The following is a 112907-nucleotide window of genomic DNA, read 5'->3' as shown; positions in this document are numbered from 1 at the left end:
TTGACACCTCGACACCTGCGTGAGCAAGGCTTCGCCGACGCACGGCAGGTCTGGTGCTCGGCGAGCGACGCGCCGGCGGCCACGCTGCGCTGAGCCACTGCCCGGCAGGACGCCAGGCACGCATCCGGCGCCACGACGCCGGGCCGCACGGTCAGGCGTCGGTGCCGGCCCCCGGCACGGTCTTCGACGCGTTGTCACGCCGCCGGGAGAAATGGCGGGAACTGGGTACGAGGGCGGCGACGGCCGGTGCGGCGAAGCAGGTCAGCGCGCACGCGGCGAGCACCGGTCCGGTGCCGAAGGCACCGATGGCGGGGGCGATCAGGGCGAGGCAGACCGGGGCCAGGCCGTAGGAGAGGAGGAAGTCCAGCGAGGAGACCCGGGCGAGCTTGTCGGGGGCGACCTCGCGCTGGGTGGCGGTGAACCACGGCACATTGAACAGTTCGATGCCGATTCCCGCGACGGCGTAGGCGGCCACCACCACGACCGGATGAACATGGGTCATGAGACTGAGCGGGGCGAAGCCGTAGGCGGCCAGACCCGCCAGAGCGGCCCAGCCCTGTGAGCGCGGGCGCCTGCGGGCGATGAGCAGCGCTCCGACGAGGGCCCCGGCGGTGTACGCGGTCGTCGCGCCGGCGAGCACCACCTCGCTGCCGTACTCGTCGCGGCTGACCAGGGGAAGTGCGACACCGGTGGCGGAGTAGCCGGTGGCTATGACGGCCGTCAGTGCGGCGAGACCGGCGAGGAACCAGGGGTGTTCGCGGGCCTCGCGTATCCCGTCGGCGAACTCGGTGAGGACCGAGCCCCGCGGGTCCCGCCCGCTGTTCCCGGCGCCCTCGCGCGCAGTGCCCGCACCGGGGCCGGGGAGGAGCGCGGCCAGCAGCCACAGCAGGCCGATGCCCATCAGCAGCGCCCCCGTGCCGAGGGACAGGGCGGCCAGTGCGGTCAGCGAGGGCCCTGCGAGGGTGGTGACCCGGACGGCCAGAGTGAGGGCGGCGTTGGCCTGTTGTCTGCGGTCTTCGTCGACTACCTCGGCGGTCAGTGCCTGATAGGCGGGCCGGCAGGCGCCCTGCCCCGCACCGGCGACGACTGCGGCCACCGCCATGAGCGGGACCGACCGGCCGAGTCCGGCGACCATCAGGGGTGCCGCGGCGGCGGCGGCCAGTCCCGCCCACAGGACGACGCCCCGCCGGCTGTGCCGGTCGGCGAGGACGCCCGCGACGGGCACCGCCGCGAGGAAGCCCAGCGTGCGGGCCGCGAGCAGCGCCCCGAGGCCGGCCCCGGTGAGTGTGCCGTCGAGCACCGCGAGTCCGAGCACGAACGGCAGCGCCCAGGTGGCCAGGCCCGACGCCGTGGCACCCGTCCACAACCGCAGGAAGGTCACATCCCGCAGAACGGACCGTTGCCGTGCCGCGACGGTCCCGGATCCAGTGACCGGGGCGGATATGTCTGCCATGGGCTGTGGCGTCGACCGCGGCCTGCGAAACCCTGGGAACGAGTACACACCCCGACCTTATTGCCTCATCTCTGCAATAACAAAGAACATGCAATTGGGGCATCATGGGCAGATGTCAGGCGATCTGCAGCACGGTCTTGCCGCGCAGGCCTGAGGGGGTGATGTCGCCCGCGAGGGCGCGCGGTGCCTCGGTCAGGGGAAGGAGCGAGCCGATGACCGGCCGGACCGTGCCCGCGGTGACCAGGTCGGCGATGCCGGCAAGCCGTTCGGGCTTGCGGTCGAGACGGTAGTTCGCGGTGCGGATCCGCTCCTGGGCGAGGAGGTGCTCGTCCAGGCCGAAGGCGGTCGAGAACAGTGCGCCCCCGTCGCGTACGGCGCCGGCCACCCTGGCGTTGGCCGAACGGTCACCGACGGCGTCGAGGACGGCGTCGACGCCGTCGGGTGCGAGCCTGCGCAGCACCTGGTCGACCGGCTCCTCGCCCCGGACGGCGATGTCGGCCGCGCCCAGCTTCCGCACGTCGTCGGCGAGTCGCGCGGACGCCGTCGCGATGGCCCGGATCCCTTGGGCCGCCGCGATCTGGACGGCGTAGGTGCCGACCCCGCCTGTCGCGCCGAGGACGAGCAGGGTGCCGTGGTCGGGTACCCGCATGTGGTCGATCGCGCCGAGTGCGGTCATGCCCGAGGTCGGCACCGCGGCGGCCAGGTGGCTGCGCAGGCCGTCCGGGACGGCGGCCAGTGCGCCGAGCGCGGGAACGGCCTGGACGACGGCGACCTCGGCGAAGGTGCCGAACTGGAGCGGCCTGCTCCAGAACTGGCCGAAGACGCGGTCTCCGACGGCGAATTCGGTCACGCCGTCACCGGTCGCGGTCACGGTGCCCGCGCCGTCCATGCCGAGGGTGAGCGGGAACCGGTACTCACCGAGGGCGGACAGGGAGCCGGAGGCGATGGCCGTGTCCAGCGGGTTGACCGACGCGGCTTCGACGGTGACCCGCACCTGGCCGGGGCCCGGCTCGGGCACGGGCCGCGTCGTGAGCTTCGGGGTCGCCCCGAACTGCTCGATGGTGACTGCTCGCATGAGCTTTCTCCGTTCTGCCCGGCGTCGGAGCCGTCCGTACGTTGCTCATGCCAGCATGGTCCGCGGCCGCACCTCGCGGAATGATCGATCAAGCAGCGATTATGAATACAGAAGCATTAATTTCGTTGCCGGTCAGGACATAATGGCTCCATGGCAGTGGAGTCCCGGAGCTTGCGCTACTTCGTCGCGGTGGCCGAGGAGCGCAACTTCACGCGCGCCGCGCAGCGGCTCGGCATCGCCGGCCCCGCACTGTCCCGCGCGATCCAGGCGCTCGAAGCCGACCTCGGCGTGCGCCTGTTCGAGCGGACCACGCGCAGGGTGGAGGTGACGGAACCCGGAGCGGTTCTGCTGGCCGGTGCACGGCCCGCGCTCGAAGCCCTCGACGCGGCGGTCCGGCGCGCCGTGCGAGCGGCGGCGCCGGACGGCAGGCTGCTGCTCGCCGTCAAGGCCGACGCCGACGGAGGACTGCTGGAGGACATCCTCGCCGCGGTGTCCGCCGAGCCCGATGCCGAACCCGTGGCGGTACGCCTGTGCGGCTGGGGCGAGCACATCGGGCTGCTGCGTTCGGGCGAGGCCGACGCGGCGCTGATGTTCGCGCCCCGTGACCGAGCCGGGATCGACACGGATGTCGTCGCGGTCGAACCGCATGTGGCCGCGCTGCCGGCCCGGCATGCCCTGGCCGCCTCCCGCCGGGTACGGCTGGCAGACCTGGGCGTCGGCTTCGACGAGGTCGACGACCAGGCCGAGCGTGCCATCGACGAGCAGGGGGTCCACGACCTCGCGCAGTTGCTCACCCTCGTCGGTCTCGGCGAGGCGACGACCGTCGTGCCCCGCTCGGTCGCCGCCGCGTATCCCCGGCCGGCCGTGGCCTACGTTCCGATCGAGGACTGCCCACCGGCCACGCTCGTCATCGCCTGGCCCGAGAACTCTCGCAGCCGGGGCGTGGCCGCTCTGGTACGCGCGGCGACCGCCGTCGCCTCCGCGCGAGGCATGGCCGGCAGCCCCGACCCGCCCGCGACGCGGCCCCGACGGGCGGGCAGGCGGTAGCCCGGCCTGGCATTTCCCGTCATCACCGGCGTCGCCCGGTGTGATGTCGACGTGGTGCTGCCCGCCACGGCTCTTCCGTGGCCTCACCTGTTCGCCGTCGGCCGGTGGCCGGTCCGTCCGACGCACCCCACGATGGGGAACGGGGCCGCCCCCGCAGCAGGTTGAGCACGCCGGATGCGAGGCGGCAGGTACGGGCGGTCCGCTCCGGATCATCCGTTCCTTACCGGAGGCCGCAGTGGGACACGCTGTCGGTGAAGTGCTGGGCCTGGCCGCCGGTGTCGCCGTCAGCCCGCTCCCGATCGTGGCGATCATCCTCATCCTGGCCACCCCGCGGGGGCGCCTGAACGGACCGCTGTTCGCCCTCGGCTGGCTTGTGGGACTCGCGGCGCTCGGCGCCGTCATGCTGGCCGTGGGCGGCACGGGCGGCGCCTCCGACTACCAGCACCCCGCTACCTGGGTCGGAGCCCTCAAGCTCGCTCTGGGCGCGCTCCTCGCCCTGTTCGGCGCCCGCCAGTGGCAGCGCCGTCCCAAAGACCCCTCCCAGGCACAGCTCCCGAAGTGGATGGCGGCGATCGACCGGTTCACCCCCGTCAAGGTGCTCGGCCTGGGGTTGCTGTTCTCGGCGGCCAACCTCAAGAACGCGCCCCTGACCATCGCCGCGGGCGCCTCGATCAGCTCCGCGGGGCTCTCCGTGCCCCAGCAGATCGGAACACTCGCGATCTTCGTGGTCATCGCCTCGCTCGGAGTGCTCGCACCACTTGCCGTCTACCTGGTCATGGGCGAGCGCGCCAGGAACATCCTCGGCAGTTGGCGGGACTGGGCCGCGCAGCACAACGTCGCCGTCATGGCCGCCCTTTTCTTCGTGCTCGGCCTCAAGCTCCTCGGCGACGGCGTCGGCAGCCTCGCCGGCTGAGCGAGCCGTGGTCGGCGATGGGCGGGTGGCGGTCCGTGATCACTGCACTTCCCTGACGCCCTCCTGTTCCGGGCCGGCGGCCGGCCGCCGCGCTCCGTCGATGCCGGGCCGGAACTCCAAGGTGAAGGCCGCGTTCCTGGCCGAGTCCTCCCAACCGCGCCAGACGTGCACATGCACGACCCGCACCCCTCGGACGCCACGGACGTCCCAGTCGGCGATCAGCTCGCGGGCGACGAGGGACGCGGCGTACACGGCGTCCTGGCCCGGACTGTCGGTGGTGATCCTGCCGCGCCACTGATCGGGGTGGACGCCGAAGCTGCGACATCCTTCGGGACCGTACGGCTCGTCCACCCGGTACGCCCAGTGCGTCGTGTCCCTCGTGGTCCCGTTCTTCGGCACGAGGCCCATGGGCCGGTCGAGACGGGTGCCGTCGTGCGGAAGGCCGGCCGGGTGGCCCGCGACATCGCCGCCGGCCAGGTGCCGTGCGATGGTCTCCCCCGCGAGCAGCCCGTACAGCTCCATGACCCTCAGCTCGCGTTCGGAGGGCCGGCCCGGCTGCGACTGGTGTGTCGAGACCATCCCGATGAGCCGCCCGGCACGATCGACCAGCGGCGTGGACTGCACCGAGCGGACACCTGCGGCGCGGAAGACCCTCTGGTGCGGGGTGAGGACGGGCTCGTCGCGGACGTCGGCCGTCACCGCCTGCGCGCCTTGCCGGGCGGCCCGTCCGCAGACGGAGCGGCTGTCGCGAACCACCGCGAAGTGGTCGAGGAACGCGTGCCGGAACCCGGACTGGGTGACCAGGATCAACGCGTCGTCCCGCGGGTCCACGACCTGGATGGTCCCGAACTCGGCGCCCATGAGCCGCATCGCGACTCCGGCGATCCGCGGGAGTACGGCGGCCAGCCGGGGCACATCGCGCAGTTCGGCCGCCGCGTCCTGCAGGTTCTTCAGGGCCTCGGGCTCATCCAGGCCGAGCGCGGCCCATGCGGCGAGCTGGTCGGCTCGCTGCGTGACGGCCACCGTGCGTAGCGGGTGTGGCCGCGTGGAGCCGTAGGAGGCCGTCACTCGCTCAAGCGGCTCGATGAGGTTGTGAGAGTGATTCATGTGCACCCTGGTGGGGGTCCCTTGTGATCGCGGTGGCTCAGATCCACAGCCCCAGAAGCACGTACCTCTTCGAACCCCTGGAACGACGGCACCAAGCCTACGACATAGCGCCCTAATTCACCCTACTATGTGACATTCGGCGCCCCAGGCGATGCATGGCACCGGCGACCGGGGCCTGCCTCGCGGCCCGGTGACCGCGAAACCCGCGGTCGGAGCCGGCCGCGAGAGATCCAGCCCCCGCCCGGCGAGGGCGCCTAGCAGGGCGCCGCTGACGACGGCGGACGCGCAGTCGCCGCCGGCCTCGCTGGTCGTCGGCGTTCGGCTTATCAATGCTACAAATGGCCGGTTAGTGTTGTTAATGTGGCTTTTGTGGCAGACAGGTCACCCGTGATGGATGCCCGGGATCGGCTGCTCCAGGCGGCGTCGCAGCTGCTGGCCCGCGGAGGGAGGGGAGCGGTGTCCACGCGCGCGGTGAGCGCCGTGGCGGGGGTGCAGGCGCCGACCATCTACCGGATCTTCGGCGACAAGGACGGACTGCTCGACGCCGTCGCGACCCTCGGCCTGCGGAACTACCTCGCCGACAAACACGCCCTCGGCGAGACCGACGACCCGGTGGAGGATCTGCGCCGCAGCTGGGACCTGCATGTGCAGTTCGGTCTGGCGAGGCCGGCCTTCTACACGTTGATCTACGGAGAGGGGCGTGCACAGGACTCTCCGGCGGGCCGAGAGGCCTACGGCGTCCTCTGCGACCAGATCGCCCGGGTTGCGGCGGCCGGCCGGCTGCGTATGAGCGTGGACCGTGCCGCCCGGATCGTGTACGCCGTCGGCGTCGGTGTCGTCATGTCCCTGATCGCCACCCCGCCCTCCGAACGGGACGCTGGGCTTTCCGCCGTGATCCGCGAACAGGTGCTGGCCGCGGTCACGACCGACGCCGAGGAACCACCCGCCACCTGCGTCGGACCGGCGAGCCGAGCCGCCGCGCTGCGCGAGGCGCTTCGCACCGGCGGCACCACGGTGCTCACGGCCGCCGAGCGCAACCTGCTCTTCGAATGGCTCGACCGCATCGCCGACGCCACCGACACCGGGCCCCGCCCCGCGAACGACAGGCCGGCACCCGGACCTCGTCCCTGACGCCGGCTGTCGACGCTCGGTCTCGGTCTCGGTCTCGGACTCGGACTCGGACTCGGACTCGGACTCGGTCAGGCTAGGCGTCCCGTCCGTCTGATCCGTACGCCTCACCGCCCGGCGAGGGCGCCCGTCCCCACCCCGCGCGGCGGCTTGTGCCGGGGTGGTCACCCGGCCGTGGTGACGGTGACTCCCATGTCGGCGATGGCGGTCAGGGCGTCGTCGGGGGCGCCCTTGCTGGTGACCAGGTGGTCGATCTCCGTGACCGGGCAGATCTTCGCGAAGGTGACCTTTCCGATCTTCGAGTGGTCCGCCAGCACGACGGTCCGGCTGCTGCTGTCGGCGAAGGCGCGGTCGGTCGCGGCCTCCAACTGGTCGTGGGTCGTGCAGCCGTGCGCGGTGCTGATTCCGTCGACGCCCAGGAAGGTGATGTCCGTGTGGTGGTCGGCGAGGGTCTTCTCCGCGATGGGGCCGACGAGTTCGTAGCTCTTGGTGCGCGCGTAGCCGCCGACGACGACCAGGGTGACGTCCTGGTGCTGGACCATCTCGGCGGCGATGTTGACGGCGTTGGTCACGATGGTGAGCGGACCGCGCGCGGCGAGCACGCGCGCGACCTCGGTGACGGTGGTGCCGCCGGTCATCCCGACGACCGCGCCCACGGGCACCAGTTCGGCCGCGGCACGGGCGATGGCCTGCTTCTCCGGCCGCCAGTGCTCCGTACGGTGCTCGACCGGAAGCTCCAGTGCGGCGCCGCCGAGGACCGCCCCGCCATGGGTCCGGCGCAACAGGTTCCGGCCGCTGAGGTGCTGCAGATCGCGCCGGACGGTGGCGCCTGAGACGTTCAGCAGCCGGGACAGCTCGGTGACGTCGATGGCGCCGCGCGCTGAGACATGCTCAAGAATGCGCGCATGTCGCTCGGATTTCAGCATGGATCGAGCATAGACCCGGAGCCACCCCGGGCAGCCCGAGCTTTTCGCCGACCACGACCCGCCAAAGTCTTTGCCCATTTGAACAAGTTGCGCAAGTTCGATCTGTTGACATGACGATTGCTGCTCGCTTTACTCCATCCAACGCCAAGAATGAGCACCTGGCGCCAGAGGTACGCCCAGCCGGTAGCACGGTTCACGCACCGTAAGTCCGGACACAGTCGCCAGGACGACCGCCTGACAGCGGGACGTCCGAGGCGGGGACGTACCCCCCATCTTCTGGAGCTCGTGATGTCCTTCAACTCCCGTGCCCGGATCCGTGGGTTCACCGCCGCGGCGGTTGCCTCGGCCGCGGCGGCCGCCGGTCCGCTGCTGCTCGCCCCGACCGCGGACGCCGCCGCCCGGGCGGTGGTACTGCCCCCGACGCACGCCGACTTCGACTACCAGATCGGCTCGCCCTACCCGCCGCCGCCCGGCGTGCGGGTCGTCAGCCGCGACCACACCGCCACACCCGCGGCCGGGCTCTACAACATCTGTTACGTCAATGCCTTCCAGGCCCAGCCGGGCGCCGAGAGCGAATGGGGCGACCTGCTGCTGCGGGACGCACGCGGCAACGTCGTCCACGACGAGGACTGGGGGGAGGCCATGTTGGACATCCGTACCGACGCCAAACGGAAACAGATCGCCGCCAAGGTCGACGCCTGGATCGACAACTGCGCGAGCAAGGGCTTCAACGCCGTCGAGCCGGACAATCTGGACACCTTCGACCGCACAAGCCTGATCAGCGAGTCGAACGCGAAGGCGTACATCAAGCTGCTCTCCGACCACGCCCACGCCAAGGGCCTGGCCATCGCGCAGAAGAACACCCCGGGGTTCTCCACGGACCGCGCGCGGACCGGGCTCGACTTCGCCGTCGCCGAGGAGTGCGGCCAGTGGGACGAGTGCGGTGACTACACCGAGGGCTTCGGCGACAACGTCATCGTGATCGAGTACCAGGAGAAGGCCTTCACGAAGACGTGCGCCGAGTTCGGCGACCGGCTCAGCGTCGTCCTGCGCGACGTGAACGTCAGCGCACCCGGCGACCGCGGATACGTCCGCAAGACCTGCTGAACCGGCCGCCCGCCGAAAGACCGGCGTCCCGGCCACCGGGTCCCCCGCCCGCGGCCGGGACCGCCTCCCGCTCCCCTTCTCAAGGGAACGCGCACCGTGCGCCCGCGGCCCCGCCGCCCGCCGCACCGTGCACCGCCCGTCCACACCACCTGCCGTGCCGGAACGCGCCGCGCGTGACGCACCTCCCGCACCGCGTACTCATTGGGGGTTTCTGCCACATGACCGCAGCACATCAACCCACCGGGACCGGTCCAGGACCGACGCGCCGCACCGTCCTGCGCCGGGCCTCGGCCCTCGCGCTGGGCGCCGCGGCGGCCCCCCTGGCCGCTTGCGGCGCACCGGGGGACGACGGCATCGGGGCCGACGGGCGGGTCACGGTCGAGCTGTGGCACGGGCAGACGGACACCGGCCGCAAGACGATCGAGCGGCTGGTGTCCGAGTTCAACCGGACCCACCCCGGCATCAGGGTCGACGCCGGCGGCGGCGTGCTCGCCGACGCGATGCTGCAGAAGATCACCGCCGCGCTCGCGTCCGGCTCCTTCCCCGACGTCGCCTACGTCTTCGGCTCCGACCTGGCCAGCGTCGCGCGCAGCCCTTCGGTGGTGGACCTGACCGAGTCGGTCCGCTCAGGACCCGTGCCCTGGAAGGACTTCTGGGCGCCCGCGCGTGAGGCCGTCACCCTCAACGGGCGGGTGCGCGCGGCACCCGCGCTGCTCGACTCGCTCGCCGTGGTCTGCAACAAGAAGACCTTCCGGGACGCCGGAGTGCCGCTGCCCCGGCCGGGCTGGACCTGGCAGGAGTTCGTGGACACGGCCGGCCGCCTCACCGACCGGCGGCGGGGCGTCTTCGGCACCGGCTGGCCCGGCGTCGGCGACGAGGACACCGTGTGGCGGCTGTGGCCGATGGTGTGGGATCTCGGCGGCGACGTCGTCGGCGAGGGCGGACGGCGGATCGGGTTCGCGGACGCCGGCGTCAAGGCACTGGAGACGGTGGCGGAGCTGACGCGGGCGAAGAGCGTCTACGTCGACCCCAAGCCGGGCAGCGAGCAGATGTACCAGGTCTTCCTCTCCGGCCGGATGGGCATGGTCGTCACCGGGCCCTGGCAGCTGCCCGACGTGCAGCAGGCCGGCATCGACTACCACGTCGTGCCGCTGCCCAGTTACAGCGGCCGGCCCGTCACCATCTCCGGACCGGACACCTGGACCGTGTTCGACAACGGTCCGGCCCGGGTGCGGGCGGCCCGCACGTTCGTGGCCTGGCTGTCCCGCCCCGCGCAGGACGTGCGCTGGGACATCCAGGCCGGCAGCCTCCCGCTGAGCCGCGGCACCCAGGCCCTCGCGGCGTGGCGGAAGCAGGAGTCCCACACCGAGGGGCTGCGGGTGTTCACCCGGGCCCTGGACTCGGCCCGGGTGCGCCCCGTGCACCCGGCGTATCCACAGATCTCGCAGGCCCTCGGACAGGCCATCAGCGCCGTGCTGCTCGGCAGGAGTTCGCCCGCCGCGGCCATGCGCGACTGCGCGAACGAGGCCAACGCCGCCCTGCTCATTCCGCGTTGAGAGGATCACCATGCCCCGCCTGCCCACTCCCCTCACCCTCGCGGACACGGACACCGGTCGAGGCCGGCGCACCGTTCGCCGCCGACGCCCCGGACCGGCGTCCGGCGCCCCACGCCACCGGCCGAGCCGGGAGACCGCGACCGCCTGGGCGTTCGTCTCCCCGTCCGTCCTGGTCATCCTCGGGCTGAGCGTCGTACCCGTGGCCTGGTCGCTGCTGCTGTCCTTCCAGGCCGACGACCTCGTCACGCCCAGCCGCTGGGTCGGCCTGGACAACTACCGGGCCCTCGCGCAGGACCCGCACTTCAGCCAGGCGGTACGCAACACCGTGCTGTACACGGTGCTCTACGTCCCGCTGAGCATCGGCCTGGGACTGGCGCTGGCGCTCGCCCTGAACCAGCGCATCCGGCTGGTGGGCCTGTACCGCACGCTCATCTTCGTGCCGTTCGTCGTCTCGGCGACGGCGCAGGGCGTGCTGTTCTCCTTCATCCTCGACCCGGAGTTCGGCGCGGCCAACTCCGTCCTGCACAAGCTCGGCATCTCGCCGCAGGGCTTCCTCACCGACCCCGCACAGGCCCTGCCGGCCCTGGTGGCGATCTCCCTGTGGAGCGGCACCGGGTTCTGTGTGGTGGTCACGCTCGCCGCGCTCCAGGACGTGCCGGTCTCCCTGGTCGAGGCGGCCCGCCTCGACGGCGCGGGACGATGGCACCTGCTGCGCCACGTCACCCTGCCCGCGCTCGCCCCCGTCCTCAGCTTCCTCACGGTGTGGCAGACCATCAACGCCCTCCAGGTCTTCGACCTGATGTACGTGACGACCAAGGGCGGCCCGCTGGGCTCGACCACGGTCATCGTCTACTTCATCTGGGAACAGGCCTTCAAGAACTTCACGGCCGGCTACGGCGCTGCAGCCGCCTACGCCCTGGCGCTCGCCCTGCTCGTCCTCGGCACACTCCCCCGGGTGGTGCGGGCCGTACGGAACCGCGCCCGCGCGAACCACCACCTCGAAGGAGCCGCACGATGACGGCCGCATCGCCCTCGCACTCCGCCCTGCACTCCGCTTCCGCCGCCCCCGCCGCCGCGCGGCCCGACCGCCGTCTCCGGCTGCCGTTCCGGGCCTGGCATCTGCTGCTCGCGCCGCTGTCGCTGCTGTTCGCGATGCCGCTGATCTGGCTCGTGCTCAGCTCCGTCATGAGCGACGCGGAGATCAACCGCTTCCCGCCCGCCCTGTGGCCGTCGGGGATCGACCTGGGCGGCTACCGGTACGTCCTCGGCAACGCCATGTTCCCGCGCTGGTTCGCCAACTCGCTGATCGTGTCGCTGGTGGCGGTGGCGTCGAACCTGCTGCTGGGTTCGCTGGGCGGGTACGCGTTCGCCCGGATGCGGTTCGCCGGTTCCCGGCTGCTGCTCGCCCTGATGCTGGGCACGATGGTGATCCCGTTCCAGCTGACGATGATCCCTACATTCCTGGTGATGAAGCGGCTGGGCCTGATCGACACCCTGGGCGCGCTGATCGTGCCGTCGCTGGTCACCCCGTTCGCGGTGTTCCTGCTGCGCCAGTTCTTCCTGTCCCTGCCCAGGGAGTTGGAGGAGGCCGCGTGGCTGGACGGCTGCTCGCGGCTGCGGGTGCTCTTCCGCATCGTGCTGCCGCTGTCCCGGCCCGCGCTGAGCACGGTGGCGGTCCTGACGTTCCTCACCACGTGGAACGACCTGTCCTGGCCGCTGATCGCCATCAACCACGACACCCAGTACACGTTGCAACTGGGTCTGACGACCTTCCAGGGACAGCACCACACCAAGTGGTCGGCGGTCATGGCGGGCAACGTCATCACCGTCCTGCCCGTCCTGCTCGCGTTCCTGTTCGCACAGAAGTCGTTCATCCAGTCGATCACATCCAGCGGCCTGAAGGGATAACCCGAACACCCCCTGCACCGGCCACCCCTACCCGCACCCACGACGACCGACCCGGCCGCGGGCCACCGTCACCCGCACCCGCGGCCGACGGCACGGCGCCCCACACCGACACCCGCCCCGCCGACCGGACACACACCAACCCGACCGACGCCCGCACACGAGCCACCGAGGCCCGCACCCCGACCACCGGCACCACCGCCACCACACCCGAATCCACGACGACCGACCCGGCCCACGCCACCACACGAACCACCCGCACCCACAACCGAAGGCACGGCAACCCGCCAGCCCGTGGCCGGACATGATCCGCCGACACCCGCACCCCGACCGACCGCGCCCAGGTCGGACCCGTACTCACAGGAAGCCGTATGCCGCACTCCTTCGACCTGCTCGTCATCGGGGACGCCAATCCCGATGTCGTCCTCGGCCCGCTCGACACCCCGCTCTCCTTCGGACAGCACGAGCAACTCGTCGGCACCGGACTGCTCACCCTCGGCGGCTCAGCCGCGATCATGGCGTGCGGGGCCGCCCGGCTCGGACTGACGGTCGCCTTCGCCGGACGCGTCGGCGACGACGACGCGGGCCGCTTCATGCGGACCGCGCTGGAGGAACGGGGCGTGGACACCACCGCGCTGCGCGTCGACCCCGAACTGCCCACCCCGCTCACGGCGGTGCTCACCCGGCCGGACGGCGACCGTGCGATCGTCACCTCGCCCGGCACCCTCGCCGCCACCGGCCCTGAGGACGTGCCCGAGTCCCTGCTCACCGCGAGCCGGCACGTCCACGCCGCCTCCTACTTCCTGCTCCCCCGGCTGGCCGCCGCGCTGCCCGGCCTGTTCGCCACGGCCCGCGCGCACGGCGCCACCACCTCCCTCGACACCAACGACGATCCCGCGGGCACCTGGGACCCGGACGGTGTGGCCGCCGTGCTCGCCGTCACCGACTTCCTGCTGCCCAACGCGCAGGAGGCGCTGGCCCTGGCCGCCGCCGGCGGCACACCCGCCATGGCCGCCGCCGCGCTCGCGGCGCGCGGCCCGCTCGTGGTCGTCAAGAACGGCGCGGACGGCGCGCTCGCCCACGACGGCCGCACCCTGCTCGGCACGCCGGGCACACCCGCCCGGCCACTGGACACGGTCGGCGCCGGAGACAGCTTCGACGCCGGCTTCGTCGCCGCGCACCTGCGCGGCCTGCCCACCGCCGACGCCCTTCACCTCGCCGCGGCCTGCGGCGCCCTGTCGACCAGGGCGCACGGGGGCACCGGCGCCCAGGCCACCTGGGACGAAGCCCTGGCCGCACTCGCCCGGAACGGAAAGAACCTCTGATGACCCTCACCGCCCCGAAGATCGCGTTCATCGGCGCCGGCAGCGTCGTATTCACCCAGGGCCTGCTCGCCGACCTGCTGGCCTTCCCCGAACTGCAAGGCGCGCACATCGCGTTGCACGACATCGACGCCGAACGGCTCGCCACCGCCGAGGGCGCCGCCCGGCAGATCGCGGACCGCCTCACCGGCGGCGGCGCGACCCGGCCGCGGGTCACCGCGCACGCCGAGCGCCGCGACGCCCTCGCGGACGCCGACTTCGTGATCAACATCGTCCAGGTGGGGATGCGCGCCGCCACCCGGACCGACTTCGACGTCCCCGCCCGCTACGGGCTGCGGCAGACCATCGGCGACACCCTCGGCGTCGGCGGCATCTTCCGCGCACTGCGCACCTTCCCGGTGCTGAAGTCGCTGGCCGAGGACATCGCCGAGGTGTGCCCCGACGCCTGGCTGCTCAACTACACCAATCCGATGGCCATGAACATCCAGTACCTCACCGAGGCCACCGGCCTGACCCGGGTGGTGGGCCTGTGCCACTCGGTGTACTGGACCGTCCGCGACCTGGCCGACCTGCTCGGCGTCCCGCACCAGGAGGTCGGCTACCGCGCCGCCGGCGTCAACCACCAGGCCTGGGTGCTGCGCCTGGAACACCAGGGCAGCGACCTGTACCCGCGCCTGGACAAGCTGATCGCGGACGACCCCGAACTGCGCCGGCGGGTCCGCGTCGACATGTACCGGCGGCTCGGCTACTACCCGACGGAGACCAGCGAGCACTCCTCCGAGTACGTCCCCTGGTATCTGCACCACGACAGCGAGGTGGAGCGGCTGCGGCTGCCGATCGGGGCCTACCTCGGCATCGTCGACGAGAACATCGCGGCCTACGAGCAGACCCGAGACGCGCTCGCCGAGGGCACACCGCTCACCGTGGAGGGCACCATGGAGTACGCCCCGCAGATCATCCACAGCATCACCACGGGCACCCCGCGCACGGTGTACGGCAACGTCCCCAACCGCGGGCTCATCGACAACCTCCCCGCCACCGGGACCGTCGAGGTGCCCTGCCTCGTCGACGGCCTGGGCGTCCAGCCCACCCGGGTGGGCGCGCTGCCCGCCCAGTGCGCGGCGCTCAACCGCTCGTACCTCAGCATGAACGACCTGGTCGTGCGGGCCGCGCTGGAGGACGACCCGCGGTCGATCCGGCAGGCCGCCATGACGGACCCGGCAACCGCCGCCGCCCTGCCGGTCGAACGCATCTGGGACCTGTGCGACGACATGGTCCGCGCCCACGCGGATCTGCTCCAGCCCGGGCTGCGCGCCACCCTCGGACACTGACCCGCCGGGCCGGCCGGCCCTGCCCCGGCCGGCCGGTCCCCAACTGCCCCGGCCCCCGCCCCCCCTTCCCGAGGAGGTACTTCCATGGCCCAGGTGACGCTGGCTCTCATCGGTGCCGGTCTGCGCGGCATGACCTACGCCCGGCACGCGGTGGCCACCGGATCCGCGCGCGTCACCGCCGTCGCCGAACCGGACCCGCGGCGGCGGGCCCGCGCGGCGGCCGAGTTCGGCATCCCGCCGGATCGGACCTACCCCGACTGGCGCGCGGCCGTGCGGGGCGGACGGCTCGCCGACGCCTGCATCGTCGCCACCCAGGACCGCGAGCACACCGAACCGGCGGTCGCGCTCGCCGGCCTCGGCCACCACATCCTGCTGGAGAAGCCGATGGCGACCGGCGAGGCGGAGGCCACGGCGATCGCGGAGGCCGCGCGGCGAGGCGGCGTCCTGCTGGCCGTGTGCCACGTGCTGCGGTACACCCCGTACACCCGCTTCCTCAAGCGGCTGCTGGACGACGGCCGGATCGGGGACGTCGTCAGCGTCCAGCACCTCGAACCGGTCGGCTGGTGGCATCAGGCGCATTCGTTCGTACGCGGCAACTGGCGCCGGCAGGACACCTCCGCCCCGATGCTGCTCACCAAGTCGTGCCACGACATCGACTGGCTGGTCCACCTGTTCGGGCAGATCCCGCGGCGGGTGAGTTCCTTCGGCAGCCTGACGCACTTCCGTCCCGAGGCCGCGCCGGCCGGAGCCGCGGCGCGCTGCGTCGACTGCGCGGTGGAGCCCACCTGCCCGTACTCGGCCGAGCGGCTGTACCTGAGCTGCCTGGGCGATGCGGAGCGGGAGTTCTGGCCGCTGTCGGCCGTGACCGACGACCACACCGAGGCGGGGGTGCGCAGGGCGCTGCGGACCGGGCCCTACGGGCGGTGCGTGTACGCGTGCGACAACGACGTCGTCGACCACCAGGTGGTCACCATGGAGTTCGCCTCCGGCGCCACCTGCTCCTTCACCATGAGCGCCTTCACCCCCATGGAACAGCGCCGCACCCGGATCCTCGGGACGCACGGCTTCCTGGACGGCGACGGCGAGACGCTGCGGCTGGTCGACTTCCGCGACGGCTCCGAGCAGGTGGTCGGCCCGCACACCCATGTACCGGATCCGCCCGCCGGGGCCGCGACGCAGGCGGGGCCGAGCGCACGCGACGGGCACGGCGGCGGGGACGAGGCGCTGACCGAGGCGTTCCTGGCCGCCGTGGCGACCGGCGACGCCTCGCTGCTGCTGTCCGACGCGGCGGAGAGCCTGGCCACCCACCAAGTGGTGTGGGCGGCGGAACGGGCCCGCACCACCGGCACCGTCGTCGACGTCCCGGCAGGACTCGGCGTGGCATGAGGGCCATGCGCGGGCGCGGAGCCGTGGTCCCGCGGGGCGGGGCGTCAGGAGGGTGCCAATAAGCGGGGTCAGGGGTGGTCCGGAGCCGGTGGGCGGGGGTGTGATGGAGGCGGTTCACGTGCAGGTTCGCCGGCCGGGGTCCGGTCGGCGGGTGCAGAACGGTGGTGCCGATGTCCGAGTCCCACCCGCCCTCGGCCGCTCGTGTCGTGGTCGGGGTCAACGGCTCACCGGGGAGTCTGGCCGCCCTGGTCCGGGCCGCCGACGAGGCGCGGCGCCGGGGAGCCGAACTCTGGCCGGTGCTGGCCTGGCAGCCGCCCGGCGGTGACCTCGCCTGCCGCAGATCCCCGGCCGCGTCCCTGCTCGCCGAGGACTGGGAACGGCTGGCCCGGGAACGGCTGGAGGCCGCGCTGCGCGAGGCGTTCGGCGGCACGGGCCCGGGGCTGCCAGGACCGGCGCTCGTCGCCCGGGGTGTGCCGGGTCCGGTGCTGGTGCGTGCCGCCGACCGGGACACCGACCTCCTGGTGATCGGCGCCGGACGGCGCGGGCCGCTGCACCGGGCGCTGTGGCCCTCGGTCGGCCGCCACTGCCTCGCCCACGCCTGCTGCCCCGTCCTCGCGGTGCCGCCTTCCCCCCTTGAGGCGGCACTCGCGCAGGTCCACCGCCGCAACGCCTGGCGGCTGCGGCTGCACACCGGGCATCTGCAGCGGGAGTTCGAGACCGTGCCACCCGACCGGAGCACGCCCGGGTAGACCTCCGGCCGCCGTGGGCCGCGCGCCGCCCGCGGCCGACTCGGCCCCGCCGACAGGGCCGACGCCGGTGCGGGCGGCGCGGCCCCCCGTGCCGCGCCACCGGGCTGCGCCCAGCCTGCCATCCGGGCGCCCGGCCGCCCTGGGCGTGCAGCGCACTCGGCTTGGCGTGCAGCGCACTTTGCGGGGGCGTCGTCCACCGGGGACCATCGTGGACGCGACCGCGGCGGGCCTGAACCGACCGCGCGCCGCAGCCACCTGACACGGCGTCATCCGGGAGAAGAATGCTCACCACAGTGCTGGACACCGCCCGTGTACGGCCCGCCGACCGGACGGCGGCCTGGACCGAGGTCACCGGCCTCGCCCTGGTGACCACCCACATCAGCTTCCGCGCCCGGGAACCCGAGCAGGTGAGCGCCCGGATCCAGACGCTGGCGCTCGGTCCCGTCCAGCTGTCCGTGATGTCCTACTCGCCGCTGTCGTCGCGGCGCACCGCCCGGCTCATCCGGCAGTCCGATCCGGAGCTGTACCAGCTCGGGCTGACCGTCGCGGGACAGCAGGGGATCGAACAGGCCAGGTCGAGCGCCGCGCTCGGCCCCGGAGACATGGTGCTGTACGACAGCTCCCGGCCGTTCAGCGCCGTCTCGGGTCCGCCGCCCTCGGGGACGCGGACCCTGCTGCTCCAGTTCCCCAGGAGGCTCGTGCCACTGCCGGAGAAGGACGTGGCGCCGCTGTGCGGGACGGTCCTGGACGCCCGGACGGGCGTGGGACGGCTGCTGAGCCTGATGCTCACCGGTCTGGTGGAGACCCACGGCGATCTCACCCCGGGCGACACCGTCCGGCTCGGCAACACCGCGGTCGATCTGACGGCGGCACTGCTCGCCCACCACGGCGGGCGGCCGGATGTGCTTCCGGCCGAGTCGCGGCAGCGTGCGCTGTTCGAGGAGATCAGCGCGTTCCTCGTCGCCCGTCTGCACGACCCCGCTCTGAAGCCGGACACGGTGGCCGCGGCGCACTTCATCTCCACCCGCTATCTGCACCGTGTCTTCCAGCAGCACGGCATCACGGTGGGCGAGTTCGTCCGGCAGCAGCGGCTCGCCCGGTGCCGGCGGGACCTGGCGGACCCGGCCCAGCGCACGGTCCCCGTAGCGGTCATCGGGGCGCGCTGGGGCTACCCGGCGCCGTCCGACTTCACCCGCGCCTTCCGCACCGCCATGGGGATGACCCCGACCGAGTACCGCGCCGTCGCCCAGCCTTCCCGCCCGGCCGAGGGACCCGGCGAAACCCACGGCCGCTGACGCTCCGACGCGTTCGCCCCCGGAACCAGGACGTGCGCCCTCCGGGGGCCGCCGACGCCGCGGTTCGCCGTCCGCACCGGTGCAAAGGGAGCTGTATGTCTACGGGGAGTCCCACCCCGGGCGGCCGCGTATGCGGTGGTGAGCCTGTTGCCGAGCCGGAAGGTTCCGCGGCGGGCGACCCCCCGGCCCCCGCCGGGGGCACCGGCAGGCGGCGGGTGGTCGGAGCCGTACCGCGGGGGCCGCCGAAGGCCCGGTCAGGCGCCGACGTAGATCGCGAGGTGCTCGCCGGTGAGGGTGGAGCGGGCCGCGACGAGGTCTGCCGGGGTGCCCTCGAAGACGATGCGGCCGCCGTCGTGGCCCGCGCCGGGGCCCAGGTCGATGATCCAGTCGGCGTGTGCCATGACCGCCTGGTGGTGCTCGACGACGATCACCGACTTGCCGGAGTCCACGAGCCGGTCCAGCAGGCCGAGCAACTGCTCGACGTCGGCGAGGTGCAGGCCGGCCGTCGGCTCGTCGAGGACGTACACGCCGCCCTTGTCCGCCATGTGCGTGGCCAGCTTGAGCCGCTGCCGCTCGCCGCCGGAGAGCGTGGTGAGCGGCTGGCCGAGGGTGAGGTAGCCGAGCCCGACGTCGGCGAGCCGGGTGAGGATCCGGTGGGCGGCCGGGGTACGCGCCTCGCCCGAGCCGAAGAACTCCTCGGCCTCGGACACCGGCATCGCGAGGACCTCGCTGATGTCACGGCCGCCGAACGTGTACTCCAGGACCGACGGCTGGAACCGCTTGCCCTCGCAGTCCTCGCAGGGCGAGGAGACGCCGGCCATCATCGCCAGGTCGGTGAAGATGACCCCGGCGCCGTTGCAGGCGGGGCAGGCGCCCTCGGAGTTGGCGCTGAACAGCGCGGGCTTGACGCCGTTGGCCTTCGCGAACGCCTTGCGGATCGGTTCGAGCAGCCCCGTGTACGTCGCCGGGTTGCTCCGCCGCGACCCGCGGATCGGGCTCTGGTCGACCGAGACCACGCCCTCGTCGGCCGGGATCGAGCCGTGCACCAGCGAACTCTTGCCGGACCCGGCGACGCCGGTGACGACGGTGAGCACACCGAGCGGGACGTCCACGTCGACGCCGGTCAGGTTGTTCACGGACGCGCCGCGGATCTCCAGCGCGCCGGTGGGCTTGCGCACCGTCTCCTTCAGGGCCGAACGGTCGTCGAGATGACGGCCGGTGACGGTGTCGGAGGCCCGCAGCGCCTCGACGGTGCCCTCGAAGCAGACGGTGCCGCCGCCCGTGCCGGCGCCGGGGCCCAGGTCCACGACATGGTCGGCGATGGCGATCAGCTCCGGCTTGTGCTCCACGACCAGCACGGTGTTGCCCTTGTCCCGCAGCCGCAGCAGCAGGTCGTTCATCCGCTGGACGTCGTGCGGGTGCAGGCCCGCGGTGGGCTCGTCGAAGACGTAGGTGACGTCGGTGAGCGCGGAGCCGAGGTGGCGGATCATCTTGACGCGCTGCGCCTCGCCGCCCGACAGCGTGCCCGACGGCCGGTCCAGCGCCAGGTAGCCGAGGCCGATCTCCACGAACGAGTCCAGCGTGTGCCGGAGCTTGGCCAGCAGCGGGGCCACCGACGGCTCGTCGAGGCCGCGGACCCACTCGGCGAGATCGCGGATCTCCATCGCGCAGGCGTCGGCGATGCTGATCCCCTGGATCTTCGAGGAGCGGGCGCCCTCACTCAGCCGGGTGCCGTCGCACTCGGGGCAGACGGCGAAGGTCACCACCCGCTCCACGAAGGCCCGGATGTGCGGCTGCAACGCGTCGATGTCCTTCGACAGCATCGACTTCTGGATCCGCGGGATCAGCCCTTCGTACGTCAGGTTGATGCCGTCCACCTTGATCTTGGTGGGCTCCTTGTGGAGGAGGTCGTTCAGTTCCCTCTTGGTGTACGCGCGGATCGGCTTGTCCGGGTCGAAGAAGCCGCAGCCGGTGAAGATGCGGCCGTACCAGCCGTCCATGCTGTAGCCGGGGATCGTCAGCGCGCCCTCGCTCAGCGACTTGCTGTCGTCGTAGAGCTGGGTCAGGTCGATGTCGGAGACGCGGCCCCGGCCCTCGCAGCGCGGACACATGCCGCCGGTGCGGCTGAAGGTCGCCTTCTCCGTCTTCTTGGCGCCGCGCTCGACGGTGATCGCACCGCTCGCCTGGACCGAGGGCACATTGAAGGCGTACGCGCCGGGCGGGCCGATGCGCGGCTCGCCGAGGCGGCTGAAGAGGATGCGCAGCATCGCGTTGGCATCGGTTGCGGTGCCGACGGTGGAGCGCGGGTCGGCCCCCATGCGCTGCTGGTCGACGATGATCGCGGTGGTCAGCCCGTCGAGCACGTCGACCTCGGGGCGGGCGAGGGTGGGCATGAAGCCCTGCACGAAGGCGCTGTACGTCTCGTTGATCAGCCGCTGCGACTCCGCGGCGATCGTGGCGAACACCAGGGAACTCTTGCCCGAGCCGGACACCCCGGTGAACACCGTCAGCCGGCGCTTCGGTAGCTCGACGCTGACGTCCTTGAGGTTGTTCTCGCGCGCGCCGTGCACACGGATCAGATCGTGGCTGTCGGCGACGTGCGCCGGCATGTCCGCTGCCGCCCGGGTGTCCGTGCTCGGGGCGTTGGTCATCGTCTCTCCCTGTGGTGGGTGGGCCGGCTCGACCGCTTTGGCGGTCTGCGTCGGCGTGGTCGGCGCGGACGCGGCAGCGGTCCGCCGGTGATCTGGCGGACCGGGGTGTCGGCCGGGGCCGCGCGACGCCCGTGCGACACCGTCCGGGCGCGCTCGGCGCGAGCGCCGACCGGCGCGGTGTGCGGGTGGGCGTGGCCGAGCCAGGGCCGACCTCGGCGGAGAGGGGACCGGCACCGGGACATCGCGGTCCCGGGGCACGGCGCAAGGCCGCCTGGCTGCGGTCAGAGAATAGCCCGCTCCCCCGCCCACGTGACCACCCCCTTTTTTTCTTCCGGCGCCGCGTCGTGTCGTCGGGTCAAGGCATGCCTGACCGGGGCGGCGGTGTCGGGGCCGGGCCCCGTGGCGGCGGGCGGTGGGGGTTGTCGGTGGGGCGTGCGATGCTGGGGCGCGTGACACTTGAGGACCTGGTGAGACTGCGGCGCGCCCGGGATGTGATGGACCGCGACTACGCCCGGCCGCTGGACGTGCCCGCGCTGGCCGCCGTCGCCCTCATGTCGCCCGGACACTTCTCCCGCAGCTTCCGCGCCGCGTTCGGTGAGACGCCGTACAGCTATCTGATGACCCGCCGTATCGAGCGTGCCAAGGCGTTGCTGCGGCGGGGCGACCTGAGCGTGACGGAGGTCTGCTTCGAGGTGGGCTGTACGTCCCTGGGGTCGTTCAGCTCGCGCTTCACCGAGTTGGTCGGGGAGAGCCCGAGCGCGTACCGGGCCCGCGCGCACGACGCGGGCGCCGCGATCCCGGCGTGCATGGCCAAGATCTTCACACGCCCGGTCAGAAACGGCCGGCCGGGCCCGGGCGGGCAACCGGTCAGGATCGAAGAAGCGGATCCGGGCATCACCTCGTAGCGTCGGTGGCATGAACATCAAGCTGTCCACGTGCTTCATCGCAGTCGACGACCATGACAAGGCGCTCGCCTTCTACCGTGACGTCCTCGGTCTGGAGGTGCGCAACGACGTCGCCTTCGAGGGGATGCGCTGGGTGACCGTAGGTTCGCCCGCGCAGCCGGACGTGGAGATCGTCCTCGAACCGCCGCTCGCCGATCCCAACGCCTCGCCGGCCGACCGGCAGGCCATGGCGGAACTGCTGGCCAAGGGTCTGCTGCGCGGCGTGATCTTCTCCACCGACGATGTCGACGCCACCTTCGAACGGATCCGAGCCGCCGGCGGCGAGGTCCTGCAGGAGCCGATCGACCAGCCCTACGGCGTCCGGGACTGCGCCTTCCGCGACCCGGCCGGCAACATGCTCCGCTTCAACCAGCCCCGCACCCGCTGACGCCCCGGCCGTCTTCAGGGGCGGCTCTTACCGAGGGCGCTCCTGTCGGGGGCTCTCCCCCCAGGGACGTATACGGCGGGTAAGAAGGGCGGAGTCCGGATTGCGTGCGGTGCGGGGCGTGTTCAAGGTCAAAGGGTGAGCACGCCTTCCGCACCGCTTCCCGAACCCGCCGTGCCGTACCCGCCGGTGCGGCGTCCCGCGGCCCGGCGGCCCTGGCACCCGGCCCCGGCCGGCCTGCTCCCGGCCCTCGCCGTGTTCCTGGCCGTCCGCGCCGCCGGTGTCGTCGCGGTCGTCGTGACGAGCCGGCTGTACGGCCGGCCGGTCACGAAGAACCTCGCCCACTCCTGGGACTCCAACTGGTACCTGCACATCGCCACGCACGGCTACGGACATCTGATCTGGATCACCCCGACGGGCGACGTGCAGACCGACTGGGCGTTCTTCCCGCTGTATCCGACCCTGATCCGGGCGGTCACGGCCGTGCTGCCCCTCTCACCGGGCGGGGCCGCTCTGCTGATCGCGTGGTGCGCGGCGGTGGTGGCCGCCTGCGGGATCTACGCCGTCGGCCACCGGCTGTACGGGCGTGCCGTCGCCACCGCGTGGGTGGCGCTGTGGGCTTCGCTGCCGCACTCGGTCGTCCTCACCCTCGCCTACACCGAGCCGCTGTTCGCCGCGCTCGCGGCCTGGTGCCTGTATGCCGTGCTCACGGACCGCTGGCTGACGGCCGGGGTGCTCGCGGCCCTGGCCGGGCTGTCCCGGCCGAACGGCATCGCCGCGGCCGTGGCGGTCGTCGCGGCGGCCGGGTACGCGGTCCTGCGGTGCCGCGGTCGGGTTCCGGCCGGGCTGTGGGTGGGTGCCGTCCTCGCCCCGCTGGGCTGGGCGGGCTATGTGCTGTGGGTGGGGCGGCGGACCGGGGATCTGCTGCACGGCTACTTCCGGGTGCAGAGCGCCTGGAGTTCCCGCCTCGACTTCGGCAGGGGCGCCCTGCGCTTCCTCAAGGCGCTGTTCCTGCACGGCGGCGGGGTCGTCTATCCGCTGGCCCTGGTGGTCGTGGCCGCCGGGGTGGTGCTGTTCGGCCTGCTGTGTCTGGGGCGTGCCCCGCTGCCGCTGGTGGTGTTCGCGGGCACGCTGCTCCTCATGGTGGTGGCGGTGTCGGGGCCGTTCGCGTCCAAGCCCCGTTTCCTGCTGCCCGCGTTCCCGCTCCTCGTCCCCCTCGCCCTGGCGCTCGTGCGGACCTGGCGCACGAAACGGGCGAGGGCGCTGCTGCTGGGCGGCACGCTGACGGCCGTGTCACTCGCGTACGGGACGTTCCTGGCGGCGGTCGCCCGTCAGCCCCTGTGACGCCACACGCGAATAAGGTGACGTCCGGGCCGGCCACCGTGGGCCGGCCCGGACGTCCGGTCGTCACCGTCGGAACACCCGAACGGTCAGAACAGTCTGAGCGGTCGGAGCGGTCGGAGCGGTCTGAGCGGTCGGAACGATCAGGCGAGGTCGAACCGGTCGAGGTTCATGACCTTCGTCCAGGCGGCGACGAAGTCCGTCACGAACTTCTCCTTCGCGTCGTCGCCGGCGTAGACCTCGGCGAGCGCACGCAGCTCGGAGTTGGAGCCGAACACGAGGTCGGCGCGGGTGCCGGTCCACTTGACCGCGCCGGTGGCGGCGTCCCGGCCCTCGAAGGTGGTCTGGTCCTCCGAGGTCGCCTTCCACGTGGTGCCCAGGTCCAGCAGGTTGACGAAGAAGTCGTTGGTCAGGGTGCCGGGGGTGTCGGTGAAGACGCCGTGCTTCGAGTTGTCGTGGTTCGCGCCCAGGACGCGCAGACCACCGACGAGGACCGTCAGCTCGGGGGCGCTCAGGGTGAGCAGGTTCGCCCGGTCGAGGAGCAGGTACTCGGCCGGCAGCCGGTTGCTCTTGCCGAGGTAGTTGCGGAACCCGTCGGCGGTCGGCTCCAGCGCGGCGAACGACTCCGCGTCGGTGTGCTCCTCCGTCGCGTCGACGCGGCCCGGGGCGAAGGCGACCTCCACGTCGTGACCGGCGTCCTTGGCGGCCTTCTCCACGGCGGCGCTGCCGCCGAGCACGATCAGGTCGGCCAGGGCGACCTTCTTGGCGCCGGAGTTGAACTCCTGCTGAATGCCCTCCAGGGTGCGCAGCACCGTCGCCAGCTCGCCCGGGTTGTTCACCTCCCAGCCGCTCTGCGGCTGAAGCCGGATGCGGGCGCCGTTGGCGCCGCCGCGCTTGTCGCTGCCGCGGAAGGTGGACGCCGAGGCCCATGCGGTGGAGACCAGCTGCGCGACCGTCAGGCCCGAGTCGAGCAGCTTGGCCTTGAGCGCGGCGATGTCCGCGGCGTCGATGGTCTCGCCCTCGGCGGCCGGCAGCGGGTCCTGCCACAGCAGGGTCTCCTCGGGCACCTCCGGGCCGAGGAACAGCGACTTCGGGCCCAGGTCACGGTGGGTCAGCTTGTACCAGGCCCGAGCGAAGGCGTCCGCGAACTCCGCGGGGTTCTCGTGGAAGCGGCGGGAGATCGGCTCGTAGACCGGGTCGAAGCGCAGTGCCAGGTCGGTGGTGAGCATCGCCGGGGCGATCTTCTTCGAGGGGTCGTGGGCGGCGGGCACCGTGCCCTCGCCCGCGCCGTCCTTCGGCTTCCACTGCTTGGCGCCGGACGGGCTCTCGGTCAGCTCCCACTCGTAGCCGAACAGGTTGTCGAAGAAGCCGTTGCTCCACCGGGTGGGGGTGCTGGTCCAGGTGACCTCAAGGCCGGAGGTGATGGTGTCCGCGCCCTTGCCGGTGCCGTAGCTGTTCTTCCAGCCGAGGCCCTGCTCCTCGAACGAGGCGGCCTCGGGGTCGGGGCCGACGGCGTCCGCCGGGCCGGCGCCGTGGGTCTTGCCGAAGGTGTGGCCGCCGGCGATCAGGGCGACGGTCTCCTCGTCGTTCATCGCCATGCGGCGGAACGTCTCACGGATGTCGCGGGCCGCGGCGATCGGGTCCGGGTTGCCGTTGGGGCCCTCCGGGTTGACGTAGATGAGGCCCATCTGGACGGCGCCGAGCGGGTTCTCAAGCTCGCGGTCGCCGGTGTAGCGCTGGTCGCCGAGCCAGGTGGTCTCGGGACCCCAGTAGACGTCCTCCTCCGGCTCCCAGACGTCCACCCGGCCGCCGCCGAAGCCGAAGGTCTCGAAGCCCATGGACTCCAGGGCCACGTTGCCGGCGAGGACCAGCAGGTCGGCCCAGGACAGGCTCTGGCCGTACTTCTTCTTGACCGGCCACAGCAGGCGGCGGGCCTTGTCCAGGTTGGCGTTGTCCGGCCAGCTGTTGAGCGGGGCGAAGCGCTGCTGGCCGGCGCCGGCGCCGCCGCGGCCGTCGCTGATCCGGTAGGTGCCGGCGCTGTGCCAGGCCATGCGGATGATGAACGGGCCGTAGTGGCCGAAGTCGGCGGGCCACCAGTCCTGAGAGGTCGTCAGCACGTCCTCGATGTCCCGCTTGACGGCCGGGAGGTCGAGGGACTTGAAGGCCTCGGCGTAGTCGAAATCCGCGCCGAGCGGGTTGGCCACGGCGGGGTTCTTCGCAAGGATCTTCAGATTGAGCCGCTCCGGCCACCACTGGCGGTTGCCGCCGCCCTGCGTCGGGTGCGGGGCGCGACCGTGCGCGACCGGGCAGCCGCCTGTCTCCTCCGTTTTCGGGTCGGTGACGATTGCCTCATGGTTCTCGGACATGGAAATCCTTCCAGGCTGGGCGGATCTTGTGCTCAGGAACTGCGGGCGGTGGAACAACCGGGGCACAGGCCCCAGTAGATGACCTCGGCCTCGTCGATGGCGTAGCCGTGGTCGTCGGAGGCGGTCAGGCAGGGGGCGTCGCCGACCGCGCAGTCGACGTCGGCGACGGCACCGCACGACCGGCAGATGAGGTGGTGGTGGTTGTCGCCGACACGGCCCTCGAACCGGGCGGGGCTGCCCGCCGGTTCGATACGGCGTATGAGTCCGGCCCCGGTGAGGGCGTGCAGGCCCTCGTACACGGCCTGGAGGGAGATGTGACCGACACGCTCGCGCACCCCGGAGGCGATGGTGTCGACGCCGAGGTGGTCGCCGTGCCGGACGGTGTCGAGCAGTGCGACGCGGGCGGCCGTCACGCGCAGACCGGCACCGCGCAGCTCGTCGGCGGCGGTCGGAGGCGGGGCTGCGGTCATGGCGGTCAACCTACCGCCCCAAAGGCGAACCATTCAAGAAAAGGAGCTGTACAAGTCTTGTGCCCGGCAACGGCCCCCGTTCACGCACCCCGCGCCACGGGCCTCCGGCCGCAGGGGGCTCTGCTGTGCAGCGCGCGGCCGACAGGCAGGTCGTGGGCCGGGTTGTCGTCAGGGCCGCAGCACTGGCATGGGCCGGACCGCGGCGGGGGTTCGACGGATGCCGCGCAAGGCCTCACTTCGAGCGCGGCGTGGTGGCCCCGGGACCGTCTTCCGCCGTGCCTGGGCCGTGCCGCGCGTTCGGCCACCGGGTGCGCCCCGGACGTCGGGCGTCCTGCCGCGGTCGCTCCTCGGCGGCGCCGCCGACGGGCCCGGGTCGGGCCCGCCTCCCGGCCGCCGAAGACCGCCACGGCCGGTTGACATGCCGAGGGGGGCGGCGCGTGGCGAGGCGCAGCAGTGCGGGCTCTGTCCGGTGCGGCGGCGGGTACCCCGTCCAGGCCGTGGGCGGCGCGGGCAGTGCCCGACGCGGGGTCCGGCGCGGCGCTCAGGCCGTGGGGCCCGCCCGCCAGCCGGTCCAGCGCAGCACGGTGACGGCCACGACCGGTCCGGTCGGCGGGTGGTCGCGGTACTGCGGGTACTTGTCGCACAGCAGGCCGAGCGCGGCCCGCCGCTCGGCCCGCACGGCGGCGTCGTCGTCATCGGCGTCGGCGACCGCGTCGGCGTCGGCGTCGGCGTCGGCCGCGTCGTCGGCGTCGGCGTCGGCATGGGCATCGGCCGCATCGTCGGCATCGTCGGCATCGGCATGGGCACCGGCCGCATCGCCGGCATCGTCGGCATCGGCATGGGCACCGGCCGCATCGCCGGCATCGGCATCGGCGGGCGCGGCGGGGGGCAGGACGCAGGCCTCGCCGTCGGCACGGACCCACCACAGCCGGCCCCAGTCCTCGCCGTACGAGTCCACCAGCAGGCACACGGCGGGCCGGGCGGCGATGTTGCGCAGCCGCTTCAGCCGGGTCGTGGTCTTCGGCTTGCTGTCCACGGCCATGACGATGCCGTCGGCGCCGGACCCGTCCGTCCCGACCCGCACCGCGAACACGACCGGCACCAGATGGGGCCGGCCCGCCTCGTCGACCGTCGCGAGCCGTGCCACGCGGGCGGCGGTGAACCGCCGTCGCGCCTCCTCCGCCGGCAGCTGCGGCACCCTGGGCCTCCTCGGTTTCCGTGCGCGGCGCGTCAGCTCGTGTGCAGCGCGTCGATCACGTCGTCGTCGGTGAGCTGTCCGAACTCGTCGTACCACTGGCCGACGGAGCTGAAGGAGTACGGCGCGTACAGGCACACGATGTCGTCCGCCTCGGTGCGCAGGGCGTCGAGCGACTCGGGCGCGCCGACGGGGACGGCGAGGACGAGCCGCGCGGGCGCCTGGCGGCGGACATGGCGCAGCGCGGCGCGCGCCGTGGAGCCGGTGGCCAGCCCGTCGTCGACGACGATCACCGTGCGGCCGGCCAGCCCGGGCGGCGGGCGGCCCCCGCGGTAGCGCCGCTCACGACGGTGCAGTTCCGTCCGTTCCCGGGCCACCGCGGGGGCGAGGCGTTCCTCGCTCAGACCGAGCCGCTGAAGGCTGTGCTCGTCGTAGAGGGGAGGATCGTCGCCCGCGATCGCGCCGATGCCGAACTCCTCGTGCTGCGGGGCGCCGATCTTGCGGACGAGCAGCACGTCGAGCGGGGCGCCGAGGGCCCGCGCGATCTCCGCGGCCACCGTGACGCCGCCGCGGGGCAGGGCCAGTACGACGGGGTCCGGCAGGCCGCCCCGCTCGCGCAGGGCGGACAGCCGCCCGGCGAGTTCCCGTCCGGCCTGGCTTCGGTCCTGGAACCGCATGGTCGGTCCTCTCCGCCGGAGGTGGGGCTCCCCCTGCCTCCCATGGTGATACGACGACCCACCGAGGGCTATACACCTTGTGCGTGCATCCGCTCCGCACACCCTGCCGATGACGGACGGCCGAACGGACCGCTGGACGCGCCCTGCCCGCCGGGTGGTTCCCTAAGATCGTCCCGTGGTCGGCTTCCTCCTCCAGCGCACGCCACCGCTTCCCCTCGACGAGGCGTGGCGCCGGCTCACCGAGTGGCCCCGGCACGGCGACGCGGTGCCACTGACCCGCGTCACCGTGGTCACCGATCCGCCGACCGGGGTGGGCACGCGCGTCGTGGCCCGCACGGGCATCGGACCGTTCGCCTTCGACGACCCGATGGAGGTCACGGTGTGGTGCCCGCCGGCCGACGGCAGGCCCGGGCTCGTCCGCCTGACGAAGCGGGGCCGGGTGGTCCTCGGCTGGGCGGAACTGGAGGTCCGTCCGGGCCCCGGCGGCCGCACCCGGGTGCTGTGGCGGGAGGAACTGCGCGTCCGCGGGCTCCCGGCGCTCTTCGACCCCCTGCTGGTCCGGGTCTCCCGGGCCGTCTTCGGACGAGCCGTCGACTCCCTGCTCAGGAAGGGCTGAGGAACCCCGTCCCGAACCGGCGGTGCCGGACGGGCACGTGGCGGCGGCGCGTACGTCGTGGCGTTCCGTCGCCGGCCCCGGTCAGGCCACCGGGTCGATGCGGTGGGGCGGGGGCGCGACGGGGTCGCGGTGGATCGGGGTGCGGACGCCGGTGAGAGAGGCGCCGGTGCCGCCGCGACGGTTCGCCACGATCTCCGACGCGATCGACAGGGCCGTCTCCTCGGGCGTGCGGGCACCGAGGTCGAGGCCGATCGGGGAACGCAGCCGGGCCAGTTCGAGTTCGGTGACGCCGGCCTCGCGCAGCCGCTCGTTGCGATCCAGGTGGGTGCGGCGTGAGCCCATCGCGCCGACGTACGCGACCGGCAGGCGCAGCGCCGACCGGAGCAGCGGTACGTCGAACCTGGCGTCGTGGGTGAGGACGCACAGCACGGTCCGGCCGTCGACGGCGGTCCGCTCCAGATACCGGTGCGGCCATTCCACGACGATCTCGTCGGCCTCGGGGAACCGGGCCCGCGTCGCGAAGACAGGACGGGCGTCGCACACCGTCACGTGGTAGTCGAGGAACTTGCCGATCCGCACCAGCGCCGACGCGAAGTCGACCGCGCCGAAGACGATCAACCGGGGCGGCGGCACGGACGACTCGACCAGGACGGTGAGCGGCGCCCCGCAGCAGGAGCCCCGCTCGCCGATCTCCAGAGTGCCGGTGCGGCCCGCGTCCAGGAAGGCGCGGGCCTCGGCGGCGACGGTGCGATCCAGTTCCGGGTGGCCGCCGAAGCCCCCTTCGAAGCCGCCGTCGGCGCGCACGAGCAGCGCCCGCCCGACCGGCCCGGCCTGGCCCGCGACGATCCGCGCGAGCGCCACCGCCTCGCCGCACGCGGCGGCGGCCAGCGCGGCGGCGGCCACCGGGCGGACGGGATCGGCCGCGCGCACCGGTGTGACCAGGACGTCGATGACGCCGCCGCAGGTCAGGCCGACGGCGAAGGCGTCCGCGTCGCTGTGGCCGAAGCGTTCGAGGACACTCTCGCCGTCCTGGAGCGCCTGCCGGCACAGCTCGTACACGGCGCCCTCCACACAGCCGCCGGAGACCGAGCCGATCGCGGTGCCGTCGGCGTCCACGGCGAGGGCGGCGCCGGGCAGCCGCGGCGCGCTGCCACCGACCGCGACCACGGTGGCCACAGCGACATCACGCCCCCGCCCGACCCACCGGTTCAACTCCCCGGCGATCTCCAACATGCCACCACCCTCCCCACGAAAGACACCCCCATGGGGCACGACGCGCTAGCAAACATGCGGCTCAACCGGCGCGCCCCAAAGGGGCGCGGGGAACTGCGCGACCAGCCACACCGAACCCGCAGCCGAAGACCACAGATGACACCCGCAGCCAATGCCGGCCGGTCACAGCCAACCCAGCCGAGAACTCCCGCAAACCGGCAGAGCCACGTGCTCCGGCCGGACCGGCACCCTGTTCAGCTCCAGCCCGGTCGCGTCCCGGATCGCCGCGAGGACGGCCGGGGTCGAGGACAGGGTGGGGGCCTCGCCGACCCCGCGCAGCCCGTACGGCGCGTGCTCGTCGGCGAGTTCGAGCACGTCGACGGGGATGGTCGGCGTGTCCAGGATGGTGGGGATCAGATAGTCCGTGAAGGACGGGTTCCTCACCTTCGCCGTCACCGGGTCCACGATGATCTCCTCCATCACCGCGATGCCCAGGCCCTGCGTGGTGCCGCCCTGGATCTGGCCGAGGACCGACAGCGGGTTGAGCGCCTTGCCGACGTCCTGGGCGCAGGCCAGCTCGACGACCTTGACCAGGCCCAGCTCGGTGTCGACCTCCACGACGGCGCGGTGCGCGGCGAAGGAGTACTGCACATGGCCGTTGCCCTGGCCGGTGCGCAGGTCGAAGGGCTCGGTGGGCCGGTGCCGCCACCGCGCCTCCACCTCCACGGTCTCGTCCTCCAGGACGTCCACCAGGTCGGCGAGCACCTCACCGCCGTCGGTGACGACCTTGCCGCCCTCCAGCAGCAGTTCGGCCGTCGCCCAGGCGGGGTGGTACGCGCCGAACTTGCGGCGCCCCAGCTCCAGGACCCGCTCGCGCACCAGCTCGCAGGCGTTCTTGACGGCGCCGCCGGTGACGTACGTCTGCCGGGAGGCCGAGGTCGAACCGGCGCTGCCCACCTGTGTGTCGGCGGGGTGGATGGTCACCTGGGTGACGCCCAGTTCGGTGCGGGCGATCTGCGCGTGGACGGTGACGCCGCCCTGGCCGACCTCGGCCATCGCCGTGTGCACGGTGGCCACCGGCCGGCCGCCGGCGACCTCCATCCGGACCTTTGCGGTCGAGTAGTCGTCGAAGCCCTCGGAGAAGCCGACGTTCTTGATGCCGACCGCGTAGCCGACGCCGCGTACGACGCCTTCTCCGTGGGTCGTGTTGGACAGGCCGCCGGGCAGCTGCCGTACGTCGACGCCCTCGCTGCTCTCCCACTGGCGCTCCGGCGGCATCGGCATCGCCTTGACGCGGCGCAGCAGTTCGGCGACCGGGGCGGGCGAGTCGACCCGCTGCCCGGTCGGCATGACGGTGCCCTGTTCCATCGCGTTCAGCCGGCGGAACTCCACCGGGTCCATGCCCAGCCGGGCGGCGACCTTGTCCATCTGCGCCTCGTACGCGAAGCACGCCTGGACCGCGCCGAAGCCGCGCATCGCACCGCACGGCGGGTTGTTGGTGTACAGCGCGATGGCCTCGATCTCGACGTCGTCGACGGCGTACGGGCCGATACCGAGGGAGGCGGCGTTGCCGACGACGGCCGGTGAGGCGGAGGCGTAGGCGCCGCCGTCGAGCACGATCCGGCATGTCACATGGGTGAGCCTGCCGTCCTTCGTGGCGCCGTGTTCGTAGTGCAGCCGGGCCGGGTGGCGGTGGACATGCCCGAAGAAGGACTCGAAGCGGTTGTAGACGATCTTGACCGGCTTGCCGGTGCGGAGCGCCAGCAGGCAGGCGTGGATCTGCATCGACAGGTCCTCGCGGCCGCCGAACGCGCCGCCGACGCCGGACAGCGTCATCCGGACCTTGTCCTCGGGCAGACCGAGCACGGGCGCGATCTGACGCAGGTCGGAGTGGAGCCACTGGGTGGCCACGTAGAGGTGGACGCCGCCGTCCTCCTCGGGCACGGCGAGGCCCGACTCGGGGCCGAGGAACGCCTGGTCCTGCATGCCGAAGCAGTAGTCACCCGAGACGATCACGTCGGCCTTCTCGGCGGCCTTGGCCGCGTCGCCGCGGACGATCGGCTGCCGGTGGACGACGTTCGGGTGCGGGACGTGGGCGGCGTGCGGGTCGGTGCGGTTCTCGTGGACGAGGAGCGCGTCCGGGGCGGTCGCGGAGGCCTCGTCGGTGATGACGGGCAGTTCCCGGTAGTCGACCTTGATCCGGGCGGCGGCGCGGCGCGCGGTCTCCGGGTGGTCGGCGGCGACGATCGCGACCGGCTCGCCGTGGTGGCGCACCTTGCCGTGGGCCAGGACGGGGGTGTCCCGGATCTCCAGGCCGTAGTGCTTCACGTCGGCCGGCAGGTCGTCGTACGTCAGCACGGCATACACGCCCGGGGTGGCCAGGGCCTCGCTCGTGTCGATCGACACGATCTCGGCGTGCGCGCGCGTGGAGCGCAGGATCTGGCCCCAGAGCATGTCCTCGTGCCACATGTCGGACGAGTAGGCGAACTCTCCGGTGACCTTGAGGATGCCGTCGGGACGGAGCGTGGACTCGCCGATGCCGCCCTTGGTGCGAGTGCCCTGCGTGATCTTGCTGGGGGCGCCGTTGGGCATGCTCAGACCCCCTCGGACTGCCGGGCTGCGGCGAGCCGGACCGCGTCCATGATCTTCTCGTAGCCGGTGCAGCGGCACAGGTTGCCCGACAGCGCCTCCCGGATGTCCGCGTCGGTCGGACGGGGGTTGCGCTCCAGCATCTCGTCGGCGGCGACCAGCAGACCGGGGGTGCAGAAGCCGCACTGGACGGCGCCCGCGTCGATGAACGCCCGCTGGACCGGGGAGAGTCCGTCGCCCTCGCCGGTCCGTGCGCCGGTGCCCGCGGACTGCCGGCGCCCGGCCTCATCGAGCGGTGTGCCGCGGTCGGGCGCCGCACACGACCGCTGCCGGGCGTACTCCGCCAGGCCCTCGACGGTGACCACCTCACGGCCCTCGACCTGCCCGGCGGCGACCAGGCACGCGCATACCGGCACGCCGTCCAGGCGGACCGTGCACGAGCCGCACTCGCCCTGCTCGCAGGCGTTCTTTGAGCCGGGCAGGCCGAGGCGCTCCCTGAGCACGTACAGCAGGGACTCGCCCTCCCAGACGTCGTCCGCCTGCTGGGGCCGTCCGTTGACGGTGAAGTTGACGCGCATCAGGCAGCTCCCTCGGTGGTGCGGCGGCTGCCGCGGTACGACTCCCAGGTCCAGGTGAGCGTCCGGCGGGCCATGACGCCGACCGCGTGCCGGCGGTAGCTCGCGGTGCCCCGGACGTCGTCGATCGGATTGCAGGCGGCGGCGCACAGGTCGGCGAACCGCCGGGCGACGGAAGGGGTGATGATCTTGCCGTTGTCCCAGAAGCCGTCCTCCTCCAGCGCCGCGTTCAGGAACTCCTCGGCGGCCTTCGCCCGGACGGGCGTCGGGGCGGCCGAGCCGATGCCGGTGCGGACGGTCCGGGTCTCGGGGTGCAGCGCGAGCCCGAAGGCGCACACCGCGATCACCATGGCGTTGCGGGTGCCGACCTTGGAGTACTGCTGCGGCCCGTCGGCCTTCTTGATGTGCACCGCGCGGATCAGCTCGTCCGGGGCGAGGGCGTTGCGCTTCACACCGGTGTAGAAGGCGTCGATCGGGATCAGCCGGGTGCCGCGCACGGACTCGGCCTCCACCTCGGCGCCCGCGGCGAGCAGCGCGGGGTGGGCGTCGCCGGCCGGGGAGGCGGTGCCCAGGTTGCCGCCGACGCCGCCGCGGTTGCGGATCTGCGGGGAGGCGACCGTGTGCGAGGCGAGCGCGAGGCCGGGCAGTTCGGCGCGCAGATGCTCCATGATCCCCGCGTACGGGACGGAGGCGCCCAGCCGCACGGTGTCCGCGCCGACCTCCCACTCGTAGAGGTCGGCGATCCGGTTGAGGTCGAGGAGGTACTCGGGCCGCCGGTGGTCGAAGTTGATCTCGACCATCACGTCGGTGCCGCCCGCGATCGGCACGGCGGTGGGGTGCTCCGCCTTCGCGGCGAGCGCCTCGTCCCAGTCGGCGGGGCGAAGGAAGTCCATGAACGGCTCTCTTCTTCGTCATGTGCGGCGTACAGATCGAGCCCGTCCATGTGCGCGGGCCCGGCTCGTTCATGTGCTGTTCACGCGGACCGGTGTCAGTACACAGCGCCGTGCTCCGAGCGGGTCAGTCACCGAAACCATGAAGGAGTTGGCTGGCCAGGGCGCACATCTTGTAGATTCGTATGAAACGGAGGTCATCGGTAACCACTCCGTTTCCCCAAGGAAACACGGGACACAGCCGGGCCGCCGTGGAGAGCGGTTCGCGCACCGGTCGCCGCGTTCCTCCCCCTACTCCCCACAAGGTTCATCGTTGGTTTCGAGACACAGAACGGCGGCGACGACATGCGGCTGCGCGCACTGCTGGACACCGATGCGCTGGGCCTGCGGCTGCTCGGCGGCGAGGACGAGCTGGACCGGACCGTGCGGGGCGTGATGACCACCGACCTGCGGGACCCGAGCCGCTACCTCTCGGGCGGTGAGCTGGTGCTGACGGGGCTGGCCTGGCGCCGGGACGCCACCGACTCCGAACGGTTCGTACGGATCCTGGTGCAGGCCGGGGTCACCGCCCTGGCCGCCGGCGAGGCCGAGCTGGGTGCCGTCCCGGACGACCTGGTGCTGGCCTGCGCGCGGCACCGGCTGCCGCTGTTCGCGGTGCACGAGTCGGTGGCGTTCGCGACGATCACCGAGCACGTCGTACGTCAGGTGTCCGGTGAGCGCGCCGGTGACCTCGCGGCCGTCGTGGACCGGCACCGGCGGATGATGACCGCGGGCCCGGCGGGCGGCGGCCCTGACGTGGTCCTCGACCTGCTCGGCACCGACCTGGACCTGCGGGCCTGGGTGCTCTCCCCCACCGGCCGGCTCATCGCGGGCTCCAAGACCGCCGGAGCGGACCTGCCGGCCGGGGCGAGCGCCCGGCTGGCCGCCGAGCACCTGGCGGCCGTCCGCACCGGCCGCCGCGGGCCGCACCGGGTGGTCTTCGGAAACGCGACGTACTCCCTCTTCCCGATCCGCTCCGGCGGCCGCTCCCCGCAGGCCGCCCGGGACGTGCGCGAGACGGTGCTGTCGGACTGGCTGCTCGCCGTCGAGGCCGACGCCGGGGACTGGCCCGAGGAACGGCTCGACCTGCTCCAGGGCGTCACCCAGCTGATCGCGGTGGAACGGGATCGGCGGGACGCGGCGCGCACCGTGCGGCGCCGGCTCGCGCAGGAGGTGCTGGAGCTGGTGCAGGCCGGTGTGGCACCCACGGAGATCGCCGCGCGGCTGCGGGTGGCCGCGCCGGTGCTGCTGCCCGGGCTCGGCGCGGCCCCGCACTGGCAGGTGGTGGTGGCCCGGGTCGAGTGGGAGGTGGAGCGGGAAGACGCCGGCGGTCCCGCGGGTGCGCCGGCCGAGGGCGCCGGCAGGCACCGGGCGGGCGGCATCGCGGGCGGTCCGGTCGCCCAGTCGCTGCTGGAGGAGATCCTGGTCGACCCGCTCGCCACCGGGCCCGAGCCGGCCGACCGCATCGCCGTCGCGCACACCGGCGCCGAGGCCGTCGCGCTGGTCCCGCTCCCGGCCGTCTCCGCCGAGCACGACGGCTCGGAGACCGGGGTGGTCGCCGACGCGCTCCTCGCGTCCGTACGCGACCCGCTGACGGCCGGTCTGAACGACGACGGCCGGGTCACCCTGGGCGTCAGTGCGGCGGTGCACTCGGCGGAGGGGCTGCGCGGGGCGCTGGAGGAGGCTCGGCACGCCCGCCGGGTGGCCGCGGCACGCTCCGGGCGGGTGTGTGCGGCGGGCCACCAGGAGCTGGCCTCGCACGTGCTGCTGCTGCCGTTCGTGCCGGACGACGTACGGCGGGCCTTCACCGCCCGGCTCCTGGACCCGCTGCGCGACTACGACCGCCGGCACCGGGCCGAGCTGATCCCGACGCTTGAGGCGTTCCTGGACTGCGACGGCTCCTGGACCCGCTGCGCCGCCCGGCTCCACCTGCACGTCAACACGCTGCGTTACCGGGTCGGCCGGATCGAGCAGTTGACGGGACGGGACCTTTCACGGCTGGAGGACAAGCTCGATTTCTTCCTGGCGCTGCGCATGAGCTGAGGTCACGCGGGCGTGCGCCGGGTGGACTCCGGGTGACGCCCTGTCCCATGACTTTGTGAAATCCTTCACCCAGCCTCTTGGCCCGGCCCCGGAAAGGGTGCTGGAATGCCGCCACCACTCAACAGCTCGACGGCGCGCTCGGGGAGGGCAACGTGGCGCATTCCGCCATGTCTGGTAACGGAACGACCGCCGGTGACGATCCGCTCCAGACCGCGGTATGGCGATTGCGCTCGCGGGCCTGCTGGGCCGACGCGGCGGCTCTGCTCCGGCCGGACACCGCGCCGGCCGCGCTCCAGCGGGCCGGACTGCTGGTCGAGCGCTGTCTGTACACCGAGCGGGGCTGGGCCGAGGCCGAGGACGCGCTGCGTACGGCCGAGGCGGTGGCCCAGAGCGACGAGGAGCGCGGTGCGGCGGCCTGCGAGCGCGGCCAGCTCGCCTACGCGGCCACGCTGCACGGGGTGCGGGACCGGGCGGACGAGGCGCGGGCCGCGCTGGGGCGTGCGGCGGCGCTGATCCCGCCCGGGGCGCCCGGCCGGGCGCTGCTGGACTTCCGCCGGGGTCTGCTGGCCGAGAACCTGGCCCGCTCACCGCAGGCGGCCCGAGCCGCGTACCGGCGCGCCCACGCGAGCGCCGCCGCGCACGCCGACCCGCTGCTCCTGTCCTTCACCTGGCGGCACCTCGCGGGGCTCGCCCTGCGGGACGGCGAGGTGGCCGAGGCGCGCCACGGCTTCGCCGAATCCCTGCGCATCCGCGAGGAGTTGGGCTATCTGGTCGGTACGGCGCCGGCGCTGGCCTCGCTCGCCGAGACCGAGTCCGAGCCGGAGGCGTCCCGCCTGCGCGAGGAGGCCCGCCGCCTGTTCCGCCTCCTCGGCGGCGTACCCACCTGGCTGGCCCAACACCTCACCCCTCCCACCCCGGACACAGCCACAGCCTGACCAGCGCGGTGACACCCGGCGAGAGCGGATACGGCGGCTCGGCGCGCCGCACCCGGTGGCCCGAGAACCACCCCACCCGCCCACCCGACACCCGAACGCAACAACCCCACAGGGGCAGACCCTCCACCCCACCCACGCCTGCACGCCGCCACGCCCCTACGGCAACCCGCCCGAACCGGCGCCACCCCGCGCCCCTCGTCGGGCAGCCGCTGTAGGGCGTAGGGCCGTGCTGCACGGCGCGGTCGGAAAGGCCGCGGCACGGCCGACCACGGCCGGTCGGCATCGCAGCGCTCCCGGCCCATGCCGGATGTGACCACCGCCGGGCAACACCCGGCCGCCGATCACCCCGGGCCACCCGCCGCCGGCCGTCACCCCAGACGGGCAGTGACAGCCACCGGACCCGCCGGCCCGCGCGCACCAGCGCCACCCCGGGCCGTTCGTCGGGCAGCCGCTGTCGGGCGTAGGGCCGTGCAGTATGGCGCGGTCGGGGGGTGGGAGTGCCCGGGTCAGGTGGTGGGGGCGAAGTGGGCTGTGGTGAGGGTTTGGGCCGTGGGCAGGTCGTGGGCGATCAGGGCCTCCAGGAGGGCCGTGTGCTGGGCCGCGTCCGCCAGCAGGTCGGCGCGCTGGCGTCGGGCCGGGCCGCCCACCAGCGGCCACTGGGACCGTCGGTGCAGGTCCTCCGCGATCTGCATCAGCTGCTCGTTGCCGGACAGGGACAGCACCGCCCGGTGGAAGACCCGGTCCGACTCGGCGTACGTCGCCCGGCAGCCGGAGGACGCGGCGCGGACGGTGTCCTCGGCCAGCGGCCACAGCTCCGCCCAGCGTTCGGCCGGCACCGTGCGGGCCAGCCGCAGCACCACCGGCACCTCGATCAGCGCCCGGACCTCCGCCAGTTCGGCCAGCTCCCGCGCGCCCCGCTCGACCACCCGGAACCCGCGGTTCGGCACGACCTCGACCGCGCCTTCGAGCGCGAGCCGCTGCATGGCCTCCCGCACGGGCGTCGCCGACACCCCGAACCGCTCCCCGAGCGCCGGCGCCGAGTACACCTCGCCGGGCGCCAGCTCGCCCGTGACCAGCGCGGTGCGCAGCGCGTCCAGGATCTGCCCGCGCACCGACGCCCGCTGCACGGGACGCGGCTGCGGAATCGGCCGCTCACCGTGCGTGTGCTCCCCGCGGACGCCCGGCGGCACCGCGCCCCGCTCCCGACCCCGGTCCGCGGGCAGGGCCTGGGCCTGGGCCGGCACCCGGGCCGCCGCCCCGGCCCGCAGGTCCGGGATCCCGGTCCCGGTGGAGTCGTGCACACCGTGCCTCACGGGTCCTCCTCCGGGTTGTCGGCACTTGGGGTCATTACGACGGGTTGTTACCTGTCCGTCAAGCACCATAGGCGCATGACGCGACAGTTCAAATTCCGAACGGACAAGGCAAGGCAAGGCTCATCCCTGTCGCGACGGAGCGGGACGAGGCACCCCCTGACATCCACTAAGATCATCCACAACCAGGACACCCGTGCGGGGGCAACCGATTCACAACTTCCTCACTTGTCGCGGGAACTTTCCGTAGAACCATCCGTACGGGTAGTCTTACTCGAACTCAACTCCCGCCCCTCAAGCGGCAGTTCGAGCAGAACGCTGCCATGGGCATCCCCTTGCACCTCCTTGGCGGCCTCTTGCCCCGAAACCCCCTGAGGGCCGGTGGAATTGGGCCACTATGACGGGCGTTACGCCCTATCCCAATGCAAGGGACCCCAGATGAGACTGACCGACATATCGCTGAACTGGCTGCTTCCGGGCGCCGTACTGCTCCTGGGCATCCTGGCGGCGGTGGCGGTGCTCGCGCGCAGCAAGCGGTCCGGGGAGCACGCGAAGACCGAGGACTCGTGGGAGCGGAACGAGGAGCGGCGCAGGCGCAAGGAAGCCATCTACGGCACGGCTTCCTATGTACTCCTCTTCTGCTGTGCGGCGGTCGCGGCCGCGCTTTCCTTCAAGGGTCTGGTCGGCTTCGGTGAGCAGAACCTGGGCCTGTCCAACGGCTGGCAGTACCTGGTGCCGTTCGGACTGGACGGCGCGGCCATGTTCTGTTCCGTCCTCGCGGTGCGCGAGGCCAGCCACGGGGACGCGGCCCTCGGCTCCCGGATCCTCGTGTGGACGTTCGCGGGCGCCGCTGCCTGGTTCAACTGGGTGCACGCGCCCAGGGGTCTGAGCCACGACGGCGCCCCGCACTTCTTCGCGGGCATGTCCCTCTCTGCGGCCGTGCTGTTCGACCGGGCGCTGAAGCAGACCCGCAGGGCCGCCCTGCGCGAGCAGGGCCTGGTGCCGCGCCCGCTGCCGCAGATCCGCATCGTCCGCTGGCTGCGCGCGCCCCGCGAGACCTACAAGGCTTGGTCCCTGATGCTGCTGGAGAACGTGCGCAGCCTGGACGAGGCCGTCGACGAGGTCCGCGACGACAAGCGGCAGAAGGAAGAGGCCCGGCTGCGCAGGCGCGACCAGCAGCGCATGGAGCGGGCCCAGCTCAAGGCCCTCAGCCGCGGGACCCGTGGCTTCATCGGGCGTGGCGGCCGGCAGGCCGAGGTGCAGGCGGTGGAGCGTGGCTCCTCACAGGTTTCCGCGGAGCCTGCCATAGCGGCGCCGGAACTGCCCGTACGCTCTCGGCCCTCCCTTCAGCCCGTCCGCAAAGGGACTGACCCGATCACCGTCGACCTGACCGCGGAGGACGACACCATGGCGCTGCCGCGCCTCGACTCCCTGGAGCGCAAGCTCAAGGATCTGGAACAGCAGTTCGGCTAGGACTCGGCCCGGTCAGGGCCGGTTCGGCCGGAACCGGGCACCACGGGGCGGGGGCGTGACCACACGAGTCACGCCCCCGCCCCGTTCTCCGTCCCGCGTCGTTCAGGCGGCTTCCGTGCCCAGTTCGAACCACACGGACTTGCCCACGCCGTGCGGCCGCACGCCCCACGCGTCCGCGAGGGACTGCACCAGGAGCAGACCCCGGCCGTGCGTGCCCTCGTCGGCGGACGGCGCCCGCAGCACCGGCCTGCGGGCCACGAAGTCCCGCACCTCCACCCGGAGTCCGCGCGGACCGACGACGGCCGTCAGGACGGCGTCCCGGTCGGTGTGCACGAGTGCGTTGGTGACCAGTTCGCTGGTGAGGAGTTCCGCTATCTCTGAGCGGCCCGGTTTCCCCCAGTGCCGCAGGAGTTCCCGCAGTTCCCTGCGCGCCTCGGGCACGGCCCGCAGGTTCGCCCGGCCGAGCCTGCGCCGCAGTTGCGGGGCGTGCGCCCGGTCCGTGCCGTCGTCGGTGCCTTCTCCGGTCGACTTCGCCGAGGAGCCCCTGATGACCACGGGGCCGCCCCCTCGTGCCTGCTTTCTCATGTCCCCCGCCCGCACGCCGTCGCCGTTGCCCCTCCTGGTCGAACACGTCACGGGGATCCATGCCCCGTGAGCCCTGGGCCAGTCCTGTCCGACCGTCGACGACCAGCGGTTCGGCCATGGCGGTACGGCGCCGTCACGGCGGCCCGCACGCCACGGGGACCGTGATCCGGCCACCGAGAGGACGATAGGACGCCACGAACGCCCCGGCGCGTCGAGCCGGGACGCTTTCCGCAAGTCACTGACGCACCGTCAGTGCACGTGAATCTGGCCGGAATCGATCGCCCTGCCGCGTGTCCGGTCAGGGCCGGGGGATGTTCCGCAGGTTCGAGCGGGCCATCTGGACCATGCGGCCGACACCGCCGTCCAGCACCATCTTCGAGGCGGACAGGGCGAAGCCGGTGACCATGTCGCCGCTGATCTTCGGCGGAATGGACAGCGCGTTGGGGTCGGTGACGATGTCGACCAGGGCCGGGCCACGGTGCGCGAAGGCGTCCCGCAGCGCGCCGGCCAGCTGCTTCGGTTTCTCCACCCGCAGTCCGAAGGCACCGCAGGCGCGGGCCACCGCGGCGAAGTCGGGGTTGGTGTTGGTGGTGCCGTACGAGGGCAGGCCCGCCACCAGCATCTCCAACTCGACCATGCTCAGCGCGGAGTTGTTGAACAGGACGACCTTCACCGGCAGGTCGTACTGCACGAGGGTCAGGAAGTCGCCCATCAGCATGGCGAATCCGCCGTCGCCGGACATCGACACGACCTGTCGCCGGCGGTCGGTGAACTGCGCCCCGATCGCCATGGGCAGCGCGTTCGCCATCGAGCCGTGCGAGAAGGAACCGATGACGCGGCGCCGGCCGTTGGGCGAGATATAACGGGCAGCCCACACGTTGCACATACCGGTGTCGACCGTGAACACGGCGTCCTCGTCGGCGACTTCGTCGAGCACCGCGGCCACGTACTCCGGGTGGATCGGGATGTGCTTGTCGACCTTCCTGGTGTACGCCTTGACCACACCCTCCAGCGCGTCCGCGTGCTTCTTCAGCATCCGGTCCAGGAAGCGCCGGTTCTCCTTGGTCCGCACCCGCGGCACCAGACAGCGCAGGGTCTCGCGCACATCGCCCCACACGGCCAGGTCGAGCCGGGAGCGACGGCCCAGCACCTCCGGGCGCACATCGATCTGCACGATCCGCACGTCGTCGGGCAGGAAGGCGTTGTACGGGAAGTCGGTGCCGAGCAGGATCAGCAGATCGCACTCGTGGGTGGCCTCATAGGCGGCGCCGTAGCCGAGCAGGCCGCTCATGCCGACGTCGTACGGATTGTCGTACTGGATCCACTCCTTGCCGCGCAGCGCGTGGCCGACCGGGGACTTGATCTTCCCGGCGAACTCCATGACCTCGGCGTGCGCGTCCGCGGTGCCGCTGCCGCAGAACAGGGTCACCTTGTCGGCCTCGTCGATCATCCGGACGAGCGCGTCGACCTCGGCGTCGCCCGGCCGCACGGAGGGCCGGGAGGTCACGAGGGCCAGCTCGGCGGCCCTCTCCGGCGCGGGCTCGGCGGCGATGTCACCCGGCAGGGACACCACGCTGACGCCCCGCTGCCCCACCGCGTGCTGGATCGCGGTCTGCAGCAGCCGGGGCATCTGCTTCGGGGTGGAGATCAGTTCGCTGTAGTGGCTGCACTCGCGGAACAACTGGTCGGGGTGTGTTTCCTGGAAGTAGCCCAGGCCGATCTCGCTGGACGGGATGTGCGAGGCGAGGGCGAGCACCGGCGCCATGGAGCGATGGGCGTCGTACAGGCCGTTGATCAGGTGCAGGTTGCCGGGGCCGCAGGAGCCGGCGCAGGCGGCCAGCTTCCCGGTGATCTGCGCCTCCGCGCCGGCGGCGAAGGCGGCGCTCTCCTCGTGCCGTACGTGGATCCAGTCGATGGCCGCGTTGCGGCGCACGGCGTCGACCACGGGGTTGAGACTGTCGCCGACGACACCGTAGAGGCGGCGCACTCCGGCGCGGGCGAGGATGTCCACGAACTGTTCTGCGACATTCTGTTTGGCCATGGCTTTCGAGTACCCCTCCGGTCTCGGGGGATCCGACGGTCCGCTCGGAGTTCCATGGAGTCACAGGGGCCGCGGTTACGCCTCCCACACGGCGGCGACCGTACGGTCGTCGGCGTACCCCTTGACCCGCACCTGGGTGTCGGCGAGGAACGCGGCCAGGCCGGGCGGGGTGCCGCCGGACCAGCGCCGGGCCAGGTAGGCGCAGAGGGCGGGCTCGCCGCGCAGCGGTTCCGCCAGGCCGCCGCTGCACATCAGCAGCGCGTCACCCGGGCGGGCGACGGAGGCCCGGAAGCGGAAGGGTGCACGGGGCGGCTCGGGGGCGGGCTCGTACGGGCTGGGCGGCGTCGGGATCCCCAGGTCCATCGTGAGCCGGTCGCCGTCCGGGGTCTCGGCGGGCGGCGACCCGAAGCCGAGCACGGCGTCACCGGTGGTGTCGGCGGCGCTGACCTGCGGCTCGATGTCCTGCCAGGCTCCGTCCCTGAGCCGGAACAGGCCGCCTTCGCCGATGCCGAAGAAGATGCGCGTACGGCAGTCGGGGCGGGCCGGCAGCAGCAGACAGCGCAGACTGGCCGCGTACTCCTCCGGGTCGATGCCCTGCTCGGTGGCGCTGGCGCGGAGCTTGCCCAGGCTGCGGTCGGTGAGCCGGTGCAGGCCGGACTTCAGCTCGCCGCGGCGGGCCGCGTGGATGTCCTCGACCAGCCGCTGATGACTGCGGCCCACGGCCTGGCCGATCCACTGGCAGGCCTCGGCCGCGGCGCGGTGGGCGCCCGGGGTGGCCCGGGCGCCGGTCGCCATCGCGACGAGGATCAGCGCCTGTTCGCCGGTGCCGAACCGCGCGGTGAGCAGCGCATCGCGGCGCGGTTCGCCCCGGTAGCGCGCGGAGTCGCCCCGCACGGACGCGGCCCGCAGGGTGCACACCCCGTACCGGGCACCGTCGAGCACGGTGTCGGCGACCAACTCGTCGAGACCGTCGGGGTCGGCGAGCGGCAGAGCGGTCGGCTCGGCGTCATAGGTGGGCGGCCCTGACCCGACGTACTCGACGCCCCACGCCCCTGCGCTCGCCGCACCCGCCCCCTGCCCGACGCCGGGGCCCGCCGCCGCGTCCTGCTCGGTGCCCTCGAACTCCGGTGAGGCGTGCCCGTCGTCCGGATCCGTCTGCTCCTGCGGGCCGCCGGCAGCGGGTTCCGTCGCGCCGAAGATCCCTGCCTCCGGGGCGCTTTCGCCCAGTGCCCAGTACGTCGGGGCCACTGGCTCCGGCGGGCTCGCGGATGCCGCCCGCAGCGCGGCGGGATCGCCCTCGGTCCCGCGCTCCGCCGGGCCCGGGCGCTGCTGCGTCGCCGCCGGGAAGGCCGGCAGAGGCGGCGGGTCCGCGGGCGCTCCGGGCCTCACCGGACCGGGTGACTCCCAGGGGGCTCCGGGCCGGGGGCGGACCGGGCCGCCGTCCGGCGGGACGGAGGCACGCCCCGCCGCAACCGCGTCCTCGCCCGGCACCGCGGCCTCTCCAGGTACCGCGGCCTCTCCAGGTACCGCGTCCTCGCCCCCAGGACGGTCGTCCGTTTCCGCGCCGGCCGCGTCCGCGCGCCGCGCGTCCGCCCGGCCGCCGGCGCCCGGCGTGGACTCCGGCGCGACCGACGCGACCTCGGACCCGGACCCGCCGGGCGATGCGCCGGGGCTGAGCGTGTGCGAGGCCGAGGCGAAGCGGTCGTCCAGGGAATCGGTCGCGGGTGCGGGGCCCGTGTCCTGGGTGGAGTCGTCGTACAGCTGGCCCCACCAGTCGTCCGCGTCTCGGGCGGGCCCGCCCCCCTGCTGGCTCATGCCCCTGATTGTCCACCGCGCGGGCCCCGGGACAACGCGACATCGGGAAAAAGCGACGCACGCACCGCCTCGAACGGTGCGCCGGGCACCGCCTGCGCCCGTCGCCGGGCGGCTCCACCCCCCACCGGCGAACCGCCCGGCGACATCCCGGCGGCCCGGTCGCGGACCACCGTCTGCGCGGCCGAACAGCAGATGATCGACTTCGCGGTGTGGCCACCATGGCAGAGTGACCGATGGTGTGGCGACGATGCGCCGAGGCGGGTTTGCGCCGCGGCCGGTTTCCGCCGCATCCGCCGCGAGGGGTGGTCGTGTCGCCGGGGAGGGACGAGGGCTGATGCTGGCAGCGATAGGGCTGGACGAGACGCACGAAACGGCATACCGGGCACTGGTGTCCGTGGGCGCCGCCGAGGTGCCCGATCTGGCGCGCCGCCTGATGCTGGCCGAGCACGACACGGAGCGCGCCCTGCGCCGGCTGGAGCGGCACGGCCTCGCGGCCCAGTCGTCGGCCCGTCCCGGCCGCTGGGTGGCGGCGCCGCCGGGCGTCGCGCTGGGCGCGCTGCTCACCCAGCAGCGGCACGAACTGGAGAAGGCCGAGCTGGCGGCGGCCCTGCTCGCCGAGGAGTACCGGGCGGCGGCGGCCGAGCCCGCCGTGCACGACCTGGTCGAGGTGGTGACCGGGGCCGCCGCGGTGGCCCAGCGTTTTCTGCAGATGCAACTGTCCGCGAGCGACGAGGTCTGGGCGCTGGTCACCGGCCATCCGATGGTCGTCTCCGGCGCGGAGAACGACGCCGAGGAGCAGGCCGTCGGGCGCGGCGTCCGCTACCGGGTGGTGGTGGAGCGTGCGGTGCTGGATCTGCCCAACGGGATCACCGAGCTGACCGCGGCGCTGGGCCGGGACGAGCAGGTGCGGGTGGTGGACGAGGTGCCGACCAAGCTGGTGGTGGCCGACCGCTCGCTGGCCATGGTGCCGCTCACCTCCAACAGCGCGGAACCGGCCGCGCTCGTCGTGCACGCCAGCGGCCTGCTGGAGGTGCTGTGCGGACTGTTCGAGTCGGTGTGGCACCAGGCGCTGCCGCTCAGGCTGGGCGCGCAGGGGGTGTGCGAACAGCAGCCGGACGGCCCCGACGACACCGATCTGGAGGTGCTGTCGCTGCTGCTCGCCGGGCTGACCGACGCGAGCGTCGCCAAACAGCTGGACCTGGGCCTGCGGACCGTGCAGCGTCGGGTGAAACGGCTGATGGAGCTGACCGGGGTGACGACCCGGCTGCAACTGGGCTGGCACGCCTACGAGCGCGGCTGGGTGGCCCGGGACGCCCAGGAGTGACGCGTACCTGCCCTGCGCGATCGGCCGTGTTCCGGCACGCTGGGCAGATGGGAGCGTGGGGACTCCTGCTGGTCGGCGTGGTGATGGCGCTCGGCCTGTGCGGGGTGCTGGTGCCCGGGGTGCCGGGTTCGTGGCTGGTGTGGGCCGCGGTGCTGTGGTGGGCGCTGCAGGATCCGCAGCCGCTCGCCTGGGCCGTCCTGGTGGGCGCCACCGGCGTGCTGCTCCTGTCCCAGGCGGTGCGCTGGGCGCTGCCGCCGCCGCGGCTGCGGGCGAGCGGCGCGGCGCCACGGGCGGGCGTGTACGCGGGGCTCGGGGCGTTCCTCGGTTTCTTCCTGGTGCCCGTGGTCGGGGCGATCCCCGGCTTCCTGGCCGGGGTCTATCTGCATGAGCGGCTGCGCCTCGGCCGCCACGGCGAGGCGGTGGCCGCGCTGCGCACGACGATGCGCTCGGGCGGATCCGGCGTGCTGACGGAGCTGTTCACCTGTCTGCTGATCATGGGCGCATGGCTGGGCGCGGTGGTCTGGGGCTGACGGCACGACCGCGCCCGGCGCGGCACGGAAGCGGCCACCGGGCGCCCCGGGCGGTTCACCGCAGGGTGCCGAGGTCGATCGCGTCGGCCAGCGCCCGCATGCCCGCGTCGTTGAAGTGCAGATGGTCGCCGGGGTCGTAGGCGGGTTTGATCCGGCGGGGCTGTGCCGGGTCGCGGACGGCGGCGTCGAAATCGGCGACGGCGTCGAAGGCGCCGCCGGTGCGGATGAAGGCGTTGATCCGCTGCCGTACGTCCTCGCGCGCGGCGGTGAAGGCGCCGTGGCCGCCGTACGGCGTGAGGGTGGCGCCGACGACCCGGATGCCGAGGGTGTGCGCGCGGGAGACGATCGCGCGGTACGCGGCCTCGAAGTCGGCGACGTCGTTCGCCTGGGGTCTGCCGTTGATGTCGTTGATGCCTTCGAAGACGATCAGCACCCGCGCGCCCGACCGGGACAGGGCGTCGGCGTCCAGCCGGGACAGCGCGCTCGGCCCGGTGCCGTCGCGCAGCAGTCGGTTGCCGGCGATCCCGGCGTTGAGCACGCCCAGCCGGTGGGGCCTCAGGCGTTCGGCGAGCCGGTCGGGCCAGCGGCGGTCGGCGTCCGGGGTGGAGCCGGTGCCGTCGGTGAGGGAGTCCCCGAAGGCGACGACGCTGCCGGCGCCGCCGGTCACGAGGACGTCGACGCCGGTGACGTAGTACCAGTGGCTGGTGGTGGCCGTGTACGCCGAGCCGTCCACGTCGGCCGCCCGGCCCGCGCCCTGGGGCGCGACATAGCTGGTGCGCAGGGCGGTGCGGTGGTACGTGGCGGGTCCGCCGTCGGTGGGGGGGTGGACCGTGACGAGCAGATCGGCGGCGGCCGGCACGGCCAGGGGCACCGGATCGCTGACCAGGTCGCCGCCGGCCGGGACCACGGTCGTGGGCGCGCCGCCGAAGGTCACGGTGCGCATCGTGCCGGGGACGGCGTCCGGGCCGGCCGCGCCGCGCAGCGCGACGGTGACCGCGCCGAGCATCAGGGGGGAGGTGCCGAGCCGGTTGCTGAGACGGATCCGCAGGAGCTGACCGCCGACGCTGAGGTGCACGACGTTGCGGACGGCGGCGCCGGGCAGCGCGGGGGCGGTGCCGGACGGAGCGGCCTCCCAGGTGCCGGTCCAGGAGCCCGGCACGGACTCGGCACGGACCGCCGTGGACACCGTCGCGCGCGTCGCCCCCGTCGCCGTGACCGGCGCGGTGGCCGTCGCCGCCCCCGTCTGTGCCGACGCGCCCGTCGTACCGATCAGCGCCAGCAGCGCCACCGCGAGTACCCGCCCGGCCTTGACCATGTGTGCGCCCGCCCTTCCCGATGGCCCGCAGGAGCCGAAAGTGACACACGGCCGGCCGGTGCGGGGGCAGCATCACGGCGACGACACCCGCTCGGCCCAGCGCACGCGGCGCCCCGCCAGCCCGAAACGGGCGGCGCACGCGGGCAGTTCGACCAACCAGCGCGCGCGGTCCGCTGACGCCGGCGCCTACGCAGACAGTTCACGCTGCCGACGCGCGGCCAGTTGGACTCAGACGGCCCGAACACGGCCAGTGGGCGTGCGCTGTTGTCGTGTGCGGTGAGCGTAGGCAGACCGGGCTGGGGTTCAGCGGGGGTGGTCAGTGTGGGGTGAGTGTGCCCTCCAGGGTGAGCAGCCAGGTTTTGCGGTCGAGGCCGCCGGCGTAGCCGGTCAGGGAGCCGTCCGCGCCGATCACCCGGTGGCAGGGGCGCACGATCAGCAACGGGTTGGCGCCGATCGCGCCGCCGACCGCCCGCACCGCGGCCCGCGGCGCGCCGATCCGCGCGGCGATCTCGCCGTACGTCGTGGTCGCCCCGTAGGGAACGGAGTCGAGCGCGTCCCACACCCGCTCCCGGAACGCGGTGCCGTGCGTCCGCAGGTGCAGCCGGAACTCCTTCAGTTCACCGGCGAGATAGGCGGCGAGCTGCTCCTCGGCCGCCCGGAACGGGCCGGGGTCGCGCCGCCAGCCCTCACCGACCGTACGGCCGCCCTTCTGACCGGGCACGGAGAGCGAGGTGAGCGCGCCGTCCGGGCCCGCGGTCAGCAGGAGCGGGCCGAGCGGCGCGGCCACGGTGGTCCAGTACGTCGGTTCCAGGGTCATGCCGTCGTGGACTTCCCTTCGGGATGCGGGTGTTGGGAGGCGTACGGGTCCGGCCCGTCGCCGAGTTCCCGTGCGGTCTCCAGGTGCCGCACGGCGTAGGAGCGCCAGGGCCGCCGGCCGTCCGGCATGTCGAGGCCGGGCGGGGCCACGTCGGGGTCGGCCAGGGCGCGGATCCGGATCGCGGCGGCGACGGCCGGGTCCAGGCCGGGCAGGGCGAGCAGCGCCTGCGTGGCGTCGTCCCGGTCCGCGCCGGGATCGAGCCGTACGGTGCCGTCGGCCAGCGCGGCGGCCAGTGCGCCCAGGGTGCCGTGCGGCTCGGCCTCGGCGAGCACGGCGGGCTCAGGGAACAGATGGGTGAGGCTGCCGCAGGGGGCGTCCAGCGCCTTCCCGTACCGCTGCACCAGCCGTTCGGACTCCGCGGGCCCGGCCAGCGCGCGCACCGCCCACTCGGCCGGGTCGGCGGCTCCGGGTGAACGCAGTCCGGGCCGGGCGGCGACCAGCGGGGCGAGTCGTGCGTCGGCGCTCAGCCGTTCGTCGACCGCGTACGGATCGGCGTCCAGATCGAACAGCCGGCGCAGCCGCTGCACCGCCGTGGTCAGGTCCCGCGGATCGGTGAGGTGCAGCCGGGCGTCGAGCCAGCCGCCGGGGTGGGCGGCGGGCCCCGTCCGAGGGGACCGGGTGCGCTCCGCGACGGCGACGATGCCCGTGCCGTACGGCAGCCGGAGCGTGCGCCGGTAGGTGCGGTCGCCACGGGCGCCGCCGACCTCCTCGACCCCGCGCACGGCCTCGCGCGCGAGCAGGTCGAAGACGGCGGCGGCCTGGTAGGGCCCGCGGTGGGCGAGCCGCAGCGGTATCCCGGCGCCGGGGGTGGCGCGCGGCGCTCCGCCCCTGCCGCGGGGTGCGGCGGCGCGCAGCCGGCTCGGGGTGGCCGCGTACACGCCCCGGATGGTGTCGTTGAACTGCCGCACGCTGGCGAACCCGGAGGCGAACGCGATCTCGGTGATCGGCAGCTCGGTGGTCTGCAGCAGGACGCGCGCGGTGTGCGCCCGCTGGGCCCGGGCGAGCGCGACGGGTCCGGCGCCCAGCTCGGCGGTGAGCTGCCGCTGGACCTGTCGCGCGCTGTAGCCGAGCCGGTCGGCGAGCCCGGCGACGCCCTCGCGGTCCACGATGCCGTCGCCGATCAGCCGCATGGCACGGCCCACGACGTCCGCGCGGACGTTCCAGTCGGCGGAGCCGGGCACGGCGTCCGGGCGGCAGCGGCGGCACGCCCGGAAGCCGCGGCCCTGCGCGGCGGCGGCGGTCATGAAGAACCGCACGTTGCGCCGCTTCGGGGTCACGGCCGGGCAACTGGGCCGGCAGTAGATCCCCGTCGTCTCGACGGCGAAGAAGAACTCCCCGTCGAACCGGGCGTCCCGGCTGCGCACGGCCTCGTACCTGGTGTCTTCGTCCATCACGTCATCCAGTGTGGGCGACGCCGGCGGGGGCGGCTGGCGGAAATCGGACGCGACGCTGCCGCCCCCGTCAGGTCACCGCAGGCGTCCGCGCTTGGCCTCCATGGCCGCCCTGCCCTCCGCGCCCTTCCGCTTCCAGTCCCGGCGCAGCTCGGCGCGCACCCGCGCGTCGGTCTTCGCGACGATCCACTGGTTCTCGCGGACTAGCTTGCGGTAGCTGTCCAGGCGGCGGGCCGGCAGCCGGCCGGTCTCGACGGCGGCGGTGACCGCGCACCCGGGCTCGGTGTCGTGCGCGCAGTCCTGGAAGCGGCATCCCTCGGCCAGTTCCTCGATCTCGGCGAAGACCTGCCCGACCCCGGTCTCGGCGTCGAAGAGCCCGACGCCGCGCAGCCCCGGCGTGTCGATGAGCACGCCCCCGCCGGGCAGCGCGAGCAGATTGCGGGTGGTGGTCGTGTGCCGGCCCTTGCCGTCCACGTCCCGGGCGGCCTGTACGTCCATGACATCCTCGCCGACCAGGGCGTTGGCGAGGGTCGACTTGCCCGCGCCGGACTGCCCGAGCAGCACGGAGGTGCCCGTGCCGACCAGTGCGAAGAGGGTGTCCAGGCCGTCCCCGTGCAGGGCGCTGACGCTCAGCACGGGCGCCCCGGGCGAGGCCGTCTCCACGTCCTGGACCAGGTGCGCGAGGGTCACCGGGTCGGGCACGAGGTCGGCCTTGGTGAGCACGACCACGGGCTGCGCGCCGGACTCCCAGGCCAGGGCCAGGAACCGTTCGATGCGGCCGAGGTCGAGTTCGAGGGCCAGCGACACGGCGACGACCGCGTGGTCGACGTTGGCGGCGAGGATCTGCCCCTCGGACCGCTTGGACGAGGTGGAGCGCACGAAGGCGGTACGCCGTGGCAACAGCGTCCGTACGTACTGCGGCTCCCCGTCCGAGTCGACCGCCACCCAGTCTCCCGTACACACGACCTTCATCGGGTCACGGGGGACGACGAACTCGGTGTCGGCACGAACAGTGCCGACCGGGGTGATGACGTCACACAGGCCACGGTCGACCCGGACGACACGGCCGGGCAGGAGATTCTGCTCGGCGTACGGAACAAACTCGGCTTCCCAGCCCTCGTCCCAGCCATAGGCGGCGAGAGGATGCGACGAAACCGAAGAAGAAGAAGAGGAGAAAGACAAGGGGTGACCCTTCACACGGGTGGCCCCGGCGCCGCGCCCACTGGCGCGGGAGAAGAGTGAGGTCAGCCGGAGACCACGGAGGTGGACTGAATGAACTTCCGGATGCGGGCGGCGCCCATCGCAACGACAGCCATCGGTCACACCTCCTGAACCGAACCAAGTCACCCGCGGCAACCTCCGGTCACCGCTCGAACAGCACTGACACTAGGGACAGTCAGGCCGCGCCGCCACCGAATTACGGCAGCCTATGTGCACGGGTCATTCCATCCCGTAGAGCGTCTCCAGGTCGACCAGCTGGACATCAGGGTCCGCCTGTGCGGCCGCGTGTGCCTTGTCGTTGAATCCCGCACCGCTGAGACACAGGAGTCGGGTACCGGTGGTGTCGTAGCCGCGCGGCCAGGCGCGGCGAGGTGAGTGGCGGTCAGCCGGTGGCAGGCTGAATGTGTCCCGCCCTGGGCCTGCCCCGTCAACCTGCTCTCCGCGGGCGACCGCTGTGTGGCGGATGTGGGTCAGCGGGCCGCGCAGGTGTGTCCGTTGAGGGTGAAAGCGGACGGCGCGGAGTTCCTGCCGTGCCATGAGGCGAGGAAGCCGAAGCTGAGGCGGCCGTCCGCGGCGACGGACTTGTTGTAGTCGGCGGCGGTGGCGGTGACCCGGGCGCCGTGCTGGCTGAGGCTCGCGTCCCACATCTGGCTCACCTGCTGGCCGTCCCGGAAGGACCAGGAGACGCGCCAGTCGGCGAGGGCCTGCGCGGTGCTGATGGTGACGGTGGCCTGGAAGCCGTCGGGCCACTCGTTGACCTGCTCGTACTCGACGTGGCAGGCGGCCCCCGGCCGGGTCGCGGCATCCGAGCCGCGGGCGGTGGACGCGGAGGTGCCCTGGGGTTCCGGGTCGGGGGCGCGGCCGGCCGGACCAGTCGGGGTGCCGATCGCGGTGCCGGACGCGGAGGGTGCGGTGGAGCGGGCGGTGGGCGCGGCGCGCGAGGGGTCCGCGGACGGGAGCGGCACGCCGGGGTCGGCGACCGGCTGCCGGTCGTCGGGGCGTGCGGCCCGGTCCTCGTCCGAGCCGCCGAAGGGCATCATCGACACGCCGAGCGCCAGCAGGGACAGGAGGACGGCCGCGGCGAGCAGGCCGCCGCGCAGCAGACGGCCACGGCCGGTGCCCTCCTTCGGCTCCTCGCTCTCCCGGTCCGCCGGCGCCCCGGGGCGGCCGGCGCCGAGCCGCACCTCGGCGGCCCGGCGGCGGCGCTCCAGATAGGCGAGGCCGCCCCAGCCTATGACCCCGCCGGCCAGCGCCGCGGGCAGTCCGCCGCCGTGCAGCCGCAGGCAGCCGGCGGCCTCCGCGCACTGGACGCAGGTGGCCAGGTGCCGGGAGAGGTCGTCGGGGGTGCCGGTGGCGGGCGAGCGGGTGACCGCGTCGAGCAGCCGGGCGTAGCTGCGGCACTGCGCGTCCATCGGGGTGTCGAGGTGGGCGCGGTGGCAGCGGTCCCGGAACAGGGCCTGGACCTGGTCGAGTTCCTGGCCCGCGACGTCCGGGTCGAGACCGAGCCGGCGGGCGACGACGGGCAGCGGCAGCGCCTCCACCTCGACCAGCCACAGCAGCGAGGCGTCCGCCTCCTGGAGGTCCCGGAGAGCGCGCAGGGCGACCGGGCGCAGCAGGGGCGGCCCGGTGTAGCGGGCGGCCTTGTCGGAGTTGAGCCACAGCCGGAGGTCGGGGTCGAGCCGGTGGCCGAACCCGTCGGCCTCCCAGCCGGCGGCCGTGCTGCGGACGGCGGTCAGCAGCAGCGGGATCATGGGCAGCCGCGGTGCGCGCCGGCCCGCCCGCACCGGCGAGGACCCCACGGAGCGCGCCTCGCGCAGGCCCGCCGCGAACGCCTCCGTGGCCAGTTGGTTGGCCGTCTGGGCGCCGGACGTGCACAGGTCGGCGTAGGAGAGCACGGCGTCCCAGTACTCGGCGAACAGCGCGGCCTCGGTGGCGTCCTGAGGGGTCGGCAGGTCGGGCATGGGTCTCCTGCATCCACGAGCGAGGTCAACTCACCATATCGGCAATGGAGTTGGGGGGAACCTCGCGGAAGGGCCCGAGCTTTTCACGCCTTCCACACAACTGACAAGCGGCCTATTCAACTCTGGCTGCGGGCAGGGTACGGCGGGTCGTTCCGTCGTACGGGTGCCGTGCGGCGCGGTCCGCCGCGAGCCACAACTCCGGCCTCTTGTACGGACGGCGACCGGGTTTCGACTCACCGTGGCACGGCGCCGGCTCTCCGGACCACGAGCGGCCGCACTCCGCCGAGCGCCCCGGTCCGCTCGCCGCGGCTCCCGCACGCCGCGGGCCTCGCCCGCGGCGTGGCACCGCATCCGTCCGCACCAAGCCCCACCGGGCCGGTGGGCTGGTTCACAGCTCCGCCGGCTCCTGCGCGGGAAGGCTGTCCATGAAGGAACTGACGGAGAAAACGGCACGACCGGGCCCGGGCAGGCCGTAGCCGGGCGGGGAGGACAGGCCGAAGTCGTCCATGGTGGCGCGGTAGGCCTCAAGGAGCCGGATGTGGTACTCCAGCGGGGCGCCCTGCGGGTTGGCCTTGCCGAGCGGGGTGGTGGGCTCCGGGCACCAGGTGGTGAAGCGGGGCGTGATCCCGTGGGACATGAAGAAGCGCAGGCCCTCGGTGGTGGACGCGATGGCCTCGTCGACGCTGGTGAAGCCGAACGGCTCGGCCATCTCGACGCCCGCCACGAAGTTCGGGATGACGTTGCGCGCGCCGAAGACCTCCGCCGAGTCGAGGATGCGCCGGTGCCACTCGTCGCGGCCGACGTAGCGTTCCTTGCCCGGGCAGTACAGCTCGAACAGCCGGCGGTCCCACACCTCGAAGTTGGGGTGGTAGATCTGCACGCCGTAGTCCTTGAAGCGCTGCACGTCGTCCTTGGGCAGCGCCTGCGCGACGACCTTGCCGATCCAGCGGCCCGGGAAGCGCTCCTCGATGGCCTTGGCGTAGTGGCCGTAGAAGTCGGCCTCGTCCCGCCCGGCGACCGTCTTGGTGATGGCGCCGCCGGTGAGCGTGTAGGCGGTGGACGCCTTCTGGGTGTCGTACCGGTCGATGATCTCCAGCGCCTCCAGGACCTCCTCGACGTCCTTCACGCCGGTGTAGGGCCGCCCGGCCGCCTTGTGCTGGCGCCAGTTGTGGTTGATGTCGCAGTACTGGCACTCCTCCTTCGCGCCGAAGTACTGGCAGACTCGGAAGACGGTCAGGTAGATCAGGTAGCCCCACTGGATGGTGGGGGCCACCTCCATCACGGACTTCCCGTTGGACAGGGTGTGCCGGTAGTACTCGGGCATCGGCGGCACGCCGACGTCGGCGATCCGCTTCCCGTCGAGGTAGAGGCCGAGCAGCCCCTCGTCGTCGGCGGCGACCCGGTACGGCGAGGACGGGTTGACCCGTACGGAGACCACGGTCCGGCGCAGGTCGTACGGGCCGCCGGTGAGGATGATCTCCTCCGGTGGGCGGCGCAGCGCGGCCTCGCCCAGCTCCGGCAGGGTGCCGTGGTCGAAGGAGAAGATGAAGTACGACTTCGGCTTGACCTCGCCGTCCTCGTTGTCGGACAGGGCGGACGCGTCGAAGGCGACACCGCCCCGGAGCAGGTCCTCCTTGATGACGGCTTCCCGCGGTACGTGCGGGAAACGCTCCATCAGATCCTCGACCAGCGCGGTACGGCTGCCCATCCCGTCTCTCCTCCCGGCTCAGGCGTTCGACTCCTCACGGTATGCCCCCGCCCGCCCGCCCCACGTGCCGGGTCCCCCGCGCGCCGCGCCAAGAAGGAACCGGGCGGGTGCACCGCGCCCCGCGCCACCCCGGAAGAGGTCTGCCCGGCCGTCCTGTGACACCGCTCACGCCACGCGCAACCTGCGCCGGCCCGCGCCTCCTGCCGCCCCCATGAAGGCCAGCCCGCCCCGCCGGGCCCGCACGGAACAGCGGCAGGGGGCGCCCTCGCGGGGCGGGCAGCAAGGGGGCGACAGCGCGGGACATCCGCCGGGCGGTCGGCAACCCGGGCCGCGGCACGAGGCGGACGGCGAGGCGAGCGCCGCCGCACGGCAGCTGCACGACGGGCACCGCCGCAAGACCGACACCAAGCAGGGCCGTAGGCGCGAGGCGGACGGCGAGGCGAGCGCCGCCGCACGGCAGCCGCACGACGGGCACCGCCGCAAGGCGAACGGCAGGCAGACCGCGACGTGAAGCAGCCGCCAGGCACCGCCACAGGCCGTGGTGCGGGGTGGGGGGATGAGAAGGTCGGGGCAGGAGCACTCATCGGGAGGGGTGGCAGGGATGACGCAGAGAGTCACCAACTGGGCGCGCAACATCACCTACACGGCCAAGGAGTACCACCGCCCGCGGTCGCTGGACGCGCTGCGCTCGCTGGTGGCCGCGAGCGCACGGCTCCGGGTGCTGGGCAGCGGCCACTCGTTCAACGGGATCGCCGACCCGGGCCCCGACGGCGTCCTGCTGTCGATCGCGGACCTGCCGCGGCTGCTCGACGTGGACACCGCGGCCCGCACGGTACGGGTCTCGGGCGGCGTCCGCTACGCGGAACTGGCCCGCACGGTGCACGCGCACGGTCTGGCCCTGCCCAACATGGCCTCCCTGCCGCACATCTCGGTGGCCGGTTCGGTGGCCACCGGCACCCATGGCTCCGGGGTCGGCAACGGCTCGCTGGCCGCGCCGGTGCGGGAGGTGGAACTGGTGACGGCGGACGGCTCGACGGTGACGGTCACCCGAGGCGATGCCCGCTTCGACGGCGCGGTGACCTCCCTCGGCGCGCTCGGCGTGGTCACCGCGCTCACCCTCGACCTGGAACCGGCCTACCGCGTCGAGCAGCATGTGTTCACCGAACTGCCGCTGACCGGCCTGGACTTCGAGACGGTCTCGGCATCGGCGTACAGCGTGAGCCTGTTCACCGACTGGCGGCGGCCTGGCTTCCGGCAGGTGTGGCTCAAGCGGCGCACCGACCAGGCGCCGCCCCGCTTCCCCTGGGCGACGCCCGCGACGGAGGCCATGCATCCGGTGCCCGGCATGCCCGCGGTCAACTGCACCCGGCAGTTCGGTGTGGCCGGGCCGTGGCACGAGCGACTGCCGCACTTCAAAGCGGAGTTCACCCCGAGCAGCGGCGACGAGTTGCAGTCGGAGTACCTGCTGCCGCGCACGGCCGCGCTGGACGCGCTGCATGCGGTGGACGCGATCCGCGCAACGGTCGCCGCCGTCCTGCAGACCTGCGAGGTGCGGACGGTCGCCGCCGATCCCCAGTGGCTCAGCCCCGCCCACGGACAGGGCTCGGTCGCGCTGCACTTCACCTGGGTGGACGACATGGCGGCGGTGCTGCCGGTGGTGCGTCGGCTGGAGCAGGCGCTCGACCCCTTCGCGCCGCGCCCGCACTGGGGCAAGGTGTTCACCGTGCCGGCGTCCGTGCTGCGCGACCGGTACCCGCGCCTCGACGACTTCCTCGCGCTCGCCAAGTCCCTTGACCCGACCGGCAAGTTCGCCAACGCCTTCGTCCGCGAGTCGCTGGGCGCCTGACTTCGTACGGCCCCTTTCCTAAGCCCTTGTCGAATTCCTTGTCGGACACCGGCACAGCCCATAGCCTGTGCGCCGCGCCGGTGCCGTCGTCGCCCCGGCCCGAGGGGGGGCGAGGGGACGAGGGGGAGGGGTCAGCCGCGTGAAGCGCACCTCACGTGACATCCGCACCGCGAACCGCTACGAGGTGCTGCGCCGAGGTCGGCTTCGAGGACTCGGCGGGCGGTCGCCCGCGGGGCCTCGTCGCCGTCAGCGCCCCGGGGGGCGCCCTGATCGGCGTGGACATCGCGGAGACGTACGTCCATGCCGAACTGCGCGCGTGGCCGCCGCGGTGGGTTCCGTGATCGCGCGGGCCGGGGCCGAGGCGGCCCGGGTCCTCGGCGCGGGCGTGAGCGTCCCCGGCCAGGTGGACCGGAACACCGGCATCGCCGGGTACGCGCACGCCGCCGGGCGGGGGCGTCCGGGCGGATGGGGCGTGTCCGGGCGTTCCGGTGGGTGAGGGGGCCTTCGGGGTGGGGTGGTGGCTTCGGGCAGGTGGGACGCGTCCGCTCGTGGCGTGGTGCTGCCTGTTATGCGTCGCGGATCGGTGTGGGCAGGGCTGCCGCCGCGATCAGTACGCAGCAGGCCCCGGCTGTCGCGGCGACCGGGGCCGTACCGTGGCGTTCCGCGGCCCAGGTGAGGACGGCCGCGCCGACGGGTGCCGCCGCGTACTGGAGGGTCCAGAAGGCGGACGTGACCCGGCCCAGCAGGGGTTCCGGGGTGACCTCCTGGCGCAGGGACATCGAGCAGGTGCCGGCCATGCCCACGCAGGCCAGGAAGACCGCGCTCAGCACGGCGACGGCGGGCACGCCCTGCGCCCGGCCGAGGCCGGCGAAGGCCGCTCCGCACAGCGCGACCGAGCCGATCCAGGTCGGCCCGAAGCCGAGCCGCCGGCGGACCGGGGCGACGAGGAGGGAGCCCGCGATCGTGCCGAGCGCGCCCGCCGCCATGACGGTGCCGACCGTGCCGTCCGGGTGGCCGAGGTCATGCTTGACGTGGTAGATCACCAGGTCGGTCAGGCCGAGGGTGAGAAAGCTGAAGACGAACAGGAGCGCGGTCAGGGCGCGCAGCACCGGATGGTGGCGGAGGAAGGACACACCCGTGCGCAGGTCGCGCCACAGCCCGGCGTGTCCGGGCGGTTCGGCGCCGTCCGGGGAGCGCTTCTTGATCCGTACGAAGAGCAGGCACGCCGCCGACACCCCGAAGCTCGCCGCGTCCACGCCCACGGCGGCGGCCGGTCCCGTCCAGGCCGCCACCAGGCCCGCGCCCAGCGGCCCGAGGACCCCGGCCGCCGCGGCGGTCGCGTTCAGCCGGCCGTTGGCCTCGGTCAGCCGACTCCGGCCGACCAGCCCCCGCACGACGGTGACGTATCCGACGGCGAACAGCATGCCGACGGCCTCGCACACCGGGAGGACCGCGTAGAGCAGCCAGATGCGCGGGCCGAACGCCCACACCAGGGGGACCAGCCCGTACAGCACCATGCGGAGCAGATCGCAGGCGATCAGCAGTCTGCGGCGGTCGACCCGGTCCACCAGCGCCCCGGCGAACACCGCGGCCAGTACGGAGGCCGCGGCGCCCGCCGCCGTCAGCAGTCCCATCCGGGCGAGCGAGCCGGTGGCCTGGAACACCAGCAGCGGCAGGGCGATCAGCGCGAAAGAGTCACCGAGGACGGAGAGGGTCTGCGCGGCCCAGAAGATCCCGAAGTCCCGCTGCCGCCACAGGGGCCGTACCCCACCGTCCATCCGCCCGCCCCCGTTCCCGGGGCAACTCTATGCCCGGACGGGTCACGCGCTCCCCCGTGCTGCGCCGCACCGCCGAGGTCACCCATGGCATGCTCCGTGGCTGCGGCCTCGCCGAACCCGAACTGACCGACGCCGTACGCCTGTTGCGCACCTTCCACGGCTACTGCGCCGACGTGCGGGCATCCCGGGACAGGGCGGTCGACGCCCTGCACATCGCGCGGTGCACCGGCCGCGTACGGCGGTCCCGGCGGACGTACCAGGGGCCCCGCTCACCCCATAGACTGGATTCTTCGCGGGTGTGAGCGGGTGTGTTGTGCCGCCCCGGGGGAGGGAGCGCGCCGTGTCGCAACAGCATCTGGGGCGCGGGCCGTCGACATCCGGCGCGGCCGATCCGGTGCCCGCGCCCGGTGCGGGTTCGCCACCGGCCCGGTTCGTCGGCCGGCTGGGCAGCCTGGGCTGTGCGGCCGGCGGATACGGCGTCTTCCAGGCCCTGTTCGGGGTGCTGCCGGACTCGCTGGGCGGCGAGGCGGCCAAGTGGCTGGTCTCCGGGGTGAGCGGCATCGGTACGGCCGTGGCGGCGTGGCTCGCGGCGGCGCTGCTGCGGGTCCGCGCCGACGCGGCCGGCCGGACCGCGCCGGCGGCCGTCCGGGCGGCGCCCGGCGTCCCGGGCCCGCTGCCCGGGGTGTTCGCCTCCGCGTACGAGACGCTGGTGGGCGAGGTGAGCGTCGTCGACGATCCGGTGCGCGGCCGGCTCACCGGCTGGTCGCACTCGCTGGGCGAGGGCGGCACGGCGCCGCCCACGGCGCTCAGCACGGCGTACGGCCTGCACATGATGCTCGATCTGGGTGTGCCGGACGGGCGGTTGAGCACGGGCGACCTGGTGCAGACGCTGTGGCGGCTGCGGCTGCCGGAGGGCGGCTGGTCGGCCCGTACGCAGGGCTCCGAGGCCCGGCCCGAGATCACGGCGCTGGTGCTGGGCGCACTGGCGCGGGCCGGGTCGTCCGGTGAGCGGCTGGCGGCGGAGGTGACCGGGTGCACATCGCGTTTCACCGCCGCGAACGACCCGGCGGGCCGGGATTCCACCCATGTCGTCACGACCGTGCTGCGCGGTCTGCTGCGCGCCGCGCCCGGTTCCCCGATCCTGCCCGAGCTGTGCGAGGCCCTGGTCGACGGCGCGCTCGACGACGAGCGCCGGGATCACCTGCGCTGCTGGGCGTACCGGCTGCGTCCGCCGTACGGGCCGGCGTCGGCGCTGCACACCGCGCAGGCGGTGGTCGCCCTGGACCGGGCGGCTCGGACGCTGGGCGAGACGGCGGCGGCGCGGGCGGCCCGGCAGGACGGGGTGCGCTGGCTGCTGGCCTGTCCGGGCGGGCGGCATGACGCCTGCCCGGATGTGACGAACCTGCGCGAGGAGGTACGCAGACCGCGCACCGGCGACCCGGCCCGGCACGAGGTGCTGAACGTGCGGCACTTCACCGCGTCCTGGCTGGTGCGCGCCCTGACCACACCCGGCGCCCGGGAGGTCGCGGTGGCGGACGGCCTGGAGGCACGCTGGCGGGAGCGGCTCGACGGCGCGTTCGCCGCCGTGTGGGCGGGGCAGACGGACGGCATCTGGAGCTGGGACCGGGGCGACGGCACCGAGCTGCGCCGCCCCATGTGGATGACCTATCAGGGCCTTTCGGCGCTGCGGACCCATGCCGTATGGATGTATCAGCCGGATGATTGAACACACCGTCCGGGCAGGCGGTCGAAGGGCGGGTGCATGGGTGGGCAACAGGTCCTGGCGGCACGGCGGTTGCTGGCCGAGACCCTGGACGGCGAGCTGTCCGAGCACGAGCGGTTGCTTACGGCCCGCGCCGTGGTCGCCGAACTGGGCTCCCCGCAAAGGCTGTTGGAGCTGATCGCCGAGTTGGCCTCGGGCGCGGGCGACCCGGCCGGGTGTGCCCGGCTGTCGTACCGGCACGTCCTCGGCTTCGACAAGCTGCTGCTGGTCGACGGCGGTCCGCGGCACATGCTGCGCGCCCACGTCTGGCACCCGGGCACCGGTGCGGCGGGCAAGGAGGACGTCCACAACCACCGTTCGGCGCTGGCCTCCTGCATCGTGCGGGGCCGGCTGACGATGGAGCTGTACGAGGCGGGGGACGGCGGGATTCCGGCGGACCGCTACGAGGAGACGCTGTCGGCCGGTACGGCGGACTGGCTGCTGGCCCCGGCCGGGCGGGAGCCGCTGCGGCTGACCCAGGTCGGGCAGTACTCGGCGGGCAGCACCTATGCCCTGCCCGCGCACACCCTGCACCGCGCCTGGTGCGCCACGGACGCGGCGACGGTGACACTGTTCCTGGAGACCGGCGCCGGGCGGCGGCGGCACACGGACGTGTTCACGGTGGCCGGTCCGCATCCGGGGGCGGTGGCCAAGGTGCCGCTGGACGTACCGGACTATCTGGCCGCACTGGACGATCTGGCGGGGCTGCTCAGGAACTCATGCGCGTGACGGCCTGGCGCACGACGTCCAGGTTGTAGTCGTCGATGTCGACGCGGGACAGTTCGCCGAGGGCCAGCCAGGCGTAGTCCTGGTCCGGCTCGGGCAGGGTGATGACCCGGGTCAGCGGCCGGATAAGGAAGTTGTCCTGCCAGTTCTTGACCTCGTGCCCCCGGTGGTCGCTGACGAAGGAGGACTCGCCGACCCGGCGGACGATCTCGCCGAGCAGGCCGGTCTCCTCCTTCAGTTCCCGCAGTGCGCCGTCCGCGGGGGTCTCACCCGGCTCCAGCTTCCCGCACGGCACACCCCACACCCGGGGCAGGAACCGTTCCCGCTCGCTGCGGCGCACCAGGAGCACCCGCTCCCGCTCGTCCATCACGACGGCGGCCGCCAGTCGCCTCTCGCCGGGGATCTCCAGGTCCATGGTTCCTCGGTCCCTCGCCGGTACTGAGTCCAAAGGGTCTGATACCCAGGAAAGCTCCCACCGTACCAGCGCGCGCCGGGCCGGTCTGTGCCCTCGCTCTCATCCGGCCGCGGCTCCGGCGCGGGCCGTCGGGTCTCCATCCGGTCGCCGCTCCAGCGCTTGTACGTCGTCGTACGAGGGGGTCGTACCGCGCGGCGCGCGCCCGCCCGCGATGTCGGCCATGGCGTCCAGGGCGGCGCCCAACGCCCTGCGGTACAGCAGCGAACCGAGGCTGATCCGGCGTACGCCCAGGTCGGTGAGGTGGGGGACGGTGGGTCCGGTGGGCGAGTAGAGGATGTTCAGGGGGGCGTCGAGGTGCCGTACCAGGGCGGCGATCTCGTCGGGGTCGCTCAGGCCGGGCACGAACACGCCGTCCGCGCCCGCCCGTTGGTAGACGTCCAGCCGCTTTCCGGTGCCCTTCCCGTCGCCCAGCCAGTAGGTGTCGGCCCGTGCGTTGACGAAGAGGCCCGGGGCGGCGGACTTGACGGCGGTGATCTTCGCGGCGTGCCGGTCCACGGGTCCGAGCCCGTCCTCCAGGTTGATGCCGACGGCCCCGACGGCCCACAACTGCCGTGCCAGCTCGGCCACTTCATCGGGGTCGTCGCTGAATCCGCCCTCCGCGTCGACGGAGAGCAGGAACGGCTCGGTGCCGAGCGTCAGGGCAAGCCGGAGGGTGTGGTCGCGGGTCGCCGCCGCGCCGTCGGGCAGCCCGACCGCCGCGGCGACGCCGAGGCTCGTCGTGCCGATCGCCGCGAACCCGCGTGCGGCGAGGGCGGCGGCCGAGGCGTGGTCCCAGGCGTTGGGCAGCAGCAGGGGCGCACCCGGACGACGGTGCAGCTCACCGAAGGACCGGGCCGCTGCCGGCATCGTGTCCGGTACGGTTGCCGGCGCCGTTTCCCGTGCGGCATTCTGCGCCGCTTCACGTGCGATGTCGGTCATACGGCCGACGCTAGACCCGTTTCGCTTCGGCACCGGCCGAAACGTCGGTCCGGAGCGCGTCGCGGCGACGGCCATGATCCACCACAGCACCATCCCCCTCGGATCCCCGCTTGGCGGCTGTCCGGCCCGGTTACGCCGGTGGCCGTCCGCTGTCGCCGTGGGCGTAGCGGGCCAGGCGGTCCGCGAACGCGCCGACGAGGTCGCGCAGTTCGGCGGGGCGCTCGATGACGAACGGCCGGTCGAGTGCGGCGAGCACCGGCGGCAGCCAGTCGAGGCGTTCCGCCCGCAGTTCGACGCGCCGCCAGCGCTCGGCCGTCCGGTCCTCGTCCGCCGCGGGCGCGTGCTCGGCCAGGCGTGCGACGCCGGCGGGGAGGCGGGCGCGGATCTGCTCGACCGTGCCGTGGATCCGCAGGGTCACCTCGTGCCGGTACTCGGCCGCGGCGAACCCCGACAGCATGCGCTGCGCAGGACCGGGACCCGTGGGCGCCTCGAAGGAGCCGGGCAGGGTTCGCGCGTCCGCGATGCGATCGAGCCGGAAGGTCCGGTCCTCGCCGATCCCGGCGTCCGTGCCGGTGACGTACCACCGGCCCGCATGAGCGACGATGCCGTACGCGTGCAGCGTGCGCTCGGTGCGCCGGCCGTGGCCGTCGGTGTATCTGAGCGAAACCGGCCTGCGGTGGCGCACCGCGTCGGCGAGGGTGAGCAGGATCCCGGCGTCCGGGCCGGCGTCCGGGCCGGGCCGGTCCGTGAAGTCGAGGGATTCCAGGAGCGTGTCGAGCCGGCGTGCCAGGTGTTTGGGCAGCACCCGCCGGATCTTGGCCGACGCCGTCTCGCTCGCCGTGCGCTGCGTCGTCGTCAGCCCCGCCCGGCGGCCCGCGACCAGGCCGAGCAGCACGGCCAGCGCCTCGTCGTCGCCGAGCATCAGCGGAGGCAGCCGGTACCCGGGGGCGAGCCGGTATCCGCCGTAGCGGCCGCGCACCGACTCCACGGGCACGTCGAGTTCGGTCAGCTGGTTCACGTACCGCCGCACGGTGCGCCCGTCGACGCCGAGCCGATCGGCGAGTTCGGCCACCGTCCGGGTGCCGCCGGACTGCAGCAGTTCCAGGAGCGTCAGCACGCGGCCGGTGGGGCGAGGCATGAACGCAACCCTAACGCGGATACAGGACCGGTTCTGTCCCCTATTTCTCCTAACCTGCGAGGCCCGACGACTTCATCAGCCGAGGAGATCACCATGGACTTCGTCTCGATCCGCATCATCACCGGCGACGTGGCGCGCCTCGTCGCCTTCTACGAGCGCGCCACGGGCGTGCGGGCGGCATGGGCCACGGAGGACTTCGCCGAACTGAGGACCCCGAGGGCCACCCTCGCGATCGCGAGCACCCGCACCGTCCCGCTGTTCGCCCCGGGCTCGGCCCGCCCGGCGGACAGCCACAGCGTGATCACCGAGTTCCTGGTCGACGACGTGGACCGCGTGTACCGGAACCTGGGCGACACCGTCACCGACTTCGTCACCGAGCCCACCACGATGCCCTGGGGCAACCGCTCGCTGCTGTTCCGCGACCCCGACGGCAACCTCGTCAACTTCTTCACCCCCGTCACCCCGGCGGCCGTAGAGAAGTTCACCCGCTGACACCGGCCGCTCCGGTGCGGCGTCGGTCAGCTCCGCGCGCCGCGCCCGTCCGCCGGGAAGGCGGTGGTCGCGGTGCGCCGGAACTCGCTCGGGTTGACGCCGCGGACCCGTTTGAACGCCGCGCTGAACCCGAACGGGTCGGAGTAACCCACGGTGCGGGCGATCTCCGCGACGGTTGCGGCCTCCCGCTCTACCAGGAGGTCCGCCGCGAGCGTCATGCGCCAGCGGGTGAGATAGGTCAGCGGCGGTTCGCCGACCAGGTCGGCGAACCGCTTGGCCAGCGTCGAACGCGACACCTTGGTGCGCTCGGCCAGCGCGGTGACCGTCCAGGGTGCCGCCGGTTCGGCGTGCAGCAGACGCAGCGCGTCGCCGACCACCGGGTCCCGCTGGGCGGCCCACCAGGCCGGGGGCTCGCCGCCGGGCCGGTCGAACCACTCCCGCAGCGTGCAGACCAGCATCCAGTCCAGCAGCCGGTCGAGTACGACCTGCTGGCCCGGTGCGTCGACGGCGACCTCGGCGGCGAGATGGTCCAGCACGGGGTCGGCCGTGCCCCCGGCGTCCACGCGCAGCACGACGGGCAGCGCGTCCAGCAGTCGGCGGCTGATCTCGCCGCGCACCGGATAGGCGCCGACGATCAGCGTCGTCGCACCGGGGCCGGCACCGGTGTCCCCGCCGGGGTCGTGCCAGCCGCGCCGGTGCCGGGTCCCGCCCTGCTCGGGCGTCGCGCAGTGCTCGCCGCAGGCGACCGGTTCGGCCCGGGTGCCGACCTCGTCGACGAAGGTGAAGGTCGCGGGGCCGCGCACGACGATCGTCTCGTGGGCGCGCAGCGGCTCGGGCGGGCCGTGCTCCGGCACGATCCAGCCCGCCCCGGTGAGCACGGTGCACAGGGTCAGCGGCGCGCCGTCCACGAAGTGCAGTGCCCAGGGCGGGGACAGGGTCGAACTGCCGGACAACGAGCCGTGGGCCCGCACCCCACGGATCAGGTCACTGAACACGTCCACCTCAGCGAGGTTAGACGCACACACAGGCGATCCGGCTTCTCGCCTATGGGATCGTCCGAGTCGGCCGGGTTCAATCGGCCTCATGAGCAACGACACCGCTCTCGTCCTCGGTACGACGGGCAGGACCGGCCGACGGATCGTCGCCCGGTTGCGGCCGCGCGGCACGCCGGTGCGTGCCGTCTCCCGATCGAGCCCGACCCGGTTCGACTGATCCGACCCCGGCACCTGAGGACGGCGCCCACTACGACGGATGACCTCGCCACCGTGCTGGGACGGGCGCCCCGGACCTTCGAGGACTACGTCGTGCGGGCCGCGGCGGCGGGACCCTGGCGGCGCTGCCCCCAACCATTTCCCCTCACCACCGGAAGGACTGTGATGAGCACCGACGCCGGTTCGCTGACCCCGCAGGACCTCGAATTCCTCCGACGCCCCCTGCACGGCTTCCTGTCCGTGGCCGCGGGGCCGCTTCCGCCACAGCCCCGCCCGGTGTGGTTCGAGGCCACGGCCGAGGGCACGGTCCAGCTGTTCACGGCCCCGGACTCGGTCAAAGTGCGGCGTCTGCGCCGGGACCCCCGTGCCTCGCTCGTCGTCGCCGCCCCCGTGGGCGAACGCGAGCGCTGGCTGTCGGTCACGGGCCGCACCACGGTGGAAAGCGACGGAGCCCACGATCTGTGCGCCCGCCTGGCCGCCCGCTACTGGAACCTCAGCGACCCGGTCCGCGCCGACGAACTCGCCGGAATCCTGGCCGCGGACCAGGTGCGCCTCGTCATCCACCCGGAAACCGTAAGCCGCTATGTGAACTGAAACGGTGTCGGTTCCGGGGCGGAACCGGGCCGCCGGCCTGGGACGCCCCGGTTCCGGTCGGGGCGCCCCAGGGCTTCATCCCGCCCGCACGGCGCCCCCGGGCACCGGACGCCGGGCGAGAAGCTCATCACGGACCGGGCCGGTGGTGCCGGGCGGTACGGCGATGCGCAGACCGCTGAAGCGGCTCACTGCGATCACCTCCGTCCTGGCGAAAGGTCCGGCGGCTGGACCGTACCGCTCCCGACAAGCGCTTTCTAGACCTCGGTCGTCGGTCATGTGCCCGGCGGGCGCCCGGCCCGGCCCCTGAGACGCCGCCGGGCTGTGCGCGGCATCGGTTAGCGTCGGGGCATGAGCAGCGACAGCACACCCCCGCTCGCCGAGGCGCTGCGCGCCGGAGCGGTCGTGCTCGACGGCGGCCTGTCCAATCAGCTGGAATCCGCGGGGCACGACCTGGGGGACGCGCTGTGGTCGGCGCGGCTGCTGGCCGAGCGGCCCGAGGCGGTCGCCGAGGCGCACCTCGCCTATTTCAGGGCGGGCGCGAACGTGGCGATCACCGCCTCCTACCAGGCCACCTTCGAGGGCTTCGCGCGGCGGGGGATCGGCCGCGCGGAGGCGGCCCGGCTGCTCGCGCTCAGCGTGGAGCTGGCCCGGGACGCCGCGCGGCGCGCCCGCGCCGAGGGGATCACGCGTCCGCTGTGGGTGGCCGCGTCGGCGGGGCCGTACGGCGCGATGCTCGCGGACGGCTCCGAGTACCGGGGCCGGTACGGGCTGAGCGTGGCGGAGCTGGAACGCTTCCACCGCGCGCGCCTGGAGGTGCTGGCCGGTGCCGCCCCGGACGTGCTGGCCCTGGAGACCGTTCCGGACACCGATGAGGCGGCCGCACTGCTACGGGCGGTGCGCGGTCTCGGCGTGCCCGCCTGGCTGTCGTACACCGTGGACGGGGACCGCACCCGGGCCGGGCAGCCCTTGGCGGAGGCGTTCGCCCCGGCCGCGGACGCCGACGAGGTGATCGCGGTCGGCGTGAACTGCTGCGCCCCGGAGGACGTCGGCCGGGCGGTCCAGACGGCCGCGCGGGTCACCGGCAAGCCGGTCGTCGCCTACCCCAACAGCGGCGAGTCCTGGGACGCCGCGGCCCACGCCTGGTACGGCCGGGCCGGCTTCCGTGCCGAGCAGGTCGAGGAGTGGCGGGAGGCGGGCGCCCGGCTGATCGGCGGCTGCTGCCGGGTGGGACCGCGAACCACCGCGACGATCGCCCGCACCCTCACACCCCCCTGAGCGCCCCGCACACCCACCACCGCGCAAGGCGCAACAGCGTCGACCAAGCCGAGGAACAGCGGGCGGCAGACGCCCGCCTGATCGGCGGCCACCGCCGAGTGCGACCACGAACCATCACAACGATCACCCGCACCCTCACACCCCCCTGAGCGCCCCGCGCACACCCCACTCACCGCCGCACTCGGGCGCAACCGCGTATGCACCTGCGCCGCCGCACTCGGGCGCAGGTGCAACCCGCGTACGCTCCGCCCGTCAGTTTCGGCGCGACCACGTACCCCGTCCGCCGGCGGACTCAGCGCAACCGCGTACGCCCCACCCCCGCCCCCCCCAGCACAACCCGCGCCCCCGCCGCCGTCGACGTCAGCGCGAGCGTGCGCGCATCGTGCGGCGCAATCGGCGTACCGCGGAGGCCACTTCCGTGCCACGCACGGACGGAGCACCACCGACGGGGACGGGCTCACGGGCGTCACCGGCCGTCCACAAGGCGAGTTCACGATCGCGCGGACCGTACGCGGTATACGGATCGCCGTCCCCGAAGACCCGCACCGGGTGACGGTCGTCCCAGGCCCGCCACCCGGGATCACCGCCGGCGGCGAACCGTACCCAGGCTCCGTGCATGGCGTCGCACAGTTCCCGCGGGCCGCCCTCGCCCGCCAGCTTCCGTGACTCGGGGTTGTCCCCGGTGTCGAACACGAAGCCCAGTTCGAGGGCGTGGCAGGCGCCGAGGTCGGGGAGGTTGGAGGGCCAGGCGAACTCGTAGACGTGGCAGGAGCCGGGGCGGGAGTCGGCCAGCCGGTGCAGCGGGCGGCGCAGCAGGTGGTCGGTGACCAACTGGCCGACGATCTCGGCGGTGCGGGCCTCGGGGTGCAGGGCACGGTAGCCGCGCGGCACCTCGTGGCCGCAGTGGCAGCGGGCCATCGCGCCGGCCAGCGCGACCGGGCCGAGCCGGTCCACGTGGTCCATCAGCCCGCCGGGGACCAGCCACAGCCGGTACTCGTCGCGGGTCCAGCCGAGGAGGAGGTCGACGTCGCGCGCGGCGTTCCCCTCGGTCAGCGCCTCCAGCGGGTCGTACGGCACGATGTCGCCGTCGACGACGATGCCGAAGGCGGGGCCGCCCAGGACGGGGCTGCTCAGCCGGCCCACCTCGGCCTGGGTGCGCAGCAGGAGGTCCCGGTCGACGGCGGCGAAGGCCTCGGCGGTGGCGGGGATCTTCAGCCGGGTGGCCATGCGGCGCACCATGCGCCGTACCTTGTCCCGCTCGGCGGCCTCCGGCGGCCCGCTCTGCAGGATCGCCCGCCGCACCAGACCCTGGGCCTGCGGTGCGGCGATCAGCGCGCCGATGCTGATCGCCCCCGCCGACTGTCCGGCCAGGGTGATCCGGTCGGGGTCGCCGCCGAAGGCCGCGACCGACGCGTGCACCCACCGCAGCGCGGCCAGTTGGTCGCGCAGTCCGGCGTTGGCGGGCGCGTCCGGGAACAGTCCGTACCCCTCGACGCCGAGCCGGTAGTTGAGGGAGACGAGGACGACGCCGTCGCGGGCGAAGGCGTGTCCGTCGTAGACCGGCACGGCGGAGGAGCCCCGGGTCAGGGCGCCGCCGTGCAGCCACACCAGGACCGGGAGCCGGGCGCCGGGCCCCGGCTCGGGGGTCCATACATTGAGATTGAGGCAGTCGTCGCCGGGCACGTCCGGGTCGGACAGATAGTGCGCGAACGCCTCCGAGTACGGTGGCTTCGGCGCGGTCGGCCCAAAGGCTCCCGCGTCCCGCACGCCGTCCCAGGGTGCGGGCGGCTCGGGCGGGCGGAACCGGCGGGGCCCGAAGGGCGGGGCCGCGTACGGGATGCCGCGGAACACCGCGACGCCGCGCTCGTATCTGCCGCGTACCGCCCCGTACGGCGTGGTGACCACGGGGCCCGCCTGGTCTGCCGTCATCCGCCCACCAGCTCCTCCCGCCGCGCGCTTGCACCGGTGACATCAGAGCACTCCATCGTCCGCCGGTATTCCGGGCTGCGCAGCGCCCGGAAGGCTGTTCGGCGTACGCCGGCGTGCCGTGGGACGGCGTGCGCTGTGGTCCGGGTTTCGAAAGCCCACCCGCCCGTGATTCCGCGCATTCCACGAGAGCGCCGGCCGGCTGCGCACGCTGGAACTGCTCGATCTGCCCGAGCCGCCGACGGCCGTGTGCGTCGGCTCGGACCGGATGGCCCCCGGGGTGTGCGGGGCACTGGCCGAGCGGGGGCTCGCGGTGCCGGACGACGTGAGCGTGGTCGGCTTCGACGACCTGCCCGTGGCCCGCTGGTCCGTCCCGGCGCCGACCGCGGTCCGCCGGCCGCTGGCGGAGACGGCGGCCACGGCGCTGCGGCTCCTGGTGCGGATGACGCGCGGCGACCACCCGGAGGGAACCCGCACGCAACTGTCCACCCGGCTCGTCCACCGCACCGGCACGGCCACCCACCCCGGACCGGCACACCGACCCCGCCCCCCGCCGTGCCGACCCCGCAGCGGACGGAGCCCCCGGCAGCGACAACGGCCGGCGGACCCGGGCAGCACGAGCGCTGTCGCCCTGAAGGGGCGTGGGGAACCGCACGCCCAGCCACAACGCTCCCGCACCCGGCCACTGCCGCGCTGCCCCACCCGGAGCCGGCCGCGCGCCGTGGTGTCTGCACCGATGCGGAGGTGCGGCCGGGCACCCTTCGGCGGGGCCCGGCCGTCGGCTCCGGTGGGGTCAGTCCTCGTCGTCCGCGGCGCCCTCGCCCATGAGGGCCTGGATGGCGTCGACGGCGCTGCCGTCATGATCGCTGCCCGCGGTGCCGCGGCCGGTCTGGAGGTTCGCCGTGCGGTCGACCTCCAGGATCGAGTCGGACCGCGAGTTGTCGAGGACGGTGATCAGGCTGCCGTCCGCGACCGCGGGCGTGGCCGCGGCCCCGAGCAGGGCCGCGGCGGCCACCGTCGCCGCGCGCAGCCCGGGCAGGGCACGCATCACACGCCCACGCTCTCGGGCACCTGCCGGTCCCGGGCGATGTTCTGCTCCAGCAGCCGGGTGGACGCCCTGACGCCGACCCCGCTCGCCGCGTCCACCTCGGCCAACCGGCCGTCCGCCGCCTTGAGTTCGGTGAGCGCTGAGTCCATCGCCTGGTGGGCCGCGAACAGACACGGCGTGCTGTAGATCGCGACGTCCACGCCGAGGTCGGTCAGCTCGCCCAGCGACAGCCGGGGCGACTTGCCGCCCGCGATCTGGTTGAACAGCAGCGGCTTGCCGCCGACGACCTCGCGGATCCGGCGGATCCACGCCACGCTGCGCACCCCGTCGACCAGCACCACGTCGGCGTCGGTGGCGGCGAGCCGCTCGGCCCGGTGCAGGATGTCGTGCTCGTCGGTGGCGTCCGTACGGGCCACCACGACCAGGTCCTGACGGGTCGCCAGCACCTGCTCCAGCTTCTCCAGGTACTCCTCCAGCGGCAGCACCTGCTTGCCGTCGGCGTGGCCGCAGCGCCGCGGGCGCTTCTGGTCCTCCAGGATCACCCCGGAGGCGCCGATCCGCTCCAGACCCTCGACGACGTGGCAGGCGACCTCGGGGTCGACGTAGCCGTCGTCGATGTCCACCAGCAGGTGGTGGTGCGGGAACGCGCCCCGCAGCCGCTGGACGAACGCGACCATGTCGGGCCAGGCGATGAACCCGATGTCCGGCAGGCCGTAGTACGAGGCCGCGAAGCCGAAGCCGGAGACGAACATCCCGTCGTAGTGCTGGGCCGCGATCGACGCCGAGTACATGTCGTACACGCCGATCAGCGGAGTGGTCCCCGGCGCGGCGATCCGCTCGCGCAGTTTCTTCCCGTGCGTCATGGTCTGACTTCCTCCCGTAGGGGGTGGTCCTTTACCAGGACAAGAGGATGTCTATGGGTTCGCGTGACCATCACCCTGCGCGCGCTTTACTCACTCCATCGGCGCAAGCGGTTCACCGGAGAAACGTCACTGGTCGTCGTCGCCACGGGCCGCCCAGCCGATGCCATCGCGCAGGTGGGCGCGGAAGTCGCACCACTCATCCCGCTCCGCCCCCGGCGCCCGGGGAGATGTCCGATTCGTTCAAGACCGGCGGCCCGCCCGCGCCTACGGTGACGGCATGACTCCACGATTCGCCGTGATCGGCGTGGTCGCCTCCGACCTGCCCGCCTCGCTCGCCTTCTACCGCCGCCTCGGTCTGGACTTCCCCGCGGGAGCCGAGGAGCAGCCGCATGTCGAGGCGGAACTGCCCGGCGGGCTGACCTTGGCCCTGGACACCGAGGAGACCGTCCGCTCCTTCGCCCCCGGATGGCGCCCGCCGGCCGGCGGGGGCCGGGTCGCGCTCGCCTTCCGATGCGCCTCGCCGACCGAGGTCGACGCCGTGTACCAGGACCTGGTGGACGCCGGTTACCACGGAGAGCTGAAGCCGTGGGACGCCTTCTGGGGGCAGCGGTACGCCACCGTGCACGACCCCGACGGCAACGGCGTCGACCTGTTCGCGCCGCTACCCGCCGCCGAGTAGCCGCCCCAGCGGCATACCCGCCAACTCCCGTACGTCCCGGGACAGATGGGGCTGGTCGGCATAGCCGGCCCGGATCGCGGTCTCGGCGAGCGGCACCCCGGACCGGGCCAGCCGCAGGGCCCGCTGCAGGCGCAGCACGCGGGCCAGCGTCTTCGGGCCGTAGCCGAACGCGTTACGGCTGCGGCGGTGCAACTGGCGGGCGCCGATACCGAGTTCGTCGGCGGTGGCGGCCACCGGACGGCCCGCTTCCAGGGCCTCGACCAGGCGGGTCACCCAGCGCTCGGGCGCCGCCAGGTCGGCCGCCCGCTCCAGGGCGATGTCCTCCAGCGCCGTCACCGGGTCGGCCGCCGCGTCGACGCGGGCGGCCAGGCGGCGCACCTGCGTGGCGGACCACAGGTCGGCCAACTCCACCCGCTGGTCGCGTAGTTCGTGTGCGGGCACGCCGAAGAACGCGGGCGCGGTGCCCGGCCGGAAGCGGAGGCCGGCCCAGCGGCGGGCCGGACCGTGAGACGTGTACGCACGGGTGTCCGGGCCCGCGACCAGCAGCCGGCCCTCGTTCCACAGCAGGTCCATGCAGCCGTCCGGCAGCACGGGCCGGCCGGCGGCGCCGTCCGGGGCGATGTCGTCCGGGGTGATGTGCCACACCACCGCGCCGGTCAGCCGGGACGACCGCTCCTCGTACACGCGGGCCAGGTTACGCCGCCCGCCCCCGGTGCTTCTGCGGGCTGACCCCGTACACCCGTTTGAAGGCGGTGGACAAGGCGAACGAGCTGCCGTAACCGACCTTGCGGGCGGTGGCGGCGAGGGTGTCGTCGGTGTCGCGCAGCAGGTCGGCGGCGAGGGCGAGGCGCCAGCCGGTGAGATAGGACATCGGGGGCTCGCCGACCAGGTCCGTGAAGCGGCGGGCGAGCGCCGCCCGGGACACCCCGGCCTCGGCGGCGAGCGACGCGACCGTCCAGGGATGGGCCGGTTCGTCCTGGAGCAGCCGCAGGGCGCGGCCGACGACCGGATCGGCGAGCGCCCGGTACCAGGCCGGGGCGGCCGCGTCCGGGCGGGCGAACCAGGCCCGCAGGGCAGCGATGACCAGCAGGTCGAGCAGCCGGTCCAGGACGACCACCTGGCCCGGTTCGTCGCGCACGATCTCCTGCGCGAGGAACGGGGTGAGCGGGCACTCCCACACATCGGCGGTGAGGGTGAGCAGCGGCGGCAGCGCGGCCGGCGGCCGGCCGCCGATCTCGCCGTGCACCGGGTAGGTGCCGATCAGCATCACCGTGGCCCCGTCGACGCGGTCGCCCCAGGTGCGGACGCCGAGGTCCATGGATCCCCCGAGCGAGGTCCCGTCGGGGTAGCTGCACTCGCCGCCCGGCAGGATCAGCGCCTGTGGCGGGGTGTCGGGGTCGTCGGCGCAGGTGTACGGGGCCGGGCCGCGGGCGATGGCGAGATCCCCGGCGCGCAGCCGCACGCGCTCGCCGCTGTCCGGCGTGATCCAGGCGTCGCCGCGGACCATCAGCATCACCGTCAGCAGCGCCCGGTCGGCCACCCGCACGGCCCACGGCGGGTCGAAACACGCACGGATCATGAAGGCGCCACGCGCGCGTGGGCCCTCCAGCAGGCCGGCGAGTGCGTCCATGGAGGCCAGCGTAGACGCGCCCTCCGACAACCGGGCAAAGACCGCTGTCCGCACTCGGCGCAGCGGAGTTGACCCGACCACGTACCACCCATCACGGGGCGCCGCCAACAACACGGCCGGGCGTGAGGAAGCCGCCAAGCCGCAGGGGCACCCCGGGCAAGTCCCGGCCGCGAGGGCATTCAGGGGCGAGACCCCGACGCAGGACGCCGGCGCCAGAACGAACCACCGCCCGCGACACCACCAGGCACCGGAAGCGTGCCAGCCGCACGCCCCCGGAGTGTTCACAGCCGGTCATCGACACCGGGACCGGGCCCGGAACGGGGCGCCGCTGGCGACGCGGCCGGGGTCGGGGAGACCGCAGCCGCAGGGGGATCTGGGGTCGAAGTCCCCGGCGTGGGGGCGTTCGCGTTACTTGTCCGGCGAGGACGTGGGCTCGTTCGGCTTGGGGTGGGGGGTGTTCTTGAGGTGGGTGCGCAGGCGCGCGGTCACGTCTTCCGGGGGCAGGAACCGGGACCAGCGTTCGGGGAACTCGGACGGCATGTCGGGGTCGTCGGGGTCGTCGGGGTCCCGGATGGCGGCGGCCCTGGCGACGTACTCGGCGACCTGGACCTCGCGCTGCCGCTCGTTGGCGGCGCGGGCCGCGGCCGTGGCGGCGGCCGGCCAGACCCGGTCGATCGCGGCGTTCACGGCGGCGCCGACGAGCACAGCGAACGCGGACACCCCGACCCACAGCAGGACCGCCACCGCGGCGGCCAGGGAGCCGTAGATGGTGGCGCCCTCGATCGTGTGGGTCAGATAGATGCGGAGCAGGAAGCTGCCGAGGACCCACATCGCGAGGGCCACCAGCGCACCGGGCACGTCCTCGATCCACGGCGAGCGCACGGGCACGGAGACGTGGTACAGCGTGGTCAGGAAGGCGATCGACAGCACGATCACGACGGGCCAGTACAGGACCTGCACGACCGTCTCCGACCAGGGCACGATCCGCACCACCGCGTCCGGCCCCGCCACCATCAGCGGCAGCGCCACCGAGCCGATCAGCAGCGCGACGATGAACAGCAGGAACGCCATCAGCCGGGTCCGTACGATGCCCCGGACGCCGTCGAGGCCGTACATCACGGTGATCGTGTCGATGAAGACGTTCACCGCGCGGGAGCCGGACCACAGCGCGAACAGGAAACCGATGGAGATGACGTCGGGCCGGCCGCCCTGCATCACGTCGTGCAGGATCGGCTCGGCGATCTCCTTGACGCCCTTGTCCGACAGGACCGTGCGGGAGGCGTCCAGCAGATTGGTCTCCAGGCTCTGGATGGTGTCGGCGCCGGTCCAGTCGTCGACGTAGCCGAGCAGTCCGATCAGGCTCAGCAGCAGCGGCGGCACCGACAGCAGCGTGAAGAACGCAGCCTCGGCGGCCAGGCCCAGGATGCGGTACTCCAGGCAGGAGTTGACGGTGTCCTTGAGCAGCAGCCAGGCGGTCCTCCGCTTGGAGACGTTCCGGTAGAGGGCGCGTGCCCGGTGGAGGCGCCCAGAAGGCCGCTCGGGGATCTCACTTGCTGGCTGCACGACCCAAAGGTATCCGCCGTGCCGCGTCGCCCTCACCTTCCGGGGGTGCGGCCGGGGCGGGCGAGGGCCGGGCAGCACGTCCGGCGCCGCCTTTGTGTCACTGTGGTGCTCTCCGCCGTCGTCCCGGATAGGTTCGCAGACATGGCAGGCACCACCACCCACACCGTGACGAACCAGCCTCCCCCGCTGGTCGGCTACGACCTGTTCACCGCGGACCGCGCCCTCGCGGAGGCGGTCGAGCGGCACACCGACCCCGCCCTGCTCGACGAGGTGCGCGCCGAACTGTCCGCGCTCGGCCGGTCCGCCGGCTCGGTGCAGGTGCAGGAGTGGGCGGCGCAGGCGAACGAGAACCCGCCACGGCTGCGCACACACGACCGCTACGGCCACCGGATCGACGAGGTCGACTTCCACCCGGCCTGGCACCGGCTGCTGGGCAAGGGGATCTCGGCGGGGCTGACCACCGCCTGGGTCCGCCCGGCCGGGCATGTGCGGCGGGCCGCGGGGTTCCTGGTCTGGACCCAGGCGGAGGCCGGCACCTGCTGTCCGCTGTCCATGACCCATGCCGCGGTGCCCGCGCTGCGCGCCGACCCCGCGCTCGCGGCGGAGTGGGAGCCCCGGCTGACGTGCACGGTCTACGAGCGCGAGCTGCGGCCCGCCGGGGAGAAGCCCGGCGCTGTCTTCGGCATGGGCATGACCGAAAAGCAGGGCGGCAGCGACGTACGGGCCAACACGACGCGGGCCCGGCCGCTCGCCGAGCCCGGGACGTACGAGCTGACCGGGCACAAGTGGTTCTGCTCGGCGCCCATGTCCGACGGTTTCCTGGTGCTGGCGCAGGCGCCGCAGGGACCGACCTGCTTCCTCGTCCCGCGGGTGCTGGCGGACGGCAGCCGCAACGTCTTCCTCCTCCAGCGCCTCAAGGACAAACTGGGCAACCGCTCGAACGCGTCCGCGGAGGTCGAGTTCGCGGGGACCTGGGCGCGCCGGGTGGGCGAGGAGGGACGCGGGGTGGCGACGATCATCGAGATGGTCGCCGCGACCCGGATCGACTGTGTGCTCGGCTCGGCGGGGCTGATGCGGCAGGCGGTGGCCCAGGCGGTGCACCACTGCACGCACCGCGAGGCCTTCGGCGGCAAGCTGGTCGACAAGCCGCTGATGCGCAATGTGCTGGCCGATCTCGCCCTGGAGTCGGAGGCCGCGACGGCGCTCGGGCTGCGGCTGGCCGCCGCCTGTGACGACGGGGGCGAGCGGGAGCAGGCGCTGCTGCGGCTCGCGGTGCCGGCCGCCAAGTACTGGGTGACCAAGCGGTGTACGCCGGTGGCGGTGGAGGCGGCCGAGTGCCTGGGCGGCAACGGCTATGTCGAGGAGTCGGGGCTGCCCCGGCTGGTGCGCGAGTCGCCGCTCAACTCCGTGTGGGAGGGCGCCGGGAACGTGCAGGCGCTGGACGTGCTGCGGGCGCTGCGCCGCGAACCGCAGGCGCTGGACGCCTTCCTGCTGGAGGTCGGCCTGGCCCGCGGCGCGGACCACCGGCTGGACGGGGCGGTGAAGGCCCTGCTGACCGAACTCGGCGACCTGGAGAGCGTGGAGGGACGGGCGCGGCGGCTGGTGGAGCGGATGGCGCTGGTGCTCCAGGGATCGCTGCTGGTCCGGTACGCGCCGCCCGAGGTCGCCGACACGTTCTGCGCGTCGCGGCTCGGCGGCGACTGGGGCTCCGCCTTCGGGACCCTGCCGCCCTCGCTGGACCTGGCGTCGGTGGTGGACCGGGCGCGGCCGAAGCCCTGAGCGGCGGGCACGCGTCGCGGGGGTGGTGCTGCGCCGACACGGCACCACCCCCGTCTCGGGCCCGTCCGGGCCACGAGCGCCGCTCTGGGCGACGCACCTCAAGTTTTGGCCACCCTCGGGCCGACCACCAGGGTTGCAGGGGGTTGCAACATGTCGGCGGCTGTGCGCGGAGGGTATGCGTCCGGCACAAGCGAACCGGCAGTATGGGAAACGGCGGTCGGACCGGAGACGAACGCCCGGATGGCATGCCGACGACCGCTCGACGCTTGCGGGAGGATCCCAGTGGCGAACCCGCCGATGACCGTGGCCCAGCTCGCCGCCGTAGACGCCGCGCAGGCTGCGCGGTTGCTCAGCGAGGTGCGCGAGGCCACGCTGGCGGGCCGGCGTGCGCGGCTCGCACCCCGGCCGGTGATCGAGCAGTCCTGGGGGCGGATGTTGCGCGGCGGCGTCGACCCGGACCACGGCTTCAAGCCGGAGCCGCTCAGCCCGGACGAGGTGCGGCGCCGACGGGAGGGGTCGCCGCTCGCGCAGATCCTGCCGGTGCTGCGCGAGGGACTGCTTTCGGCCGTGGACACCGCCCACCACATCATGGTGGTCGCGGACGCGGACGGCCGGGTGCTGTGGCGCGAGGGTTCCGCATCGGTGCTGCGCAAGGCCGACGGTCTCGGTTTCGACCTGGGTGCCGACTGGCGGGAAGACGTCGTCGGCACCAACGGCGTGGGCACCGCGGCGGTGGTGGGCCGGCCCGTCCAGGTGTTCGGCGCCGAGCACTTCGTCCGCACGCACGCCTCCTGGACCTGTGCGGGCGCCCCGATCACCGATCCCCGGGACGGCCGGCTGCTCGGCGTGGTGGACGTCAGCGGCCCGCTGGAGACCATGCATCCGGCCACGCTGGCCTGGGTCGCCTCGGTGGCGAAGCTGGCCGAGGCGCGGCTGCGGGAGCAGCATCACGGGTCGCTGGAGCGGCTGCGTGCCGTGGCGGCGCCGGTGCTCGCGCGGCTGGCCGAGCGTGCCCTGGTGGTGGACGGGAACGGCTGGACGGCGGCGGTCACGGGGATGCCGTACACCCGGCGGGTGACGCTGCCCAAGTCGCTGACGGCGGGGCGGCGCTGGCTGCCGGGGCTCGGCGCCTGCATGGTGGAGCCGCTGGCCGGGGGCTGGCTGGTGCGCACGGTCGACGGGCAGCCGCCGCCCGCCGCGACCCGGGTGGTGCTGGATCTGGCGCGGCCGCACCGCCGGTCGGTGACGGTGTCCGCGGGTGCGGCCTCCTGGTCGCGGGAACTGAGTCTGCGGCACGCGGAGTTGCTCTATCTGCTGGCCGTGCACCGGGACGGGCGCAGCGCGGCGGACCTGGCCGAGGACGTGTTCGGCGATCCGTCCCGCACGGTGACGGTGCGCGCGGAGCTGTCGCGGATACGGCGCTATCTCGGGGCGCTCCTGTGCCACAGGCCGTATCGTTTCTGCGAGGACGCCGAGGTCGAGCTGCTGCTCCCCGACCAGAGCCGCGACCTGCTGCCGCACTCGACGGCCCCGGCGGTCACGGCGGCACGCGGGCGGTGAAAGGGTACGGCCAGTGGCATATGCGGCGCATCCGATTCGGCACATCCGGCGGTATCTTCCGCATATTTGCAGGGTCTTCGACCGCCGCGGCCCGCTCCTGCCGTAGCATCCCCCTACGGGCTCCCCACCTGCTCCATGGTCAACGTACGGACCATCAGGCGCAGTTGGCCCGCCTCGGGAGGAACTATGAAGCATCGCGGCAGACATCGCCGGCGCAGGCGGGGCCAGGCGCTGCGCGGCGTCCTGGCCGGGGCCGCGCTCGCCCTCACCGCGGCCGCCACCCTGATCAGCGCCTCGCAGGCCACGGTCGCCGACGACCCGGGCGCACTCAAGCCGCTGGCCTCCGCCGCGGATACCGCGAAGCTGCGGCTGGAGGAGCGCCCGGTGCCGCGCCGGACCCTGGACCGGCTGGCCTCCGCGATGGGCAGTCCGGTCGGTGTCGACGCCGTCCTCAGGAGCGCCGACCGCACGCTGCGCACCGCGGCCGAGTGCCCGGCCGGCGACCGGGACGCGCTACCGGTCGCGCCGGCACCCCGGCGCGCGTACTGCTGGGATCCCGCCGACGCCGTGCGGGACTGGCGGACCGCCTCGGTGACCACCTCGGCGGACGCGGACGACGACGGGCTGTGGGGCGAGCACCGTGTGCTGCTCGCGGGCGCCACGCACAGCACCACGGACGGGCCTGCCGCCGACCGGGGCCTGGCCCGGGTCGCCTTCGTGAACGCCGACGACCCGGCCCGGCCCTCCTACCGCTGGGTGCTGCTCGTGGTCCCCACCGCCGACGGCCGCGACTACCGGGGCCTGTCCTCGCGGGTCTCCGGCATGGTCTGGTACCAGGACAAACTGCTGGTCACCACGGCCGCCGACAGCACCGAAGCGCTCTATGTGTACGACCTGAACCGGATCCAGCGCACCACGGTCGACGGCACGGCGATCGGCCGCGTACCGGGCGGCTGGTCGGCCGACGGCCACCGGTATGTGATGCCCGCCGTCGCCGCCTACCGCTACCCGGCAGGGCGGTGCACCGCGACCGGCTCCCCGTGTCCGGGCACGATCTCCCTGGACCGCGGCACGGCGCCGGACAGCCTGGTCGTCGGCGAGGAGACCGCCGCCGGCGGCGACCGTCGGGCCCGGCTGTGGCGCTACTCGTTCAGTTCCGACCCGGCCCGCAGTGGACTGCTCGCCACCGATGCCGCGGGACGTGCGGACGCGGTGGAGGCGTACACGACACGGGCCGCCGGCATCCGCGGGGTGCTGTCCCACCGGCCGCCGGGCTCGGCCCGCACCGCCTGGTACCTCGGACACCCGCCCGGCGACCTGGACGGCCACGGCAGCCTGTGGCGCCAGGACACCAAGGGGGCGCGCTCGGCACGCTGCGGCTCGGACGCGGCGCACCACTGCTGGGCGGAGCACGCCGGGTCGCTGTCCTACGCGCAGCCGACCGGCGAGGTGTGGTCGGTGACCGACCGGATGCTCTTCACCGTCCCGCTGACCTCCATCGACAGGTCGCTGGGTTAGATGATTCGCTGACCCGCATGAGCACCGTCACCGTCACCACCTGGTCCCTGGAACAGATCTCCCCGGCCGACCTGCTGCCCGCCGCCGCACCCGACGGCGATGTCGGGATCGTCCGCGCCCAGGTCCCCTCCCCCGAGTTCAGCCGCTTCCTCTACGCCTCGGTCGGCGGTGACATCCGCTGGACCGACCGGCTCGGCTGGAGCCACGCCCGCTGGCTGGAGCACCTGGACCGGCCCGGCGTGGAGACCTGGGTCGCCCTCGACCGGGGCACCCCCGCCGGCTATGCGGAACTGGTCCCGCAGGACGACGGCGTCGTGGAGATCGTCCACTTCGGTCTGCTCCCGGCGTTCCGGGGGCGCGGGATCGGCGGCCATCTGCTGTCGTACGGCGCGGGCCGGGCCTGGGGCCTCGCGGAGCGGTGGCCCGAGTTGACCCCGACGAAGCGGGTGTGGCTGCACACGTGCAGCAAGGACGGTGCGCACGCGATGGACAACTACCTGCGCCGCGGGTTCCGGCTGTTCGACACCAAGGTCGAGGAGGAACGGGAGGTCCCCACACCGGGTCCCTGGCCCGGCGCATACCCTGCCTGACCTGCGTCGACAAGGTTCCCCGCGGCACTTGTGACCGATGACACCCTCGTCTCGCATGTCGAGACCAGGGTGTCCGCATGACGGACGAAGCTGGACTGTGTCCAGAACGCCGTGACACGCTTCCGTCATGCCTGGAACTGGAATCGCCTTGGTGAGTCGGCGGCACGTCGACCTCGGCCGCATGTCCAGCGCCATCTGTCCGGCGAGCTGAGCACCCCAGCGAAGCCGACATTCCCCGCATTCCCCCGCTTCTTGCGCAATGGTGCGCAGGAATGCCTCTACGCGCCCGCAGCGCAGGTCAGAGCCGTTTCCGCCTGTCCCGAAGGACGTACTCACCATGGCCGCCACTCCGCCGAACCCTGCTGCCTCCGCGCCCCGCCGCAAGGTGAGCCGTCACCGCGGAGAGGGTCAGTGGGCCGCGGGGCACTTCACCCCGCTCAACGGCAACGAGCAGTTCAAGAAGGATGACGACGGTCTCAATGTGCGGACGCGCATTGAGACGATCTATGCGAAGCGCGGTTTCGACTCGATCGACCCCAACGATCTGCGCGGCCGGATGCGCTGGTGGGGGCTGTACACCCAGCGCCGCCCCGGGATCGACGGCGGCAAGACCGCGATCCTGGAGCCGGAGGAACTGGACGACTCCTACTTCATGCTCCGGGTGCGGATCGACGGCGGACGCCTCACCACCCGGCAGTTGCGGGTCATCGGCGAGATCTCGCAGGAGTTCGCGCGGGGCACCGCGGACATCACCGACCGGCAGAACATCCAGCTGCACTGGATCCGGATCGAGGACGTCCCCGAGATCTGGAACCGCCTGGAGGCCGTCGGGCTGTCCACCACCGAGGCCTGCGGTGACACGCCCCGCGTCATCATCGGCTCGCCCGTCGCCGGCATCGCCGAGGACGAGATCATCGACGGCACCCCGGCCATCGAGGAGATCCACCGCCGGGTCATCGGCAACCCGGCCTTCTCGAACCTGCCCCGCAAGTTCAAGACCGCGATCTCCGGTTCGCCGCTGCTCGACGTGGCGCACGAGATCAACGACGTCGCGTTCGTCGGCGTCGAGCACCCCGAGCACGGACCCGGCTTCGACCTGTGGGTCGGCGGCGGCCTGTCCACCAACCCGAAGATCGGGCAGCGGCTCGGCGCCTGGGTCCCGCTCGACGAGGTGCCGGACGTCTTCGAGGGCGTCCTGTCGATCTTCCGTGACTACGGCTACCGGCGCCTTCGCACGAGGGCGCGGCTGAAGTTCCTGGTCGCCGACTGGGGCGTGCAGAAGTTCCGGCGGGTGCTGGAGGACGAGTACCTGAAGCGGCGGCTGGTCGACGGCCCCGCGCCCGCCCAGCCCGAGGAGCGCTGGCGCGACCACGTCGGGGTGCACCGGCAGCGGGACGGCCGGTTCTACGTCGGCTTCGCCCCGCGGGTCGGCCGGGTGGACGGCGCCACGCTCGCCAAGATCGCCGACCTCGCCGAGGCGCACGGCTCGGGCCGGGTACGGACCACCGTCGAGCAGAAGATGATCGTGCTGGACGTCACCGAGGAGCAGGTCGACTCGCTGGTCGCGGGCCTGGAGTCGCTGGACCTCACCGTGCACCCGTCCCCGTTCCGGCGCGGCACCATGGCCTGCACCGGCATCGAGTACTGCAAGCTGGCGATCGTCGAGACCAAGGCGCGCGGCAGCTCGCTCATCGACGAACTGGAGCGCCGCCTCCCCGACTTCGACGAGCCGATCACCATCAACCTGAACGGCTGCCCGAACGCCTGCGCCCGCATCCAGGTCGCGGACATCGGCCTCAAGGGCCAGCTGGTGCTCGACGCCGACGGCAACCAGGTCGAGGGCTACCAGGTGCACCTGGGCGGCGCGCTCGGCCTGGAGGCCGGGTTCGGCCGCAAGGTGCGCGGCCTCAAGGTGACCGCCGAGGAACTGCCGGACTACGTGGAGCGGGTCCTCAAGCGCTTCGCGGCCGAACGCGAGGACGGCGAGCGGTTCGCCGCCTGGGCCGCGCGGGCCGACGAGGAGGCCCTGTCATGAGTGAGCGGGCCGCCCCCTTCTACTGCCCGTACTGCGGGGACGAGGACCTGCGCCCGAGCGAGCAGAACCACGGCGCCTGGGAATGCGCGGCGTGCAACCGCGCCTTCCAGCTGAAGTTCCTCGGGCTGCTCGCCCGGGGCGTGAGCAGGAGTGCCGGCCCCGGCTCTCCGCAGGCGCACGCCCCTGCCGCGGGCGGCCTTCGGCAAGCCGACGACGGAGGGCACGATCGCATATGACGACCGCTCAGCAAGAGCGTACGAGTGACGAGTTGCGGACGCTCGCCGAGCAGGCGGGACGTGAGTTGGAAAGCGCGTCCGCGCTCCAGATCCTCCAGTGGGCGGCGGACACGTTCGGCCGCCGCTTCTGTGTGACGTCCTCCATGGAGGACGCGGTGGTCGCCCATCTGGCCTCGCGGGCCATGAAGGGCGTCGACGTGGTGTTCCTCGACACCGGCTACCACTTCCCCGAGACCATCGGCACCCGCGACGCGGTCGAGGCGGTGATGGACGTCAACGTCATCACCCTCACCCCGCGCCGGTCGGTCGCCGAACAGGACGCCGAGTACGGTCCGAGGCTGCACGACCGCGACCCCGACCTGTGCTGCCGGCTGCGCAAGGTGCAGCCCCTGGAGGAGGGCCTGAAGGGCTATCAGGCCTGGGCGACCGGGCTGCGCCGCGACGAGTCCACGAGCCGGGCGAACACTTTGGTCGTCGGCTGGGACGAGAAGCGGCAGAAGGTCAAGGTCTCCCCGATCGCCCGCTGGACCCAGGACGACGTGGACGCCTATGTCGCCGAGCACGGCGTGCTCACCAACCCGCTGCTGATGGACGGCTACGCCTCCATCGGCTGCGCGCCCTGCACCCGCCGGGTCCTGGCGGGCGAGGACGCGCGCGCCGGCCGCTGGGCCGGACGCGCCAAGACCGAGTGCGGGCTGCACGAATGACGATCATCGAGACCCAGGAGACGCACGTGACGAGCGGAGCCACCGTCTGGCTCACGGGTCTGCCGAGTGCCGGCAAGACCACCATCGCGTACGAACTGGCCGGCCGGCTGCGCGCGGCGGGGCACCTCGTCGAGGTGCTCGACGGCGACGAGATCCGCGAGTTCATCTCGGCGGGGCTCGGCTTCAGCCGCGAGGACCGGCACACCAACGTGCAGCGCATCGGCTTCGTCGCCGAACTGCTGGCCCGTAACGGCGTCACGGCGCTCGTCCCGGTGATCGCGCCCTACGCCGACAGCCGCGAGGCGGTCCGCAAGCGCCACGAGGAGAACGGCACGTCGTATGTCGAGGTGTATGTGGCGACCCCGGTCGAGGTGTGCTCCGAACGCGATGTGAAGGGCCTGTACGCCCGGCAGGCGGCGGGCGAACTGACCGGCCTGACGGGCGTCGACGACCCGTACGAGGAGCCCGAGGCGCCCGATCTGCGGATCGAGTCGCAGCACCAGAGCGTGCAGGAGTCCGCGGCGTCGGTGTACGCCCTGCTCAGCGAGAGGGGACTGGCATGACGACCGTCGCGAAGGCCGGCGAGGGCACGGGCACGCCGTACTCGCTGTCGCATCTGGACGCGCTGGAGTCGGAGGCGGTGCACATCTTCCGCGAGGTCGCGGGCGAGTTCGAACGACCGGTGATCCTCTTCTCCGGCGGCAAGGACTCCATCGTCATGCTCCACCTCGCGCTGAAAGCCTTCACTCCCGCACCCGTACCCTTCGCCCTCCTCCACGTGGACACCGGACACAACTTCCCCGAAGTCCTCCGCTACCGCGACCATGTGGCTGCCACACATGGCCTCCGCCTCCATGTGGCCTCCGTACAGGACTACATCGACCGCGGTGTGCTCAAGGAGCGCCCCGACGGCACCCGCAACCCCCTCCAGACCCTCCCCCTCACCGAGACGATCCAGCACCAGAAGTTCGACGCCGTCTTCGGCGGCGGACGCCGCGACGAAGAAAAGGCCCGCGCCAAAGAACGCGTCTTCTCCCTGCGCGACGCCTTCTCCCAATGGGACCCCCGCCGCCAGCGCCCCGAACTCTGGAACCTCTACAACGGCCGCCACGCACCCGGCGAACACGTCCGCGTCTTCCCCCTGTCCAACTGGACCGAACTCGACGTCTGGCAGTACATCGCCCGCGAGGACATCGACCTGCCCCAGATCTACTACGCCCATGAGCGCGAGGTGTTCCAGCGCAACGGCATGTGGCTGACGGCCGGTGAGTGGGGCGGGCCGAAGGACGGCGAGACGGTGGAGAAACGACAGGTCCGCTACCGCACCGTCGGCGACATGTCCTGCACCGGCGCCGTCGACTCCGACGCCGACACCATCGACAAGGTCATCGCCGAGATCGCCGCCTCCCGGCTCACCGAACGCGGCGCCACCCGCGCCGACGACAAACTCTCCGAAGCCGCGATGGAAGACCGCAAGCGCGAGGGGTACTTCTAGCATGACGACGACGACCACCGAGCAACACCAAGCCACCACCCTGCTCCGGTTCGCCACCGCCGGCTCCGTCGACGACGGCAAGTCCACCCTCGTCGGCCGCCTCCTGCACGACTCCAAGTCGGTCCTCGCCGACCAGCTCGAAGCCGTCGAGCACGCCTCCCTCAGCCGCGGCAAAAACGCCCCCGACCTCGCCCTGCTCACCGACGGACTGCGCGCCGAACGCGAACAGGGCATCACCATCGACGTCGCCTACCGCTACTTCGCCACCCCCCGCCGCCGCTTCATCCTCGCCGACACCCCCGGTCATGTGCAGTACACCCGCAACATGGTCACCGGCGCCTCCACCGCCGAACTCACCGTCATCCTCGTCGACGCCCGCAACGGCGTCGTCGAACAGACCCGCCGCCACGCCGCCATCGCCGCCCTCCTCCGCGTCCCCCACGTCGTCCTCGCCGTCAACAAGATGGACCTCGTCGACTACCGCGAGCCCGTCTTCGCCGCGATCGCCGAGGAGTTCACGGCGTATGCGAAGGAACTCGGCGTCCCGGAGGTCACCGCCATCCCGATCTCGGCGCTGGCCGGCGACAACGTGGTGGAGCCCTCCGCCACCATGGACTGGTACGGCGGCCCGACCGTCCTTGAGCACCTGGAGACCGTCCCGGTCAGCCACGACCTGGCGCACTGCCACGCCCGGCTGCCCGTCCAGTACGTCATCCGCCCGCAGACCGCCGAGCACCCCGACTACCGCGGCTACGCCGGGCAGATCGCGGCCGGCACCTTCCGCGTCGGCGACGCCGTGACGATCCTGCCCGCCGGCCGGACCTCCAGGATCAGCGGCATCGATCTGCTCGGCACCCCGGTCGAGACGGCCTGGACCACCCAGTCGGTGACGATCCTGCTGGCGGACGACATCGACATCTCGCGCGGCGACCTGATCGTGCCCAGCAAGGACGCCCCGGCCACCACGCAGGACGTCGAGGCGACCGTCTGCCACGTCGCCGACCAGCCGCTGACCGTGGGCCACCGGGTGCTGCTCAAGCACGGCACCCGCACCGTCAAGGCGATCGTCAAGGACATCCCGTCCCGGCTCACCCTCGACGACCTCTCCCTGCACCCGCACCCGGGACAGCTCGTCGCCAACGACATCGGCCGGGTCAAGATCCGCACCGCCGAACCGCTCCCGCTCGACTCGTACGCCGACTCGCGCCGCACCGGCTCGTTCATCCTGATCGACCCGGGCGACGGTACGACCCTCACCGCCGGCATGGTCGGCGAGTCCTTCGCCGCGCCCGAGCCGGTCAAGGACGACGACGAGAACGACGGCTGGGACTTCTGAGCATGACCACGACCGACTTCTTCTCGACGTTCGCCAAGGAGGGCGGCCGTGTCGGCAGCGGCGCCCTCGGCAGCGGGCAGGGCGGAGTGGCGCGATGTGTGCGCTGACGTACGCGCACCGCCGGCGCGCCCTCACCCCCCGCATCCCTGCCCGAAGACCTGCCGAACTCCCGGCCACGCCCTGAGAGACCGTGACCGCCGGGCCAACGAGAGGAACACCTCCCGTGCCTGCCAACCGCTCCTTCGCACTCCGCCGCGGGCTCGCCGTGGCCGCCGCGCTCCCCCTGCTCGCACTCGCCGCCTGCGGTTACGGCTCCGAGTCCAAGGACAGCTCGTCCGACCAGAAGGTCGCCGCGGGCTCCGAGAAGACCGACGGCCTGGACTCCGTCCGGATCGGCTACTTCGGGAACCTGACCCACGCGACCGCGCTGGTCGGCAACCAGAAGGGCTTCTTCCAGAAGGAGTTGGGGGCCACCAAGGCGCAGTACGCCACCTTCAACGCCGGGCCCTCCGAGATCGAGGCGCTGAACGCCGGTTCCATCGACATCGGCTGGATCGGTCCCTCTCCGTCGATCAACGGCTACACCAAGTCCAAGGGCAAGAGCCTGAAGATCATCGGCGGTTCGGCCTCGGGCGGGGTGAAGCTCGTGGTCGACCCGGACAAGATCAGCTCCCTGAAGGACGTCAAGGGCAAGCGGATCGCCACGCCTCAGCTCGGCAACACGCAGGACGTGGCGTTCCTCAACTGGATCGCGGACCAGGGCTGGAAGGTCGACGCGCAGAGCGGCAAGGGCGACGTCACGGTCGTCCGCAGCGACAACAAGGTGACCCCGGACGCGTTCAAGGCCGGCTCGATCGACGGCGCCTGGGTGCCGGAGCCGACGGCGTCGAAGCTGGTCGCCGAGGGCGGCAAGGTGCTGCTCGACGAGGCCACGCTGTGGCCGGACAAGAAGTTCGTGATCACGAACATCATCGTGTCGCAGAAGTTCCTCACGGAGCACCCGAAGGCCGTCGAGGCGGTGCTGAAGGCGTCCGTCGAGACCAACAAGTGGATCAACGCGAACCCGGAGGAGGCGAAGGCGGCGGCCAACAAGCAGCTGGAGCGGGACTCCGGCAAGGCGCTGCCGGCCGAGGTGCTGGACCCGGCGTGGAAGTCGATCCAGATCACCGACGACCCGCTGGCCTCCACGCTCGGCACCGAGGCGGAGCACGCGGTCAAGGCCGGACTGCTGGAGAAGCCCGACCTGGCCGGCATCTACGACCTGACGATCCTCAACAAGGTGCTCAAGGCCGCGGGCGAGAGCCCCGTCGACGCCGCCGGCCTCGGCACCAGCTGACCCGCTCCTACGAGTTCCCAGGAGGTGACGACCATGGCCACGACGTACGCCAAGGCCGCCGAGGCCGTCGAGCACGCGGCACGCCTTGAGCATGTCTCGAAGTCCTTCGCGGGGCCGGGCGGGCAGCAACTCGTCCTGGACGACATCAGCCTCGATGTCGCGCCGGGCGAGTTCGTCACCCTCCTGGGGGCCTCCGGCTGCGGCAAGTCCACGCTGCTGAACCTGGTGGCGGGGCTCGACGAGCCCACCGCGGGTTCGATCACGACGGACGGCCGCCCGGCCCTGATGTTCCAGGAGCACGCCCTCTTCCCGTGGCTGACCGCGGGCAAGAACATCGAACTCGCCCTCAAGCTCCGGGGCGTCGCCAAGGCCGAGCGCCGCACCAGGGCCGAGGAACTGCTCGAACTCGTCCGTCTGAAGGGCGCGTACGGCAAACGCGTGCACGAACTGTCGGGCGGTATGCGCCAGCGCGTGGCGCTGGCCCGCGCGCTCGCCCAGGAAGGCAGACTGCTGCTGATGGACGAGCCGTTCGCCGCGCTCGACGCCATCACCCGGGACGTGCTGCACGACGAGCTGACCCGCATCTGGACCGAGACCGGCGTGTCCGTGCTGTTCGTGACGCACAACGTGCGCGAGGCCGTACGGCTCGCCCAGCGTGTTGTCCTGCTGTCCTCCCGGCCGGGCCGGGTGGCCCGGCAGTGGACGGTCGGCATTCCACAGCCGCGGCGCATCGAGGACGCTCCCGTGGCGGAACTGTCCGTCGAGATCACCGAAGTACTGCGTGGGGAGATCCGCCGCCATGGCCAGCACTGAGACGAAGACGGCGGACTCCGCCGAACTGCCCGGCATCGAGGCGGGCCTCGACGCGCTGGAGACCTCCACCGCGGGCCGCACACCGCTGCGCAAGACCCTCGTCGACAAGGTCGTACCGCCGGTCACCGCGATCGTCGTGGTCCTCGTGGTCTGGCAGGGCCTGATCTCCCTCGGCATCGTCGACGACCCGACCAAGCTGCCCTCCCCGGCGGCGGTGTGGCACGAGATCCAGAACGCCTGGTTGCAGGGCACGCTGCTGGAGTACATCTGGACCAGCGTCTCGCGCGGTCTGCTCGGCTTCTGCTTCGCGCTGCTCATCGGCACCCCGCTCGGACTGCTGGTGGCGCGGGTGCGGTTCGTGCGCGCGGCCATCGGTCCGATCCTGTCCGGGCTCCAGTCGCTGCCGTCCGTGGCGTGGGTGCCGCCGGCCGTGATCTGGCTGGGCCTGAACAACTCGATGATGTACGCGGTGATCCTGCTCGGCGCGGTCCCGTCCATCGCCAACGGGCTGGTGTCCGGCGTGGACCAGGTGCCGCCGCTGTTCCTGCGCGCGGGCCGCACGATGGGCGCGACGGGTCTCAAGGGCACCTGGCATGTCACGCTGCCCGCCGCGCTCCCCGGTTATGTGGCCGGCATGAAGCAGGGCTGGGCGTTCTCGTGGCGCTCCCTGATGGCCGCCGAGATCATCGCGTCGTTCCCGGACCTCGGCGTGGGCCTCGGTCAACTGCTGGAGAACGGCCGCAACGCCAGCGACATGGCCATGGTGTTCGAGGCCATCCTGCTCATCCTGTTCGTCGGCATCGCCATCGACCTGCTGATCTTCAGCCCGCTTGAGCGGTGGGTGCTGCGCAGCCGCGGGCTGCTGGTGAAGGGCTGAGGCACGGCATGCGCACACCGGTCCGCCCCGCGCTCGTGGTGATCGCCCACGGCAGCCGCGATCCGCGGCATGCCGCGACCGTGCACGCCCTGGTGCGGCGGGTACGGTCGCTGCGGCCGGGGCTGCGGGTGGCGACCGGCTTCCTGGACTTCGACGCGCCGTCCGTGCACACGGTGCTGGAGTCCCTGGCGGCGGAGGGCGTACGGGACGTGGTGGCGCTGCCGCTGCTGCTCACCCGCGCCTTCCACGCGAAGGCGGACGTGCCCGCGGTGCTGCGGGACGCCCCGCCGCGGCTGCGGATCCGGCAGGCCGACGTGCTCGGGCCGTCGCCGCTGCTGCTGGCGGCGCTGGAGCGGCGGCTGCGGGAGGCCGGGGTGACGGCCGCCGACAAGTCCTCGACCGGGGTCGTGCTGGCCTCGGCGGGGTCCACGGACCCGGAGGCGATCGCGGTGATCGCCTCCATCGCGCGGGAGTGGCGGCGCACCGGATGGCGCGCCGTGCGGCCCGCGTTCGCCTCCACCGGATCGCCCGCGGGGTTCCCGCCCACCGAGGAGGCGGTGCGGGAACTCCGCGGGCTGGGCTGCGCGCGGGTGGCGGTTGCGCCGTACGTCCTCGCGCCCGGTTTTCTGCCGGACCGGATCGCTCGGGGCGCGCGGGACGCCGGGGCGGACGTTCTGGCCGATGTGCTGGGTTCGGGGGCGGAGGTGGCGCGGGTGGTGCTGGAACGGTATGGCTCCGCCGGGTCAGCCGGATTCGCCGGGGGGCGTCGGCTGTTGGGGGCGGGTGCGGGTGCGTGGGGGTCTTTCGCGCAGTTCCCCGCGCCCCTGTAGAGCGCAGACGTCGTCTCTCCGGTGCGGGTGCGTCGCGGCTGGGCGCGCAGTTCCCCGCGCCCCCATAGGGCGCAGAACAGCCGCGGGTCTCTCCTGGAACGCCCCTGACACCTCGGCCGTCGGGTGCGGGTGCGTGGGGGTCTTTCGCGCAGTTCCCCGCGCACCCATAGGACGCGAGTAGTCGGTGTGATGCGGGGGTCAGATGCGGTCGGTTCTTCTCGAAATGCGGTGGCCGGGCGGCCCCTGCCGTGGGTCCCGGCCGCTCGATGCCAGCGCCCGCTCGAACACGGGCGCGTTCTCGGGCACCGGCACCGGGGCGGCGAAGCCGTCGTACTGCCGGTAGAGGTCGCCGTGCTTCTCCACCACCTCAAGGACCAGGCGGGCGGCGCCGGTCGAGATGCGGAACTCCTGGCCGGTGGCGACCGCCACGTCCCAGCCGTGCACCGCCGTCTCCTTGATGATCATCCCGGCGAGTTCGACGGCCGGCATCGTCGCCAGGCCGAGGTCGATCTCGCCCTCCCACACCGAGGGGTCTGCCCAGGCGGCGACCGCGCGGTCCAGTTGGGCGGCGTACGCCTCGGCCCAGCCGGCATCGGCGGTGAAGTCACGGGCCGTCAGCTCCTCGGACAGCGGCTTGCGCAGGGCGCGGTGCTCCAGGCCGTGGGAGGTGTAGAGAACCCAGTGGTTCACGAGGGCGCGGACGTTCCAGTCGGGGCAGTGCGTGCGGTCGTCGAGCCGGTCCGCGGACACCCCGCGCGCGACGCGGGCCGCCTCGGCGGCGCATTCGGTCAGGTACGGGTACAGAGCGTCGTACGTCATGCGGTCACGCTAGGGAGCACCCGGCGCGGGCCTCTTGAACAAACGCGACAGCCCGTGCGCGATCCTCTCCCGGGCGCCGCGCATCGGGCCGCGCCGGGTCACTCTGCCGCGGCGGTCAGCTCCACCAGTTTGAGGACGGTGTTCCAGTTGCGGCTGGTGGCGATCACGTCCCTGGTCCGGCGGGGCCGGGACAGCGCATCCGCCAGCTTGGAGCGGCCGAGGCCGTCCGGCGCGTACAGGTACAGGACGCGGTCGCCGAGCCGGAACTCCTCGGGGCGGTGGGCGTCCGCGTCGATGTCCGCGTAGCGGGCCGCGTCGACGGGGGCGGAGAAGTAGGTGGCGTGGAGCTGCCTTCCTTCGAGGTCGGCGGCCGGGAAGGGGCAGGCGTCCACGACGGCCTTCAGATAGGCGTGGTCGCGCACGATCACGTCCACGGCGAAGCCGAACCGCTCCCTCGATGCCCGGCCGATCTCCGCGGCCAGGGACTCCTCGTCGCCGTGGTCCGCGGCGAAGACGGCCTGGCCGCTCTGCAGATAGGTGCGCACGCCGGCATGGCCCAGGCCCTCCAGGAGCCCGCGCAGCTCGGCCATCGGGAGCTTTCTGCCGCCCACGTTGATTGCGCGCAGCAGCGCCGCGTACGTCGTCATCCGCACACGATAGCGACGAGCGGCCGTCGTGCCCCGTGGGGGCGGGCACGACGGCCGTGCCCGTGGTCGCGGGCTGGGCCGGACTCTCGCCGGTCGCACGGGAGGCGGCAACCTCTCCACGCGCCTGTGACATGTTCGACACGCCTGCGCCATCCCGAAGCGGGCTCGTCGCCCGGAGCCGACGCGGCGCGTTCGGCGACCCTGATCCCGCTCTCCGCGGCCCCGGATAGGTGTAGGGGACAACCGTACTCCTGGGCGATGAGCCCCCGGGGTCCCACGGAATGAGCCGGGCCGGCCGCGGTTCACCGGGCAGCACGACGAGACGCGCTTATCCGGCTCCTACCTTCGAAGCGAGACGTAGCGAACGTGTGGCGGCCGGGGCCGTCACCGCACACGAGGGGGCAAGCCCGTCATGGGGAACGGAGATTCGCGGGTGCGGGGCCTGGCCGCCCGGGCCGGCGGCTGGAGCGCACGCCACCGATGGGCTGCCGTCGGCATCTGGGTGCTGTTCGTCGTCCTGGCCACGGGGCTCGGTTCGGCCGCGGGACGGGTCGATGTCGACGCGAGCGATCAGATGGGGGGCGAGACGCACACCGCGGCGCAGATCATCGATGACGCGGGGATCAAGGAACCGGCCGGTGAGACCGTGCTGATCCAGGCCCGGGACGGCTCGGTCAAGGCCACCGACCCCGCGTTCAAGGCAGCCGTCGCCGATGTCGTCGAGGCGGTCGGGGCCACCGGCAAGGTCACCGACGTGACGTCCCCGTACGACACGGAGACGATCTCGAAGGACGGCCGCAGCGCGCTGGTGCAGTTCGACATGCGCGGCGACGCAAAGACCGCCGCCGACCGGGTCGAGCCGGTGCTGAAGGCCGTCGAGGGCGTGCAGAAGGACCACGGGTCGCTGCGGATCGAGGAGATCGGCGGCGCCAGCATGAACAAGCAGTACGAGGACGCCTTCGGGTCCGACTTCAAGCAGGCCGAGTACTCCGCCGTGCCGGTCGCCCTCGGCATCCTGCTGATCGCCTTCGGCGCGCTGGTGGCCGCGCTGCTGCCGGTGGCGCTCGCGCTCACCGCGATCATGGCGACGATGGGCCTGATGGGCCTCGTCAGCCACCTCCAGCCGATGAGCGACACCGCCAACTCCGTGATGCTGCTGGTCGGCTTGGCGGTCGGTGTCGACTACTGCCTGTTCTATCTGCGCCGGGAGCGCGAGGAGCGGGACGCCGGGCGGGATGCGGGCACGGCCCTCAGGATCGCCGCCGCGACCAGCGGACGCGCGATCATCGTCTCCGGTGTCACGGTGTGCGTGGCGATGGCGGGCATGCTCTTCACCGGGATCGCCGAGTTCAAGGCGATGGGTCTGGCCTCGCTGATGGTCGTGGCGGTCGCCATGGTCGGGTCGGTGACGGTGCTGCCCGCGCTCCTGTCGCTGCTGGGCGAGCGGGTCGAGAAGGGGCGGATCCCGTTCCTGCGCCGGCGCAACCGGGGCGTGCCCGCCGAGAGCCGGTTCTGGACCGCCGTGCTGCGGGGCGTGCTCGCCCGGCCCATGGTGTCCGTCGTCGTCGCGGCGGGCGCGCTGCTGGCCGTCGCGGCGCCCGCGCTGGGCATGAAGACCTCGCAGCTCACGCTGGACCAGGAGTTCGGGGACGGGCTGCCCATCGTGCAGACGTACAACCGGGTCAACGAGGCGTTCCCGGGTGGCTCCGAGCCGGCCGAGGTGGTCGTCCGGGCACGGGACATCAACGCGCCCGAGGTCAAGCAGGCGCTGGCCGACTTCAAGCAGCAGGCGGTCGACTCGGGTGCCTCGCGCGGCCCGGTGGACATCACGCTGCACGACGCGCAGAACGTCGCCCTGGTGTCCGTGCCGCTGGTCGGCGGCTCCGACATGGACAAGGCGGGCAAGAGCCTGGAGAAGCTGCGCGACGAGGTGCGGCCGGCCACGCTCGGCAAGGTCGACGGTCTCAAGGCGCCGATCACCGGACAGGTCGCCGGCTCCAAGGACTTCAACGACCAGATGGCCGGCTCCGTCGTCCCGGTCTTCGCGTTCGTGGTCGTCTTCGCCTTCCTGCTGATGCTGCTGTCGTTCCGCTCGCTGACCGTCGCGATCACGTCGATCGTGCTGAATCTGCTGTCGGTGGGCGCGGCCTACGGCATTCTCGTCGCCGTCTTCCAGCACGGCTGGGGTGCCTCGCTGGTGGGCGCGGAGGGTGTCGGCGCGATCGTCACCTGGCTGCCGCTGTTCCTCTTCGTGATCCTCTTCGGACTGTCCATGGACTACCACGTGTTCGTGGTCTCCCGGATCCGCGAGGCACGGCTGCGCGGGCGCAGCACGAAGGAGGCGATCCAGCACGGGGTGGTCACCACGGCGGGGGTGGTCACCAGTGCCGCGGTCATCATGGTCGCCGTGTTCGCGATCTTCGGCACGCTGTCCATGCAGTCCATGAAGCAGATGGGCGTGGGCCTCGCGGCGGCGGTGCTCATCGACGCGACCGTCATCCGCGGTGTGCTGCTGCCGGCCGTGATGGCGCTGCTGGGCGAGCGGAACTGGTACCTGCCGAAGTGGCTGCACCGGCTGCCCGACCTCACCCACGACGAGTCCCCGGAGCCACCGGCCCCGACACACCGTGCCGAGGGCGAACCCGTACGAGTCTGACCCCACCCCATCCCATCCCCCCTCCACGAGGGCCCGCCGTTCCCCCGGGGAACGGCGGGCCCTCGCCCGTCCCACCGCCGAAGCCGCTTCAGTGGCGGTGGGGCGGGAGTTCGGCCTCGATGAGGTCGGCTGCTCGTGGGGTGCCGCCCTCCTGGGCCATGTCGGACTGGATGTGCTTGAGCCGGCGGGCCACCTCGGGGTCGTCGACCAGGGCGAGCGCCGTGGCCCGCAGGGTCGCGGCGTCCGCCTGCTCGGTGTCGAGGCGCCGGGCCACCCCGAGCCCCTGGAGCACGTCGGCGTTGCCGAACTGGTCCACGGCCTGCGGTACGGCGATCATCGGCGTGGCCGTGGCCAGTCCCTCCTGGCTGCCGCCCGCTCCGGCGTGCGTGACGAACAGGTCGGCCTGCCTCAGGATCGCCAGTTGCGGAACCCACGTGCGCACCTCCACGTTCGCGGGTACGACGCCCAGGTCGCCGGGGTCGACATGCCGGCCGATCTGGAGCACCAGGTGCCAGCCGGGCAGGTCTCCGAACGCGGCGACGCACTCCCGGTAGAACGCGGGCTGCTTGGTGAACGCCGAGCCGAGCGACACCAGCGCCACCCTCTCGGCGTCGGCCGGGCGCCGCCAGTCGCCCTCGGCAAAGCGGTCGCCCTGGCAGGCGCCGACGAACGTGTGGACGCGCTCGTCGACCCGGTCGGCATGGGGCTGGAGCGCCTTCGGGATCAGGACGATGGAGCGTGCGGGGCGGCCGGCGAAGGGATCGGGGTGCTGGGTGATCCCGTTCTGCGCGAGCCAGGACTCGAAGCGGGCGTAGTAGGCCCGGCCGCGCTCGGTCTTGCGCGGCTCGGCCCACATCGGCTCGGCGACCTCCTCCTCGTAGCCGTCCCAGGCGACCAGGTTCGGCGAGAGGGAGATCGCGGGCACGCCCCACCGGTGGGCGAGGACCCTGGCCGGGTAGGAGGCGATGTCGTGCAGAACGAGGTCGGGTACGCCCTGCCCGTCGTGCTCGTAGGCCTCGATCAGCTGCGGCAGTGCCTGGATCGCGTCGTTCAGGAACGGCTCCACGTTGTCCAGCAGGGTGGTCCCCCAGGCTTCGGGGTCGGCGTCCGGGCCGGGCAGCGCGGAGGTGTAGCGCACCGGCAGGGCCCCGGTCGCGGCCACCTTCTCGGCGAAGGCCGGCGGGATCGCGTACGTCACCCGGTGCCCCCGCGCGACGAGTTCGCGGATCACCTCCAGGCTGGGGTTCACATGGCCGTGGGCGGCGATGGAGAACATGGCGATATGCGCGGGAGTGGTCATACCGCGAGGCTAAGCGAGACGATACGTCTCGTGCAATGAGGTTTTCCGGCGGATGCGGGCGCGGCCGGACAGGCGCCGGAGGAGCCCGACCCTCCGCACACGAAAACGCCCCTGCGCGCACGGAACACCGCGAGGCGGACGCCGCGCCGCGACATATGTCACCCCGGGCACCGGGCTCGCGGGAGCACGGGCCCGCCGGCCTGGGGCCTTGTGGTGCGGGTCAGCGTTGGTAGCGGGAGAGGATGAGGTTTCCGTCGTGCTCCAGGCGGTGGCGGAGTTCGTCCAGGTCGATGGCTCCGCTGTAGTACTCCTGGAGGGCCGGGGTGGCGACCTTGTCCTTCCATTCCGGGTAGCCGCGCACGGACTGGGCGGGTGCCGGGCTGAGGTGGGCGGCCAGGGCGGCCCCGACCGCCCAGCCGTCCTCGGCGGTGTGCAGCGCCGGATCCCGCAGGGCCCTGGTGCCGGTGGGCAGCATCCAGTCGCCGAGGGCCAGCCGCACCATGTTCCCGGGCCGCAGCAGGAAGTCGACGAACGCGGCGGCCTCCTTCTTGTGCGGGCTGTCCTCGGCGATGGACAGGGTCTGCGGACTGACCCCCTGGGTGAGCCCGTCGGCGCCGGCCGGGGCGGGCAGCACCTGCCACTCGAAGCCCTCGGGTGCCTGCTGCGCGACCTGCTGCCGGTAGGAGAAGCCCAGCGGGACCATCGCGTACCGGCCGCCGAAGAACCCGGGCAGCGTGTCGGCGCCGCCGCTGCCCAGCGTCGATCCGGGCGCGCTGCGGTCGGCGACCTGGTCGCGGACGGTGCGCGGCACCACCGCGTCGCCCGCTTCGAACCGCACCGTCACCCGGCCGTCCGCGCCCCGGTGGAAGAGCCGGCCGCCCGCAGACAGGGACAGGTTGAGCGTGGCGGAGACGGGCTCCTTGAGCGGCCAGGCCACCCCGTACTTCCCGGCTCCGCTGAGCCGTGCGGTCGCCTGCCGGAACTCGGCCCAGCTCCACGGGCGTTCGGGCGTCGGTATGCGCACGCCGGACGCCCGCAGCCAGGCCGCGTTCGCGATCAGCACCCGCGGCTCCTGGAGGAACGGCACGCCGTAGATGCCGTCCCCGAACATGGTGGTCCGCCAACTCCGTTTCGGGATGTCCGCCGTGAGCCGGTCGGACAGCAGGTCGGTGAGATCGGCGAGGTAGCCGCCGTAGGCGAAGTCCGCGAGGTCGTCGGAGGCGTCGTGGACGATGTCCGGGGCCTCGCCGCCCTCGAAGGCGGTGAGCAGTTGGTCGTGGACGCTGTCCCAGCTGCCCTGGACGTACTCGACCTGGACACCGGGATGCGTGGCGTTCCACTCCTGTACCAGTTCCCTGGTGGCGGCCACGGACTCCTGTTGCCAGGCCAGGGACTGGAACCGCAGCCGGATCGGGCCGGTGCCGTCCCCTCCGGCGGAGGAGCAGCCCGCGAGGAGCAGCAGGAGTGCGCCGAGCAGCATCGCCGTGCGGGTCCGCATCAGCTCTTCACCGCCCCTGCGAGCATGCCGCTGGTGATCCGTCGCTGGATGAGGGCGAACACCACCAGGGACGGCAGGGTCGCGAGGGACGCGGCGGCGGCCAGCGGTCCCAGGTCCAGGGCGCCCTCCGCGCCGATGAAGTGGGTGAGGACGACGGGCAGGGTCTGCTTCTCCGGGGTCTTCAGCAGCACCAGCGCGAAGAAGAACTCGTTCCACGCGGTGACGAACGCAAACAGCGCCGTCGCCACGATTCCCGGCGCCAGCAGCGGCGCGGTCACCGAGACCAGGGTCCGCAGCCGCCCGGCCCCGTCGACCGCCGCGGCCTCCTCCAGTTCGGCCGGCACCGCCCGCACATAGCCGGTGAGCATCCACAGGGCGAACGGCAGCGCCCACACGACGTAGACCAGGATCAGCCCGGCCAGGGAGTCGATCAGCCGCAGGCTCTTCAGCACCAGGAACAGCGGGATGATGACCAGCACGAACGGGAACGCCTGGCTGACCACCACCCATCCCGTGGCCGCGCGGGACAGCGCCGTGCGGCGGCGGGCGACCACGTACGCCATCGGTGTCCCGATCAGTACGGCGATCACCGCGGCCCCGAGCGCGGCGAGCAGGGAGTTGAGTGCCGCGTGCAGCAGCGGCTGCTCGTCGAAGGCCTGCCGGAAGTTGGCCGGTGTGGGATCCCGCGGTATCCAGGTGGGGTGCGCGCTGCCCAGTTCCCGCGGCGACTTGAACGCGGTGGAGACCAGCCAGAAAAACGGCAGGGCGAGGAAGGCGAGATAGGCGAGCAGCGCCGCGTACTGTCCGAGCCGCGCGCCGGTACGGGTCCTCACGCCTCGTCGCCTCCCCTCAGCCGGCCCGCCAGGAAGACGGCCAGGAGCACCGAGATCACCGCGACCATCACGCATCCCATCGCCGCCGCGTAGCCGAACTGCCCGTAGCGGAAGGCCTCTTCGTAGGCGAACAGCATGGGCAGCCGGGTGCGTCCGCCGGGGCCGCCGTTGGTCAGCACATAGACCAGGGCGAAGGAGTTGAAGTTCCAGATGAGGTTGAGGGCGGTGATGGCCAGGGCGACCGGTCTGAGGGCGGGCCAGGTGACCGTGCGGAACCGGCGCCAGGCGCCCGCGCCGTCCACCGCCGCCGCCTCGTGCAGTTCGCGCGGGGTGTGCTGCAGCCCGGCGAGCAGGGCGACCGTGGTCTGCGGCAGGCCGGCCCAGACCCCGACGACGACCACCGCGGGCAGGGCGGTGCCGAGCCCGCCGAGCCAGTCCCGGCCGTCGCCTAGGCCCAGGTCGCGCAGGGTCTCGTTGAGGACGCCGGCGTCCGGGTTGTAGACGAGCCGCCACATCAGGCCGACGACGACCTCGGGCATGGCCCAGGGGACGATCGCCAGCGCACGGGCGAGCCAGCGCAGCCGCAGGTCCTGATCGAGCAGCAGGGCCAGGCCCAGTGCGAGCAGGAACTGCGGGACGGTCACCGCGACGGCCCACATAAGGCCGATCCGGAACGACTCCCAGAACAGGGTGTCCCGGAGCAGGTCCCGGAAGTTGAGCCCGCCGATCCACTGTGTGGGCGCGGTGCGGCCGGACTGGGCATCGGTGAACGCCAGCAGGATGCCGTACAGCAGCGGTCCCACGCTCAGCACCAGGATGGGGAGCAGGGCGGGCAGCACCAGGAACCAGGCGCCGTTCCCGGCGGCCCGCCCCGTGGGCCGCGCCGCCGGTCGCCCTCTCGCCTCGGTCGGCACTGCCACGGCGTCTCCCCCCTCTGCGCGGCCCGCGCGGGCCCCGTCATGGTCGTGATGGCGGCGGGCCGCGTCAAGGCATCGCGCACAGGCCACGACCTGTACGGATGCGAGACTGGCCGACGGGCGACGCCATCGGGCGACGCCATGGGCACAAACACAGGCACGGACACGGAGGCGGACGATGGACGAGGCACGCGCACGGGACGTACTGGCCACGGCAGGGGTGCTGCCGGGGCCGGCCCGGGGCGCGCGGATTCTCGCCCTGGGCGAGAACGCGGTGTTCGCCGCCGGTGATCTGGTGGTCAAGGTGGGCCGGGACGCCGACCTGCTGGAGCGGGCACGGCGCGAGCTGCGGATCGCCGGATGGCTGGCCGAGGCGGGCGTTCCGGCGGTGCGTGCGGCCGACCCGGAGGCCCGGCTGGTGGACGGGCACCCGGTCACCGTGTGGCACCGGCTGCCCGCGGCTCTGCGCCCTGCCGAACCGCGGGACCTGGCCGAGGTGTTGCGGCTCGTGCACGCCCTGCCCGCCACTCCCTTCGCGCTGCCGCCGCGCGAGCTGCTGGCCGGTGTGGAGCGCTGGCTGCGGCTCGCGGGCGACACGATCGACCCGGCGGACGCGGCGTATCTGCGCGCACGGCGCGACGGTTTCGCGGTGGCCGCCGCCGCGTTGACCCCCGAGCTGCCGCCGGGCCCCATCCACGGTGACGCGCTCCCCCGCAATGTGCACATCGGCCCTGACGGTCCGGTCCTGGTCGACCTGGAGACCTTCTCCGCCGACCTGCGCGAGCACGACCTGGTGGTCATGGCCCTCTCCCACGACCGCTACGGCCTGCCCGCCGCGGCCTACGACTCCTTCACCGAGGCGTACGGCTGGGACGTGCGTGCCTGGGAGGGCTGCTCGGTGCTGCGCGGGGCCCGGGAGACGGCCAGCTGTGCCTGGGTCGCCCAGCACGCCCCGGCCAACCCCAAGGCCCTGGCCGAGTTCCGCCGCCGGGTCGCGTCGCTGCGCGACGGCGACGAAACGGTGCGCTGGCACTCCTTCTGAGCCGCTGCCGACCGGTCCCCGCCCCGCCCCCGCGGCCGACGCGGGTGTCAGCGGACGTAGGGCACGACCGGCCAGGCGGGCTCGACCGTCGCCGCGGGGTTCGAGGTGCGGCGCAGATATCTCTGGAGCGAGGCCGCCTGTTCGGCCGCCGCACGGATCTGGAGGTCGTGCAGCTCCGTCGGGGCCAGCGTGCCTATGACCGCGTGTCTTGCGCCCATGGATCGCGCCGCGCGCGCCGCGGCCACCGCGTCCGCGACCGCGTTGTGCGCGTCGTCGAGCGGCACCCCGTAGTGCTCGCAGAGCGCCCGGAGATTGCGCGATCCCTTGCGGTAGCGGTCCACGTGCTTGTCCAGGACCAGCGGGTCGATGACGGGCGACGCGCCTGCCCGCAGCCGGGCCGCCGGCGGCTGTATGCCGTGGCGTCGGCATTCGCGGTCCAGGAGCGAGAGGTCGTACCGCGCGTTCATCACCACCAGCGGGGTCCCCGAATTGAGCACGTCGGCCACCGTCGAGGTGATCTCCTCGATCGCGGGAGCCGCCGACACGCCGTGTCTGCGGGCGTGTTCCGTGGAGATGCCGTGGATGGCGGACGCCTGGTGCGGGATGCTGACCCCCGGGTCGAGCAGCCAGGTCCGGGGCTCGGGCGGTCGTCCGTCCGCGTCCACGGACACGACCGCGGCGGTGACGATCCGGTCGCTCTCGATGTCGGTCCCCGTGGTTTCCAGGTCGAAGGCGACCAGCGGTCCGCTGATCCAGCTCATCGCAGGACCCCGCTCACCGCCGCGGCCCGGAAGCTCCGCGGCCCTGCCGAAGCGTGCGGACCAAAGGCTGCGTTGACGGCGACGACGGGAGTGACGGCGCGCCGCTCGCGTGGCTCTCCCCCGGTCGTCTCCAGGTCGAAGCCGATCAGCGGCTCCCGGTGCCGGCCCATGGGCGGCCCCCCTTCCTGATGGTGCGTTCCCCCAGTGGTCCTTACGATCGCATGCGCCACTGACAATCCGAGGACCGCATTCCGCTTGTGCCCGGGGACGGTTCAGGACACGGGGCGCGAATCCGCCCAAGCCAGCTCGAACTCCTCGCGATAGGTCGGGAAGAGCCCGGCTTCCACCACATCGTCCGGCTTGACCAGGCGGCTGCCGCCCCGCAGCACCAGCACCGGCGACTCCATCCCCCGCGCCCCGCGCAGATAGGACTGCACCACGGCCACCCCGTCCGCGCCGTCGCCGTCCACGAGATACGCCGTGAAGCGCGGCGTCTCGTCGTACACCTGGATCTCGAAGGCGCCCGGGTCGCGCAGCCGGGCGCGCACCCGGCGCATGTGCAGGATGTTCATCTCCACCGACCGGCTCAGCTCGCCCCGTTTCATCCCCAGTTCGCGCTCCCGCCGCTTCACCGCGCTGGAGGCCGGGTTCAGGAAGAGCAGCCGGACCCGGCCGCCGGACTCGGCCATCCGCACCAGGCGCCGCCCGGAGAAGTTCTGCACGAGCAGATTGAGGCCGATCCCGATGGCGTCCACGCGGCGCGCGCCGCCGAAGATGTCCTCGGCGGGGAACTGGCGCAGCAGCCGCACCCGGTCGGGGTGCACGGCGACCACGTCCGCGTACCGGTCGCCGACGAGGTCCTCCACCGCGTCGACGGGCAGCCGTCGCGCCGAGGGCATGTCACCGCCCGTGCCGAGCATCTCCAGCAGCCGGGCGGAGGCCCGTTCGGCCTGGCCCAGGACGGCCTCGGACAGCGCGCGGTTGCGGGAGACAACGTTGCGGGTGACCTCCAGCTCGTCCAGGGCGAGTTCGACGTCCCGGCGCTCGTCGAAGTAGGGCTCGAAGCACGGCCAGTGCTGCACCATCAGCTCGCGCAGCTGCGGCAGGGTGAGGAAGCTGAGCACGTTGTCGTCGGCCGGGTCGAGCAAGTAACCCTTGCGGCGGCTGACCTCGCGCACGGCGACCGCGCGCTGCACCCACTCCTGCCCGGCGGGTCCGGCCGCCGCGACCACCCAGTCGTCGCCGTGGACCGGTTCGTAAACGGGCCGCAGGACGGCGGCCACGACCGCGCGCAGCCGCTGTTCGACCAGGTTCAGCCAGATATAGGCCCGGCCGGCCCGCTGGGCCCGGGTACGCACCTCCAGCCAGGCGTCGGTGTCCCAGTCCAGCTCCGGCCCGATGGAGCCCGCCGCGTCCATCGGCCGGGCCAGGGACACCGCGCCGGGCGGGACGTCTGCGGAGTTCCCCTCGTGACTCTCGTCACCAGGGGGTAGCTCCAGCCCTCCCGAGCCCACCCGTGCACCGCCTTCCGCTCCCCCGGGCATCCCCGTCCCAACGATCAAGGAAGGGTACTCCGGGAGCGGTCGGCGGTGCAGCCGGATGGACAGGGTCGTTGCTCAACTGCGAGGCTGCCAGTGTCCGTTCTGCCAGGAGAGCTGGTCGGGGGTGAGCGGATTCATGGCGGTGACGTCCCTGGGCGCGATGGAGAACCCCTGCCAGTGGACGGGCATCGGCTGCTGGTCCTCGTCCCGCGCTATGTGGTGGAAGCCCACGTTCATCCAGACCACGGGGTGGGTGAGGGTCTGACCGTTGACCCACTTGTCGACGGACTTGCCCGCTCCGGCCGGGCAGTTGCCGGTGTTGTTGCTGGCGAACTGCTCGCACTTGTTGTACTGGGTGAAGTACACGTCGTGCCGGGTGTAGCTGCGCCCGGGATACTTGGTCGTGGCCCCGGGGACGATCTCGTACGAACGGGCGTGCCCGTCCTTGTTCTTGCCGGTGGCGCTGACCACCCGCCACCAGCGGTAGGTCTTGTTGTCCCCGGCGAGTTCCTTGGTGACCTTGGTGCGGGTCGTCTTCGCGGTCGGGGCCTCCTGGCCGCGGGCCGGAGCGGTGACGGTCGAGTCGTACTGCTCGACCTTCGTCTTGGACGAGCCGTCGAGGCCGAAGTCCAGCCGCCAGAAGACGTTGTGGCTGTGGCTGGTGGCGTAGGCCTTGGCGCCCTTGCCGATCGGCCAGCCGCGGCCGTCGCCCGCGTCGTAGTCCTCGTAGGAGAGGCTGCCGGTCGCGCCGACGTTCATGGTGATCGTGCCGTCGTCCTGGAAGCGCCACTCGGAGATGTACTCGTACCAGCCGACCTGGTTGACCGTGTAGACCAGCAGGTCCTTGCCCTGGGCCTGGTAGACCTTGGTCGCGCTGTCGCCCTGCATCCGGTAGGCGTGGCCGCGGGTGCGGGTGGTGGTGCACAGGCCCTTGACGTTCGGGTGCTGCGGGTCCCAGGCGTCCGGCACCTTGACGGTCTTGATGGTGCCGCCGGGGCATTCGCCCGGCGCCAGGTTCATCAGGCCCTGCGCGAAGCCGAAGCCCGTCAGGTCGTCGTACTCGACGCTGCCGTCGTCGTAGGGGACGTGGATCTGTCCCAGACGGGCGCTGTTCAGCACCTTGATCGGCTTGGCCTCGCCCTTGGGCTGGTAGGAGACGTCGTCGAGGACCAGCCCGGCCTTGCTGTCGTAGCGCCAGCACATCCGCCAGGTGGTGCCGCCGGCGAGTTTCTGCTCGATGCGGTAGGCGGCGCTGCACTCGGCGGCGGCCGGCGCGGCGGTGCGCGGCTGGGCGACGGCCGGGCCCGTGCCGGTGGTGGCACCGGCCGCCAGCGCGGCCACGGACAGGCCGACGGCCGCCCGGGTGCGGGCACGGCTGATTCTGTTCACACGCATGAAGGAATGACTCCCTTGCAGGAAGGTGCGGGAGGTACCGGGATTCAGGAGGTACCGGGATTCACGGAAGCGTCCGAAGCGGCGGGCGGCCGCGGCTCAGCCGCGGTCGAGCGCGGCGACCTTGCGCGCGCTCAGGTCGACCACCAGGTAACGGGTGTCGATCCAGGGCCCGTTGACGACCTTCGGAAACAGCCGTACGCAGCGGTGCTCGCCGCACCGGTCCAGGGCCGCGGGCTGGGCGCCCGGCGCGGCACGGTAGACCGCGCCGTTGAGCAGCAACTGGTCCGGGGAGGTGAGGTCACGGCCGGTGGCGTCGCGGTAGTCGGCGCGCAGGCCCGCGCCCAGCGCATCGGCGATCAGCAGCCGGGCCGCCTCGGCGTTCTCGGCACGGCTCAGCGGCGGCTGGACGCCGTGCTGGACGCCGGTGCGCACCACCTTCCCGGCGTCCAGGTCGACGGTCCTGGTGACGAGGGTGTCGTCCCGGTAGTCGTAGTACGTCACGTCCGCGCGGCGCGGCGCGGCCGGGTCGTCCACCTCGCCGGCGTCCGGCTCGGCGAGGTCGACGGTGAGGCGCTGCGGGCCGCGCTCGCCCTCGACGTCCTGCGCGGCGCCGAGGCCCTGCCGGTCCAGGGCGATCCGTTCGACCCGGGCGATCTCGTCGTCGGTGAGCGGGTCGGTTCCCCTGCCCCGCGCGCCCTCCGCGGGCGCCTGCTCGACCACGCCCGGCGCGACCGCCCCGTCCTGCCCGGAGGCGGTCTGCCCGGACGCGGCCTGCTCGGACGCGGTCTGCCCTGTGGGCCGGCCGCCGGCCGCGCCGCCTCCCGTCCCCTCGGCTCCCGCCGTGCCCGGCAGGGTGATCCCGATCATCACGGCGGTCGCCGCCACCGCTATGGCGGCACCGGCCACCGCCTTGCCCAGATGTCGGTGCACTGTCTCGCGCACTTCTTCCCCCAACTCCCCCCGTGGTCACGGGAGTACGTGTCTTCCCCACTGGTTTGGCCCACGGCGTCACATGCGTCGCCGTGGGCTCTGGTCGCTCGGTAAGAGGGAGCCAAGTGGCGGCGGGTTCCCTCACTTTCCGCCGAAACTCGGGGCCAAGGCGCCCCCGGCGGCACGGCACACCTGGAAGAGTCGTATCCATGCAGGTCTGGCCTGGAGAGGCATATCCGCTCGGCGCCACCTACGACGGCGCCGGGACCAATTTCGCGGTCTTCACCGAGGCCGCGGACCGAGTGGAGCTGTGTCTGCTGCACGACGACGGCTCGGAGACGGCGGTGGAACTGCGCGAGAGCGACGCGTTCGTGCGGCACGCGTATCTGCCCGGCGTGATGCCGGGGCAGCGGTACGGGTTCCGGGTGCACGGACCCTACGACCCGGGGCGCGGGCTGCGCTGCAACTCGGCGAAGCTGCTGCTCGACCCGTACGCCAAGGCGGTCAGCGGCTCCGTCGACTGGGGCGAGGAGGTCTACGGCTACCGCTTCGGCGCGCCGGGCGAGCGCAACGACCTGGACTCGGCACCGCACACCATGACATCCGTCGTGGTCAACCCGTACTTCGACTGGGGCGACGACCGCAGGCCGCGCACCGAGTACCACCACACGGTGATCTACGAGGCCCATGTCAAGGGCCTGACCATGCGGCATCCGGCGCTGCCCGAGGAACTGCGCGGCACCTACGCGGGGCTCGCGCACCCGGCGGTGATCGAGCATCTGACGGGGCTCGGGGTGACGGCACTTGAGCTGATGCCGGTGCACCAGTTCGTCGACGACCACCGCCTGACCGACCTGGGCCTGAGCAACTACTGGGGCTACAACACGATCGGCTTCTTCGCCCCGCACAACGCGTACGCCTCCTGGGGCGACCGGGGACAGCAGGTCCTGGAGTTCAAGTCGGCGGTCCGTGCGCTGCACGAGGCCGGGATCGAGGTCATCCTCGACGTGGTCTACAACCACACGGCGGAGGGCAATCACCTGGGTCCGACGCTGTCCTTCCGGGGCATCGACAACCTGAGCTACTACCGTCTCGCGGACGACCCGCGCTACTACACGGACACCACCGGCACCGGGAACTCGCTGCTCATGCGGTCCCCGCACGTCCTACAGATGATCATGGACTCGCTCCGGTACTGGGTCACCGAGATGCATGTGGACGGCTTCCGGTTCGACCTGGCGGCCACCCTGGCGCGCCAGTTCCACGAGGTGGACCGGCTGTCGTCGTTCTTCGACCTGGTCCAGCAGGACCCGGTCGTCTCCCAGGTGAAGCTGATCGCCGAGCCGTGGGACGTGGGCGAGGGCGGCTACCAGGTGGGCAACTTCCCGCCGCTGTGGACCGAGTGGAACGGCAAGTACCGCGACACCGTGCGGGACCTGTGGCGGGGCGAGCCGCGCGCGCTCGCCGAGTTCGCCTCCCGGCTGACCGGGTCGTCCGACCTGTACCAGGACGACGGACGGCGCCCGCTCGCCTCGATCAACTTCGTGACCTGCCATGACGGGTTCACGCTGGGCGACCTGGTGTCGTACGGGCACAAGCACAACGAGGCCAACGGCGAGGACAACCGGGACGGGGAGAGTCACAACCGGTCCTGGAACTGTGGGGTGGAGGGCGAGAGCGACGACCCGGGCGTGCGGGAGCTGCGGGCCCGGCAGATGCGGAACTTCACGGCCACGCTGATGCTGTCCCAGGGCGTCCCGATGATCAGCCACGGCGACGAGTTCGCGCGCACGCAGCGCGGCAACAACAACGCCTACTGCCAGGACAACGAGCTGTCCTGGGTGCACTGGCCCGAGGACGGCCACGAACTGCTCGACTTCGTAGGGGCGATGGTGTGGCTGCGCAAGGACCATCCGGTCTTCCGCAGGCGCCGCTTCTTCCACGGCCGGCCGGTGGAGGGCACCCACGACGACCTGTCCGACATCGCCTGGTTCACCCCCGAGGGCCGCGAGATGACCCAGCGGGACTGGGACTCCGCGCAGGCCTCGGCGCTCACGGTGTTCCTCAACGGCAACGCGATCTCCGAGCCGGGCCCGCGCGGGGAGCGCATCGTCGACGACTCCTTCCTGCTGATGTTCAACGCCTCACCGCGCACCCTGGACTTCGTCGTGCCGGTCGATCACGGCCGGCAGTGGCAGATCACCGTCGACACGTCCCACCCGGACGGCGTACCGCCGCAACCCGGCCCGAAGGTGGCCGCGGGCGCCCGCCTCACCCTCCCGGACCGAAGCCTGGCGGTGCTGCAACGCCCCGCTTAGGCCGGGCACCGGCTGCCTTTCACGCGCGCGTGGGTGCGTGTGGAGGGACCGTGACACGAAAAAGGGCGGGATGGGTACATAGGTCTGCATGACGGATGTCCGCATGGCAGACGAGCGCCCCGCGCCGGTGGTGCCCACGGCCACCTACCGGCTCCAGGTGCAGCCCGAGTTCCCGTTCGCCGCGGCCGCGGCCGCCGTGCCCCATCTGGCCTCGCTCGGCGTGTCGCATCTGCATCTGTCCCCCGTCCTTGAGGCCGTGCCGGGCTCGACCCACGGCTACGACGTGGTGGACCACGCGCGCGTACGGGACGAGCTGGGCGGTGAGCGCGGCCTGCGGGCGCTCGCACGGACCGCGCGGGAGCACGGGCTCGGGCTCGTGGTGGACATCGTGCCCAACCACATGGCGATGGCCCCCCGGCACAACCGCGCCCTGTGGGAGGTGCTGCGCAAGGGCACCAAGTCGCCGTACGCGCGCTGGTTCGACATCGACTGGGAGGCGCAGGGCGGGCAGCTGCTGCTGCCGGTCCTCGGCGGTCCGCTGGGCGCGGAGGCCGAGCACCTGGTGGTCGACGGCGACGTGCTGCGCTACCACGACCACGCCTTCCCGCTGCGCGAGGGCACGGAGGACCTGCCGCTGCCCCTGCTGCTGGACGCCCAGTGGTACCGGCCGGTGTGGTGGCGGCTGGCCCGTACGGAACTCAACTACCGGCGCTTCTTCAGCATCTCCGAACTCATCGGCGTACGGGTGGAGGACCCGGAGGTGTTCACGGCCACCCATGCGAAGATCCTCCAGCTGCTGCGCGAGGGCGTGGTCGACGGGCTGCGCGTCGACCACCCCGACGGCCTCGCCGACCCCGACGGCTATCTGCGGCGGCTGCACGAGGCGACCGGCGGGCGCTGGACCGTCGTCGAGAAGATCCTGGCCGACGGGGAACGCCTGCCCGCCGCCTGGCCCGTCGCCGGCACCACCGGCTACGACGCCCTCCGGCACGTCGACGGCGTGTTCACGGATCCGGCGGGCGCGGAGGAACTGCTCGGCCACTACCGGCGGTTCGCGGCGCCGCCCCCGGACCGGGGCGGGGACTGGGCGGCCACGGTGCGGCGGGCCGCCCACCAGGTGCTCACGCACGAGCTGGCCGCCGAGACGGACCGGCTGACCCGGGTGGTGAGCCGGCTGTGTGCCACCTCGCCGGACCCCGCCCTGCGCGACCGTGCGCCCTGGGCGCTGGGCACCGCGCTGCGGGAGCTGCTGGTCCGGCTGCGGGTGTACCGGCCGTACGCCTCCGGGGACGCGGCCCGCGTGGTCACCGAGGAGGCCGCCGCCGAGGCCCGGCGCGCCTTCGCCGTGCCCGAGGAGGGCGAGGCGGTGGACGTCGTGCGCGGCCTGCTGCTGGGGCCGGGCGGGGACGGGGCGCCCGATGCCGGTCCGGCCCTCGCGGAGTTCCGGGCGCGGTTCGCACAGACCGCGTCGGCGCTGCGCGCCAAGTCCGTGGAGGACACCGCGTTCTACCGGTACGTGCCGCTGCTGTCCGCGACCGAGGTCGGCGGCGACCCGGGCAGCCCGGCCGTGTCCCCGCGGGACTTCCACGCGCACTGCGCGCGCGTGCAGCGCGACCGGCCGGACACCGGGACCGTGGTGTCGACCCACGACACCAAGCGCAGCGCCGACGTGCGCGCCGCGCTGGCCGTGCTCACCGAGTGCCCGTCGCGGTGGGCGGACGTCCTCGCCGGGGTGAGCCGCGACGGCGCGGTCGCGCCGGACGGGCAGCTCACCTGGGCGGCCTGGCAGACGGTGTTCGGGCTGGGCCCGGCGGACCCGGAGCGGGTCGGGCAGGCGCTGCTGAAGCACGCGCGCGAGGCGGGCCTGCACACGAGCTGGACGGAGCGGGAGACGGCGTACGAGGAGGCGGTCACGGAGTTCGTCGCGGCCGGGCCGTGCGGGCCGCCCGGCGAGCGCGTGGCCGCCTTCAGGGACGCGCTGGCGGCGCACGTACGGGCCAACGTCCTCGGCACCGCCCTGGTCCATCTGACGATGCCCGGGGTGCCGGACCTGTACCAGGGCACGCAGGACGAGTACCGGGCGCTGGTGGACCCGGACAACCGGCGGCCGGTGCGGTTCCCGACCGGGGCGGCCGACGGCTCCGGGGCGCCCCTGGAGCAGGGGCGGTCCGGGGAGAAGGCCGCGGTGACGGCGGCGGCGCTGCGGCTGCGCGCACGCCGGCCGGACGTCTTCGGGGCCGCGGGGGCGTACGCGCCGCTGGCCGCGAAGGGCCCGGCCGCGGCGCACTGCCTGGCGTTCGCGCGGTCCGGGGAGGTGGTGACCGCGGTGACGCGGCTGTCGCTGCGGCTGGCGGAGGCGGGCGGCTGGCGCGACACACGGCTGGCGCTTCCGCCCGGTCGCTGGGTGGATGTGCTGGACCCGGAGCGCACGTTCGAGGGCCACGCGCGCGTGGCCGAACTGTTCGGCCCGCGCCCGGTGGCCCTGCTGGAACGGGCCGCGGCGACGGTCTGACACGGGCGGAGACGGCGGGAAGGCGGCGGGCCGCCCACCGGCTCCGCGCCGCGAAACGCGTACCATGCCGGCGCACCGGTGCCGGCGGCGCGTCCGCGGCGCCGGTCCGCAGCCGCGCCCGGAGGCGGCCCATGTCCGGAGGCGGCCCGTGTCCGGAGACGGCCCATGCCTGGCGGCCCGTGTCCGGAGGCGGCTCGTGTCCGGCTCCCGGCACTCGGCGGGCGCGGCCCGTACCGGCGGCGGTGAACGCGGACTCCGTGCCTCCGCCGCGCCGTGCTTGACAGTTGCTTCCCGGCGTGCGGCACTGGGGATGGCGAAGTCAGGCGGACAAGTCGGGGGTGGGTCTGCTGCCGGAGCTGCATTACCCCAGCGTTTCCGAACTCACCGCGGTCGCACGGACGTTGGCCAGGGAGCGGCCCGGCCTGTGCGCACTGCGACAGGTGGGTGTCTCCAGCGCGGGCAGACCCCTGCACCTGCTGTCCGTGGGGCATGCCCGACGGGCCGTCCTGGTGGTGGCGGGTGCCCACGCCAACGAGCCGACCGGTGGCTCCACCCTCCTCGCCCTCGCCGAACGAGTGATGCAAGAGCGGGAGTTGAGGTCCACCACATCCTGGCATTTCCTGCTGTGCGCGGACCCGGACGGGGCCAGTCTGCATGTGGCGCCTGCGCCGCGCAGCCTCCTCGACTACCACCTCGGCTTCTACCGCCCCGCCGGGCCCGAGCAGCCGGAGTGGTCGCCCGCCGCGCTGCCGCCGGACCGGCTGCCGCCCGAGACCCGGACCCTGACCGGGGTGATCGACGAGCTGCGGCCCTATCTCCAGGTGACGCTGCACGGCACCGATCTGGGCGGCAGCTGGGTGCAGTTGACCAGGGACGTGCCCGGGCTCGCCGAGCCGTTCGGCAAGTCCGCCGCGGAGTTGCGCATACCGGTGGAGACGGGCGCCTCGGACGCGGCCGGGTGGCCCGCCTCGGGGCCCGGGGTGCGGGTGATGCCGGGGCCGGACTCCGGCGCCGCGTACCCGAGCATGCCGGACGACGCGCGGCGCAGCACCTGGTACCACGCGCACCGGTACGGCGGTCTGACGGCCGTGGTGGAGGTGCCGATGTGGGCGAGCGACCTGGTGGACGACCCGGCGCCGCATCCCGCCCCGGCGGCGGCGATACGCCAGCTGGCGCACCGGTTGCAGCAGGACGCGCTCCAGGTGGAGCGGGTGCTGGCCGAGGCGCTGCCGCGGCTGGACGGCACCGGGGGTCCGCTGCTGCGGGCCGCCCGGTGGGCGCTGGAGCTGATCCCGGGGCTGGCCGCGGACTGGATCGACACGCCGCCGGTCGACACGACGATGGCGTACGTCGGGAGCGTGGACGCGTTCGGGCGGCGGCTGCCGCTGCGGGCCGCGGCCATGCTGCTGCGGGTGCTCCGGGCCGCCGACGACCGTGCCGCGCCCGGCCTTGAACGCCTCGTCGCGGTCTGGTGCGACGCCTTTGCGCAACGGTTCCGCGCTCGTTGGGTGCCCCTGGAGCACCAGGTGGAACACCAGTCGCGCACGGTGCTGGCGGCGGCCCACCACGCACGCGACCGAGCCGTGTGACCCCGCCCCCGCCACCCACGGTCGGGAACGCACGCGCGCCGGACCCTCGCGAACAGGAGCGCGCCCCTCGCCGGACCGCCGCGAACACGAACGCGCCCCCCGCCAAGCCCCCGCGAAGGAACGCGCCCCTTGCTGGACCTCTGCGAACACGAACGCGCCGTTCGCTGCCCTCCACAAACCGGAGCGCGCCCCTCGCCAGGCCCCCACGAACGAACGCGCCCTCGCCGGGCCCCGCGAACACGAACGCGCCCCTCGCTGCCCTCCACGAACCGGAGCGCGCCCCTCGCCAGGCCCCCGCGAACGCGCCCCCGCGGGCACGGTCGCGCCGTTCGCCGGCCGCTCAGCCCGCCGCGAGCCGGAAGGCCACCCGGCCGAAGGCGATCTGGTCGCCCGCGCGGACCACGGCGGCGCCGATCACCCGGCGCCCGTTCACGCTCGTACCGTTGGTCGAGCCGAGGTCCCTGAGCACCCACATGCCGCCCTGGCGGCTGAGTTCGGCGTGCACCCGGGAGACCGTCTCATGGTTCAGCCGCAGCCCGTTGGCCGGGTCACGGCCGATGCGCAGCGGGTGACCGGCCGCCGGGTGGGGCAGCAGCAGCTTGGGCAGCCGCTCGGCGTGCCAGGCCCTGCGCAGCCGTACGGTGAACCCCGAGACCGCCTCGACGACGCCGAGGACGCCGCGCGTGAGGCGGCCCTCCCGGGGCAGGTCGGCGGTGAGCGCGGCGAGTTCTTCGGGCTGCTGCGCGGCGAGCGCCAGTCCCATGCGGCGCACGAAGGTGTCGTGCGACAGCCGGCCCGCGACGACGCCGTCGCGGAGCACCTTCAGCGCCTTGTCGCGCTCGGCGTCGGACAGCCGCGCGGGATACGTGTGGTGCTCGAAGGACGACGTCACGCTGGTGATTGTCGGTCAGTGAACCCCGGGTGTCCAGGAGACCCCCGCGATGGGAAAACACCCGCCACGCGCGCGTACTTCGGGCGACATGCCCCTGGAAAAGCCAAGATTCAAAAGCGGATCCACCCCGCTCACGGCACCATGGACGGGCTACATCACGGTGAGCAGACGAAGGGGAACCGTCCGTGCAGTTCGAGGTGTGGGCACCGCTGGCAGACCGGGTGACGCTCCATTGCGAGGGCGCCACGCGCGCGTTGGAACGCGATCCGGACCGGGCGGGGTGGTGGTCGGTGGAGGCGACGGCGGACGACGGCACGCGGTACGGGTTCGCGCTGGACGACGGACCGGTGCTGCCCGACCCCCGTTCCCGCCGCCAGCCGGAGGGACCGGACGGGCCGAGCGCCGTCGTGGACCACGCGCGGTACGCGTGGCGAGCCCCGTGGGCGGGCCGCGCGCTGCCCGGCGCCGTGCTGTACGAGCTGCACGTGGGGACGTACACCCCGGAGGGCACCCTGGACGCGGCGGCCGGGCGGCTCGGGCATCTGGCAGAACTGGGCGTGACCCACGTGGAGTTGATGCCGCTGTGTCCCTTCCCCGGGCGGCACGGCTGGGGTTACGAGGGCGTGTCGCCGTGGGCGGTGCACGAGCCGTACGGCGGGCCCGAGGCACTGAAGCGGTTCGTCGACCGTGCGCACGAACTCGGGCTCGGCGTGGTCCTGGACGTCGTGCACAACCACCTGGGCCCGGCAGGCAACCATCTCCCCGCGTTCGGTCCGTACTTCACCGAGACCCATCACACCCCCTGGGGCGCGGCCGTGAACCTCGACGCTCCCGGCTCCGACGAGGTGCGCGGCTATCTGGTGGGCAGCGCGCTGGCCTGGCTGCGCGACTACCGGATCGACGGGCTGCGCCTGGACGCGGTGCACGCGCTGCGGGACACGCGCGCGCTGCACTTCCTGGAGGAGCTGTCGGCGGCCGTGGACGGCCTCGCCGCCGAGCTGGGCCGGCCGCTGTTCCTGATCGCCGAGTCCGACCGCAACGACCCGCGGCTCATCACCCCGCGCGCGGAGCGCGGGCTCGGTGTGCACGCGCAGTGGAACGACGACTTCCACCACGCCCTGCACGCCGCGCTGACCGGCGAGTCCCAGGGCTACTACGCCGACTTCGCGCGGGCCCCGTTCGCCGCCCTCGCCAAGACCCTGACGGGTGGTTTCTTCTACGACGGCACGTATGCGAGCTTCCGTGGCCGGCACCACGGCCGGCCGCTGGACCGCACCCGCGTGGCCGGGCACCGGCTGCTCGGCTACGCCCAGACCCACGACCAGGTCGGCAACCGGGCCCGGGGCGACCGGCTGTCGGCCGCCCTCCCGCCGGGCCTGCTGGCCTGCGCGGCCACGCTCACGCTGACCGCGCCGTTCACGCCGATGCTGTTCATGGGCGAG

Annotated in this window: 97 protein-coding genes and 3 pseudogenes (1 of these 100 running past the window's edge); 54 read left to right on the top strand and 46 right to left on the bottom strand. The window is 73.0% G+C overall.

The genetic code is table 11. The features are described 5' to 3' along the window. Positions 1-151: 151 nt before the first annotated feature. Together ACFYTE_RS07830 and ACFYTE_RS07825 are read right to left on the bottom strand one after the other, a co-directional pair. Positions 152-1453 (bottom strand): MFS transporter, encoded by a 1302-nt coding sequence (locus tag ACFYTE_RS07830; protein ID WP_388706315.1) that lies wholly within the window; start codon positions 1451-1453, stop codon positions 152-154. Positions 1454-1568: 115 nt separating this feature from the next. Further along, positions 1569-2528, bottom strand: a complete 960-nt coding sequence (locus tag ACFYTE_RS07825; RefSeq protein ID WP_388706312.1) for an NADP-dependent oxidoreductase — start codon at positions 2526-2528, stop codon at positions 1569-1571. A gap of 156 nt (positions 2529-2684) precedes the next feature. Here ACFYTE_RS07825 and ACFYTE_RS07820 point away from each other — a divergent pair, with 156 nt between their 5' ends. Beyond that, positions 2685-3575, top strand: a complete 891-nt coding sequence (locus ACFYTE_RS07820) for a LysR family transcriptional regulator (protein ID WP_388706792.1) — start codon at positions 2685-2687, stop codon at positions 3573-3575. Between the two features lie 235 nt (positions 3576-3810). Then, positions 3811-4488, top strand: coding sequence for a GAP family protein (locus ACFYTE_RS07815; RefSeq protein WP_388706310.1), 678 nt, complete (start codon positions 3811-3813; stop codon positions 4486-4488). Positions 4489-4527: 39 nt separating this feature from the next. On the opposite strand, the gene ACFYTE_RS07810 is transcribed toward ACFYTE_RS07815, so the two are convergent. Further along, the gene (locus ACFYTE_RS07810; protein WP_388706307.1) at positions 4528-5595 is read right to left on the bottom strand and encodes a GAF domain-containing protein; all 1068 of its coding nucleotides are present in this window, start codon (positions 5593-5595) and stop codon (positions 4528-4530) included. Positions 5596-5985: 390 nt separating this feature from the next. On the opposite strand from ACFYTE_RS07810, the gene ACFYTE_RS07805 reads away from it, so the two are divergent. Beyond that, positions 5986-6726 carry a TetR/AcrR family transcriptional regulator gene (locus ACFYTE_RS07805; protein WP_388706305.1) on the top strand — a complete coding sequence of 247 codons (741 nt, stop codon included), beginning with the start codon at positions 5986-5988 and terminating at the stop codon, positions 6724-6726. Positions 6727-6887: 161 nt separating this feature from the next. Here the strand turns inward: ACFYTE_RS07805 and ACFYTE_RS07800 are convergent, their stop codons facing one another. Beyond that, the gene (locus ACFYTE_RS07800) at positions 6888-7649 is read right to left on the bottom strand and encodes a DeoR/GlpR family DNA-binding transcription regulator (protein WP_388706302.1); all 762 of its coding nucleotides are present in this window, start codon (positions 7647-7649) and stop codon (positions 6888-6890) included. Between the two features lie 288 nt (positions 7650-7937). Between ACFYTE_RS07800 and ACFYTE_RS07795 the strand changes: the two genes are divergently transcribed. The 9 genes from ACFYTE_RS07795 (at position 7938) to ACFYTE_RS07755 (ending at position 18300) form a co-directional block, all read left to right on the top strand. Further along, on the top strand, positions 7938-8756 hold the full coding sequence (locus tag ACFYTE_RS07795; protein WP_388706300.1) for an endo alpha-1,4 polygalactosaminidase: 819 nt from the start codon (positions 7938-7940) through the stop codon (positions 8754-8756). A 218-nt stretch (positions 8757-8974) separates the two neighbouring features. Next, on the top strand, positions 8975-10312 hold the full coding sequence (locus ACFYTE_RS07790; RefSeq protein WP_388706298.1) for an ABC transporter substrate-binding protein: 1338 nt from the start codon (positions 8975-8977) through the stop codon (positions 10310-10312). A gap of 10 nt (positions 10313-10322) precedes the next feature. Next, positions 10323-11330 carry a carbohydrate ABC transporter permease gene (locus tag ACFYTE_RS07785; protein WP_388706296.1) on the top strand — a complete coding sequence of 336 codons (1008 nt, stop codon included), beginning with the start codon at positions 10323-10325 and terminating at the stop codon, positions 11328-11330. Further along, entirely contained in the window at positions 11327-12220 is an 894-nt protein-coding gene (locus ACFYTE_RS07780; protein WP_388706293.1) for a carbohydrate ABC transporter permease, read from the top strand. Before ACFYTE_RS07785 ends, ACFYTE_RS07780 begins: the two co-directional genes overlap by 4 nt. A 368-nt stretch (positions 12221-12588) precedes the next feature. Then, positions 12589-13542: a carbohydrate kinase family protein gene (locus tag ACFYTE_RS07775; protein ID WP_388706290.1), complete on the top strand. Its 954-nt coding sequence runs from the start codon at positions 12589-12591 to the stop codon at positions 13540-13542. Continuing rightward, a complete protein-coding gene (locus ACFYTE_RS07770) occupies positions 13542-14870 on the top strand; it encodes an alpha-glucosidase/alpha-galactosidase (protein WP_388706288.1) in 1329 nt (442 codons plus the stop codon). Before ACFYTE_RS07775 ends, ACFYTE_RS07770 begins: the two co-directional genes overlap by 1 nt. A gap of 84 nt (positions 14871-14954) precedes the next feature. Continuing rightward, on the top strand, positions 14955-16256 hold the full coding sequence (locus tag ACFYTE_RS07765; RefSeq protein WP_388706285.1) for a Gfo/Idh/MocA family protein: 1302 nt from the start codon (positions 14955-14957) through the stop codon (positions 16254-16256). Positions 16257-16426: 170 nt separating this feature from the next. Next, on the top strand, positions 16427-17005 hold the full coding sequence (locus tag ACFYTE_RS07760) for a universal stress protein (protein ID WP_388706282.1): 579 nt from the start codon (positions 16427-16429) through the stop codon (positions 17003-17005). Positions 17006-17286: 281 nt separating this feature from the next. After that, complete coding sequence (locus ACFYTE_RS07755) at positions 17287-18300, top strand: helix-turn-helix domain-containing protein (RefSeq protein ID WP_388706279.1); 1014 nt, start codon at positions 17287-17289, stop codon at positions 18298-18300. Between the two features lie 254 nt (positions 18301-18554). Here the strand turns inward: ACFYTE_RS07755 and ACFYTE_RS07750 are convergent, their stop codons facing one another. Continuing rightward, positions 18555-20951: an ATP-binding cassette domain-containing protein gene (locus ACFYTE_RS07750; protein WP_388706277.1), complete on the bottom strand. Its 2397-nt coding sequence runs from the start codon at positions 20949-20951 to the stop codon at positions 18555-18557. Positions 20952-21400: 449 nt separating this feature from the next. Here ACFYTE_RS07750 and ACFYTE_RS07745 point away from each other — a divergent pair, with 449 nt between their 5' ends. From ACFYTE_RS07745 to ACFYTE_RS07735, 3 genes are all read left to right on the top strand, one after another. After that, positions 21401-21856 carry a helix-turn-helix transcriptional regulator gene (locus ACFYTE_RS07745; RefSeq protein ID WP_388706274.1) on the top strand — a complete coding sequence of 152 codons (456 nt, stop codon included), beginning with the start codon at positions 21401-21403 and terminating at the stop codon, positions 21854-21856. Positions 21857-21866: 10 nt separating this feature from the next. After that, entirely contained in the window at positions 21867-22283 is a 417-nt protein-coding gene (locus tag ACFYTE_RS07740) for a VOC family protein (protein WP_388706272.1), read from the top strand. Positions 22284-22418: 135 nt separating this feature from the next. Next, positions 22419-23624, top strand: coding sequence for a hypothetical protein (locus ACFYTE_RS07735; protein WP_388706269.1), 1206 nt, complete (start codon positions 22419-22421; stop codon positions 23622-23624). A 140-nt stretch (positions 23625-23764) separates the two neighbouring features. Here ACFYTE_RS07735 and katG read toward each other — a convergent pair whose 3' ends face one another. From katG to ACFYTE_RS07715, 4 genes and pseudogenes are all read right to left on the bottom strand, one after another. Then, a complete protein-coding gene (gene katG / locus ACFYTE_RS07730) occupies positions 23765-25987 on the bottom strand; it encodes a catalase/peroxidase HPI (protein WP_388706266.1) in 2223 nt (740 codons plus the stop codon). 32 nt (positions 25988-26019) lie between these two features. Further along, complete coding sequence (locus ACFYTE_RS07725) at positions 26020-26457, bottom strand: Fur family transcriptional regulator (RefSeq protein ID WP_388706264.1); 438 nt, start codon at positions 26455-26457, stop codon at positions 26020-26022. Between the two features lie 874 nt (positions 26458-27331). Continuing rightward, a pseudogene (locus ACFYTE_RS07720) lies at positions 27332-27655 on the bottom strand (TIGR03668 family PPOX class F420-dependent oxidoreductase); the annotation flags it as partial. Positions 27656-27687: 32 nt separating this feature from the next. Beyond that, a complete protein-coding gene (locus ACFYTE_RS07715; protein WP_388706261.1) occupies positions 27688-28329 on the bottom strand; it encodes a phosphoribosyltransferase in 642 nt (213 codons plus the stop codon). Positions 28330-28504: 175 nt separating this feature from the next. On the opposite strand from ACFYTE_RS07715, the gene ACFYTE_RS07710 reads away from it, so the two are divergent. Beyond that, on the top strand, positions 28505-28945 hold the full coding sequence (locus ACFYTE_RS07710) for an SRPBCC family protein (protein ID WP_388706259.1): 441 nt from the start codon (positions 28505-28507) through the stop codon (positions 28943-28945). Between the two features lie 81 nt (positions 28946-29026). Here the strand turns inward: ACFYTE_RS07710 and ACFYTE_RS07705 are convergent, their stop codons facing one another. The 4 genes from ACFYTE_RS07705 to ACFYTE_RS07690 form a co-directional block, all read right to left on the bottom strand. Beyond that, entirely contained in the window at positions 29027-30178 is a 1152-nt protein-coding gene (locus ACFYTE_RS07705) for an XdhC family protein (RefSeq protein WP_388706256.1), read from the bottom strand. A gap of 162 nt (positions 30179-30340) precedes the next feature. Beyond that, positions 30341-32749, bottom strand: coding sequence for a xanthine dehydrogenase family protein molybdopterin-binding subunit (locus tag ACFYTE_RS07700; RefSeq protein ID WP_388706253.1), 2409 nt, complete (start codon positions 32747-32749; stop codon positions 30341-30343). 2 nt (positions 32750-32751) lie between these two features. Then, a complete protein-coding gene (locus tag ACFYTE_RS07695) occupies positions 32752-33324 on the bottom strand; it encodes a (2Fe-2S)-binding protein (protein WP_388706250.1) in 573 nt (190 codons plus the stop codon). After that, the gene (locus ACFYTE_RS07690; RefSeq protein WP_388706247.1) at positions 33324-34214 is read right to left on the bottom strand and encodes an FAD binding domain-containing protein; all 891 of its coding nucleotides are present in this window, start codon (positions 34212-34214) and stop codon (positions 33324-33326) included. Before ACFYTE_RS07690 ends, ACFYTE_RS07695 begins: the two co-directional genes overlap by 1 nt. A gap of 342 nt (positions 34215-34556) precedes the next feature. Between ACFYTE_RS07690 and ACFYTE_RS07685 the strand changes: the two genes are divergently transcribed. Both ACFYTE_RS07685 and ACFYTE_RS07680 read left to right on the top strand, forming a co-directional pair. Next, positions 34557-36293 (top strand): PucR family transcriptional regulator, encoded by a 1737-nt coding sequence (locus tag ACFYTE_RS07685; RefSeq protein WP_388706244.1) that lies wholly within the window; start codon positions 34557-34559, stop codon positions 36291-36293. A 167-nt stretch (positions 36294-36460) separates the two neighbouring features. Continuing rightward, the gene (locus ACFYTE_RS07680; RefSeq protein ID WP_388706242.1) at positions 36461-37228 is read left to right on the top strand and encodes a hypothetical protein; all 768 of its coding nucleotides are present in this window, start codon (positions 36461-36463) and stop codon (positions 37226-37228) included. Positions 37229-37734: 506 nt separating this feature from the next. On the opposite strand, the gene ACFYTE_RS07675 is transcribed toward ACFYTE_RS07680, so the two are convergent. Further along, on the bottom strand, positions 37735-38541 hold the full coding sequence (locus ACFYTE_RS07675; RefSeq protein ID WP_388706239.1) for a GntR family transcriptional regulator: 807 nt from the start codon (positions 38539-38541) through the stop codon (positions 37735-37737). 435 nt (positions 38542-38976) lie between these two features. Between ACFYTE_RS07675 and ACFYTE_RS07670 the strand changes: the two genes are divergently transcribed. Then, on the top strand, positions 38977-40011 hold the full coding sequence (locus ACFYTE_RS07670; RefSeq protein WP_388706237.1) for a DUF2637 domain-containing protein: 1035 nt from the start codon (positions 38977-38979) through the stop codon (positions 40009-40011). Positions 40012-40113: 102 nt separating this feature from the next. Here the strand turns inward: ACFYTE_RS07670 and ACFYTE_RS07665 are convergent, their stop codons facing one another. The 3 genes from ACFYTE_RS07665 to ACFYTE_RS07655 all read right to left on the bottom strand — a co-directional run bounded on the left by ACFYTE_RS07665 (position 40114) and on the right by ACFYTE_RS07655 (position 44452). Beyond that, positions 40114-40596, bottom strand: coding sequence for an ATP-binding protein (locus ACFYTE_RS07665; RefSeq protein ID WP_388706234.1), 483 nt, complete (start codon positions 40594-40596; stop codon positions 40114-40116). 298 nt (positions 40597-40894) lie between these two features. Beyond that, positions 40895-42637 carry a pyruvate dehydrogenase gene (locus ACFYTE_RS07660; protein WP_388706232.1) on the bottom strand — a complete coding sequence of 581 codons (1743 nt, stop codon included), beginning with the start codon at positions 42635-42637 and terminating at the stop codon, positions 40895-40897. 75 nt (positions 42638-42712) lie between these two features. Then, the gene (locus tag ACFYTE_RS07655) at positions 42713-44452 is read right to left on the bottom strand and encodes a protein phosphatase 2C domain-containing protein (protein WP_388706229.1); all 1740 of its coding nucleotides are present in this window, start codon (positions 44450-44452) and stop codon (positions 42713-42715) included. 334 nt (positions 44453-44786) lie between these two features. On the opposite strand from ACFYTE_RS07655, the gene ACFYTE_RS07650 reads away from it, so the two are divergent. Continuing rightward, complete coding sequence (locus ACFYTE_RS07650; RefSeq protein WP_388706226.1) at positions 44787-45776, top strand: helix-turn-helix domain-containing protein; 990 nt, start codon at positions 44787-44789, stop codon at positions 45774-45776. Positions 45777-45823: 47 nt separating this feature from the next. Next, on the top strand, positions 45824-46306 hold the full coding sequence (locus ACFYTE_RS07645) for a DUF456 domain-containing protein (protein ID WP_388706224.1): 483 nt from the start codon (positions 45824-45826) through the stop codon (positions 46304-46306). A 55-nt stretch (positions 46307-46361) separates the two neighbouring features. Here ACFYTE_RS07645 and ACFYTE_RS07640 read toward each other — a convergent pair whose 3' ends face one another. From ACFYTE_RS07640 to ACFYTE_RS07615, 6 genes are all read right to left on the bottom strand, one after another. Next, the gene (locus tag ACFYTE_RS07640) at positions 46362-47621 is read right to left on the bottom strand and encodes an SGNH/GDSL hydrolase family protein (RefSeq protein ID WP_388706222.1); all 1260 of its coding nucleotides are present in this window, start codon (positions 47619-47621) and stop codon (positions 46362-46364) included. A gap of 316 nt (positions 47622-47937) precedes the next feature. After that, on the bottom strand, positions 47938-48438 hold the full coding sequence (locus ACFYTE_RS07635) for a methylated-DNA--[protein]-cysteine S-methyltransferase (RefSeq protein ID WP_388706220.1): 501 nt from the start codon (positions 48436-48438) through the stop codon (positions 47938-47940). Further along, a complete protein-coding gene (locus ACFYTE_RS07630; protein ID WP_388706790.1) occupies positions 48435-49889 on the bottom strand; it encodes a bifunctional transcriptional activator/DNA repair enzyme AdaA in 1455 nt (484 codons plus the stop codon). Before ACFYTE_RS07630 ends, ACFYTE_RS07635 begins: the two co-directional genes overlap by 4 nt. 75 nt (positions 49890-49964) lie before the next feature. Further along, entirely contained in the window at positions 49965-51071 is a 1107-nt protein-coding gene (gene rsgA, locus ACFYTE_RS07625) for a ribosome small subunit-dependent GTPase A (RefSeq protein WP_388706217.1), read from the bottom strand. Positions 51072-51580: 509 nt separating this feature from the next. Beyond that, entirely contained in the window at positions 51581-53071 is a 1491-nt protein-coding gene (locus ACFYTE_RS07620) for a cellulose binding domain-containing protein (protein WP_388706214.1), read from the bottom strand. A 388-nt stretch (positions 53072-53459) separates the two neighbouring features. Then, positions 53460-54779, bottom strand: coding sequence for a radical SAM protein (locus ACFYTE_RS07615; RefSeq protein ID WP_388706211.1), 1320 nt, complete (start codon positions 54777-54779; stop codon positions 53460-53462). Positions 54780-54990: 211 nt separating this feature from the next. On the opposite strand from ACFYTE_RS07615, the gene ACFYTE_RS07610 reads away from it, so the two are divergent. From ACFYTE_RS07610 to ACFYTE_RS07600, 3 genes and pseudogenes are all read left to right on the top strand, one after another. Then, positions 54991-55290: a hypothetical protein gene (locus ACFYTE_RS07610; protein WP_388706208.1), complete on the top strand. Its 300-nt coding sequence runs from the start codon at positions 54991-54993 to the stop codon at positions 55288-55290. A 90-nt stretch (positions 55291-55380) separates the two neighbouring features. Then, positions 55381-56625, top strand: coding sequence for an FAD-binding protein (locus ACFYTE_RS07605; protein WP_388706206.1), 1245 nt, complete (start codon positions 55381-55383; stop codon positions 56623-56625). 139 nt (positions 56626-56764) lie between these two features. Then, positions 56765-57061, top strand: a pseudogene (locus ACFYTE_RS07600) (transcriptional regulator); the annotation flags it as partial. 130 nt (positions 57062-57191) lie between these two features. Here the strand turns inward: ACFYTE_RS07600 and ACFYTE_RS07595 are convergent. After that, on the bottom strand, positions 57192-58403 hold the full coding sequence (locus tag ACFYTE_RS07595) for an MFS transporter (protein WP_388706203.1): 1212 nt from the start codon (positions 58401-58403) through the stop codon (positions 57192-57194). 29 nt (positions 58404-58432) lie between these two features. Between ACFYTE_RS07595 and ACFYTE_RS07590 the strand changes: the two genes are divergently transcribed. From ACFYTE_RS07590 to ACFYTE_RS07580, 3 genes are read left to right on the top strand one after another with little or no spacing between them, the layout of a single operon-like run. Continuing rightward, positions 58433-58705, top strand: coding sequence for a hypothetical protein (locus ACFYTE_RS07590; protein WP_388706201.1), 273 nt, complete (start codon positions 58433-58435; stop codon positions 58703-58705). A 38-nt stretch (positions 58706-58743) separates the two neighbouring features. Next, complete coding sequence (locus tag ACFYTE_RS07585) at positions 58744-60129, top strand: hypothetical protein (RefSeq protein WP_388706198.1); 1386 nt, start codon at positions 58744-58746, stop codon at positions 60127-60129. A gap of 36 nt (positions 60130-60165) precedes the next feature. Continuing rightward, positions 60166-60894: a hypothetical protein gene (locus tag ACFYTE_RS07580; protein ID WP_388706195.1), complete on the top strand. Its 729-nt coding sequence runs from the start codon at positions 60166-60168 to the stop codon at positions 60892-60894. On the opposite strand, the gene ACFYTE_RS07575 is transcribed toward ACFYTE_RS07580, so the two are convergent. From ACFYTE_RS07575 to ACFYTE_RS07565, 3 genes are all read right to left on the bottom strand, one after another. Then, positions 60875-61306, bottom strand: a complete 432-nt coding sequence (locus ACFYTE_RS07575) for an NUDIX hydrolase (protein WP_388706189.1) — start codon at positions 61304-61306, stop codon at positions 60875-60877. The genes ACFYTE_RS07580 and ACFYTE_RS07575 overlap by 20 nt on opposite strands. 99 nt (positions 61307-61405) lie before the next feature. Then, positions 61406-62212 carry an isocitrate lyase/phosphoenolpyruvate mutase family protein gene (locus ACFYTE_RS07570; RefSeq protein WP_388706787.1) on the bottom strand — a complete coding sequence of 269 codons (807 nt, stop codon included), beginning with the start codon at positions 62210-62212 and terminating at the stop codon, positions 61406-61408. Between the two features lie 202 nt (positions 62213-62414). After that, a complete protein-coding gene (locus ACFYTE_RS07565; RefSeq protein WP_388706187.1) occupies positions 62415-63422 on the bottom strand; it encodes a helix-turn-helix transcriptional regulator in 1008 nt (335 codons plus the stop codon). 93 nt (positions 63423-63515) lie between these two features. On the opposite strand from ACFYTE_RS07565, the gene ACFYTE_RS07560 reads away from it, so the two are divergent. Further along, a complete protein-coding gene (locus ACFYTE_RS07560) occupies positions 63516-63914 on the top strand; it encodes a VOC family protein (protein WP_388706184.1) in 399 nt (132 codons plus the stop codon). A gap of 26 nt (positions 63915-63940) precedes the next feature. Here ACFYTE_RS07560 and ACFYTE_RS07555 read toward each other — a convergent pair whose 3' ends face one another. Then, positions 63941-64915 carry an AraC family transcriptional regulator gene (locus tag ACFYTE_RS07555; RefSeq protein WP_388706181.1) on the bottom strand — a complete coding sequence of 325 codons (975 nt, stop codon included), beginning with the start codon at positions 64913-64915 and terminating at the stop codon, positions 63941-63943. An 82-nt stretch (positions 64916-64997) separates the two neighbouring features. Between ACFYTE_RS07555 and ACFYTE_RS07550 the strand changes: the two genes are divergently transcribed. The 3 genes from ACFYTE_RS07550 to mmuM all read left to right on the top strand — a co-directional run bounded on the left by ACFYTE_RS07550 (position 64998) and on the right by mmuM (position 66994). Continuing rightward, positions 64998-65126 carry a hypothetical protein gene (locus ACFYTE_RS07550; protein WP_388706178.1) on the top strand — a complete coding sequence of 43 codons (129 nt, stop codon included), beginning with the start codon at positions 64998-65000 and terminating at the stop codon, positions 65124-65126. 164 nt (positions 65127-65290) lie between these two features. Further along, positions 65291-65719, top strand: a complete 429-nt coding sequence (locus ACFYTE_RS07545; protein WP_388706176.1) for a pyridoxamine 5'-phosphate oxidase family protein — start codon at positions 65291-65293, stop codon at positions 65717-65719. A 348-nt stretch (positions 65720-66067) separates the two neighbouring features. Next, complete coding sequence (gene mmuM / locus ACFYTE_RS07540; protein WP_388706174.1) at positions 66068-66994, top strand: homocysteine S-methyltransferase; 927 nt, start codon at positions 66068-66070, stop codon at positions 66992-66994. A gap of 360 nt (positions 66995-67354) precedes the next feature. Here mmuM and ACFYTE_RS07535 read toward each other — a convergent pair whose 3' ends face one another. Continuing rightward, the gene (locus tag ACFYTE_RS07535; RefSeq protein WP_388706172.1) at positions 67355-68923 is read right to left on the bottom strand and encodes a carboxylesterase/lipase family protein; all 1569 of its coding nucleotides are present in this window, start codon (positions 68921-68923) and stop codon (positions 67355-67357) included. Positions 68924-69101: 178 nt separating this feature from the next. Between ACFYTE_RS07535 and ACFYTE_RS07530 the strand changes: the two are divergent. Next, a pseudogene (locus ACFYTE_RS07530) lies at positions 69102-69449 on the top strand (substrate-binding domain-containing protein); the annotation flags it as partial. Between the two features lie 264 nt (positions 69450-69713). On the opposite strand, the gene ACFYTE_RS07525 reads toward ACFYTE_RS07530, so the two are convergent. Both ACFYTE_RS07525 and ACFYTE_RS07520 read right to left on the bottom strand, forming a co-directional pair. After that, positions 69714-69968, bottom strand: a complete 255-nt coding sequence (locus ACFYTE_RS07525) for a hypothetical protein (RefSeq protein WP_388706785.1) — start codon at positions 69966-69968, stop codon at positions 69714-69716. Then, positions 69968-70831, bottom strand: coding sequence for an oxaloacetate decarboxylase (locus ACFYTE_RS07520; protein ID WP_388706170.1), 864 nt, complete (start codon positions 70829-70831; stop codon positions 69968-69970). Before ACFYTE_RS07520 ends, ACFYTE_RS07525 begins: the two co-directional genes overlap by 1 nt. Positions 70832-71108: 277 nt before the next feature. Between ACFYTE_RS07520 and ACFYTE_RS07515 the strand changes: the two genes are divergently transcribed. Continuing rightward, positions 71109-71510 (top strand): VOC family protein, encoded by a 402-nt coding sequence (locus ACFYTE_RS07515; RefSeq protein ID WP_388706167.1) that lies wholly within the window; start codon positions 71109-71111, stop codon positions 71508-71510. Here the strand turns inward: ACFYTE_RS07515 and ACFYTE_RS07510 are convergent. From ACFYTE_RS07510 to ACFYTE_RS07500, 3 genes are all read right to left on the bottom strand, one after another. After that, entirely contained in the window at positions 71493-72194 is a 702-nt protein-coding gene (locus ACFYTE_RS07510; protein ID WP_388706165.1) for a helix-turn-helix domain-containing protein, read from the bottom strand. The two genes, ACFYTE_RS07515 and ACFYTE_RS07510, sit on opposite strands and share 18 nt — an antisense overlap. A 10-nt stretch (positions 72195-72204) precedes the next feature. Then, complete coding sequence (locus ACFYTE_RS07505; RefSeq protein ID WP_388706163.1) at positions 72205-73140, bottom strand: AraC family transcriptional regulator; 936 nt, start codon at positions 73138-73140, stop codon at positions 72205-72207. 408 nt (positions 73141-73548) lie between these two features. After that, complete coding sequence (locus ACFYTE_RS07500; RefSeq protein ID WP_388706160.1) at positions 73549-74703, bottom strand: YihY/virulence factor BrkB family protein; 1155 nt, start codon at positions 74701-74703, stop codon at positions 73549-73551. Between the two features lie 141 nt (positions 74704-74844). On the opposite strand from ACFYTE_RS07500, the gene ACFYTE_RS07495 reads away from it, so the two are divergent. The 15 genes from ACFYTE_RS07495 to ACFYTE_RS07425 all read left to right on the top strand — a co-directional run bounded on the left by ACFYTE_RS07495 (position 74845) and on the right by ACFYTE_RS07425 (position 89815). Further along, positions 74845-76482 (top strand): acyl-CoA dehydrogenase family protein, encoded by a 1638-nt coding sequence (locus tag ACFYTE_RS07495; RefSeq protein WP_388706158.1) that lies wholly within the window; start codon positions 74845-74847, stop codon positions 76480-76482. Positions 76483-76764: 282 nt separating this feature from the next. Beyond that, positions 76765-78042, top strand: a complete 1278-nt coding sequence (locus ACFYTE_RS07490; RefSeq protein ID WP_388706156.1) for a GAF domain-containing protein — start codon at positions 76765-76767, stop codon at positions 78040-78042. Positions 78043-78228: 186 nt separating this feature from the next. Next, entirely contained in the window at positions 78229-79560 is a 1332-nt protein-coding gene (locus ACFYTE_RS07485) for a hypothetical protein (RefSeq protein WP_388706154.1), read from the top strand. A 17-nt stretch (positions 79561-79577) separates the two neighbouring features. Further along, the gene (locus tag ACFYTE_RS07480; protein WP_388706151.1) at positions 79578-80150 is read left to right on the top strand and encodes a GNAT family N-acetyltransferase; all 573 of its coding nucleotides are present in this window, start codon (positions 79578-79580) and stop codon (positions 80148-80150) included. Between the two features lie 127 nt (positions 80151-80277). Next, a complete protein-coding gene (locus ACFYTE_RS07475) occupies positions 80278-80361 on the top strand; it encodes a putative leader peptide (protein ID WP_310739661.1) in 84 nt (27 codons plus the stop codon). A gap of 126 nt (positions 80362-80487) precedes the next feature. Beyond that, positions 80488-82185: a nitrite/sulfite reductase gene (locus ACFYTE_RS07470; RefSeq protein ID WP_388706149.1), complete on the top strand. Its 1698-nt coding sequence runs from the start codon at positions 80488-80490 to the stop codon at positions 82183-82185. Continuing rightward, complete coding sequence (locus ACFYTE_RS07465) at positions 82182-82421, top strand: hypothetical protein (RefSeq protein ID WP_388706823.1); 240 nt, start codon at positions 82182-82184, stop codon at positions 82419-82421. The genes ACFYTE_RS07470 and ACFYTE_RS07465 overlap by 4 nt, the downstream gene beginning before the upstream one ends. Further along, entirely contained in the window at positions 82418-83128 is a 711-nt protein-coding gene (locus ACFYTE_RS07460) for a phosphoadenylyl-sulfate reductase (RefSeq protein WP_388706147.1), read from the top strand. Before ACFYTE_RS07465 ends, ACFYTE_RS07460 begins: the two co-directional genes overlap by 4 nt. A 26-nt stretch (positions 83129-83154) precedes the next feature. Beyond that, positions 83155-83691 carry an adenylyl-sulfate kinase gene (gene cysC, locus ACFYTE_RS07455; protein WP_388706782.1) on the top strand — a complete coding sequence of 179 codons (537 nt, stop codon included), beginning with the start codon at positions 83155-83157 and terminating at the stop codon, positions 83689-83691. Further along, a complete protein-coding gene (gene cysD, locus ACFYTE_RS07450; RefSeq protein ID WP_388706144.1) occupies positions 83688-84623 on the top strand; it encodes a sulfate adenylyltransferase subunit CysD in 936 nt (311 codons plus the stop codon). The genes cysC and cysD overlap by 4 nt, the downstream gene beginning before the upstream one ends. Before the next feature lies 1 nt (position 84624). Beyond that, positions 84625-85959: a sulfate adenylyltransferase subunit 1 gene (locus ACFYTE_RS07445; protein ID WP_388706141.1), complete on the top strand. Its 1335-nt coding sequence runs from the start codon at positions 84625-84627 to the stop codon at positions 85957-85959. A gap of 223 nt (positions 85960-86182) precedes the next feature. After that, complete coding sequence (locus tag ACFYTE_RS07440) at positions 86183-87295, top strand: aliphatic sulfonate ABC transporter substrate-binding protein (RefSeq protein WP_388706138.1); 1113 nt, start codon at positions 86183-86185, stop codon at positions 87293-87295. Between the two features lie 33 nt (positions 87296-87328). After that, positions 87329-88108, top strand: a complete 780-nt coding sequence (locus tag ACFYTE_RS07435) for an ABC transporter ATP-binding protein (protein WP_388706136.1) — start codon at positions 87329-87331, stop codon at positions 88106-88108. Beyond that, positions 88095-88985, top strand: a complete 891-nt coding sequence (locus ACFYTE_RS07430; protein ID WP_388706133.1) for an ABC transporter permease — start codon at positions 88095-88097, stop codon at positions 88983-88985. Before ACFYTE_RS07435 ends, ACFYTE_RS07430 begins: the two co-directional genes overlap by 14 nt. A gap of 8 nt (positions 88986-88993) precedes the next feature. Next, positions 88994-89815 (top strand): sirohydrochlorin chelatase, encoded by an 822-nt coding sequence (locus ACFYTE_RS07425; protein ID WP_388706131.1) that lies wholly within the window; start codon positions 88994-88996, stop codon positions 89813-89815. Between the two features lie 198 nt (positions 89816-90013). Here ACFYTE_RS07425 and ACFYTE_RS07420 read toward each other — a convergent pair whose 3' ends face one another. Together ACFYTE_RS07420 and ACFYTE_RS07415 are read right to left on the bottom strand one after the other, a co-directional pair. Then, a complete protein-coding gene (locus ACFYTE_RS07420) occupies positions 90014-90634 on the bottom strand; it encodes a TIGR03086 family metal-binding protein (RefSeq protein WP_388706129.1) in 621 nt (206 codons plus the stop codon). Positions 90635-90732: 98 nt separating this feature from the next. Beyond that, on the bottom strand, positions 90733-91281 hold the full coding sequence (locus ACFYTE_RS07415; RefSeq protein ID WP_388706126.1) for a DUF1697 domain-containing protein: 549 nt from the start codon (positions 91279-91281) through the stop codon (positions 90733-90735). Positions 91282-91693: 412 nt separating this feature from the next. Here ACFYTE_RS07415 and ACFYTE_RS07410 point away from each other — a divergent pair, with 412 nt between their 5' ends. Then, positions 91694-93937: an MMPL family transporter gene (locus ACFYTE_RS07410; RefSeq protein WP_388706124.1), complete on the top strand. Its 2244-nt coding sequence runs from the start codon at positions 91694-91696 to the stop codon at positions 93935-93937. 88 nt (positions 93938-94025) lie between these two features. Here the strand turns inward: ACFYTE_RS07410 and mgt are convergent, their stop codons facing one another. The 4 genes from mgt to ACFYTE_RS07390 all read right to left on the bottom strand — a co-directional run bounded on the left by mgt (position 94026) and on the right by ACFYTE_RS07390 (position 98488). Continuing rightward, entirely contained in the window at positions 94026-95237 is a 1212-nt protein-coding gene (mgt, locus tag ACFYTE_RS07405) for a macrolide-inactivating glycosyltransferase (RefSeq protein ID WP_388706122.1), read from the bottom strand. A gap of 220 nt (positions 95238-95457) precedes the next feature. Further along, positions 95458-96735, bottom strand: coding sequence for an ABC transporter substrate-binding protein (locus ACFYTE_RS07400; protein ID WP_388706120.1), 1278 nt, complete (start codon positions 96733-96735; stop codon positions 95458-95460). Further along, positions 96735-97568, bottom strand: a complete 834-nt coding sequence (locus ACFYTE_RS07395; RefSeq protein WP_388706118.1) for a carbohydrate ABC transporter permease — start codon at positions 97566-97568, stop codon at positions 96735-96737. The genes ACFYTE_RS07400 and ACFYTE_RS07395 overlap by 1 nt, the downstream gene beginning before the upstream one ends. Then, positions 97565-98488 carry a carbohydrate ABC transporter permease gene (locus tag ACFYTE_RS07390; protein WP_388706116.1) on the bottom strand — a complete coding sequence of 308 codons (924 nt, stop codon included), beginning with the start codon at positions 98486-98488 and terminating at the stop codon, positions 97565-97567. The genes ACFYTE_RS07395 and ACFYTE_RS07390 overlap by 4 nt, the downstream gene beginning before the upstream one ends. Positions 98489-98663: 175 nt before the next feature. On the opposite strand from ACFYTE_RS07390, the gene ACFYTE_RS07385 reads away from it, so the two are divergent. Continuing rightward, a complete protein-coding gene (locus tag ACFYTE_RS07385; protein WP_388706114.1) occupies positions 98664-99527 on the top strand; it encodes a phosphotransferase enzyme family protein in 864 nt (287 codons plus the stop codon). A 47-nt stretch (positions 99528-99574) separates the two neighbouring features. Here the strand turns inward: ACFYTE_RS07385 and ACFYTE_RS07380 are convergent, their stop codons facing one another. From ACFYTE_RS07380 to ACFYTE_RS07360, 5 genes are all read right to left on the bottom strand, one after another. Continuing rightward, positions 99575-100288, bottom strand: coding sequence for a 3'-5' exonuclease (locus tag ACFYTE_RS07380; protein ID WP_388706111.1), 714 nt, complete (start codon positions 100286-100288; stop codon positions 99575-99577). Further along, the gene (locus ACFYTE_RS07375) at positions 100285-100458 is read right to left on the bottom strand and encodes a hypothetical protein (RefSeq protein ID WP_388706109.1); all 174 of its coding nucleotides are present in this window, start codon (positions 100456-100458) and stop codon (positions 100285-100287) included. The genes ACFYTE_RS07380 and ACFYTE_RS07375 overlap by 4 nt, the downstream gene beginning before the upstream one ends. 102 nt (positions 100459-100560) lie before the next feature. After that, complete coding sequence (locus tag ACFYTE_RS07370) at positions 100561-101832, bottom strand: SAV2148 family HEPN domain-containing protein (RefSeq protein WP_388706106.1); 1272 nt, start codon at positions 101830-101832, stop codon at positions 100561-100563. Between the two features lie 72 nt (positions 101833-101904). After that, on the bottom strand, positions 101905-103224 hold the full coding sequence (locus ACFYTE_RS07365; protein WP_388706104.1) for a copper amine oxidase: 1320 nt from the start codon (positions 103222-103224) through the stop codon (positions 101905-101907). Between the two features lie 96 nt (positions 103225-103320). Next, positions 103321-104166 carry a Tat pathway signal sequence domain protein gene (locus ACFYTE_RS07360; RefSeq protein ID WP_388706101.1) on the bottom strand — a complete coding sequence of 282 codons (846 nt, stop codon included), beginning with the start codon at positions 104164-104166 and terminating at the stop codon, positions 103321-103323. 197 nt (positions 104167-104363) lie between these two features. Between ACFYTE_RS07360 and glgX the strand changes: the two genes are divergently transcribed. The 3 genes from glgX to ACFYTE_RS07345 all read left to right on the top strand — a co-directional run bounded on the left by glgX (position 104364) and on the right by ACFYTE_RS07345 (position 110573). Next, positions 104364-106472: a glycogen debranching protein GlgX gene (gene glgX, locus ACFYTE_RS07355; RefSeq protein ID WP_388706098.1), complete on the top strand. Its 2109-nt coding sequence runs from the start codon at positions 104364-104366 to the stop codon at positions 106470-106472. A gap of 103 nt (positions 106473-106575) precedes the next feature. Continuing rightward, entirely contained in the window at positions 106576-108984 is a 2409-nt protein-coding gene (treY, locus tag ACFYTE_RS07350; RefSeq protein ID WP_388706095.1) for a malto-oligosyltrehalose synthase, read from the top strand. Between the two features lie 338 nt (positions 108985-109322). Then, entirely contained in the window at positions 109323-110573 is a 1251-nt protein-coding gene (locus ACFYTE_RS07345; protein WP_388706093.1) for a M14 family zinc carboxypeptidase, read from the top strand. A gap of 340 nt (positions 110574-110913) precedes the next feature. On the opposite strand, the gene ACFYTE_RS07340 is transcribed toward ACFYTE_RS07345, so the two are convergent. Next, positions 110914-111465 (bottom strand): FHA domain-containing protein, encoded by a 552-nt coding sequence (locus tag ACFYTE_RS07340; protein ID WP_388706091.1) that lies wholly within the window; start codon positions 111463-111465, stop codon positions 110914-110916. A gap of 185 nt (positions 111466-111650) precedes the next feature. Between ACFYTE_RS07340 and treZ the strand changes: the two genes are divergently transcribed. Further along, positions 111651-112907, top strand: the 5' portion of a protein-coding gene (treZ, locus tag ACFYTE_RS07335; protein WP_388706089.1) for a malto-oligosyltrehalose trehalohydrolase. The gene runs 489 nt beyond the window's last position; 1257 of the gene's 1746 nt are visible here — the first part of the coding sequence; its start codon is at positions 111651-111653; the stop codon falls past the right edge of the window.

Source organism: Streptomyces sp. NPDC004629 (genome assembly GCF_042873595.1).
Lineage (GTDB): Bacteria > Actinomycetota > Actinomycetes > Streptomycetales > Streptomycetaceae > Streptomyces.
The sequence above is the reverse complement of the archived record's forward strand: the minus strand, read 5'-3'. Positions and strand labels throughout refer to the sequence as shown.

Bases quoted from the DNA above. Each gene is read 5' to 3' on its own strand.
- ACFYTE_RS07520 (WP_388706170.1), bottom strand. From the start codon at position 70,831: ATGACGCACGGGAAGAAACTGCGCGAGCGGATCGCCGCGCCGGGGACC.
- ACFYTE_RS07805 (WP_388706305.1), top strand. From the start codon at position 5,986: ATGGATGCCCGGGATCGGCTGCTCCAGGCGGCGTCGCAGCTGCTGGCC.
- ACFYTE_RS07485 (WP_388706154.1), top strand. From the start codon at position 78,229: ATGAAGCATCGCGGCAGACATCGCCGGCGCAGGCGGGGCCAGGCGCTG.
- ACFYTE_RS07800 (WP_388706302.1), bottom strand. From the start codon at position 7,649: ATGCTGAAATCCGAGCGACATGCGCGCATTCTTGAGCATGTCTCAGCG.
- ACFYTE_RS07580 (WP_388706195.1), top strand. From the start codon at position 60,166: ATGGGTGGGCAACAGGTCCTGGCGGCACGGCGGTTGCTGGCCGAGACC.
- ACFYTE_RS07645 (WP_388706224.1), top strand. From the start codon at position 45,824: ATGGGAGCGTGGGGACTCCTGCTGGTCGGCGTGGTGATGGCGCTCGGC.
- ACFYTE_RS07690 (WP_388706247.1), bottom strand. From the start codon at position 34,214: ATGGACTTCCTTCGCCCCGCCGACTGGGACGAGGCGCTCGCCGCGAAG.
- ACFYTE_RS07700 (WP_388706253.1), bottom strand. From the start codon at position 32,749: ATGCCCAACGGCGCCCCCAGCAAGATCACGCAGGGCACTCGCACCAAG.
- ACFYTE_RS07575 (WP_388706189.1), bottom strand. From the start codon at position 61,306: ATGGACCTGGAGATCCCCGGCGAGAGGCGACTGGCGGCCGCCGTCGTG.
- ACFYTE_RS07570 (WP_388706787.1), bottom strand. From the start codon at position 62,212: ATGCCGGCAGCGGCCCGGTCCTTCGGTGAGCTGCACCGTCGTCCGGGT.
- ACFYTE_RS07610 (WP_388706208.1), top strand. From the start codon at position 54,991: ATGAAGGCCAGCCCGCCCCGCCGGGCCCGCACGGAACAGCGGCAGGGG.
- ACFYTE_RS07795 (WP_388706300.1), top strand. From the start codon at position 7,938: ATGTCCTTCAACTCCCGTGCCCGGATCCGTGGGTTCACCGCCGCGGCG.
- ACFYTE_RS07460 (WP_388706147.1), top strand. From the start codon at position 82,418: ATGACGACCGCTCAGCAAGAGCGTACGAGTGACGAGTTGCGGACGCTC.
- ACFYTE_RS07655 (WP_388706229.1), bottom strand. From the start codon at position 44,452: ATGAGCCAGCAGGGGGGCGGGCCCGCCCGAGACGCGGACGACTGGTGG.
- ACFYTE_RS07740 (WP_388706272.1), top strand. From the start codon at position 21,867: ATGAACATCAAGCTGTCCACGTGCTTCATCGCAGTCGACGACCATGAC.
- ACFYTE_RS07430 (WP_388706133.1), top strand. From the start codon at position 88,095: ATGGCCAGCACTGAGACGAAGACGGCGGACTCCGCCGAACTGCCCGGC.
- ACFYTE_RS07420 (WP_388706129.1), bottom strand. From the start codon at position 90,634: ATGACGTACGACGCTCTGTACCCGTACCTGACCGAATGCGCCGCCGAG.
- ACFYTE_RS07760 (WP_388706282.1), top strand. From the start codon at position 16,427: ATGTCCGAGTCCCACCCGCCCTCGGCCGCTCGTGTCGTGGTCGGGGTC.
- ACFYTE_RS07375 (WP_388706109.1), bottom strand. From the start codon at position 100,458: ATGGGCCGGCACCGGGAGCCGCTGATCGGCTTCGACCTGGAGACGACC.
- cysD (WP_388706144.1), top strand. From the start codon at position 83,688: ATGACGACCGTCGCGAAGGCCGGCGAGGGCACGGGCACGCCGTACTCG.
- ACFYTE_RS07560 (WP_388706184.1), top strand. From the start codon at position 63,516: ATGGACTTCGTCTCGATCCGCATCATCACCGGCGACGTGGCGCGCCTC.
- ACFYTE_RS07680 (WP_388706242.1), top strand. From the start codon at position 36,461: ATGTCTGGTAACGGAACGACCGCCGGTGACGATCCGCTCCAGACCGCG.
- ACFYTE_RS07470 (WP_388706149.1), top strand. From the start codon at position 80,488: ATGGCCGCCACTCCGCCGAACCCTGCTGCCTCCGCGCCCCGCCGCAAG.
- ACFYTE_RS07665 (WP_388706234.1), bottom strand. From the start codon at position 40,596: ATGAGAAAGCAGGCACGAGGGGGCGGCCCCGTGGTCATCAGGGGCTCC.
- ACFYTE_RS07695 (WP_388706250.1), bottom strand. From the start codon at position 33,324: ATGCGCGTCAACTTCACCGTCAACGGACGGCCCCAGCAGGCGGACGAC.
- ACFYTE_RS07605 (WP_388706206.1), top strand. From the start codon at position 55,381: ATGACGCAGAGAGTCACCAACTGGGCGCGCAACATCACCTACACGGCC.
- ACFYTE_RS07765 (WP_388706285.1), top strand. From the start codon at position 14,955: ATGGCCCAGGTGACGCTGGCTCTCATCGGTGCCGGTCTGCGCGGCATG.
- ACFYTE_RS07505 (WP_388706163.1), bottom strand. From the start codon at position 73,140: ATGGACGCACTCGCCGGCCTGCTGGAGGGCCCACGCGCGCGTGGCGCC.
- ACFYTE_RS07685 (WP_388706244.1), top strand. From the start codon at position 34,557: ATGCGGCTGCGCGCACTGCTGGACACCGATGCGCTGGGCCTGCGGCTG.
- ACFYTE_RS07670 (WP_388706237.1), top strand. From the start codon at position 38,977: ATGAGACTGACCGACATATCGCTGAACTGGCTGCTTCCGGGCGCCGTA.
- ACFYTE_RS07705 (WP_388706256.1), bottom strand. From the start codon at position 30,178: ATGTTGGAGATCGCCGGGGAGTTGAACCGGTGGGTCGGGCGGGGGCGT.
- ACFYTE_RS07770 (WP_388706288.1), top strand. From the start codon at position 13,542: ATGACCCTCACCGCCCCGAAGATCGCGTTCATCGGCGCCGGCAGCGTC.
- ACFYTE_RS07400 (WP_388706120.1), bottom strand. From the start codon at position 96,735: ATGCGGACCCGCACGGCGATGCTGCTCGGCGCACTCCTGCTGCTCCTC.
- ACFYTE_RS07425 (WP_388706131.1), top strand. From the start codon at position 88,994: ATGCGCACACCGGTCCGCCCCGCGCTCGTGGTGATCGCCCACGGCAGC.
- glgX (WP_388706098.1), top strand. From the start codon at position 104,364: ATGCAGGTCTGGCCTGGAGAGGCATATCCGCTCGGCGCCACCTACGAC.
- mgt (WP_388706122.1), bottom strand. From the start codon at position 95,237: ATGACCACTCCCGCGCATATCGCCATGTTCTCCATCGCCGCCCACGGC.
- ACFYTE_RS07750 (WP_388706277.1), bottom strand. From the start codon at position 20,951: ATGACCAACGCCCCGAGCACGGACACCCGGGCGGCAGCGGACATGCCG.
- ACFYTE_RS07445 (WP_388706141.1), top strand. From the start codon at position 84,625: ATGACGACGACGACCACCGAGCAACACCAAGCCACCACCCTGCTCCGG.
- ACFYTE_RS07595 (WP_388706203.1), bottom strand. From the start codon at position 58,403: ATGGACGGTGGGGTACGGCCCCTGTGGCGGCAGCGGGACTTCGGGATC.
- ACFYTE_RS07545 (WP_388706176.1), top strand. From the start codon at position 65,291: ATGAGCACCGACGCCGGTTCGCTGACCCCGCAGGACCTCGAATTCCTC.
- ACFYTE_RS07525 (WP_388706785.1), bottom strand. From the start codon at position 69,968: ATGCGTGCCCTGCCCGGGCTGCGCGCGGCGACGGTGGCCGCCGCGGCC.
- ACFYTE_RS07755 (WP_388706279.1), top strand. From the start codon at position 17,287: ATGCTCACCACAGTGCTGGACACCGCCCGTGTACGGCCCGCCGACCGG.
- ACFYTE_RS07630 (WP_388706790.1), bottom strand. From the start codon at position 49,889: ATGGACGAAGACACCAGGTACGAGGCCGTGCGCAGCCGGGACGCCCGG.
- ACFYTE_RS07415 (WP_388706126.1), bottom strand. From the start codon at position 91,281: ATGACGACGTACGCGGCGCTGCTGCGCGCAATCAACGTGGGCGGCAGA.
- ACFYTE_RS07365 (WP_388706104.1), bottom strand. From the start codon at position 103,224: ATGCGTGTGAACAGAATCAGCCGTGCCCGCACCCGGGCGGCCGTCGGC.
- ACFYTE_RS07550 (WP_388706178.1), top strand. From the start codon at position 64,998: ATGAGCAACGACACCGCTCTCGTCCTCGGTACGACGGGCAGGACCGGC.
- ACFYTE_RS07385 (WP_388706114.1), top strand. From the start codon at position 98,664: ATGGACGAGGCACGCGCACGGGACGTACTGGCCACGGCAGGGGTGCTG.
- ACFYTE_RS07590 (WP_388706201.1), top strand. From the start codon at position 58,433: ATGCCCGGACGGGTCACGCGCTCCCCCGTGCTGCGCCGCACCGCCGAG.
- ACFYTE_RS07790 (WP_388706298.1), top strand. From the start codon at position 8,975: ATGACCGCAGCACATCAACCCACCGGGACCGGTCCAGGACCGACGCGC.
- ACFYTE_RS07410 (WP_388706124.1), top strand. From the start codon at position 91,694: ATGGGGAACGGAGATTCGCGGGTGCGGGGCCTGGCCGCCCGGGCCGGC.
- ACFYTE_RS07635 (WP_388706220.1), bottom strand. From the start codon at position 48,438: ATGACCCTGGAACCGACGTACTGGACCACCGTGGCCGCGCCGCTCGGC.
- ACFYTE_RS07725 (WP_388706264.1), bottom strand. From the start codon at position 26,457: ATGACCGCAGCCCCGCCTCCGACCGCCGCCGACGAGCTGCGCGGTGCC.
- ACFYTE_RS07480 (WP_388706151.1), top strand. From the start codon at position 79,578: ATGAGCACCGTCACCGTCACCACCTGGTCCCTGGAACAGATCTCCCCG.
- ACFYTE_RS07825 (WP_388706312.1), bottom strand. From the start codon at position 2,528: ATGCGAGCAGTCACCATCGAGCAGTTCGGGGCGACCCCGAAGCTCACG.
- ACFYTE_RS07465 (WP_388706823.1), top strand. From the start codon at position 82,182: ATGAGTGAGCGGGCCGCCCCCTTCTACTGCCCGTACTGCGGGGACGAG.
- ACFYTE_RS07615 (WP_388706211.1), bottom strand. From the start codon at position 54,779: ATGGGCAGCCGTACCGCGCTGGTCGAGGATCTGATGGAGCGTTTCCCG.
- ACFYTE_RS07380 (WP_388706111.1), bottom strand. From the start codon at position 100,288: ATGAGCTGGATCAGCGGACCGCTGGTCGCCTTCGACCTGGAAACCACG.
- ACFYTE_RS07650 (WP_388706226.1), top strand. From the start codon at position 44,787: ATGCTGGCAGCGATAGGGCTGGACGAGACGCACGAAACGGCATACCGG.
- ACFYTE_RS07515 (WP_388706167.1), top strand. From the start codon at position 71,109: ATGACTCCACGATTCGCCGTGATCGGCGTGGTCGCCTCCGACCTGCCC.
- ACFYTE_RS07565 (WP_388706187.1), bottom strand. From the start codon at position 63,422: ATGCCTCGCCCCACCGGCCGCGTGCTGACGCTCCTGGAACTGCTGCAG.
- ACFYTE_RS07535 (WP_388706172.1), bottom strand. From the start codon at position 68,923: ATGACGGCAGACCAGGCGGGCCCCGTGGTCACCACGCCGTACGGGGCG.
- ACFYTE_RS07785 (WP_388706296.1), top strand. From the start codon at position 10,323: ATGCCCCGCCTGCCCACTCCCCTCACCCTCGCGGACACGGACACCGGT.
- ACFYTE_RS07830 (WP_388706315.1), bottom strand. From the start codon at position 1,453: ATGGCAGACATATCCGCCCCGGTCACTGGATCCGGGACCGTCGCGGCA.
- ACFYTE_RS07810 (WP_388706307.1), bottom strand. From the start codon at position 5,595: ATGAATCACTCTCACAACCTCATCGAGCCGCTTGAGCGAGTGACGGCC.
- ACFYTE_RS07495 (WP_388706158.1), top strand. From the start codon at position 74,845: ATGGCAGGCACCACCACCCACACCGTGACGAACCAGCCTCCCCCGCTG.
- ACFYTE_RS07780 (WP_388706293.1), top strand. From the start codon at position 11,327: ATGACGGCCGCATCGCCCTCGCACTCCGCCCTGCACTCCGCTTCCGCC.
- ACFYTE_RS07775 (WP_388706290.1), top strand. From the start codon at position 12,589: ATGCCGCACTCCTTCGACCTGCTCGTCATCGGGGACGCCAATCCCGAT.
- treY (WP_388706095.1), top strand. From the start codon at position 106,576: ATGGCAGACGAGCGCCCCGCGCCGGTGGTGCCCACGGCCACCTACCGG.
- ACFYTE_RS07475 (WP_310739661.1), top strand. From the start codon at position 80,278: ATGCCTGGAACTGGAATCGCCTTGGTGAGTCGGCGGCACGTCGACCTC.
- ACFYTE_RS07435 (WP_388706136.1), top strand. From the start codon at position 87,329: ATGGCCACGACGTACGCCAAGGCCGCCGAGGCCGTCGAGCACGCGGCA.
- ACFYTE_RS07640 (WP_388706222.1), bottom strand. From the start codon at position 47,621: ATGGTCAAGGCCGGGCGGGTACTCGCGGTGGCGCTGCTGGCGCTGATC.
- ACFYTE_RS07370 (WP_388706106.1), bottom strand. From the start codon at position 101,832: ATGCCCGGGGGAGCGGAAGGCGGTGCACGGGTGGGCTCGGGAGGGCTG.
- katG (WP_388706266.1), bottom strand. From the start codon at position 25,987: ATGTCCGAGAACCATGAGGCAATCGTCACCGACCCGAAAACGGAGGAG.
- ACFYTE_RS07620 (WP_388706214.1), bottom strand. From the start codon at position 53,071: ATGCCCGACCTGCCGACCCCTCAGGACGCCACCGAGGCCGCGCTGTTC.
- ACFYTE_RS07715 (WP_388706261.1), bottom strand. From the start codon at position 28,329: ATGCGGTTCCAGGACCGAAGCCAGGCCGGACGGGAACTCGCCGGGCGG.
- ACFYTE_RS07660 (WP_388706232.1), bottom strand. From the start codon at position 42,637: ATGGCCAAACAGAATGTCGCAGAACAGTTCGTGGACATCCTCGCCCGC.
- mmuM (WP_388706174.1), top strand. From the start codon at position 66,068: ATGAGCAGCGACAGCACACCCCCGCTCGCCGAGGCGCTGCGCGCCGGA.